A 115,343-nucleotide genomic window follows, 5' to 3' on the forward strand; every position below is an offset into this window, starting at 1 on the left:
GCAATTGAAGGCCGCGATATGATGGTTTCGTCGCAAACAGGCTCCGGCAAGACTGCCGCATTCATGTTGCCTGCCCTGCACAAATTCGCCTCCGAAGGCGACCAGCCGCAAACCGGCAGAACTCCTAACCAGGAAGCGCAATCGGCCCGTTCGCGTGGCGATCGCCCTCGTTTTAAACCTGCACAACCGAAAATGCTGGTGTTGACCCCAACCCGCGAACTCGCACTGCAAGTTACTACCTCAACCGACAAATACGGCGCGTTCATGAAACGCGTCAAGGCTGTATCCATCCTGGGTGGTATGCCTTACCCGAAACAAATGCAATTGCTGGCCAAGAATCCTGAGATTCTGGTGGCAACTCCAGGTCGTCTGATCGACCACATGGAATCGGGCAAGATCGACTTCTCGCAACTGCAAATCCTGGTACTGGACGAAGCAGATCGCATGCTGGACATGGGCTTTATCGACGACATCGAAAAAATCGTGGCAGCGACGCCTGAAGGCCGTCAAACCATGCTGTTCTCGGCGACCCTCGACGGTATGGTCGGCAACATGGCGAAACGCATCACCAAAGATGCACTGATCATCCAGATCGCCAGCTCCGCTACCAAGCATGAAAACATCAAGCAATGCATCCACTTCGTCGACGACCTGTCGCACAAGAATCGCATGCTGGATCACCTGCTGCGTGACGAAACACTGGATCAGGCTGTGGTCTTCACCGCTACCAAACGTGATGCAGACACCATCGCTGATCGTCTGAACATCGCTGGTTTCGCTGCCGCTGCATTGCATGGCGACATGCACCAAGGCGCACGTAACCGCACCCTGGACGGCTTGCGTCGTGGTCAGATCCGCGTACTGGTAGCAACTGACGTTGCTGCACGTGGTATCGACGTTCCTGGCATCACCCACGTCGTCAACTACGATTTGCCGAAATTCCCTGAAGACTACGTGCACCGTATCGGTCGTACCGGTCGTGCAGGTCGTAACGGTATCGCAGTATCGCTGGTGAACCATGCAGAAAGCATGAACGTTAAACGCATCGAACGTTTCATCAAGCAATTGATCCCGGTCGAAGTCATCGAAGGTTACGAGCCAAAACGCAGCGCTTCGACCTCGCGTCCTAACCACAAACCAGGTGGCTGGAAACCAGGTGACAACCGTAACTCGAAACCAGGTCAACGTACCTTCAGCAAGCCAAATGCTCCGCGTAAAGACGGCAGCAGCTTCAACAAAGGTCCACGTACCGGTGATGCAGGCGCGACACGTCGTCCTTTCGGCGAGCGTTAATCAGTACTGAAGTCTTGCTGACTTCAAACTAAAAGGCCGGGTCCATAAGACCCGGCCTTTTTTATTTGCACTTTGATTTATCGCGCTAGACCGCCTTGGCCGTGCGCAGCTGCGCAATACGAGAGGCATCATAGCCCAGCACTTGCTGCAAAATTTCATCCGTATGCTCACCTAACAAAGGCGCTGGCGTCACCACCGCTGGCGACGCCGACAGCTTGATCGGCATCCCTACCGTCCAGTACTTGCCACGCTGTGCATGGTCGACTTCGATATACATTTCGCGCGCATGCAAATGTTCATTCTCTGCCAGTTCGGCGGTAGACAGTACCGGGCCGCAAGGTACATCGATTTCATTCAGCACTGCCATCAGTTCACTCTTGGTGTACTGCGCAGCAAAGCCGTTCAATATCGCCCACATCGCCTGCTGATTGGCGCGACGACTATCGATGGTGGCAAAGCGTGGATCTTGCAGCAAATGTTCACCACCCACCAGCTTCGCCAATGCCGGCCACACTGCTTCCTGCACCACGACATACAGATATTCTTCCGCACCACCGCGTGCGCACCACAGCACATTGCCCAACTGACCGCCGCCGGAATCATTACCGCCACGCGGCACTGACAACAATCCTTCGGTCGGTACCGAGTACTCGGGCAATGGCCCGCTCTGCAGACGCTCGTGATCGCGCATCTTCATGCGTATCAGATTCAGCACGCTATCCATCATTGCCACTTCGACGTACTGCCCTTCACCATGTTGCACCCGATGATGCAGCGCAGCCAGTATCCCGATGACAAAATGCAGGCCGGTACCGGAGTCACCGACCTGCGCGCCGGACACACACGGCGGACCATCGCTGAAACCAGTGGTCGCCATTGCGCCACCCATGGCTTGCGCGACGTTTTCATAGGCTTTGAAATCGGCATACGGGCCGCTAGAACCGAAGCCTTTGATCGATGCCATGATGATCATCGGATTGATCGCGTGTACCCGCTCCCAGGTGAAACCAAAACGATCCAGCACACCAGGGCCGAAGTTTTCCATCAGCACATCGCACTTGGTCAGCAAGTCGGCAAAGATGGCCTTGCCTTCATCCGTTTTCATATTCACGGTGATCGAACGCTTGTTGCAATTCAGCGTACCGAAATAAAGACTGTCGACACCCGGGATGTCGCGCAACTGGCCGCGTGTGATGTCGCCTTGTGGCGGCTCCAGTTTGATGACGTCGGCACCCATCCATGCCAATAGCTGTGAAGCCGAAGGACCAGCTTGTACGTGTGTCATATCCAGAATGCGAAGACCTGCAAGCGCTTTACTCATAGTGCTTCCTTTAATTCAGTTCAAATTGGGAAATCCAGGCCACTCATTCCAGCAAGATAGCCTGTGCCGGGTGACAGCATGTTTGCGTATCTGCATGTGCTGCCCATATTTAATAGGCATCAGCTATTGCCACGCATGTGACCAGCCCGGCAGCCGCCATGACCATGTCATTCGGCATGCCCAGCATTTTGAACTGTTAAATAATTGGCGGAAACTGTATATTTACGTCGTTTTCAGCCAAACTGCTTTACTTCCACGCCCATGACTATCCAGGTTGCCATCCTCGCCTTTCCCGGCGTGCAATTACTCGACATCGCAGGCCCTGCCGATGTGTTCATGGAAGCGGCGCGACAACTCAATGACGCGTCTGCCTATCGCGTGCAAATCATCGGCACCGAACCAGGCCCGTTCAAATCTTCGTCCGGCTTGTCCGTCACACCGGATGCAACGCTGCAAACATACAGGGGCAGCATCGATACGCTATTGGTAGCAGGCAGTCCGGATGCCGACGTCATTACAGAGAACAGCGCACGCGATGCATGGCTGCGCAAACGTGCGAAGAACGTGCGTCGCATAGGCTCGGTTTGTACCGGCGCATTGATACTCGGGATGGCAGGCCTGCTCGAAGGTAAACGCATCACCACACACTGGAACAGCGCAGAAAAACTCGCGGCCATGTTCCCGCAGACAGAAGTCGATCCGGATTGCATCTACCTGCGCGATGGCCAGCTCTACACCTCGGCTGGTGTTACGGCCGGTATGGATCTGGCATTGGCGATGGTGGAAGAAGATTACGGCCGTGAACTGGCGCTCAGGGTCGCGCGTGAAATGGTGATGTTCGTCAAACGACCGGGCGGCCAATCGCAATACAGTACACACCTGGCAGCACAACAAACAGAAGGCTCGGCAATCGGCCACATACAAGCATATGTGCTCGCCAATTTGCGCGCTGATTTGTCAGTGCCCGCACTGGCAGAACGTGCACGCATGAGCGAGCGCAGCTTCTCGCGCATCTTTAAAGCGGAAAGCGGCAGCACGCCTGCTTCCTTCGTCGAAGCAGCCAGGCTGGATCAGGCACGTCGCCTGATCGAAGAACAAAAGCAGCCATTGAAGCGGATAGCGCAACGCTGTGGCTTCAGCAGCCTGGATGCGATGCGTAAAACGTTTATGCGCAGGATTTCTGTCGGCCCGGCCGAGTACCGACGACGTTTCGCCGACAAGGAATAGCGTCCGGCAACATCTCGCCAAATGTCGTTTTTCAGCCATTTCATCCAATGGCTATTTTTTACTCATAGTTCATTTACAGCCACATCTGCGCTCATGTAATGACGCGCTCCCACCTTCTACGGACAAGCCAAAAATAGGCGTGGCAATGCCTTTCCATACTGTGCAGAATCGTTTTCGAACCATCCGATAAGCGCCTTGCAGCTGCTCCGCAGACGTCTTGTTCAAGTGGTGATTTTTATCTGGAACGGCCGCTTTCAAGACTAGCTACCGAAAATGCCAATCCAGCCAAGCAAACGATTAAAAGGAATGCATATCATGAGTAAGCCATTAGACGGCATCAAGATTATCGATTTCACCCACGTCCAGGCGGGCCCTTCCTGCGCCCAGCAACTGGCATGGTTTGGTGCCGACGTCATCAAGGTAGAACGTCCGGGTTCCGGCGATGCAACGCGCACTTCCCTGCGCGACATTCCGGATGCCGACGCGCTGTACTTCACCATGCTGAACAGCAACAAGCGTTCACTGACACTGGACACCAAAAAAGCAGCAGGCAAGGACGTGCTGGAAAAACTGATTCGTACTTCGGACATCATGATCGAGAACTTCGCACCTGGTGCGCTGGATCGCATGGGCTTCACCTGGGAACACATCCAGAGCCTGAATCCGCGCCTGATCCTGGCATCGGTCAAAGGTTTCAGCGATGGTCACTTCTATGAAGACCTGAAAGTTTATGACAACGTGGCACAGGCAGCAGGCGGTGCCGCCACCACCACTGGTTTCTGGGACGGCCCGCCGACCATCAGCGGCGCAGCACTGGGTGACAGCAACACCGGCATGCACCTGACCATAGGTATCCTCGCGGCACTCCAGCATCGCCACCTGACCGGACTCGGTCAAAAGGTTGCGGTCTCCATGCAGGATGCAGTGTTGAACCTGTGCCGCGTCAAGCTGCGCGATCAGCAACGTCTGGAACGCACCGGCGTACTGGAAGAATATCCACAGTACCCGCACGGCACTTTCACCGACGTCGTACCACGCGGTGGTAACGCAGGTGGTGGTGGTCAGCCAGGCTGGATACTGAAGTGCAAAGGCTGGGAACAGGATCCGAACGCTTACATCTACTTCACCATCCAGGGCACGGCATGGGAAGCAACTGCACGCGCGATCGGCAAACCTGAATGGGTCAACGATCCTGCGTATGCGACAGCCAAAGCACGGCAAGACAAGATCTTCGATATCTTCGGCTACATCGAAACCTGGCTGGCAGATAAAACCAAGTTCGAAGCAATTGAAATCCTGCGCAAATTCGACATTCCTTGCGGCCCGGTCCTGTCGATGAAAGAAATTGCGTATGACGAATCGCTGCGTCGTAGCAAGTCCATCGTCGAAGTCGAGCATAAGGTGCGCGGTAAATACCTGACCGTTGGCAGTCCGATCAAGATGTCCGGTGCCACAGTGGAAATCACAGGTTCGCCGCTGCTGGGCGAGCACACCGATGAAGTGCTGGCAGAGCTGGGGTACTCGGCAGCGCAAATTGCCGAGATCCATAGCGCTGAAGCAGTGTAATCAAGTTGAGCTGATCCACGCAAAAGCCCCGTTACTACGGGGCTTTTTATTTGGCTGGAAATATCAGCGAAAACACCGTTAACCCGTCTTTTGCACTGCGTACCGCCACCTTGCCGCCATGCAAAACCATAATGGATTGCACGATCGCCAGACCGAGTCCGGCAGAACTTGCCGTATTGGTACGCGCCGCATCAGCGCGGTAAAAGCGCTCAAATAAATGCGGTATATGCTCGCTCGCTATGCCAGGACCAGGGTTAACTATACGTATGGTTGCACCGTCTATCCTGGTCTCGCCATGCAATGAAATAACTTCTCCGGCCGGCGTATACCGGATCGCGTTCGCGACCAGATTACCGAGTGCACGTCGCAGCAGGATGGCATCAGCATATACCTTGCCCTGCGCGTGGACCACAATCCGCACACCGGTTTCTTCTGCCAGGCCTTCAAAATAATCGGCAATGCGCTGCAATTCTTCCGGCAGCGAAACGGGAGATTTATTCATCACCACATGTGTATGTTCGGCGCGCGCAAGAAACAACATGCTTTCCACCATCCGCGCCAGCCGTTCGTACTCCTCCACATTGGAGATCAACAATGCCTGATAATCTTCAACGCTCCGTGCCTGCACCAGTGCAACCTGGGTCTGCACCATCAGATTATTGATCGGCGTGCGCAAATCATGCGCCAGATCGGCAGAAAACTGACTGAGTCTTTGGAAGCTGCTATCCAGCCTATCCAGCATCGCATTGAAAGCCTGAACCATGTCATGCAGTTCTTGCGGCGTCGATGCGATATCGAGTCGCTTATCCAATCTGTGCGCGGTAATGGAACGCGCTTGTGCGGCAATCAGACGCAGCGGACGCAAACCTCGTCGCACCAGCAGATATCCGGAAAAGGCTACCAGCAAGGTCCCGACTAATGCGGCTATCCATACTTCTATCCGATACGCCTTCAGCAACTCCATCCGGTCAGAAGCAGTGCGTGCCACCACAATCAGTATCTGTTCACCGCTATTCAGTTTGCCTTTGCTCGCTATCGCACGTGCAGCCAGGCCGCTGGAAGTCCACAGCAAGGTAATCGCGCGCTGATCTGCCGTCATATCAGCGGGCAGCACCGAGATCACGGGCAAGCTGCCCTGGTCCGGGTTGGTATGCAGAATGAGCTTGCCATCCACCTCCTTCAGCATGACGATCAGGCGGTCGTGACTGGCCGCGGCGTCCAGAAAGTAATGCGGGTTCGCTCGTATAGCTGCGATGCTGGCCGACTCTTCAGCCAGATGACGCATTAACGTAATTTTTCCGATCAGCTCCTGATCATCGCGATACTCAAGCTGACTAAACAAGGAACGATAGAGGTAAGTGCCAACAGCAGAAAAAGTCAGAATGGCAACCAGGAAAAAGAGCAAGCCGATCCGACTCGTCAATGACATATGCTGTATCAGTTTCATTCCCCCGCCTCCAGCACATAACCTATACCACGCACCGTCTGTATCAACTTGTAAGCATGTGCATCATCCAGCTTGGCACGCAAACGGCGTACCGCTACATCTACCACATTGGTATCGCTGTCAAAGTTCATGTCCCATACCTGTGAGGCAATTACAGAGCGCGACAATACTTCACCGCGACGCTGCGCCAGCAGGTACAGCAAGGCAAATTCCTTGACCGTCAGATCTATACGCTTACCATCCCGTGTTACCCGACGCTTCAAGACATCAATCTGCATATCGGCAATTTCAATCAAACCCGATTCGCGTGCCGGACCACGTCTGAGCAAGGTACGCACACGTGCAGTCAGCTCCATAAAGGAGAAGGGTTTGACCAGATAATCATCTGCGCCCAACTCCAGGCCTTTTACCCTGTCCTCCACTTCGTCACGCGCGGTGAGAAACAGGACAGGCGTATCGCGCGTTTTGCGTAATTCACGTAGCAAATGCCAGCCGTCATGTATCGGCAACATCACATCAAGGATGATCAGGTCATAGCTTTCGTGCACAGCCAGGTGCAAACCGTCGGCGCCGTCCTGTGCCCAATCGACCACGAAGCCAAGCTCGGTCAACCCTTTACGCAGGTACTCACCTGCCTTGCTTTCATCTTCCACCAACAGAATTTTCATACTCCGTCTCCTGCCGTAAGTAAATCGCCATTCTCACTTTTGCGAATGGCGGTGTGGATTACAAATTTGTAATCGGCTCGTCATGTTTCTGTGCGCACCGGTTTTCTACACTTCAGTCAACGATACGGAACAGGCAACGACGGCAAGCATCAGCAAGCTGCAACGCATCACGTATCGCAGAAGGTTTTAACTATCAATTTATCTGTTGCATCACCCGGGCCTGTCACGCCCATTTAAGGAGATATCAAATGAAAACCACCCACAAAACCCTGATCGCCATGCTGACTGTCGCTACCGCATCCAGCCTCGCCGTGATCCCGTCCGCACAGGCTGCCCACCCTAACGATTCGGCTTATCCACCGGCCCAGAAGTCCAACGCTCCGGGCAAGACGCGCGCAGAAGTGAAAGCCGAACTCAAGCAGGCCTACGAGCAAGGCAGGTTGCCGGTGATTGATAGCAATTACCCGGTACTGAAAGATGCCAAACAACCGAAGACCCGCGAACAAGTGAAAAAGGAAATGGAACAAAGCAAGCGCAGCGGTGAAAGCGGACGCCTGATGCAAGAGCTATATAGTGGCTAAGCATCCGCTGCTATCCACCCACAGTGTCAGGCCATGGGGGCGTATCTGCATGCGGATACGCCCCCGCTTCATTCCTCAACAGCCGGACGCTATTTACCTTCCTCTCTCCCGCCACAGTTCATCGACCACCGTGATGTCTTCATCTCCTTGCGGTGCGACATACTCTTCCAGCAAGTAAAGCGGTCTATGCTTGCTCTCTATAAAAAGCCGCCCCAGATACTCACCGATGATGCCTATCGCCATTAGTTGCAGGCCACCCAGGATCATCACTGTCACGATGAGTGTCGGAAAACCCTTGACCGACTCGCCGATCAGCAAGGTTTTGACAAGAAAATAAAAGGCGTAGAGAAATGTAATCCCGGCACATGCCGAACCCAGGTAAGTCGCTATTTTCAAAGGGGCAACGGAGAAACCGGTAATCCCTTCCAGCGCAAAATTCCAGAGCCGCCAATAGCGCCACTTGCTATTCCCGGCTACGCGCGCATCCCGGTTGTACTCCAGCGTCACCGTCGGATAGCCTATCCATGCAAACAAGCCCTTCATAAAGCGATTCTTCTCTTTCAAAAGATTGAGGGCATCGACCGCACGCCGACTAAGCAAACGAAAATCGCCGACGTCTTCTGGCACCGGCACCTCACTCAGACGATTGATGACACGATAGAAAGCGTGCGCTGTTACCTTCTTGAACCATGACTCGCCATGACGCTGCAGACGGCGCATATTGACGATATCGGCGCCGGATAACCATGCGTCCAGCATCGCCGGTATCAGCTCGGGCGGATCCTGCAGATCCGCATCGATAATGATGACGGCGTCCCCGCTTGCCAGATTCAGGCCTGCACTCATAGCCTCTTCCTTGCCAAAGTTGCGCGTAAAGCGGGCCACACCGACTTGCGGATTAAGCGCCCTTATCTGCTGCAAGATATGGGACGACTGATCGGTACTTCCATCGTCCACATAAATGATTTCCCAGGTATGGCGAACCTGCGCCAGCACACGCTCCAGTCTCGTGTGAAAAAGCGGCAATACGTTTTCTTCATTGAACAGGGGAACGATCACTGTCAGCTTGTACAACGACCATCTGTTCTCATCGATACTGTGTATCGGATGCAAATGAGGAAGCAAATTTTCCATCTGTATCTCTTTATATTTTTCAGACACAACATTGCCAATCCCGCGCAGATTTTCCGCGCGCACGATTTGCATACGAAGATACGACAAGCGTTCAGGCCAGAGAAAAACTGGCCGACATGCCGTTTAATTTTCGAAAAATGTAGTTCCGCAAGATCCGCTCGGAAATACCGGGCGGATTACCGGATCATGAAAGAAAAATACGAGGAGGACGGAATGGTGCGCCGGAGGAGGCACATGGGATGACGACAGTCTTCCTGCAAGACTCAGGCGATTTCGCTGCCGGCAGGAATGCCAGAACTGAATTCATAGCAAGGAAAAACTGCAGGTGATTAGCGGCATGCAGCAACTCATGTTCGATTGCGGAAGAACTGCTGGCACTGGTATCACTTGCCGCAGGCATATCATGCAGGGATGCGTACTCAGCGGTTGCCGAATCAGGAATGATATTTACACTGTGCTCGAGATCGTGGGTCAACCAGTTGGAATGATCGCTCCATAAGCCAACGTTAGTCATGAATGCAAACATGACCAGGACGGCAAAGGCAAAATATCTCTTAAGCGACATATCCACGATTTTGAAAAGTGAAACTTTATATGAAGCAGCATTCTAACCAGAATCAGGCAACTAACGCTATGTTATCGAACCCGCCACCTACCCTACACGCATATTTAAAAAGCTATCCGCCTTCTTCCCGCATCTTGCTGCGGTATCGTCCCGGCGACATTCTTACATAGCGCTTAAAGAAACGCGCCAGATGTGATTGATCAGCATAACCACAGGAAAAGGCGATATCGATCAGCGAGAAGTGTTGATCACGCAAAAGCAGCTTCGCTTTTTCGACGCGCAACACTTGCAGATATTGATTCGGTGTCGCCTTGGCGGTACGGCCAAACCTTTTAAAAAAACTGGTTCTGCTCATACCCATCGCAGCAGCCAGCTCCGCAATGCGAAAACCGCCCTGCAAGTGTTCCTGAAAATAATCATGCACCCGTTGCATCTGCGCTTCAGATAAAGGTGCGTGCACATCATATGTTTCCGGTGCACTGTCCTGGCTTGCGTGATTTGCAATGACATGCGCCACTGCCGCCCAGGCTATCTGACCGCCGCTTAGTCCATTTTCTTTCGCTTCATCTATCATAATTTTGCAAACTTACAAAAAAACGCAGTCAATAAAAGCACTCAGGCGCACGGCAAGTGTTCAAAGCTTGAAACAGGCCAGGAATATCAAATACGGCTTGCGCGCAGCACGATCACACTAAGTGGCCGTGTATCGGATAAGCCGCATATCGTCGAAAGACTGCCCGAACCAAGACTACCCAAGCACAACTTTGATGCATTGCACCAATTTATTTTCATTGCTTTATGAACAAGGAAAAAATGGCGCTCACTGCATCTTCCATGCTTCAGCCAAAGCGTCAGCGTGAATCATTGTCCAAGATCAGGTTCAGGAAATATTTGACAATCATCCAGCAAAAGAACAATCGTTCGGAAATCTATCCGAATGGAAACGTCGGTGCTTGGAAGGGGTATAAGTGCCTGTCAGGCGATGGGTGAACGTCATGCGCCTACATGGAAAGCATTGGCATCATTAACTTTCCAAAAAAAACAGCTGAAAAGATTGCTATCACCGCATATTTATTGCAGCGCAATTAATTATAAAAAAGGAAATTTCATACAACTATTTTTGTATCTACATACAATGCAATAAGAGTAATCTCTTATACTTGGCAATCAAGGCCATGTTCTTGGAACGATCATTCAAAAATTGCAATATCTAAAAACCTTTGAAACAAGGGAACGTGAAAGAGTAGGTCAAGCAAAACAGCATATATTGCACTGCAACATATTAATTTTTTATTAAGAACATGCATCTAAAGCCGTGAAATTCAGATACTGGCGCTTCCGGTTTTTCCCCTTCTCATCGCTACGCCGTTATGTATACCTATTGATGAAGTAAACACATGACGACGACGCACGCGTGATTTGATCGTCAGCGCAACTCTTGGTCACATTAAGCGGACTGACGAAAATAATTCAGAACTCTTTCCCTATTGCATGGTCTTTAAAGTAGGCCATGCATCTGCCATCTGCGTCCTTCCTGTCGTACTCCCCTTAAAAAGACGCCCTGATTTATTGATGTTTTCACATGAAAACATCATGAAGAAAGTGTTGCCCAAGCGTTCCTCTAACTAGTTTGGCAACAATGGTCTGTGCCTTTCATCGCTGAAAAATTCTGCTAAATTGAAATCAATTTATCGTCAATTGACGCGTTAGCGATCAGAGGAAAAAGCAATCGTAAGCAACTTGTTTAAACGCAAGGGCAGCCACAAAAAATAACTTCTTGATCCACGAGTCGCCCATGATTGAAATACTTACATCCGAAGACCAGCGTTCATCATTTCCCCTGAATGCGTCATCCCCTGTCGGCCATCACGGGCTTGCGCGCACAGTCGGAAAGCCGGCTCGTTTTGAATTCTTGCAGAATGAAATTTCCATCTTCCCTAGCCTGAACGACACGCGCACAGTGGTTCGCAGCAGCGACGGCCTGGGATGGGAAAACATGTTTGCCACCCTCACGCAGGCCACTCCGCTGGCAGAATCAATTGAGCCTGCCAGCTACCTGTTCTTCGCAGTGCCTATGCAAAACCTGGACCTCGCCATCCAGATAGACGGCCGCACACACAAAGCGGAAATGGCGGCGCATAGCCAGGGCATCATTGCGCCGGGCGTCAGATATGAGCTGAACTTACTTCAGGCCTGCGATATTTTTTATCTCTATATCAAGAACGATGTATTAACAGATGTCGCCAATGAGGTGTTCAATAAAAGACTGGATGAAATTGATCTGTATTCACCGCTGGAAGAAACCGACGTCAGCATTCAACATCTGTTAAATGTATGCCTGCACATGCTGGAGGAAACACCAGACAGCAGCTTTCGCAGCGATTACATTGCAAGGGCGATCGTCGCGCAGTTCTATTCCAGACACACGCAGTTACGCGATACACCGCGGGTACACGACAGCACAGTGCCGTTCTCCCGGGCGCAGACACAACGCATCAATGACTATATGCAGGCGCATCTGCACGAGACTTTCCAGATTGCAGATGTTGCCGCCAGTATTGGCATGAGCAGAACCATCTTCTTTGAACGTTTTGTGCACACGATCAAAAAGACGCCGAATCAATACTTGCAAATACTGCGCGTTAATCGGGCCAAAGAGCTTTTACACCATCAGCAATTATCTCTGGCTGATATCGCCTCTGCTTGCGGCTACGCAGATCAGTCTCACTTCGCGCGCTTTTTTAAACGCTTTGTCGGACTCACACCTGGTAAATACAGAATCGAAATTTCATCGTAATGCGAAACAGGTCATCGCCTATGCCATCTTAACTAATACTAAAAGTCACGAGGTTTAACCATGAGTCTTCCATCCGCACACCGCACTTACGCCAGTCAGAGAGACATTCCGCCTTTCCCGCTCGCACACAAGCGTAAGCGTCGCTCCGAATTCCTGCGTGCAGAAGCTGCACCGCAATCCAGGGAAACGCGTGAATTAATCGGCAGCAGCGAGGGGCTGGGCTGGTCCGGCATGCTGGGCTTGCAGGCACGTCCGCACCCGATGGAAAGAACCGTGCTCCCTACTTCCCATTTGTTTTTCGCCGTCCCGTTGCAGAATCAGCATCTGATGATAGAAATGGATGGCCGTACCTATGAAGGTGAACTTAGCGCCAACAGTCACGCCATCATTGCGCCTGGCGTCAAATACGCATTGAACCTGCTGGATTCTGCAGATCATTTTTATCTGCATATCAGGAATGAGGTACTGGTCGATGTGGCGGATCAGATCTTCGGAAAACGACTGGATGAAATCGATATGTATTCGCCCTTGCAGGAAACAGATAAAACCTTGCAGTCTCTGTTGAGTACATGCATGCACATGCTGAACGAACCGCAAGACAGCAGCTTCCGTAGCGACTACATTGCACAAGCGATCATTGCCGAGTACTTCGCAAAACATACACAATTACGCCAGACGCCACGTGTCGCCGAGAGCAAGATTCCGCTGTCCCGCGCACAGGTCCAACGCATACATGATTATATGCAGGCGAATTTGCATGACAGCTTCCAGATTGCGGATATAGCCGCCGGCATAGGCATGAGTCGCACGATCTTTTTTGAGCGCTTCGTTCATACAATAAAGAAAACGCCCAATCAGTACCTGCAGATAGTGCGCGTCCATCGTGCCAGGCAACTGCTGCAAGACAAAAAGCTATCCCTCGTAGACATCGCACTCAGCTGCGGCTACGCTGATCAATCACATTTTGCCAGCTCCTTCAAACGCCTGGTCGGACTGTCACCGAGCAAGTATCGCGCTGAGATTTTCTAAAGTCTGCCCCTGCGGATTCCAGCAATACGCCGCCGACCATACCGCCAAAAGTCACGCCCCACAAGGCTACAGCGAGATACACCATCGTACGCAGGGTGCGATCAACCAACAAGCCGCTCACCACCAGTCCCGGCAGTGATGCAATACCAAATACCAGCAGTACCAGATCCATGCGATCAGCCAGGCTGGCATCATGTAAGTGAAGAGGATGTTGTGTGCCAGCACCCACAAGGCCAGTACTGCCAGCACTGGCCGCATACCTGGTGTGACAAAAACCTGCCTGTTATATCGCTTCCCCGGCACCGGCAAACTGGATACCTGGTCCTTCAGTCGCAATGGTGAACCTGTCGCTATAGACCTGCCCGCGCACATGATGAGCAATTCGCCGGATCCGCAAGTCAGCTTTGCCATACATGGCCTGAGCCTGCCCTGAACCCGCTAAAATCCTATGACTATTCCGTCTCACGTGTCGTCTGCTTCTGCGTTTCTATCGCGATAAACAAACGTGCACCAGCGCGTTGTATTAATAGTGCCGCCGCGCCATCGGCTACACCGACGCCTTCGGCCAGGCCTTGTATCGTACTCACAGTACGCCCATTTACCGCCATGATCACATCACCCACCTTGACCCCGGCGCGTGCTGCCGCTGCGTTGATCTGCTGCACCAGCAAGCCGCCATCTATGCGCAATACTGCCTGCTCCTGCGGGAACAGCGGACGCACTACCAGTCCCAGCGGAGTCGGCAGTTCAGGCTGTATTTTGGGCGCAGGTGCAGCATCGAAACGATCCGGTACAACTGTCAACAACAAGGCGGAACGTTCACGCCATACTTTCAATACTGCGCTATCCCCGGGTGCCAGATCGGCGATGTATATCAAGGCATCGGCAGACTGAATCACATCCCTGCCCTTGACCTGCAAGATCACGTCACCTGATTTCAGGCCGGCGCGATCTGCCGCTGCGCCGCGTTCCACATAGCTGACCAGTGCCCCGGCCGGACGCGGCAAATGAAAGGATTCCGCCAGCGGCTGGCTGACTTCCTGCACGCTCACACCGATACGACCACGCGTGACGGCGCCCTTATCCTGCAGCTGCTGCTTGATGCGCATCGCAGCGTCGATGGGAATGGCGAAAGATAAACCCTGGTAACCACCGCTATTGCTATAGATACGTGAGTTGATACCGATGACTTCGCCGTATTGATTAAACAAAGGGCCACCGGAATTGCCCGGATTGACCGGCACATCGGTTTGCAGGAAAGGAATGTAGTCAGCGCCCGGCAGGATACGACGCGTGGCGCTGATGATGCCGGCGGTGGCTGAATTACTGAAGCCAAAAGGTGAACCTATCGCCAGCGCCCAGTCGCCGACCTCGGCATGATCAGGATTACCGATGCGTACCGTCGGTAATCCTTGCGCATCTATCTTCAGCAAGGCGACGTCTGCGACGGCATCGCTGCCGACCAGGCGCGCCTTGAATTCCCTGCGATCCGGCAGCTTGACGCTGATCTGCGTACCGCGTGCCACCACATGCGCATTGGTCAGGATATAGCCATCACTGCTGACGATGAAGCCGGAGCCGAGGCTGCCTTCGTCATTCGGATTCTGCGGCGTGCGCAAACGCTGTTGCGTCTGGTCACGTGCCACACCTATGTTCACCACCGCCGGGCCATATTTGCGCGCCAGCGATGAAAAATCAGGCGCACTCCACAATGCACCATTCTGCATCCCGCCGCATGCACTGAGCATGAGTGTGGATGCCATCAACAGGCAGAGCGCGAGTCTGGACATCAGGTTTTTGCAGCGAAGCTCAGGCTGAGTTGCAAGACCATAGGCTGGCGCATATCACGTGGTGGCGGCTCGGATAAGGATTGGGTCGTCATCAGTGTACGTAAATCAGCATCCGCCTGTGCCTGTCCCAATGACGCAAATTCAGTGCGCGAAATCTTGCCATCAGGCGCGACCCATACCTTGACCACCAGCGGCGGCGGCAATGGTTGCCCTTCCTGCAACATGCGTTGCTGCATCCATTCGTGCAGGCGTACTACCGCATCATTGGCCGGATCGCTAAGCCACGCTTCCAGTTGATTGCCGGCCATTTGCGCGTAGCTGATCCAGTGTTGCGGCACTGATTGCGCCATTGCGGTTTGCACCATGACGGGTGCGGACGACACGGTTAAACCGACGCCGACTATGCCCATCATTTTGAGGACATGCTGGAATGCGCGTTTAGCCACGCCTGGCTTTTCGTTCACGGCAGCTGAAGTTTGTTCTTGCATAATCTTTCCATTCATATCAAATCCTGAATCCGGGGCGGCCTGCACACACCATCGTGCTCAGCCGCAAATAATTCCTACCGATAAAGTCGCTGCACGCGCGGCAGGTGACTGCGTCGCCCCTAGTTGGGCGGCATCACTTTCTGTAAATGGAATGCCGCCATCACGCAGGAATTGCTTGATCTGTGTAATACCAACCGCACGCACCAGGCTGGATCCGGTCGGCACACCTGCCGCCGCGGCCCGGCTCAGCATGGTGCTGGAGACCACACCCTGGGTCGACGATCCCGCTGCCACCCTCGACACCACTACGCCGAGCACCAATCCTGCACCGCCTATTACGGCACTGCCACTGGCTCCCGGCTTGACGCCTGATAACAATTGCATGCCGTCTTCACCTGGCACTGTGATCGCATTGCTGACAAGCGTCGCGCGTCCGGGCAAGCGCTGCAGCACGCTGTACGCTTCAGAAAACACGCCGACACTGCTACCGCTGCGCGCTTCTGTTTGTGCCAATGTCGCGCTCAGATAGGGCTTGAGCGTGGTGCGCAATACCGCCAGGTCCAGTTCCTGGCTCGCCAGTTCCAGCTTCGCTTCCACCACGCGACCGTCCTTGACCGCATATATCTTGTTACAGGCGGCTACCGCATGGCGTGCTGTCAACACATCACCCGCGGCATTCAGGAACACGCCGCTGGCATGGGTATCCAGCGCGGTCGGCATATCCGGTACCGCCTGTAGGATCAACGGCGTAAAAACCAGTGGCACAAACGCCAACGCCACCCGGATGCGATGCATCATGGGTGGCTCCGGCCTGCAGTAATCTCGCGCTTCAACACTTACTCATATCCTTCTTCCCTGACGCCCTGTCTGATGCACGAGGCATAAGACAGGGCTCACCATAAGCAAGACGGAAATCGCGCGCTTCAAATGACATTTGTCACGGAAATGTCATAAAAAATTTGCCTTATTTTTTCAAGCGACGCTGTTCCGCCTCCGTCAGACGTGCCAGTTGTGCCGGATCAAGATTCCCCTGTCCCAGTACCTGGAACGCACTACCCTGGTCGTAAGCAGCACCGCGTTGTCCGCCTGCAGCTGGTGCACGCTGACCTGCGCCGTCATCATCCGGCGCGCCTTCGTTGCCGAAGCCCAGTACCCGCACCGTAAAGATGGATGGCAGGTTCTTGCGTGCTTCGTTGCGGTCACGCTGCATCACATCCTGCGCCGCCGCTGCGGCTGAACTGGCCGCTGCGCTGGCATTGGTCAGTGCACCGACGTTGACAGCAGCTATCATCGGGATACCTTTGGAGTCACCTGCCACCTTGATGTTGGCGGCATTCACCACTTGCAGCGCGAAGATATTGACGTTGCCCGAGACGCGAATACCTGCCTCGCCTGCATCGATGGTACCCAGCGGTGCGATCAGGTCAACGTTACCGGCAGCTGCTTCCGGTATCGGGCTCAGGGTCGCGATACCGGCACCCGAGCTCGGCACCTGCGGCGACAGGGTCACATTGCCCCACACGTCATAGACGCGTTTCGGCGGTGTGTACAGGACGGTGGTTTTGGAACCACGACCCGCATTGATGTCACCCTGTTCCGACCAGGCGAAAATATCGCCGCCAAAGGTCGTCATGACGCGTGACAAACCAAGCAATAAGCTTTGTTCGCTGAATAGCTGGATATCACCTTTACCTTGCGTGACCACACCCGCAGTCGATGCCGGTACCTCACCTTGCACGCCGATCACGATCTGGCCACCCGGCGCCATCATCTGGATGTTGCCGCCGAAGTTGGTATGCACACCGGCATTACCAAACATAGTGATGTCACCAGTACGCACGATGGTGTCGCCATGTGCATCGCGATCCGGGAACAGCGTGGCGATCATGTCGCGACTACGCAAGAAGGAACCGAAACGACGGCTATCCGGATTGTTGTACTCACGACCACCTTCACGCAATTCCGCGTAGTACACATTACGCAGGAAGATGCGTTGCTGTTCCGGTGCCAGTGCATTGAAGTACGTCAGTGCATCTGCCGCGGTGCCACTAAAGCCAAAGCGCTCCTGCAGCCATGTCGCCAGCTCGCCTTCATAAGTCTTCACGACCTTGCCAGGCTGGCTGGCCAGCGACGCACCCGGATCGGCCAGGTTAGCAGGATCAAGATAGAGCTTGCTGATCGCGCTGAAGTCCGGCCCGTTGATACCGCCACCGGCCATCATTGCGATATCGGCACCCGGACGGTTATCACCCTGTACCAGACCACCGAGGCTGACGACACTTGCTCTTGCATCCTGCGTCAAATTGCGACCAGCGCTGATTTCCAGCGTGCCTGGACCGGCTACCTCAATGTTTGCGTACAAGATGTCGCGTCCGGCCTGCACCAGCGAGATGTCATTGTCGTTGTTATGCACGAACAGACTGTTGATGTTGACTACATCGCGTCCGGCCAGGATACGGGCGGCAGTCGCGCCGCGATACCAGGTCGGGATGGTGCGACCCAGGCCGCTCATGCGCTGCGTCACGCCACTGTTGACACCGATCACGTCACCATTCACGCCATAGAACAATGCCGCAGAATTATCACCGGCATGTAGCGCGCTCGCTCCCAGTGTGTCCGGACCGAATGCGAACAAGGGGAAGTAATGCTGCTTGCCATCTATGGCTGCACCGCTGAACTGATCATTACTGGTCATCGCGCCATCCATACTCAAGTTGGAAATCGCGACGCGTCCCTGCGGGTTGAAACCAACAAATGCCGGATTGAATGGTGTCGGCAAAGGTGTATCGGAGCCCGACATGGCGATCGGATACCCGCCACCATAGATGGAATTACCTGCGAGGAATTCGAGCGCACCGCTGGCCGAAGGCGCAAGCACCAAATACTTATTGGTGTCGGTACCGGAAGAACCTGGTGCCGCAGAGAAACCGTAATACAGGTTGCCGTTGGCCGCAGTCGCACGCAGGATGGACGGATAGGTAATCACGATATCTCCGACGCTGGTATTACCCATGCTTGAGCCGCGATTCACAATGTCGGTACCCGGCGTCAGGTTGCCACCGGCAGCAAACAGATTGATCGCCGTATGCTTGTCCCACAACGAGAACCAGCTTTGGCCACCACCCAGGTAGTTTGTGCCATTCGCTGTATATGGCGAGCTATTTGCTATATACGTACGGCCCGGATCAGCGACCGTTGCCAGCACCAGGTCACCCAGCGTATCCAGATAAATTGCCGAGTCACCCGGCACCAGTGTTATACCGCCGCTGCTAGTGGCAACCGTAGGCGTAAACGGATCTATGGTGCGGACGTCAGTTGCATCGCCATCGAAACCGCGAAACTGTGTTTGCAACTGACGGTAACGTGGCTTGATGTCGCCGATTGCAGTCGCGGCTGCCGAAGTCTTACCACGCAAGTTGATCAAGGCTCCGTTGAGGTCATGATTCTGTGCATTGGCACCACCGCTGCCCAGCTGTGTCGTATCGAAGTCCGGATTGAGTACACCACCGAGTCGTATGTTCAGGTCACCACCACCAGTCAGAACCAGTTTGCCGTCAGCATCGACGCGACCGGTGCTGCCTACCGCCGCAACCAGGGCCTGGCTGCGCGGGTAATTCTGCATGGAGTTAACAGTGCCGCGACGCGCTGTTACACCGGCATCACCACCCGCTTCAATATTCAGGTTACCGCCACCCAGGGTACCCAGTCCGGTGAAACCAACCAAGTAAGGTTCGTGATATTCGGTGTTCCATACATTTGCCATCGGTACTGCATAAGCACCAAAATTGATCCACCAGGCAGTCGGTACCGCATCACTGCCAGCAGCGGTGCTGCCAGTACCCTGACGCCACAACCAGTTGCCGACGCTGGCACTCGGGATATTGACCCGTTCAGGCCAGATGAAGGCACCCCATACATCGCCGGTAATGTCCCTGCCGACGGAAATGCTCAGGTTACCGCCCTGCTCCGGATACCACGCCTGGTACGCTGCCAGCGCTGCGCTGTAATCGTTACTCTGTGCACCCAGCAAAGTATTGTTGGTATGCAGGCCGCGCGGCTGGTTGAATATATCCACGCCATTGCTGTCGAGGATGGTGGCCGAAGGTGTACCGGCGGTGTAGACGCCATATGCCGATTGCATGCGGAAATCACCGGCTGCCGCCATCCCGATGTCACCGGTACCGGTACGCAGCACGCTAAACATAGGTGAAAGCAAGCTGTAAGCCGTGATGTCACGCACCGGATTAATGGTCTGTACGCACATGTCCGGCTCATTACAGATACCCAGCTCAACATACAAAGGATCGACTGGTGTACCCTCCTCAAAACCGGAAGGAACCGCACCCGGCCCCCATGTATAAGAAATACGCGCAGGGTCTATGCCGCACATCTCCGGCAACACATCGCAGATCCACGTATCATCAACGCCAATAGGTGTGCCGGGTACATAGCCCATGCCCCATGGATCCTGATCGGTCCAGACAAAGCCAGTACCACCCGGCTTCACTTCGATCCGCGTCATTGCATGGGCATCAGCCAAAATAATGGAACCCTTGGCAGCCGGATCAACTGCACGTCGGTCAGCCGATGCCATATCCGCACCTGCTGTCAATTGCAAACTCCAGCTGCTTGCACCCTTGCCCAACATCGGTGCCAGCGCCCAGTTAGCACCTTGTACGCCATTCACTTCGGGACGCAGGTTGATCGGTTTGTCATCCAGCAGTTCGACCTTGGTCATTGCCGGAATCAATGCACCACGCGCCAGCGTGATGGCGATGCTGGCCGACATTGCAACCGGTAGCTTGTAACCCTTAGGCCATACCAAAGCAGCCACGTCTGCACTGCTGCGCAAGGCAGTACCGGCACCCAGCTTCATACCACTGCTCAGGGTCACGTCAGTCGCCATCACGGTCCCCGCCGCCCACGCGATGCTGCCGTTGGCGTTGTACACATTTGCCGCCAGTACAGTCCCAGCACGCAGCGTGTGGCTGGAAGTCAGCTCCACGTCGACCGGCAATACAGTACCGCTAGGCAAATTCATGCCTGCTGCATGCAGGTCGTAATTCAGGGTCGCACCTTGCGGGAACTGCGTACCCGCTTCCAGCACCACGCCATCGATAGGGATCACGATATCGCTACCGAAAGGTGTGACACCATTACCGGCCCAACGCGCCTCGGTCAGGTACCAGCCCTTGTCATCCGGTGTCGTCGGCGGTGGTGCAAAGCCATCGTTGATGCTGCCGTAAATATTGATGTCGCCAGCAGCGCGTATCACCAGCATGCCCGGCTCACCAAAACCACGCATGGCAGGATTACCACGGTCGGCATTCGGACCATAGCGGTAAGCGGACAGGTCAAGGTCGCGCGAGATAATCACATCACCATTCGGATTATCGGTACTAACCTTACCGACGATTTCCACACCTGGACGCAGATGGTAATTGCCCAGGCCAGCCAGGCGATTGCCCAGTGCGGTATTGGCCAATGCTGCATCGATGAATGCGGTGTTGTGCGGATCGATACCACCGCGCACAATGACACCATTGCCATCCTTGATGCCGTCGAAGTATTCCTGCGTAATTTCCTGCGGCTTGTTGCCGTTCACATCCGGCACTGCAATCTCTGGCGCATCGTCATAGCTACGGAAACCATAGACAGCGACCGTTTTGGCACCGGCAATCACTGGTGTGCCGTTGACAGTGACGGCTACGTCATTCGCGCCATTGCCTGTGCCATCGACACCACCCAGACGTGGTGCGCTCAGATTGAAAGTGCCGCGTGCGACACCATCATTGCCTTGCGTCACATTGGTACCGGCACGCAAATCTATATGCGCATTGCTGCCCAGGGTCAGCATGCCCTCTTCGGTCGTCAGATCGACGATTGCACGGTTCGGGCTATCAATGATCTGGCCCTTGCTATCCACGCGCAAACCGGTACCGTGTGCATCCAGTGTGCCGTTGACAGTCAGGTTGCCTTTGGCGGCCAGGTAAATCGAACCAACCTGGAAGCCGCTGGCATCGATACGACCATCGACCGTCAGATTGCCGCCATCGACAACGACTTCGACCTGGCGTGCCTTGACCTCATCATTAATGGTCAGGTCACCCTGCTTGAGCTGGAAGCGACGCGCACCAAAAACACCGCCATCATTCAGGCGTGCATTCAATGCTGCGAAGTCGGACAAGGTTTGCGCACGCAAGGTGATCTCTGCTGCGTCGTAAGGCACCAGTGTGCCGCCTGCGTCATACCAGCCACTGCTGCCGCCAAGGATGGTGCCAGCCAGGTCGATATGACCTGCACTATCACCGAGAGCGACTGCTTTCAATGTACCGCCGCGATTGTGCTGAGCGGACAGATTGATGATGGAGCCTGCGCTTTGGGTGATATCACCGGTGCTGCTGAGCAGCGACAAATCACCGCCCCAGCTATAGCGTGTCTGTTCATAGAATTTCACTGCGCGACCGGACAGATCGATCTGTGCGTGCTCGCCCAGCGTCAAGTCTTCGGTGGCAGACAAAGTCAGCTTGCCCGATGGCAGCACGACCGCTGTATCAACATGTACTGTGTTACCGGCCAATTTCAATTCAGCGCCCAAAGCATCGCTGGTGCCAGCAGTACTGCCACTCGGTGCCAGCACGGTCAATGCACCGCCGACGGTAATACTGTTCACCGAAGCCGCAGCGCCAGTCAGCAATGGCGCATTGATGTTCAGATCGCCGCCGGTGTATTGATAACCCTGGCCAGCGATGTAATCACCCTGGCGATGGTAGACATTCAGTGTGCCTTTACCATTCGAGGTCACACGCTCGCTGGCATTCAGATTGATGGCACCGAAACCGAGCGCCAGACGGTCAGCTGACAAGCCTGCATTCGGCTGCGTATTCGGACCATAGCCGAACAGGATGCGTTGTGCGTTGATATCCAGCGTGCTGTCGCCTAGCAAGTTACCGATCGCCGCACCCGGTGTATTCGGCAGATACTCGCCGGTAGTTTTGGTCGGCGTGATTGCAGCACCGGTCCAGATGAATTCACCGGTCGTAATGCTGGCCTTGTCGCCCGCTGTACCATAACCGTAGATGGCAGGCGTACCAAATACCAGTCGTTCTATCGAGGATTTACCGGTGGTCGGATTAAAAGTATCGAGCGCAACCGAGCCATAGATGTTGATCGATTCACGGGCGTTGAAAATTACCGATTCAACCGCCGGCACGCCAACACCTGCGTTACCTGCCAACAAGCGATCCAGCACGCCCTGATTCATCGACAGGCCAGCGGGCAAGGTGCCATTCTGCGCAGCTTGTGCCAATGCATCATCGCTACCGAGATTCAATGCAGACAAGGCGAGCAAAAGATTCTTCGCGCCATAACGCGCGTTGTCTTCCAGCGTGAACGATTTATCGGTGGCAATCGCCAGTGTACCTTCACCATACAGAGTAGTTTCGCCACTGCATGGCGCTGCATTGCATTTACCGATACTGATGGTGCCGCCATTGCCAGCACCGCTCTGGGCAGACAACAGGTTGATCCAGCCGTTGGAGACGCCCAGCACGGAATTACCGTTGGTGGAGAACACGACACCGTCCGACGAATCGTAAGCAGCCTTGCCCTGTCCTATCGTATTAATCGATGCGCCCTGCTCCACTGTTATGCCGGTCGATGGCGAATTTTGCACCAGAAACACCTCAGCTGCCCTTAACTGCGCACCACTGCGCACGATCAGATTGCCGGCTTCGCCTACGAAGGTGGCGAAGTTATCGCCGTAGCTCATGCCCAGCGTGCCACCCACTATCATGCGTGCAACACCAAATGCATTGAGGTCGCTCGCCAGCAATGAAGCACCACTGAAGCCGGCCGTAGGTCCGCTATGATCCGCCAGAATCTCAATGCCAAAAGCGGTCACCGCCAGCGTACCGCCAAAGCCATTCGAAGCAGCAGCCGGATTAAAGAGCGCAGTACCTTCGAACTGCAACATTGGCATGCCGGCATTTGGCGTCGAGTATTTATAGTCCAGCGTCAGAGTAGCGGCATCCGCTGCGATCGCACCGCGCATGCTGCCGCGCTTGGCGGCATCCGCCAGGACAAATGCGTCGTAACTGGTTTCATTAAAGGCGGAATATTTGCGTACCGCTGTACCCGGCGTCACGATGACCTGGTTCGGCAAGCTGGCCATGATGCTCGTGTTCGCAACACCCAGATAGGCAGAGCTGACATACGAACCGTTACCTGCTGCTGCCACACCAGTCGGCAACGATGCTGCACCCAGCTCGACACGGAACGCACCCGGTAACAAGGCATAGGTCGAAGGCATCAGCGTATAGGTGCCCGCTCTCAGGCCCGCAATGTCATATTCAAATGTGACCTGACGACCCACCATAGGATCGCCATATCCGGCATCTGGTGCGACTGGCGCATAAGCACCGGCAAAACTCGGCACGATGGCATACACGCCATTGCCTGCCTTGCTGAAATCAAATGTCGGATTCGCATTCACCAACGGTGTGCGGATGATGTCGACCGAACCACCGCGGCCTGTAACGAAACCGGCACCAGTCAGTTCACCACCACCTGACAGGTCCAGCACACTGCCGCTCTTGCCGATCACGCTATTACCTGTCAGCTTGATACCACTGGTACCCAGCGCGCGCGGTGTAATCGGTTTGCCTGCGTAGTCATACGCGATGCCATCTACGGTGCCGCCATAAGGCATCACAACACCGGCACCGCTGACCGAAGTAAGGCTACCGGCCAGCAATTCAACCACGCTGGCATGCGCAGTATTAGTGCTACGGCTGTCCTGTCCCACGATCAGATTACCCATAGGCGCACGCACCACACCGCCCTGACGCACGATGTCGGCACCCAGTGCCAGCGTACCGAACACTGACAGCGGCGCTGCCGCCAGTACATCGCCATAGCGTTTGATTTCCAGCGTGCTGCCTGCGTGATACTTGCCGTCCGGCCATGGCCGGTCATCGAAACCCGCAACGATTTGCGCGTTGACACCTGTCGCCGGATAAATTTGCGCGGCGGTCAGGGTGATATTTCCAATCGACGCCAGTTCAGTAGAGGTGTCGCCATTCAGGCCGCGACCAGTCGTCCCTCCCAACAGACGCAAATCACCACGACTGATGATATCGACTTCATCGAACGCGCGGCGATCTACCGTCACTTGTGTATTATTCTGCTGCGTAATCGTGCCATGCGCACCGAAGCCGACGCGATCACGTATCTCTACCAGATCCGCCTCTACCGCGAAGGTGGCGTCGCTGCCCGTCGTCCCGGCACTGTTACGACGCGTCACACCGTAGATGACATTGAAATCACCCGGCGTTTTAGTGGTGCCTGCCAGTCGCACATAGGCTGACGCCAGTTTGATGCTGGCATCGTTGGCGGATGTCGTCGCCAGGCCAAAGCTACCGGCGTACAGTCGCATGCTTTGCGCCAGGTTCAGATCTACACTACCGTCAAAACTGAGCAAGCCCTCCACGAACAGCGACAGATTGCCGAAGCCGCCGTTGTTCACCTGTTCGACACTCAGGCGTGCCTTGCCATAACCCAGCGCAGGGTCTGATTGCCCTGCCTGTAAGCCAGCCGACAAACCGCTGTCCTGATACAGCTGCGACAGGATCAGTTCACGTTGTGCGCGCACCGCATCTACCGGCTGATAGTTGCTCGCAAATATAGGTGCATCCAGCGCGACCGCCAGCGTACCGCCAGCGGCGTTGGCACCACCGGCATGTGCTCGCAATGTACCGTCTATATAAATACTGTGCGCAGATTTGAGGACGATGTCGCCGCCGTTGCTGGCGACATTGACCTCAGTCGCCTTGCCGTTGGTACCAGGTACATCGAGCTTGGCACTGCTACCGGATGCGTCGAGCAAGGCGCCCGGACGAATAATGATGGCGACATCAGGAGCATTGGTGACACCCTTGTTTTCCCAATCCATGCTGCCGCCCAGCGTGATGCTGCCGCCATTCATGACTGAACCATAGCGGCGGCCATCAGCGCTGACACCGGTGGCGGCGCGTGCTGCCACGTCGAGCACCGCGGTTTCACCTATCCAGATCGAGCGATTGTGTGCCTGCTGCGAAGTATTCTGTGGCGATGAAGTCAGTGGTGCATCTATACCGACGGCGATATTACCGCCCCATGCATTCAGCGTACCGTCGACCACGATGCTGCTCTTGCCACCACCTTGCAAACTGATGGAACGTCCCGGATCAACCGAGACCACTGCGCCATGACCGATGACGACGTCGCCACCTTCCTGCTGCATACGCTGTGAGCGCAAGACCAGGTCCGCGCCAGCACGCTGTACCATTTGGCGCTTGGCCGGATCATCCTGATATTGCTCCGGCGTCCAGATTTCAAATGCATTGTGTCCGTCGATACTGCCGGCGCCATTCTCTGTGATGCGATACACCGGCATCAATACATCCAGCTTCGCACCATCTGAAACCTGCAAACCGGCATGACCGTTGATATCGTATTTGCTGAAACCTGTTTGCAAGCGTGTCGCATCCAGGTTCATTGCGCCTGCGGTCGGAGTGGCAGCGCCAATGACGACTGCATTACCGGTTTCCAGTTTGAGTGTGCCGCTACCAGCGACACCATAACCGCGTACTTCGCCATCCAGCGTCAGTACACCATTGTCATTATTCTGTGCACCACTTACATCCGCCAGCAGGCTGACACTGCCGCCTTTGCCACCGGTTTGCTTGCCTTTGTCCTGGATCGCAGCACCGGAGGACGCATCTATCAGACTATCTTGTTCAATCTTGACGTCACGCGTGCTTTCCAGCTTGACCGAACCGCCATTCAGGTAAGCCAGGCCACTGCGCTCCGTCGGAGCCAGCAGCGTATTTACCCAGCGACCACTGACGTCCAGCGTTGCGCCGGTATGCAGCGTGATAGCTGAACCACCGTTGGACAATCCGCCCGCTTGCGAACCAGGTAGCGGCGAAAGAAACATATTCGAGGCATTGATAGTGCCACCGCGCACCGTCACATTCGCAGCGATATCTATATTTGCACCTATCAGGTTCAGCTTGCCGCCATCGTTCAGGGTGACGGCTTTGTCGATCACGATGTTGCCGCGCGTACCCAGATCCAGTCCGGCCAGATGTTGGTCATTAATGTATTGGCTATCCAGCCAGACGGTATTGATCCGTGACGGGTCCAGCGCATCACGTGCTGCCATGCCGATAGTCACTTCGTTGACATCGCCAAGTTTGACGTCGGAGTCGTAAAGACCGGTACGGCCAGGACCCGTGTACTGACCCAGTGAGATGGTCGCGCCTTTGGCAACCGCTGTTTGCGCTTGTTTGTAACCATCACTGACCGCATCACGGCCACGTGTCTGCTGCTCACCCTGATAGACCTTGGAAACGATCTCGCCTTCCAGTACTGCCGTTGGTGCACTGATGACCAGATTGCCTGCGTCACGACCTACGGTGTAACCGTTCTCGATACGCTGACGCGCTGCGATCAGCGGGTTGTAGTAATACTTGGTGGCCTTGTCGCCCCAGCGTTCGCTGGTGTCTTCAAAGCCCTTATAAATGCCAACGTAGCTGACGCCAGCCGGTGCTTCACCGATGCGATACAGCTTGCCGTCACTGCCCTTGAGCCAGGTCTGGTTGACCATGCCGGTTTGCACATTGAAGCTGCCGCCGGAGAGGTTGATGGCTGAACCTTGTTGTGTAATGACTTCGCTGCCGCCGAGGGTGACCGTACCGCCCTGTGCTGCCCATTCGCCTATGCTGTGGCCTTGATTGCTGAGGTAGCCGCTGACTTCAAGCAAGCCGCCTGCTGCATACCAGCGGTCACTCGCATAACCACCGGTACCGGCTGACACCAGGATGAGTTCACGACGGTCCAGCCAGATGTCGTTGTTAGCGAGCTTGCCGCTATCACGATTATCTGGCGAATCACGCAGTTCATTACCCTGGATGTTGACTTTGACGTTGTTGCTTTCCATTGCGACGTTGACACCGACTGCGCCGGAGACATCCAGATTCGCTTTGTCTGCAACAAAGGTACGGGTCTTGGCGCTGACGGCGATCTGACCACCAGTGGCCAGTGTCAGCGAGTCAGCTGCGAAGTTGACATCACCGCCGGAGACGATTTCTACGCGTGACTGGTCGCGGCGGTCACTGAGTGTGGACAGGTTGTCATAGGTAGCAGTGGTCACGCGCAGCAAGTCTTGCGCTGCGGATTCCTTGATGAGTGCGTCGCGCTGGCTGTCGAGTGCCGTCGTTTTACCGTCATCTTCGATCAGGATGGCGGTGCTGCTGCCCTGGCCCAAAGTAACGCTACCCTGTGTATCACTTGCCGAATTGAGCAGATGAATAGTGCCGCGTGTATTAACGGTAGTCGTAGCAACGGCCACACCGTTTTGCTGCACATCACGACCGGTCAAGGTCACGTCACCTTCACGCGCGATGATGAGACCGGTGTTGGTTACCTTACCGGCATCGCTATCAGCATCAATCTTCGCAGCGACTTCATTACCGCGTGTGGTGCTATAGGTATTACCTTCAGTGCCGACACCTTTGCGGATGAAGAAGCTGTCACCTGCTGCCAAAGTAGTCTGGCCTTTGCGCGTACTGATTTCACCTGCGTTGTGTACTTCCTTACCCATGACCAGTACATAACCACCACCGGAGGTAACGGAGGTCGGTTCATGGGTGGTGATCTGTGCACCGGATTCGATGATGACGTTGCCATTTGCACCGGTGAAGCTGGCGGTGTTCAGGTTAGGGCTGTAGATACCGGTATTGAATTGCGAATCGAGGATGTGCGCTGCTGCGACGACGAGGTTACGCGTGTTGACCTGGCTGCTGCCGGTGAAGATGATGCCGTTCGCATTCACGATCATGACGGTACCCGGCGCCTTAATCTGGCCCTGGATGACGCTAGGTGCAGTTGCGTTATTGATGCGGTTCAGTACTGACCAGTCGGCTTGCTGGTCAAAGTTCAGTATCGTGTTCTTGCCAATGTTGAAGGTTTCCCAGTTCAGGATCGCCTTGTCAGCAGTCTGCTTGATGTCGACGATGGTCTTGCCGTTCGCGGTGCTTTGCGTCGGACCATTCGCATTGATCCAGCTGTTGACCAGGCTGCCTGCATTGAGACCACCAACGCCGAGACCATCGGGTACTGTGCCAGCACCTGCGCTGGCGGCGAGGCGGTCTGCACCTTGCTGTGCTTGTTGCAGGGCAATCGCACGTGCGGCGGAATTGAGATTGGCGAGCGAGCGTTGCAGCTGGGAGTTGGCTGCCTGTTGCTGTGCCAGTGGCGTGCTCACGGGCATGGCCGGCATGCCGTTCGGCAGTTTGCCGGTGGCGACTGCTGCCGCTTGTACTGCACCCTTCTGCGCATACCATGCGGCGCTGAATGCCTGCTGTGCGTTCGCATTTCCCATTACGCTACCGGTCGCTAACATCAGCGCGATGGCATGGGCTAGTGGCTTCATCCGGCGCAAACCTGCATCTGCAGATTGCTGACGGTTGAAAAATGCTGGGTTCATCTTGGCAGGACGGATGGACGGCATGGCTGACTCTTTCAGTGATGACTCATGTTGGAAGGAATAAATATGGCGGAAATTTTCCTGACCGCCTTTGCCTCCCTAGACGAAAGCCAACACCAAAAGCTATACGGAGATTTGCTGAAAAATATGAGCAGCCACGCGCAGCGATAGCACTGGTATGGCTTACCGTAAAACGGATATTTTTTATGACAATCAGATGACATGATCTGACCGCCTGTTTACGCTATTTGAGCAGGATCAGACCGCCTGGCAGCGAGGTCACATCAAGCTTGAACAAACGCTGGATTTGCGCGATTGCTTTATCCAGATCGCGGATGTGGAAACGACCGCTGACCGGCTTGTCTGCCATTGCTTTCGACATCAATACGACACGACCCGGACGGTAACGATTGATCTCTTCGACCACCTGCGCCAATGCCGTCTGACGGAAGCTCAATATGCCGCTACGCCAGCCGGATGACTCTGCCGGATTGATACTGCGTATCGCCTGTATGGCCTGACTATCGTATGTAACTTGTTGCGCTGCGCGCAGCACCACTTCGTCGTTGCCCGACGCAACCTTGACCATGCCGTCCAGACAGGTCACACAGACCGCATTCCCCAGACGACGTAATTCAAAACGCGCATCGATACTGGAAGCACGGCCGCCTGCGGCACTGACCACGAAAGGCTGCGCCCTATGCGTCGCATCTACTGCCACTTCACCATCCAGCAACTGTATGCCTACGGTTTCGCCGCGCAAGGTTTGCACGGCGATGGCGCTGCGTGTATTCAGCTCTACCGAGACACCGGATGCCAATTGAATATCGCGTTGCTCGCCTGCAGCAGTACGGTAATCTGCACGCCATGCATCGGCCATCGATGGCCACAGATCCAGCGGTGGATCAATCAGGGCTATGCTCGCTATCGCCGCGCAGGAAGTTGCCAGCGCGCCGCCAAGGAAGGCGCGACGCGAGATACCTTGCTGCGGCGCCTTGCGTGGCTGACGGTTGCGCAGCGCAGCCAGTTCCGCATCACCGGCACTCGCCAGTACTGCAGCCGGCAGCATGTCCTGCCACATACGTTGCGCCTTTTCAAAAGCCTGTGCGTGCGCGGGACTGGTCGCACACCAGCGACGCAAGGCATTTGCATCTGCTGCACGTGCAGTACCTGAACGCAGGCGACGCAGCCACGCGTGTGCCTGCAGCTCCAGCTCATCAGGCGTGCGACGGGATGGGTGCATGTGCTCAGACACGATGACAGGCTCCGACAGATGGCGACAGGGTCATGGATATTCCAGAAAATGGACGGTATATACCCAAGACGGATTTCGCTCGCTGAAACTGCACTTTGTTTTTCATGATGTGTGCTCGTTCATATGCTGAATCACATGCTCGTGCGCCCGCTTGAGCTCACGATCAACCAGGCTCAGCGATACGCCTAGCCGGTCCGCGACTTCCTGCCGCGGCATCTCGTCTACCCGTATCAGTATCAGGATATTGCGGCGACGCGAGGGCATCTGCTGGATGATGGCCGCCAGCCGCTCCGCTTCGGAACGGGCTTCAAAAGTACGCGCCGGACCAGCCGCCGGATCAGAGAGATCAGACAGTACCTGCTCCACTTCGTCACCGCTAAGAAAACGTTTTTCCGATCGCATGCGGTCGAGTGCCGCATTGGTCGCCATCCGCATCAGGTAACTCAACGGATATTGCACCGGTTCGCTGCCTTCCTTAGCGCCGTCCTTGCTGCTTTCCAGGCGCAGCCAGGTTTCCTGCAAGGCTTCACTGGCCAGGTCGGCATTACCCAGATGCAGGGTCAGACGACGCTTGAGGTCGTCATAGCGCCGCACCAGAAAGTCACGCAAACCTGTGATGCCGGTATCGCTCATCAGTGCCTCGTCACAGCAGGACAATCGCCACTGGCAGCAAGTTGCTGCGGCAGAATGAGCATAAAAAAAGGCAGTGACAGATCGGACGGACCGCGTCCGATGTCAACTTTTTTGAGTGCCTGCAAGATGGCGCTGTCACGCGCTTTGTTGCCGCTGCTATCGAGCAGCAGTGCTTGCGTAACGCGGCCTTTGACATCGACATAAAAACGCAAAGCGATGCGAAAATCCAGCGCAGCCAGCAGCGGCTCGCGACAAAATGCATCGCGCACGCCGGACTGTAGCAAGGCCGGGTAAGTATGGCTTTCCTGTTTTCCTTGTGTGGTTTTAATCTGCGCTTCCAGCACAAAGGCATCGGCCGCCGTAAAGGTGGCAGCCAGACCGCTACCCTCGAGCAGAACGCGCAATGCGGCGTCTGCCGTGTAGCTACCGGAAACCTGTGTGGAGAACAAACCCTGAACAGCCGATGCACTGTACAACCCCGAGTAGCCGGTCTGCTCATTGTAGGCATCCAGCGCTGCCTGCAGAGGCTGGGCCGGAATATCAAATAACATACTGCCTGCCACCAGCGCAGACTGCGCGCGGGCTGGCAGGTGACGCACATCCGGCTGCGCAGCTAGATCGCGCATCAGCAACGACATGCCCACCACCAAGGTGTACATGGCGATGGACACGATTCTTCTTGCCATAGGGATGTGAGTAATATTTTCATGGATGAGATGTGCGATCCAGACTAAGGGCTGCTTCAGCACCTCAAGCAGCCTGCGCATCGTACCCAAGCAATATGACCTTGCCGTGACAGAAGGTTTACTCTTGTCAACCTTGAACTGTCAGTCGTCCGGCTCACCTTCGTGCAAGTCCTGCGTTTCGGATTCCGGTGCCCTGTTGCCGCCGCGATCACCGATGGCGCGACGTGCCGCCACCAGTTCTGCGTGGGAGATGCCAAATTCGGCCATCGACGCAGCCATCAAATTCAATAAAGCCACGCGCTGGCGCTGGCGTACTGCTTCAGCACGGCGTGTCCGCCTGACCTGACGGTCTGCGGCCGTCAGTTGCTGCAGGTGGACGTCATGCGACTCTTCATGTGTCGGCATAGCGATTCCTTATTCATATCGATCCCGCTATGCGGGACCGATGGTCTGCCTGTATTCAAACTCAGGCGGCTACCGATTCATCCGCTTTTGCAACATCGGCTTCTGCTGCTGCAGCTGCGACGGATTCCGGTTTGTAATTACGCAGGTGCAGGAAGAACTGTCCCATCATCTGCGTCCACAGCTGCAAGGACACTGCGAGGTGCGCAGGTGCGACGCCACCAGCTACCATCACGTCCATTTCCAGCACAACGAAATCGCCATGCAAAGCCACGCGTGCGAAACGTTTAGTGCGGTGCCATTCGGTCAGCACACCTTCCGGCAATACGCCGCCTTGCACGCGCAACGGGCAGCTCAGGGTGAAGTCAGCGTACTGACCTGGTGTGACTGCATTGCCCCACAGAACCTGGAAGCCGATACCGTGACTGGCGCTATGCAACCAGGTAGTACCGTCTTGCTCGGTAGTGGTGACTGCGCAACCGGCTTCCTTGATGGCGTCCGAGACTTGTTCTGCATTGACGGTGTTCAACAACTCAATTGCTGGCGTAGTTGCTGCAGCTGCTGCGTTAGTAGATTTGCTCATATTATTTCCTGATCATTAAAAGGGTAAGTGTGCGCGCCGGAAGTCACGCACCATGCGGGTTCCGGCTACTGCATTTATTTCTGCAAGGCTGCATCCAGTGCTGCGCTGTCTATCTTCAGGCTGCCGGCAGGTACCAGTCCGGCCATATGTGCCTGTACCAATTGCTGCTGACGCTGATCGCGCAAGGCGGTTTGCAGGCGTGGCTTGATTTCTTCCAGCGTCGCTGTACGTGCAGGCTGGGTTTCCAGCAACTTGACGATGTGGAAGCCGCTGGCCGATTGCACCGGTTCGCTGACCTGGCCTGTTTTCAGCTTAGCCACGGCCTCACGTACCTCAGGCAGCATCTGTTCCAGTGGCAGCATGCCGACTTCACCGCCACGCTCAGCGCTGCGCGGATCTTGCGAGCGGCTACGTGCCAGTGCGGCGAAATCACCACCGCGTGCCTGGGTTGCCAGTTTTTTTGCTTCATCACGCAGTTTGCTTGTTGCCGCTGCATCGCCACCATTGCTGGCCAGGTAGATTTGCGCGACGCGATAGGTAGCCGGTAAATTGAAGTTGGCCTTGCCTTGTTCGTACGCTGCTTTTACTTCTGCATCGGATGGGTAGGTCGCAGGTACCTGGGCAACCGATTCCAGATAAGCGGTGCTGACGATACGCGCGGTAACTTCACGCACCGCTGCATCGACCTTGGCCTTGACGTCAGGGCGTTCGCCCCAGCCTTTGGACTGTGCTTCACGCAGCAAGGATTCGCTGGCGACACGCTGACGCAACCAGTTCTCTACACCGGCACGGTTGTTTTTAATGGCGCTACGCTCTGCTTCCGGCATACCCTGCAACAAACGGGTAATTTCGTTCTGACCGATGGTGACGCTGCCTGCGCTGGCAACGACTTTGTCCGGTGCTGCCGATTGCGCAACCGACATACCCATGACGGATGCCAGCAAGACGCCGACAGCAGTACGTGCAACCGGCAAAATTTTATTCATATTCGATTTCATTTTTCGTTTCCTTTACTGTGAATTCGTACAGACACAGTGTGCCTGTACGAGATGACACGGGCATTACTGACTGCGTGCTTGCTCCACTGCTGTATTGCTGCTGCGTGCATCGAAACGACCTTCATACAATTTATCGCCGTACTGCTGTGCAATCTGATCCAGCTTGACACGGCTTTGCGCTGCAAATGGCTGACGTGCGCTCATCACGGTCGCCATGTCCACCGATTCATAGGCTTGCAGGATTTCCTGGCCGACTGCATACAGCTGTGCATTCTTCGCTTCACATTGCGACACAGCCCTGGCTTGCGTGCTGGTGTCGAGCGCCAGGCGCTGACGTTCGGCTTCGGATGCACGTGCCAGCTTCAGCAACTCGTCATAAGCACCACGATACTGGGCGATCTGCGCATGAGCTTTGTCCAGTGCGGCCTGATTCTGCTGTTTGACGCCGCTGAGTTGCTCACGGGCCTTGCGTTCTGCCGCCTGGCTATTGCTCAGGTCCTTTTTGACCTTTTCAATATCTGCCGGAGTCGATGGCGCGGCTGCGCCACCCTTGAATGCCGCCAGCTCGTTCTGCGCCTGTTGCAACTGCGTGGTGGTAATCCGCAATTGCGCACGCAGTCGTTCTTCCATGCTTTGGTTTTGTGCCTGTGCCGCAGCGCTGGCCAGCATCACGACGATGGCAGTAGCCAAAGGTCGCAAGGTGGCAATACGTGCGCGGCCAGGGAGGATGTGTAGTGACATAGGGTCCTCGTTTAGAAGCGTGTGTTCAGCTCAAGCTGCATCACGTCGATAGCAAATGGCGAGCTATAGATGGATTTGCTCGACAACCAGCGACCACTCAGAGTAGTGTTTTTGTCGACGGCGTAGGTACCGCTGAGCGTGTAACCACGTGCATTGGTACCACCCAGGTGGAAGGACGAATCGTTGTAAGCGTCAGGCAAGGCATCCGGTTCGATATACTTGTAACCGGCCGACACATTCCATTCGCCGCGTACGACCGGATTTGATTTACCCAGGGTCGCCTGCACCATGTAGGCATTGCCTCCGCTCTGGAAGTTGGCACGCGTATTGTTACCGGTCGAGTCGTAGTTGTTGAAGATACCGCCGCCTGCGCGTCGGAACATTTCATCTTCATCATAGGCAAGATTGCGGATGTAGTTGGCGTCCAGACGCAAGCCATAGTCACCCAGCACCTTGGTTTCCCAACGTGCATTCAAGTCCAGCAACTGAAACTTGGAAGCCAGGCCCATGTATTGCGGCAACGGTGTATTCGCAGGACCAGCCGGATTGAGTGCGATATTGCGCAACAGCATCAGGGTATTACCCTTTTGCATATAGGCAGGACGCGACCAGTCAGTGTTACAGGCGGTTGCACCGGCATACAGAGCACATGGATCAGACAGCTTGCCGGTAATGTTCTGGAAGCTATAGTAAGCAACCGTACCACGCAGGCGATTGGTCGAATCCAGTTTCCAGTTCGCGCCTACTTGCGCCCCAAGCAGCCATTTGGTTTCACTGCGCATCTTGTCGGCGCTATTCTTCGGTGCGCTATCGGATGAATATTCCAGCGGAATAATACCCAGCGTACCGAACATTGATAACGCTTCATTGCCGAGTTTTTTGTCGAATTGCGCAGCCACACCGTCAAAGTTCAAGTCGTTCGAGAACAACATGTCGGTCGAGACGAACGGATTACCGAAACGACCACCGGTGATCTTCAGCCAGTCTGTCGGACGGTTCGAAATCCAGGCCTGATCCAGCCAGATGTTTTTCTTGTTCAGACCACCGCCCAGGGTCTGGGTTGTGGAAACCGGATTGTCATCGCTACCCGTTGCCAGACGCACACCGGCGCTGGTGGTATCCGAGATCTCAGCAATCACACCAAAGCGGGCGCGCACACGCCAGAGATTTTTGCGGTCCTGACGCGTATTCAGCATCGGTGGCAAACCGGCAGTGGTATTGGTATTTACGTCATACGGACTGCCTGCATTAATCGCCGCGTAGTCTGCCAGATTCAGGTTGTCGTTATAACGACCGTAGTAGCGTGATTCATTACGCAAACGCATATCGCCTTCGATACGGATGCGCTTGGTCCATTCCGGTGTTTCATTCGGTGCTGCCCAGCCTTCGGTACGGGCTTGTGCCATGACCTGGCCTTTGACTTCATCACGGATCTGGTCACGTACGGTTTGCGAGATATACGGTACGCGTACATCACCCGCTTCCGGACGCATCGCCGCAGTACCTGCCACCGGCGCGGCGGCTGCCGTAGCTGCAGCAACCTGGCGTTGTGCCTGCTGCGCTGCCATCGCTTCGGTTTGCGCCTGTGCCAGCAAGGCTTCGCCGACATCTTTGTTCAAAGTACCGCTCTGAATCAGGCCACGGATCAGCTTGACCATCGCGCTTTCGGCCGGTGCTGCGGTTTGTGCATGCGCCGCGCCAGTCGCCATCAGCAGGGCAACGGCCGAAGCAATCGCCAGGTTCTGCACGGATTTGCGTGCCGGGAGGCTGCGGCCCCGTGGATTAGATAAATAATTCATGCTTTCTTTCACCAATTGAAATGAAATGGAATGGTTGTCAGGCTTCGTCATGGACGACGCCCCTTGATCGTCATGCGTGCCGGGAAACGTTGGGTCGCAGGTGGTCGTACATCACTGCGGAAATCACGCACCATCGCCAGCACCGCCTCATCGATTTGCGTATTACCCGTGCTTTGTACAAGTTCCGCCCGCGTTGCTTTACCGTCTGCATCCAGCCAGAGGTTGATGCGGATTTCCTGGAAGGCCAGCGTGCGGGTACGCGGATCACGGGCGAATGCCTGTTGCACTGCATTCCCGATGTAACCGGCATACGAACCCATGCCGCCACCGCCCCCCGTCGAGCCACCGCCACGTCCGGCAGCAATGCCGAAGGAATCAGTACCCGCTTGCGCCGCACCGTCTATCGTTACCGGGTCGCCAGCATCCGGTGCAGGAGTCGGCGAGTCGGCAGGTGCTTCCTGCGGATTGGTGGTCGGTTCAGGCGGTGCTTCCGGCTGTACCTTCTCCGGCTCCGGTTCCGGCAACTTCTCCGGCTCTGGTGGCGGCGGCGGCGGTGGCGGCAACATCAGCATCGGGGTGGCAGCCACCTCACGCTTGGTGCTCGCCGTACCCGACACCAGATACCAGACGACCGCTACCAGCACGACCAGAATGAATCCGCCTATCGCATAACCGCCCCAGCGGCGCCATAAATCGGCAGTCCGCGAGCTTCGGTGAGAACTTAAATGAAGGCGATTCACGTTAGCCCCCTTAAGCCGCTTTACCGGTCACGAGGCCGATCTGGTTGAGCTCGATGCGACGTAGCAGATCCAATACCTCCACTACCTTCGCGTACTGCACCGATGCATCACCGCGCACGATCACCGGGAAATCCGGTGTCAGTGCTTTCTCGGTACGCAGGCGTTCTTCGAGTTCCGGCAAGGTCACCGGAAATGCATCGAGGAATACCTGACCTGCGTTATCGATGGTGATAGCTTTGGTCTTCGGTTTTTCCAGTGCTACCGATGAACTCGCCTTCGGCAAGTCAACCTTGATGCCAGGGATGCTGGCATTGCTGGTCAGGATAAAGATCACCAACACCACCAGCAGCACGTCAACAAAAGGCGTGATGTTGATGCCGCCGGCACGTTTTTTTGTGCCGAATTTGGCTGCGTTTGCCATAGTTATCTGCTCCTCAAGCCTGGCGCAGGGTAGCGCGAGCTTGACGGCCTTCGCCCTGCTCTTCAGCCAGGCGGGTAGCAAATTCGTCGACGAATACCGCCATGTCGGCGCCGATCGCATCGGAACGCGAAGCCAGCCAGTTGTAGCCAAACAGCGCAGGAATCGCGACGCCCAGGCCAGCCGCAGTACACAACAGCGCTGCCGCCATACCTGGTGCCACCGAGTTGATGTCCACTGCGCCAGCCATCGCTGCCACCACGAACACCAGCATGATGCCGATGACGGTACCGAACAGACCTACGTAAGGCGCACCTTCAATCGCGGTCGACAACCAGTTCATGCGGTGCGACATACGTTCGTTTTCACGCACCATCACGCCGTCCATTGCTGCACGGATCGCGCTGATGGTTGCATTCGATACGGCATTGAGGTCATAGCCACGATCATGGCGACGGCGCATTTCATCCACCGCAACCTTGTACAGACGCCACAGCGACGAATCGGCTTTCACGTCTTGCGGCAATTTGCTGCTGTTAGCCAATTGATCGAGCGGTGCACCTGCGGTTTCACGGAAGTGATCCATGAAAACAGCATTGGCACGCGAGATCGCAGCGTAGTTACGACCTTTGCTGATCATGATGGCCCACGACAACACCATCATCACACCCAGAATGATCACCACCAGCCACGCATCCAGCGGCATCGCTGCCAGGATGTAACCAAAGTGGCTCTTGCCTGCCTGTTGTTCATCGCTGCCAAATACTGCCAGGCGCGATTCCGCACCTTGCGACACGGCGTCAGCCAGCAACACGGTATCGCTGCGTGCCACCTTGGACAGGCGCACTTCATCAATCGCGCCTATGAACGGGGTCATCGCTGCCGATTGTGGTGTGGTATCTGCACCGATGGCTGCTGCGGTATTCAATGCCGGCATGCTGGCTTCCAGCGATGCGCTAGCACGGCCACCGACGTGCAGCGTGACGTTTTTGCCATCAGCTGTCACTGCCAGGTGCGACCATAGCCCGGCCTGGATAGGCTGACCTGGTTTGCTGCGCTGACCATTGACCTGAACGAAAGGCACACCCTGATCGATACCAAGCAGGAATTCACGGCCGCCGTCGCGACGTGCATAGATCACTTGCTGTGCGCCCAGCTGTTCCGGACGTACCCAGACCGAGAAGGTAAACGCGCCGCCTGCTTCCTGCGTCAGCGATGGTGCAGCTGGCAGCATCAATGGTGTGCCGCTCAGTTTCGCGCCCTTGCCAATGACAGTACCGTCTATGCTGACGACTGCGGTTTGTGCATTGTTGCCGTAAGCAGTGGTATCGCGCGGTGGGGTTGCTGCTTCCGCAAAGTGATACACCAGTGTGTAGTCAGGATCGAAAGTACGCTGGCCATTGCCGGATGCCGGTGCCTTCGGGTTACCGTAGTACATCCAGACTTGCTGTGGCGCACCCGCTGGCAATGCAGGCATATCTACCCACACCAGTGCGATGCCGAGCAAAGGATCGAATTGTTCGATCTGATGGTTCAGCACAGTCTTGTCGTCGCCTGCCACAAAGCGCAGGTCGGCACCGGTGTCGCTGACGCCTTCAAAGCTGAAGTTACCGGTATGCAGGCGCACCAATACTGGTGTGCGACCAGCGTCGCCACCCAAAGCGCCGCCTTGCGGACCCGCGTCGACGGTGATCGGCTTGCGGTAAGCCCAGTCAGGTTGCCACCAGGCGTGTGCCAGGTTGGGCAAGAGCGTGCTCAGCATGGTGAGCGTAAGTAAAAGAATGCGTCGCATAACAGTAGTTCTCCGAAAACTCGTCTAAAAATAAAAGGGATGTGCGCTGCTTGTTTGAAAAAGAGCTATCAATAAATCTCGCTCAATAACTGGCATTGAGACTAAAGTTCACGCGCGTATCGTGCTTCTCGGTGCGCGGTCCTGACTTCAACGGATAGCCGACATCGACTCGTCCGCTGACTTGTTCGCCGAGGCGGAAGCTGGTACCGATACCCACCGATGCCAGCGTGAAAAGGTCTTGCTGTTCGATCAGCGGATCGCGCAGCTTCAGTCTGGACGCATCGCCAAATGCATAGACACGCCAGTTTTCGACCCAGGGATTGAGGTAAGTCAGAGATTTGCTGCGCAGTTCCAGCGAGCCGACCACACCGTAGTCGCCAGTGGTTTCTGCTGACAGGTAACCGCGTACCGAATTCATGCCGCCGGCAGCAATCTGTTCACCGGATACCAGCGGCGAATCGGTCAGCTGACCAGCGAAACGGAAGCCGATCTGCGCGTCATTCTCAAAGTTGTACGAGCCATTCAGGTCGGCTTTGAGCACCATGAAGTTAGGTTTGGCTTCATAACGTTTGTAGCGGAATGCTTTCTCATCGCTGCCGTAACCAAACAGGCTGCGGGTACCGGCCAACATCGTCAGGCCGATGCTGTACTGGCTACGCTCGTTTTGCACAAAGCCCATATAACCAAGCGTGATCGGTGCATATTTCAAAGGCACCTTGTCGCCGCTTCCGCCTAGTTGCAGAGCTTCTTCATTGTTTTTGAAGTCCACGCCGACGCTCATGGTGTGCCACCAGTTACCGGTGTTCGGTACGGTATAAGTCGCCTTGAAGCCGACCGCATAACCTTTACCGAGCACGGTGGTGCCGCCAACGGTAGAGACCGTGCTGTCCGATTTATAGCCGGACGCATCCAGCGTCCAGTTGCTGTTTCGCAGCGGCGCGGTATAGGAACCCGACCACACTTTGGTCTGATTCAGGTCTTGCGGCGTACCGAAAAAACTCAGCGAAGCACTATGTCCGAGCTGCCACAGGTTGTCGTGACCGATGGACGCAGTGGCACGCAATTCCTTGGTATCGGCGCTGTAATCGTTGTTCAGGCCAGCACTGGCGCGCCATGGGCTGCTGTCGTCCACTTTCAAATCAACATCCATGGTGCCGGGCAAAGCGCCCTGCTTGACCAAGGGCATGACCTGACGCTTGGCGCTGCGGTTCAATGTAGTCAGTTGGGCTTGTGCCAGATTGAAGTCAGGCACTTTGCCTTCCTGCAGCGCAGGCACCTGTTCACGTACTTCCAGCGGCGAGTTGTATTGCGCACCGACGACGCGCACACGACCGACCTTGGTTTCATTGACCTGCAGATAGACCACACCGCCAGTTACCTGCTGCTCCGGCAAATCGACATACACCGATTGGTAACCGCGGGCGTTATAAGCCGACAACAAGGCATCGCGTGCATTTTCGACATCCTTCATCGTGCGCTTGGGGCCGAGGTAAGGCGTGACTGCCAACTCAATGGTGCGTGCATCCAGCACGCTGTTGCCACGTACGATGTATTCGTTGATATCTACCCTGGGTGCGTTGTCAGCGTCAGAAGCAGCCGCTTCGCTTGCTGCCGCATCTGTCGTACCCACCGACTGCGCCATGACCGCGCCATGCAAACCCAGCGCCAGCACAGCCAGGCAAATTGCCTTCAGTCGGAGTGGCTGTTCATTCCGGTTTTTCTTCACGTCACACATGTGTTGAACTCAATCCCTAAAATCAAACTTGTCTTTACTTCCCTGCATCGATTGCTAGCGCGTGCTTTGCAGGGCCGTCATGTCTGTGTACTGATGCCTAGACGGTTGACACTTGCAACAACTGTCGTTTGTCATCAAATGTTCATAATTCTTTTTCGTGACAAAGAAGATGCAAGACTGTCCGCACTCATCTGAAGTCATCGCGCTGTCATATATCGATGACAATGAGACGCTGGGTTTCGACGGGAGGTGGCGCTGCGACGGACAGCGCAGATTTAAAGGCGTTTACGCCCTGGTAAAGTCAGAGGCTAAAAACAGAAGGCAATAGTCGGCGGTAGAGATACCGGTCTCGCACCATCGCAGCGGAGATAGAAACGTACAAACAGAAAGATAACGTCGGAATATGACTATGCCGTGACAGTCATAGGGCATCTGGATTTCAAAAATCGGAGATAGTCGTGTCACCGACACGACATATGGATTTGCTAGCATGCGCAAACACACCTTCGTCCACGCAGCACAGGATAGAAAGAAAAGACCATGCGCACATACCCATTACTATCGCTGGCAGCTATCGGATTATTCACTGCAGGCTGGCTGCATGCAGCAGAACCTGCCGCCGTTCCTGCAAGCAAAGCGGGTAAAGCCGAGTTGGCTTGCGTCGAAGTGGAAGTCGATGGCGTACGCACACCATCGTATAACTGCCTAAGTCAGAAGCTGCAGCCGAAAATAACGCCTACCAATCCAAACGCACCTCAAATGGGATCAGAAGCCATTATCCAGCGTCCATCAAATCAACTGGGTGTATTCAACCGCGCTGCGACCAGCAATCGCATGGGCAATACCTTCGGCACCTCGGTGTATCCGCAGCGCCCGCCTGAGAAGCCATAAGCTAAAGATGTAAATATAAAAAGTGCTGCCTGATACTGAAGCTGGTTCAGTCATTGAAAGGTGGCGGCCATCATCACCTTCTGGAATTGGTACCGGTATATTTTCGAACCGCCGGCTCCGGTATGGTCATGCATATGTTCACGACATCACTGACGTAACCCCGTTAAACAATGTCGCCAGATTACAGGTGCATATCGCGCTTTACAACGAAGTCTTTCCAATAAGCTTATGCATCCTGTAACGCAATTCTTGCGTTGATCTGCACGCCACGACTGTTAGTCTGCACGTATTTATTTTTCAAATATCGACATGCGAAAAGATTCGTTTTGCATATGCAAAGCTAATGTGATCATTGCGCTTCCTTATCTGTTCATCGCTCATTAGCTTACAAGCAAATGATGAATCAAGGTATGGCAGCTCCACCAGAAGACACATAGCCTGCTCCATGCTAACGCTATCGGCCTTACTCTCAGCAGTCGGGTTCTGATCAGTTTTATCCGGCACTCACGTCAGGGTAGCCGATGGAAAATCCGCCGTCTTATGTGGACGACATGACGGACACAATCTGCATGTCGACGAATAGCTGCCTGTTAACTATCAATCACAGGATACGCTCATGACTCTCAGTTCCAGATTCGCCACACCGCTTATTGCACCATTCAACAAACGTTTCTTCCTGCATGCCATCGCCGGCATCAGTGCACTTGTCGTCGGCACGATGGCACTGGCTGCGCCTGCCGATACTTATCCGGATCGTCTGATTAAACTGGTCGTCCCCTTCCCGGCTGGTGGGCCTACCGATATCGTGGCCCGTCCTCTTGCGCATGACCTGTCGGTGCAACTGAAACAAACCGTCGTCATTGAAAACAAAGGCGGCGCAGGTGGCGCGATAGCAGCGGACTCGGTAGCGAAGTCGCCAGCGGATGGCTATACCCTGCTGGTCGGCACCGTCGGCACGCAGGCCATCAATGCCGCCTTGTACAAAAAATTGTCATACGATCCTGCGGTTGACTTCACCCCATTGGGCGTCGTCGCGGCAGCACCTGTCGCTATTGTCGTCAATGCGAAATCGCCGTACCAGACGCTGGGTGAACTGGTCGCTGCGGCCAAGAAGAAACCTGCCGGCATCACCTTCGGCTCGGCGGGTAACGGTACGCCCGGACACTTGACGGGTGAAATGTTCTCGACCGCAGCAGGTATTAAATTCGCACATATTCCTTATCGTGGCAGCGCACCAGCCGTAACCGACTTGTTGGGACAACAAATCGAAGTCATGTTCGATCCGGTGCAATCGGTCTTGCCGCATATCCAGTCCGGCAAGCTGCGCGTACTCGCCATCAGCGGTGCACAACGTTCACCTGTATTGCCACAAGTGCCGACCGTAGCGGAATCCGGCTACAAGCAATTTGAAGCAGAAGCATGGTGGGCGATTTACGCGCCAGCCAATCTGCCAGCATCGATTGCCAGCCAGCTCAGCAAAAACATCGCCGAGATCGTCGCTTCTGCATCCTTCCGTGACCGCCTCAGCAGCCTGGGTGTAACACCTGTTTCTATTCCACCTGGCCCGTATGCCAAATTCGGGCGCAACGAATTGGAAAAATGGGGCAAGGCAGTACACGAGTCTGGCGCACAGATCGACTGAGTGATATAGCAAACGCAAGTAGCAAAGAAAGTACTGAATGAAACTGAATGCAGAAGAAAAATCCATCCTGGCAGGTGAACAGGGACGTGTGCCGCAACTAGCCTTGCAACACCAGATCGCTGTCGGCGATTTCTTTGGCGCGCAAGACTTCGTCCCGGTGAGCCAGGCGCACATCATGGCCGATACAGAAAGTCTCGGCCAGGCCGGTGTGATCTGGCTGGAGAAACTGGGCGAGATCACCGAAGGTCAACGCCAGGTCAGAATACCGACCATCACCGATCCGCGCGGTACCGACTTTGCCAAATCATCGGTACTCAAGCAGGACGGCTGGATGCTGGATCTCGAACAACGTGCGATCGATGCTTTCGTCAAACTCGGCGTCTCAATGACGGATACCTGCATCAACTATCAGACCATCGCTGCACCGACACGCGGCGAACACGTCGCCTTCGGCGATACCGGCGTGGTGATTTATTCGAACTCGGTATGCGGTGCACGCTCCAATTTTGAAGGCGGCCCGTCCGCCCTCGCCGCCGGCCTGACCGGTCGCACGCCACGCTATGGCTTCCATCTGGATAGTCAACGCCAGGCAACACTGCGCATACGCGTGAACTGGACGCCGCAAACCCTGAACGACTGGGGTGCGCTCGGTGGAGTGATCGGACGCTTGTCGGCCAACTACTGGACTGTGCCCGTCGTCGAAGGGCTGGAAGGTGCACCAACTTCGGATCAGCTCAAACACTTTGGCGCGGCAATGGCCAGCTTCGGCTCCAGCGCGCTCTACCATCTGGTTGGCATTACACCGGAAGCCTACCGACTCGAAGATGTAGGCGGCGATAAGTTGCCGGTCGCACATCGCGTCGGCGAAGCTGAAGTCAAGGCGTTGCAAACTGCTTATGCGGTGACAGATGAAATCGACGTCGTCGTGTTTTCCGCGCCGCAACTCAGCCTGTACGAGTTGCGCGAGATCGCCAAGCTATGCGACGGCAAGCAATTCATCAAACCGATGCTGGCAGTGACCAGTCCGCAAGTCAAACCGGATGCAGATCGCATGGGCTTCACCGCGCGCATCGAAGCGGCAGGCGGGCAAGTCTTGTCCGGCATGTGCTTCTACCAGTCGTACGCACGCGAAATGGCTGATGCCAACGGCTGGAAACGCCTCGCGACGAATAGCGCGAAGCTGGTCAACATCCTCGGCGGCTATGGTTATGTGCCTATGCTCGCCTCGATGCAACGCTGCATAGACGCAGCAGTAACCGGGAAATTGAAATGATAGAACTCATCGCGCGTCACGCGATCGGTGAAAAAGTAAGCGGTGCGACATTGGTCGCCAATGATGGCTTCTCGGCGCGCTATGACCTGGATCGCATCAACGGTACCTTCTCGCGTCCGGCGCACAAACTAGCCGGCTTGTCCTATGTCGGCAAGATCCTGGTGCTGGATACGGCCAAGGGCGGCGTCGCCAGTGCCTGGATGCTGCACGAGATGGCTTCGCGCAACAAAATGCCGCTGGCCATCGTCTTCAACACGGTCAATCCCATCCTGGTGCAAGGTGCGGCCTTTGGTGGCCTGACCATGCTGGCTGGCTTTGATGTCGATGTCACCGCGACCATTCCAAATGGTGCGACGGTAGAAATCGACCCTCTGCGCAAGTCATTAAAGGTACTGGCTTAAGCAGAACCGGTCTGCTGAAAATCCACCTGCACAGTGGTCCCGATTGCAGAATCACTGTGTAGTTGCAGCGTGTCCTTGACGCGCTGTTGACGGACTGCCGGCGGCATTTCCGAAGAAGGTCGATGGATCAGTGCGTACAGGTGTGCCCTTGAATGGCGTAATACCGCGACCAGCGATACGGTCATCTTCAAAGTACTTATAGCCCAACGTTACATGGGTGTTAGGCGCGATGCGCATCAACACGGTCAGATCGATGCCTTTACGCTTAATCGATACGCCATTGCGATAGCTGTCCGAATCTTCATACATACCGTTCAGGCGGAAGCTGAGGTTTTCCGACATCAGTTGATGGATATCGACGGTAGCACGGCAATTGCGGTTCGAATCCAGGGCCACGGATGCATCACGGATAACTGTGTTTGCACCTGTACATCAGCCGACATTGCGACCCGACCCTGCTGCAACCAAGAAGACTGCAAATAAAAATGGGCCCTGCAGAATTTCTGGAGAGCCCATATACAACATTCAGTTAAGCTATCACATCCGCTTAAAACTCTTCCCAATCCTTGCTGGCTTGCATAGACGGGCTATTCGCTGCGGTTTTAACAGGCAGCAATTTAGGCTTGGATGTAGACTGCACTGCCGGCGCGGCGATAGATGGCGCGGCCTGCCTTAATGCTGACTGCCCTGCTTCCAGACGGAACACGCTGACGATCTGTGCCAGATTGGCCGCCTGATCCTGCAGTGATTCCGCTGCGGCCGCTGCCTCTTCCACCAACGCTGCATTTTGCTGTGTTACCTGATCCATCTGTCCGATAGCCTGGTTTACCTGCTCAATACCCGCGCTCTGTTCCTGGCTGGCCGCCATGATCTCGGACATGACGTCGGTTACTTTGCGCACGCTGCCGACCACTTCATCCATGGTCGCACCTGCTTCTGCCACCAGCTTGCCACCGGCATCGACCTTCTCTACCGAGTCACCGATCAATTGCTTGATTTCTTTAGCTGCACTTGCCGAACGATGTGCCAGGCTGCGCACTTCAGATGCGACCACTGCAAAACCGCGTCCCTGTTCACCAGCACGCGCTGCTTCGACTGCCGCGTTCAACGCCAGAATATTAGTCTGGAAAGCTATGCCGTCAATCACGCCAATGATGTCGACGATCTTCTTGGCAGATGCATCGATAGCACCCATGGTTTCTACGACTTGTGCAACGACCACACCGCCTTTGGAAGCGACGTCAGCCGCCGACATCGCCATTTGATTCGCTTGCCGCGCGTTTTCCACGTTCTGGCGCACGGTCGAGGTCAGCTCTTCCATCGATGAAGCGGTCTCTTCCAATGAGCTGGCTTGCTCTTCTGTGCGTGACGAGAGATCCAGGTTGCCGGTTGCAATCTGGCTGGATGCCGTCGCGATGGTGTCAGTACCGATCCGTACGTTACCGACGATGGATACCAGGCTGTCGCGCATAGTCTTCATTGCAAATAAGAGACTGCTCTTGTCATTGCCCTTGAGCTGAATGTTGCCGGTCAGGTCGCCGTCAGCGATACGGGACGCAATTTCTGCCGCATAGCCAGGCTCGCCACCCAGTTGCTTATTGATATTACGTGTGATCAGCAAGCCCAGCGAGATACCTGCAATCACGCTACATCCAACCAGTACCAGCATCATGGTCAATGCAGATTCATAGGACACTGTGGATTGCGCGGATGCGATTTGCGCGTTGGCTTCCTTTTGTTTCGACAACTCAGTCAGCATCTCATCCAGCAGATTGGCGCTGATGCGCGTTTGTACCAGCACCTCGCTCAACTCACTGCTACGTTCGTGCAGTTTTTCCTTTGCTCCAAGTTCCAGCCCTTTAAACACCTGAGCCTCGTATTCTTTTACGATGGTTTCGTATTTGGCTAAAATTTCCTTGCCTTTTTCACTGTAGAAAAGATTCTTTGCTTTTTGTATCTGCGCATCCGCAGCGACCATGTATCGTTTAATGTTGTTCAGATTGGTGTTACGGTCTTCCTGCGTGGTAGACAGCAGGAAGTTGGCACGTGCGCGGCCAATGTAAATCAGATTGATATTGGCTTCCTTGATCGCCGACACGCCCAACAGCTCAACTTCATACATCTTGGTAGCAAGGGTATTGATCTTGCTCATGTTGTAAATACCGATGCCGGCAACGATGGCTCCGAGCACCGAGACGCTTAAAAATCCGATGATGAGCTTGGTTCCCACTTTCATATTGCTAAACATATTGTTCTTTTTCCTTGCTTCAGTTTGAAATGATTTGCCCAGCCGAACGCAAGCAATGTGAGTTCACTCACATTAGCTAATGCCTGCTTTGGGTAGTAAGGCGGGGGTACTAGGCTGCGATCTTGTCCGGCACTGAGATTTGCTCAGCTTCCATGAACAGATCTATATCGAGCAATATCACCATCCGCTCGTCTACGGCACCCATGCCCCTGATGTAATCACTGGAGAACAGCGTGCCGAACTCGGGGACTGGCTTGATCTGATCTGCGGAAAAAGTCGTGACGTCTGATACGCCGTCGACCACCATGCCTATTACCTTGCTGCCGACGTTGAGGATGATGACAACCGTCAAGGCATCGTATGTAGGCGCCCCGAGTTGCAGCTTGATACGCAAATCTATGATGGGAACGATGGTTCCGCGCAGATTGACAACACCTTTGATGTAATCCGGACTATTGGCTATGGTTGTGACTGGATCATAGCCACGGATTTCCTGTACGTTGAGAATGTCTATGCCGTACTCTTCATTGCCTAATTTAAAAATAAGTACTTCAGATGAGCCTGATATAGCTCGCTCCTTTTTCATGAATAATTCCCTAACGCTAATTGGATGTAGATGTAAAAACTCCTCAGCGTTTGCGACGCACGAACGACTTCAAAAATCGCGTGTCACGCCCATCTGAAAAATTAAAAGTTGCATCTGTCGGCCAACAAATCAGGGGTAAATATACGTTAAAAAGCTTACTCAAATATTACTTTTCGGCAATGTTACTGACATGTCAATCGCATGACAGGCAAGGTTCTGCGACGAGTTTGGCCTGGGCACAGCACGTATAAGCAGAAGTAATTCAAACGCGCTTTCCGCTTAGAGGATGTGGATATGGCTATCGAACCTACAGTGCTTGCTCCAGGCATTCCATCGACCATTCTTCGCAACTCGGTCTATCTGGACGCGCTTCAGCCCGAACTACGGGTGGACATCATAGTCCGCCGGTGAAGGCGACTAATGCATAAGTTGTAGCCGCTCGGTATGCAGCAATGATGGTTGAAAGTCCGCTGGTAGTTTATGGCCTCAATGTTTGAGCCAGTCTCGCTGCGTCTTTGGCCGGAGGTTGCCCAAACTGGCGGGAGTACTCTCTGCTGAACTGGGTCGAACTCTGATAACCGACTTCATAGGCCGCTGCTGTAACACTGTAGCCTGCAGAAATGAGCAAAGTGCGCGCTTTTAGCAGGCGAATTTGCTTTTGATATTGAACCGGGCTTAGCGCCGTGACTGATTTAAAGTGACGATGAAATGCAGATATGCTCATAGCAGCACTATCCGCCAAATCATCCACACGCAAGGGCTCGGCGTAATCGCGGCGAATCATTTGAATGGCCAGATTAACCTTAGCCAAAGCAGTATCTGGCAGAGCAATGTCACGCAGCATCCATCCCATAGGCCCCTCTATAACGCGATAGAGAATTTCACGTTCATAAGCGGGGGCCAGCGCCGCAATATCATTCGGATGGTTCATCAGTCGAAGCATACGAACCCATGCGTCGAGCAGTTCTGGCGTCACCCTGGCAACAGAAAACCCTGATGAATCATCAATCTTCTTTACAGTATTAGGCAGGTCGGCAAGGAGATTCGCAATGATGCCCGAGTCCAAGGTCAGACTTACTGCGAGATAGGGGTCACCATTATCTGCTGGACGAACCACACCTGCAGCTGGGAGGTCTACCGACATAACAAAATAGGTTGATGGGTCATACTGCAAGGTTCGCCCACCCACAGTCATTAACTTACTACCTCGCAGAATGAGATTAATCATCGGGTCGTAGACTGCTGCAAGCTCGTGTTCCGGGATGCTCCCTTGCGCCATCGCTACACGGGGAATGCCAGTTTCGGTACGTCGGTTTTGCGCATGTGCCGCTAACGCACGCAACTCATTCAGTTGATTATCCATGCTGCGATTAGACATCAGCTAAAAACAGTAAGCAATCGAAAAGCAGGATTAGGCAGGTTTAAGGCGTGAATTGGCATGCCCAGCTCAACGCCAATATATATCGTAGAGGCTCTTATAAAAGCTTATCGGAGCCTCTTAATGAACGTTGTTGTCATCACTGGCGGGAGCCGTGGAATCGGAGCAAGTACGGCACTGGAATGCGCTCGTCGCGGATTGGGTGTCATCCTCACCTACAACAGCCAGTCAACGAAGGCTGACGAAATTGTGAATCAGATTTACGACCTAGGCGGCAAGGCGGTTGCTTTGAAGCTAGATGTGAGTGATACAAACTCATTTTTAGCGTTTCGTAATGACGTCGAAAAATGCCTGGACACTGTTTGGAACAGCAAGCAACTTGTCGGTCTGGTTAATAACGCTGGTTATGGTCTATTCAATCTGATTGAGAGCGTCACGGAAGAACAGTTCGATGGACTGATGAATGTCCACTTAAAAGGCCCATTCTTCCTTACCCAAAAGCTGTTGCCGTTAATGAAGGAAGGCGCCAGTATCGTCAATCTAACAAGCGCAACTACACGTGTCGCTTTCTCTGGAGTCGCACCATACGCCGCCTTTAAGGGGGGCTTGAATGTGCTTACCAGATACATGGCAAAGGAATTTGGCGAACGCCGTATCCGCGTTAATGCCGTTTCTCCTGGCGCGATTCGAACTGAGCTGGGCGGAGGGCTAAATGATGAATTCGAGACTCTCTTGGCATCCCAAACTGCTCTGGGGCGGGTTGGAGAACCAGAGGAAGTAGCGAAGGTAATCGTCAGTCTTTTAACAGAAGACAATGGCTGGATAAATGCACAAACCATCGAAGTCGCTGGCGGCTTCAATATTTGATACTGAACGGAGAACCTTATGTTGGACCATGTATTCCTATCGGTAAGCGATATTGACCGCTCTGTCGCGTTTTACACGACTGTCCTTGCACCACTTGGTGTAACGACTCGACTCGATTACGACGGCAAAGATGGACCACCCGGACATCCGGACCTCAAGGGATTTGGCGCTAACGGTCGCATGTCCTTTTGGTTACGACTAGGTGTAGTGGACGGTCGTGCCGCGCACATCGGATTTCTCGCGCGCAGCGAAGCTGCCGTCAATGAAGCCTACGCGGCAGCCATGGTATCGGGTGGCAGCAACAATGGCGAGCCTGGATTCAGGCTGCACTATGACCCGCGTTATTACGCAGCAAATGTACTGGACCCTGATGGGTACAGCTTGGAATTCGTATACAAAAATTGGCAGGTATAGGCATGGACACTTTACTTATTTACGGCGCGACCGGTTACACCGGTCGCATGGCATCCCGATATGCTGCCGCTGAAGGCGCGCTTGGGCAATAACACTATTTTGCAAGTTAGTAATGGATAAGCATATAATTGAGAACACTTCTCAATTGCGGAAACCAATCCGCTCAGGTGCCTAATATGCCAGCGGCTTCCGACCCTCGTTTAGACTCAGTCAAAACGCTCTACAGCGACCATCATGGATGGTTGCACGGATGGCTGCGCAGAAAACTAGGTTGTCACGATATGGCCGCCGATCTCGCCCACGAAACATTTCTCAAACTGCTGGCAGGACAGATCGCGACGGCCGGACTGCGTGAACCACGCGCCTTTTTGACCACCCTAGCAAGCCGCTTGCTAATCGACCTTACACGCCATCAGAAAATTGAACAGGCTTACCTGGCCGAGTTAGCGCTTGTTATGGAAAGCGCAGATTGTGCACCAACCCCGGAATCGATTCTTATGGCAATCCAGGCACTGAAGCAATTTTCGGATGTCCTGGAAGATATGCCACCGAAAGTCCGGGAAGCATTTGTTCTTCATTACATTGACGAACGTTCACAGCCTGATATTTCAAAGCAACTGGGCGTCTCTGTCCGCATGGTGCAAAAATATCTGGCCCAGGCATTAGTGAAGTGCCATTCGATTATTTCGCAATAGATTGTTGAAGCAGCCATGACCACCCCCTCAATTCCTGGCGACATTCAGGAAGAAGCAGCTAGCTGGGTTGTGCGGCTGAGTTACGGCTCGCCCTCTGAACGTCAACAGGCGCAAGCAGAATTCAATGAGTGGAAAGCAATAAATCCGCTTCATGAGGCAGCGGCGGCAAGCATGCAGGAAGTTATTACAAGGTTGACGGCTGTACGGTCTGTAGCCGCAGGCAATGCCGCACCAATCCAGGCTGCTTTGAGGGCTGGCAATCTCTCGGTTAAAAGAAAGCGTCGCAAGCTGATTGTCGCCACATTGGTATTGGCTACTGCGTTCTCGGCAATAAGCTGGATGACCTTACACACGTACACGCCATCCTATTTAACTGCGGATATACGCAGCACGACGGGAGAATGGGCCAACCACACGCTTGCGGACGGGTCACGCATCGTGTTGAAGAATACCAGCGCGATCAATCTGGCGTTCGACACGGATCGACGACTGCTGACGCTTGTCAAGGGCCAAGTCCTGATCCAGGTCGCGCCCGATAGCAGCAGGCCATTCTATGTCGAGACGCCGGATGGCGACATTCGAGCACTGGGTACGCGATTTATCGTTGATAGGCAAAGAGACGGAACGGTCGTATCGATGCTGGAGTCATCCGTAGCGATCAGAACTGCTGAGCAGCGCGAGCGCAGTGGTCAGAGCAGCACTGTCCTTCACGCCGGCCAGCAGGTACGCATAGAGACTCAATCCATCGGTGATATCAAAAATATCGAAATCGATAGCATTGAAGCCGCATGGAAGAATCATCAGGTGGTGGCGCATAACCGTCCACTCGTCGAAATACTGGATGAAATCAATCGTCATCGTCCAGGACAAATTTTTTATGATCGTAAAGCGCTGGCGCATATCACGATGGGAGCCGTGCTGCCTCTGGATAACACCGATCAGGCACTTCAGCTTCTGGCAAACAGCTTGCCGGCCCTGCGCATCAGAACAATGTCACCCTACCTGGTATTTGTCGATATTCATCCTGACCTCGCTTCGCCAACAGCCAAATAATTATTTTTTGCTTTTTAGTTCGTGTTTTACGGTTTCGTACGTCATGTCTTCCATGAATGACGAAAAACGGACCGCCAAGCAACAAGCAATCTGCCCTAGCCAGTTGCCGTTCTCGCCTTGTTTGCCATCCATGGCCCGAACCGTAACCTAAGGAAGTAGGATGTATTCTCAACACGCACGAACTGCCAGCAGTCACCGACTTACCCAAATCACCATTGCAATCCACCTCATCTGCGCGAGTATGGCTACTGTCATTTGCACCTCTCCGGCGAGCGCTCAATCTGCCAAAGCACAGTACAACATTCCGGCTGGACCGCTAAGTGAAGCGCTCAGCCGCTTTGCACAACAGGCTGGAGTAGCGATTTCCTTTGATGCGGGCATCCTGAAAGGCATTCAGACCGAAGGACTGCAAGGAAGCTATGCAGTCGATGAAGGATTCAGCCACCTCCTTCGTCAAACCGGATATGCGGTAGGCCGAACAGCAGCTGGCTATGTACTACAAGTGCTTCCATCGACTCAACACACCCCTGCTATTCAGATTGATGCAGTGCTGCCTGCCATTCAAGTTTCCGGCTCCCACCTTGAAAATCCGGCCGGTCCGATGCACGGCTATGTCGCCACACGTGCTAACACAGGAACCAAGACTAACACCGCCCTCATTGAGATACCGCAATCCATCAGCATCGTCACGCGCGACCAAATGGATGCACAAAATGTCCAGACAGTGGGCGAAGCATTGCGCTATACAGCTGGCGTGATTGCTGACTCCAATGGCCCAGATCCTCGATCAGACAATCTTGTTATACGTGGCTTAAGCTCGAACGGCAGCGAGTCTTATCGCGATGGATTGAGATCTTTCGCTTTCAATAATCAGGGTGGGACCGTAATGGAAACATATGGTCTGGAACGCATTGAAGTAATGCGCGGCCCCTCTTCCATTCTGTATGGTCAAGGGGGTGCGGGCGGTATTGTTAACTACGTAACGAAGCGTCCCACTGCAGAAACCCTTCGGGAGCTTCAGATGCAGCTTGGAACATATGGCCGAAAACAGCTGGCAGGCGACTTCAGTGGGAAACTTAGCGAAGATGGGCGATGGACTTATCGCCTCACTGCATTGGCGAGAGAAAGCGACACCTTCATCGATTATGTGAATGATGATAGAAGCTATATTGCACCGGCACTTACCTGGAAGCCCAATGCCGACACCTCATTGACCCTGCTTGCCGATTATCAAATGAATCGCAGCGGCCAGGGATATCAGGCACTACCGCGTATCGGCACGCTCGTTTCTAATGCAAACGGCCAGATCCCGACTAATCGATTTTTAGGTGAGCCGGGTTTTGACAAACACAATCAGGAACGCAAATCCATCGGCTATCTATTCGAACATCGCTTCAATGAGCAGCTAAGCTTTCGACAAAATGCGCGCTATCAAGAAATAGATACCAATGCCAACTACATCTATATGAATTCCTTGCGCGCCGGTAATCGTACGGTAGGTCGAAGAGCTTCCAGCAATCAGGAACACATCACCAATGCATCGATTGACAACCAGCTACAGTTGAATTGGCAACATGGGAAAGTCGAACACACCACCCTTTTTGGTTTCGATTTTCAAAACATGGACAATGAATTCACTCGCTACCTGAGTCCGAACAATGCGGTTGCAGACCTTAACCTTTACAACCCTGTTTATGGCTTGCCTTTACCTGCCTTGCCGATGACCGGCAAGCAAACGCAACATCTACGACAATCAGGCGTCTACCTTCAGGATCAGATCAAAATCGACAAAACCTGGGTAGCAACACTGGGGCTTCGTCACGACTCCACTGAGCAAAAAACCAATAATCTTCTCAACGGCAGCAATACCAGACAGAAAGACAGCGCAACAACAGGCAGGGTCGGACTGGTGTATCTCGCGCCCATGGGATTTGCACCATATATCAGCTATAGCGAATCATTCATGCCAGTAGTCGGAACGACCTTTGGCGGCGCGCAATTCAAGCCTGAAAATGGCAAGCAAAAAGAAATAGGATTGCGCTACCAACCTACCGCTAGCAGTGTCTCTATCACTGCATCGATTTATGATCTGACCCGTCAAAACCTTACCACCACAGATCTGGCAAATCCGGGATTCAGAAGTCAACGGGGTGAAGTCCAATCAAAAGGATTTGAACTGGAAGCCAAAGCCAGTTTGGCTCGCAACTGGGACATCATTGCCAGTTACGCATATGGGAAAGTAAAGCTGACGCAGAACAATGATGGTACGCAAGGCAATCGGCTTGGAGATACCCCGCAAACCACTGCCAGCGGGTGGTTGCAATATACAGTGACGGATGGTGGCTTAAGCGGATTAGCGATCGCCCTGGGCGTCCGATACGTTGGGACACGTTATTTCAATGACGCAAATACGCAGTTACTTCCCGCATATACATTAAGCGATATGGCTGTGCACTATGACCTGGCACGCCTCGGTTCCGGCTGGAAGGGCTGGAACGTCGCTCTGAATGTCAGCAATATCTTTGACAAAACGTATATCGCTTCATGCGGCTATACGGGTGACGCCTGTAAATACGGCTACAGAAGAACTGGTGCTGCCACTATGACTTATCGATGGTGACGCACCTGATTTCAGGGATATTCAAAACTTCCATTTTGCTATCTAATATTGCTTTTTAAAAACATGACGCAAATCGGTTCGCTGTACGCACTACCCGCTTTGATCCCTGACTCGTTGCCCGACCATTTGCATGCAAGCAGCGTACTTGCAGTCTTGCAGTATATAAACACCCACATACCTGGAGATTGCTTTATGAACCGCAGCTTTAAATCTGTCTTTAATCTTCGCATCGACGCTTGGCAATTCGCCTCGGAAAAAGTACGCAATGCAGGCAAGACTGGTAGTAAGGCCAACAAACCCCTTTTGGCAATGGTACTCGGACTGTCCACAGGAACAGTCATGGCGCAGGCAACTATCGACGGCGGCACTTCACAGAACGTTTCCGGCACTCAATGGGATACAGGTGGCACTCTTGTTGTTGGTAGAAATTCAACCGGCCAGCTCTACGTCGAAAATGGCGGAGAAGTAAGCAATACCAATTCGTATATCGGACTTTTTACGGGCAGCAGGGGTGATGTGTTTGTTAACGGCCCAAGCTCCCGCTGGACCACCACTGGCACTCTTGAGATAGGCTACGAGGGACAGGCAGTCCTCGTGATAGAAAATGGCGGAACCGTCATCAATACCGGCGGAACCGGATTCGCGGCAGACAGCAGCAGTATGGCCCAATTAAATCTCAATGGCAGCAGCAGTGCTCGTGGAATGCTTTCTACGACTTATCTTTTTAGAGGACTTGGCGCTGCGTTATTTCAATGGAATGGCGGCGTCCTGCAAGCGCGAAGCAATGAAACCGAATTCCTGCCCAACTTCGTCAATGGCGATATAGAAATCGGGAGCCAGGGCGCGTACTTCGATACACAAGCCTATAACGTTGGCATGCAAACTGCAGGTGTCCTGGCTGGTGTGGGCGGCCTGACCAAATTAGGCAGTGGCACGCTCACCATCGCCGGCGGCAATACTTATTCCGGCAATACCACCGTATCATCAGGCACGCTGAAGTTCGATAGCTACACACAATCTGCAAGTCAAACGCTGGGTATAGGTGTAACGAATCACGGCAACTACGGCAAACTGAATGTCACCGGTACCGCAACCTTCAATACCAATGCCAAGCTCCACGTTGAAGTGGCATCCGTACCAACACTGGCAAACGGAGCAATCCTGTCGGATGTCATCCGCGCTGGCACCCTGAATACCCATGGATTTACTGTCACGGATAACTCGGCACTCTTCAATTTCGAAACCATAGAGAACGCTAATTCTGTTGATTTGAGGGTCGGCGTCAGCAGTTCGAACGGGATTCTTGATGCAGTCAATGGACATCGTCATTGGTCAGCTGCGGGCGCAGCAAAGGTTCTCGATACCCAGGTAAGCAATGGTGCGACCGGCGATATGGGTACTGTAGTTACCGCCCTGGGTCAACTATCGAATAATCGTGATTTGTCACGTGCTGCTACACAGACGCTTCCTCTTATCTCCGGTAATCAGGCTATTCAGGGTACTCTGTCTACTTTTCAAAAATTGGTGCAAAACCGAAACGGCATGAGTGCAGGAGCAAGTGGTTTATCATCCGGTGATGCGCTCTCAAATAAAAACGGCTGGGGAAAAATATTCGGTTCACGAGCAGAACAGGATGACCGAGGCGGTGCATCTGGCTTCAAGGCTGATACATGGGGTCTGGCACTGGGGGGCGATGCAGAAGTCGCACCGGGTGCGCGATTCGGTGTGGCGTATGCTTATGCGAAAACCTCTGTCGAAGGCAACACTAACATAAGCGGTTCAGCACAAAATGCCAATATTGATTCGCATATTCTTTCTGCTTACGGCAGCAAAGACATTGGAGGTAATCGTACATTCTCCTTCCAGGCTGACGTAGGTGTGAGCCAAAACAAGAGTACGCGTTATATCGATTTCGGTGGTTTGAACCGTACCGCACGTGCTGACTATCGTACTTACAGTACACATATTGGTGCAGCCATCTCGCAAAACTTTGACCTGGATTCAAAGACAACGCTGACACCAGCGCTGCGTGCCGATTACACCTGGCTCAAATCGCAAGGCTATAACGAGAGCGGCGCCGATGCATTGAACCTGGGCGTTGCCTCGAATCGTACTGATGCTTTCGTGATTGGTGCCGATACGTTTCTGCAGCATCGTTTCTCGGACGTCTCCAGACTGGATGCCAACCTTGGTGTTGGATACGACGCTATCAATGAGACTGGCAACATCCTGGCAACTTACGCAGGAGCGCCAGGGCAATCATTCATGACAACGGGCATAGACCATTCGCCATGGCTGGTGCGTGGCGGTATCGGCTACAGCGCAATAGTAGCAAACGGTACTGAAGTATCCTTCCGTTATGACGCCGAAGGCCGATCAGACTATTTAAATCACACCGCTTCGGCTCGAGCAAAGTGGGCATTCTGATATTAGTCTCCCCAAAAAAGGCGACCTGCTGGTCGCCTTTTTTCTTCTCCGGCTGTCGGCTTTCGAGCAAAGTGGCAGGTTCAACCAGCTAAATCAGCGCCTTAATATTGAGAGAAAATACTCTGGCCTTCCCTGCTCGTCTCCAGCATCTTTATATCTCGGATAGTTGTATGGGTTTGATTTGCTCGCAGAGTTGACCCTCTCTAACTGATCCCCCTTCCACTGTCTGGCGAAGGCTGCGACCCGGTCACAGGCCCCTTCATATCCCAACGCGCACAAGTCGATGTGTTTCTGTTTCAAAGTACGTCGTTGCTTGCGTGACTTCGTCGCCTCGGTCTTTATCCACGCTGAAAGCTTGAACGTGTATTTGTCGGGAGAAGTCGGGGAACGTCGATCAGCATAGGCTGACTCGACAGCATCAGCGCGTAGATAGCGCCGGACGGTATTTCGAGAGATACCCAGTCGTTTGGATATCTCCCTTAAAGACACGTGGTCACGAAGGTGCCAGCGCCGAACAATTCCAAGTAATGCCACCTCGATCACTCTAATCTCCCACTCACTTTGGTAAGCAGGATTGTGTTCTAAACGTGAGTCAGTTTTCGATGCAAATCAACAAAGAACGATTAAAAAACACTTATATAGACAGATAACATACCTAAATCATTGATTTTAAAAAAACTTAATACCTAGCGAGATGCACTCAGCATTCTTTCCACATAACGCGCGATCAAATCAATCTCCAGGTTTACCTTGCTGCCCACCTTGAGATGCTTGAGCGTCGTGACCTGCACCGTATGTGGAATCAGGTTGACCGAGAAAGTACATGCATCTGCACTATCGGCCACGGTATTCACCGTCAGCGATACGCCATTGATGACGATAGAACCTTTGACAGCAATGAACTTGCCCAATTCTTTAGGTGCAGCGACCGCCAGCAACCACGACTCGCCGACCGGTTCAAACTTGCTGACCGTGCCGAGTCCGTCAACGTGGCCGGAAACCAGATGACCGCCCAGGCGTTCCGACAGGGTCACTGCTTTTTCCAGGTTCACTTCACCGATTGCATCCAGCCCTGCGGTACAGTTCAGGCTCTCGCGTGAGACATCGACATCAAACTGCTTGTCGGTTTTAGCAACAACTGTCATGCACGCACCGTTCAATGTGATCGAATCGCCGAGCGCAACGTCGGCCAGAGGCAGGCCGCCGGCATCAACGGTCAGGCGGTGCCCTGCATCGGCATCGCCGAGCGGGGTAATGTGGGTGATGTTGCCGATGGCAGCGACGATTCCAGTAAACATGATGGCGATAACTATGAGTTAGATGAAACGGGCAAGGATACGCAAATCGGCGCCGATCTGCTTGACCTCATGGAAAGTTAAGTTTTTCTTATGCTCCAGCGACTCCAGCGCTGGCAGGTTGAACATGCGTTGCGCATCGCCCAGCAGCGTCGGTGCCAGGTAGACCAGCAACTCATCGACACAGCCTTCGCGTATCAACGAGCCATTCAATTTGAAACCTGCCTCTACGTGCAATTCATTAATCTGACGTCGCCCCAGTTCCTGCATCAGGGCTGCCAGATCGACCTTGCCACTGGCATTGGCCAGGACGAGCACTTCATGCCCTAGATCACGCAGCGGCTTTTCTTTTTCCGGATTAGATTGTGCTGCCACGATCAGAGTACCGCCGCCGCTCAAGACACGCGCGTGCTGGCTGATCTGCAGCTGGCTGTCGATCACGATGCGTTGCGGCTGACGTGGCGTATCGATGGCGCGCACATTCAATTGCGGATCGTCTTCCATCACGGTACCGATACCGGTCAGGATGGCACAGGCACGCGCACGCCAGTAATGACCGTCGGCACGCGCTTCGTCGCCGGTAATCCACTGGCTAATACCGTTATGCAGGGCCGTCATTCCATCCAGGCTGGCGGCACTCTTCATGCGTACCCAGGGCTTGCCACGCTGCATGCGTGACAGGAAGCCGATATTCATCTCGCGTGCTTCCTGCTCCAGCACACCACATGTGACTTGTATGCCCGCCGCTTCCAGTCGCGCCAAACCCTGCCCTGATACCAGCGGATTTGGGTCGGCAATGGCGGCCACGACCCGGCCTACCCGCGCGCGTATCAGTGCATCAGCACAAGGCGGTGTGCGACCGTGATGACTACATGGTTCCAGCGTGACATAGACGGTGGAACCGCTGACATCAAAGCCACGGTCCGCCGCATCGTTCAGCGCCTGCACTTCAGCATGTGCATGTCCGACCGGCTGCGTATAACCGCTGCCGATGACCTTGTTTTCCTTGACGATAACGCAACCCACGCGCGGATTGGGCGTGGTGGTGAACATGCCTTTGGCGGCCAGTTCCAGTGCCAGGCGTATGCCTTGTACGTCGCTATGAATTTCCACGAGAATCTTTACTGTTAATGTCTGTATATCTGCTGCAGCATGCACTGCGCCTGTCAGCAGCTGATCTTGTCTTTCAGCGGATCGCATGTGCGTGGCCGTCCCAGGAAATTGATCACGACCTTGCGTTTATACGGCCCCAGTTCCAGCAGCCAGTGCCCGGACTGCGCGACCTGCCTGCCAGCATTGCCATGGCTACGGCCGGTACCGCTGTATGCGACATATTGTACTTTTGAATCAGTAAACCGTGGCGTGATCTGCAAATCGGCTATTTTCACGGCATGGGTGTGCAGTACGGTTTCGTGGCTGTCCGGTCGCTGATTATTGTTTTCGTCTATGAATACGAGCCAGCCGTGCTTCCAGTCCATATTATCCAGCGGTACCAGATCGACACGTCGTCCACGATGGATAGCTTCGGAGCGCGCCAGATTGACAGCCATAAACAAGGCATTGGAAGCCGTGCGCAGGCGCTGACCCTGGATAAAATGCTGAAATACAGGCACGGCGCTCGCCAGCAGGATGCAGACTATCGCCAGTACTACCAGCAACTCAACGATAGAATATCCGTTGCGGTGGCGGCAGTTCCTGCAAGCATCACCAGCAATCATCTGCATCTGCCGTCTTTTCGCCGCGACTGTTGATACTTAAGATGCCGCAGCGCGAATCACGGTAATTCGCATTAACACGCACTGTACCGGGCAGCGCTATCAGGCGTATACAATGCCCGATGCCATCCTCATCACATGCTTGCGCATTGATTTCATAGGAGCTGGTTAGACTCGAGGAACCTGAAAACCATAGCATTCCATGTACCTGTCCTTCCTGCTCGTCGGAAGAAAACGCCAGGTAGCGCGTATGCACCGAGTAGTAACGCTCCTGTTGCTGCATCAGCGTCATCAAGGCTGCACGTCCTTCCGCCCGCTTGCCCTTCACCACAGCATGCTGATAGGACTGCACAGCCCACCCGGCCAGCAGCACCATAATGAATAAGGCGATCAATACTTCTATCAACGTAAATCCGCTATGCAAACGCATCTCCACCTCCCGGCTTTAATTTCCTGCGTTATTCAGCTCCGGCCCATTAATCATTTCGCGCCAGCTTAGACGCCCCGTAGCTATGGATGACTGCTCTCCAGATAAGGCCGCTGCCAGCTGCTTTCTATAAACGCTTTGCAATACCACCTGCGTGCTGACGCGTGCACCGTAGCCTATGGCAGTGATTCTGTAAAAGTAAGCAGGCTTGCCAGTCAATAAACTCACCTTTTGATCCAAAATTAGTTCAATGGCATAACGTGGTGCGACTACTGGCAAAGCAGCAACGCCAGTCACAAACTGATTTCCGGTAAAGCGACCATAAGGCACCGTATCGCACAAGCCCGGATAAACATAGTTTGCTGCGCTGGCGCACTCCTCTTGATCCGGCAACGGGAAGTCCAACTCACTCTGCCGAGCAAAAATATGGCGACGGGAATTAGCCGCATCAGGAGAGTGCTCGATAGTGATCTCTGCATCCAGCAAAGCAGCCTCTGCCGCCTGGAAAGCGATATGTCTATCCCTGTCGTTGCGTGCAGCCTTCTCACTCTGCAAGGCTATTTGTGCCGCTGCGAGCCCCAGCATAAGTATCAGCAACAGCATCACCAGCACAGTGATCAAGGTCGTCCCGGTCTGAGCACCCTTTCCTTGCCACATGGGCTGCTTAGATACCGTCTGCTGCGCCGCCATTGCGCAACTGTATGGTTTGCGTAAATACCTTGCGTATCCGTTTGCGTTCGCTAACCGGCATATCTTGCTCGTTGATATGCACTCCAATATCGTCAGCGTTCTGATAGGCTGCATCAAATAAGTGATACGCCATCTTCGCGTCCTCATCACGTGCCGCCTGCGCACTCCTGACCAGTATCGATACTTTGACAGCGCGCACTTTCTTCCAGTGCGTCCGCTGCTGGCGGTCGGCCAGCCACGCTATAGCATTCTCTCCATTCAGCGGAATTACATCATCCATGGCCTCGACATCGCTCGCATTGATATAGCGATCGACGACTCCATTGTCATCAGCATCCAACCCATACAAAACCTGGAACGACTCTATGCCACGCGCAATCGCATCTGCATTCCAGCCGCGCCTGGAGCGATACTTACAACGTAGTTCAGGCTCACCCGTCCTGTCCCTGCCTACAAAAAACATGCTCCATGCATCTTCATCCTTATCAACTGACGTCACCGTCATCCCGGCGCAATTAAACATTGCTTCATCACTGGCGTAAGACAAGGCCAGCACATCGCTACCGTTCACAACCGTGGACGACGCTGCGGCATCCAGACCTGCCGTCGTTCGCTTGAGGCTGCTCGCATCCATGCCGATCACATGCGGATGAATATCTGTGGTGCTGCTGGCTGCATCCAGTTTTTTGTATCCAGCCTGTCGTATCGCACGTGCCAGCATCTCCATCGCATAACGTCCTGTTTCCTGAACCTGCGCATACTGATCTTGCGCCAGATAGGCAGCCTGGTTCGATGCCAATAATCCGGTCGCGAGCAAAGTGATGAACAACCCTATGGTCATGGCAACCATCAGCTCCGTGATGCTTAGTCCGCGTTGATGTGAGAATGATTTCATGGCTAGCGAAGTGCGACAGGTAGTACCAGTACCGGAGGAAAATCGCTGTCTGCTGCGTTCTGCTCAGGCCAGCCTATTTTGATAAAAATAAGCGGATTGGAATTCGCGCCACTGCTTTCGGTACAGTTCCATGTATATCGCCGCCTGCCCGCATCCCAAGGTTGCATATCGCGGCAAACCCGCACGCGTGCGGCAGGCAACTCTTTACTGACACGCTTTAGCCATAGTGCTATCTCAAACTGCGCGAGTTCCCCCGCATCGCAATTGACCTCCCGTCCATAGCAATTAATCGCCGGGTGATGGTAGGGAATTTGATAATCGATAGCCAGATAAGGATTGCTCATATCGCCCGATTGGATTTGGCGACTATGGCTACGTATGTGGTCAGCCATCTCAAGCGCGAGATGCAAGGCTGTCGTTTGAAAAGCAGACCAGCGAGATGTCTGCAAAGCGGTGAGCTGCATGCTGGCGGCACCGATTACACCAACCGTCAGCACAAATATCGAGATCAATACTTCGATCAGTGAAAAGCCATCTGCCGCAGAAGTCTTCATTTCTGTTCTCCGTGATACGAACAACATCTCGAAAATGAACCGACATTTTGTGAAGTTGATGCCTGACTTCGCATCCCATCAACATGGGAAATGATGACTACTGATGCGCGGAATCCTCCCGAAGAACAGGGGAAATTTACACATGGACATTATTTGAAAAAGTGATGCTTAAGAAAGATGAAGGTGGCTAGGCTACCGCCAGCGCAATCACACCCAGCGCAATAAAGATCGCACCTATCAGGCGTTCAGTCCGGTCGCCTTCTTTCAGTAAATGACCACCAATGATGGCGGCAAACAGCATGGACACTTCACGTGCCGGTGCCACATGTGACAAGGGCGCCAGCTTCACTGCATACAGCACCAGTACGTACGAGATGGGACTGATCGCGCCGACGATCAACGCATACTTCCACTGCTTCTTCCACAGCTCTGCTGCGGTAGCACGATCATGGAAGTAAGTCGGAGCCAGTACAGCGATGCGGACAAAATTACCGATGTAGTCGATCAGGATGGGTGACATCAGCATGAACTTGACTGCATAGCCGTCCACCACCGTGTAGCAGGCAATAAAAGCACCTGTCAGCAAACCGTAGAAGATACCGACATGCACGCGCTTGCGCTGTTCCGCATCCTTGGCCGCGAGGAAAAGCTTGGGGCCACCGGCAATCAGAAAGACGCCCAATACGACACCTGCTATGCCACCCGCACCCAGTGCCGATATCTGTTCACCCAGAAATAGCAAAGCCGCCATCGAAGACAGCAAAGGTCCGGAACCACGCGCCAATGGGTAAACAACTGTCAAATCAGCCTTGCGATAACCGCGCAGCAGCACGACGTAGTAAATGACGTGCAGTATTCCGCTCACCAGGATAACGACCCATTCCTTCCAGCCCCAGCCCGGCACCACATCCCATGCCAGCCACAAACCCAGCGGAGTCCATATCAGAGCCAGAAAGAGACTGGTGAACAAGGCGAAGCGTGCATCGCCACCCGCACGCTTGGCTACGATATTCCAGCCCGCATGAATGAAGCCGGCTGTGATCAGTAAAGCGAGTGCGGAAAATGACATTAAGGAATGTGAAGTGGAACGAAGACGACTGCTCAGGTATTTACATTGGCAAACGCCTGCCTGACATAGTCCGCAAGATGTTTGCTTTTAATTTCATCCGGGCTGTGGATCTTGATATGGCGACGTAGCTTACCCTTACCTTCCAACACCTGCCACGCATCCTGCAAATCGCAGCCGCGGCCAAATTCGATGGAGATGTGTTCGGCGTAGGCAAATACGCCGCAAAAGTCGAGCGGTGCTGCGAACATGAAGCCGCCATACATCACGCGCTCCATGGCTTGCTTCACTTCCTTCTGAATGACGCGCCGTGCCGCCACCACCAATTCATAACGCTCAGGATTAACCAGGCGTATATCGTTGAGCAGTTGTTCGACCCGGGCGTCAGTCATCTTATTTGGCAGGTTTGCGCTCGCGCCCGATCTCGGCAATCGCATCCTGGAACTCCGCCACGTCCTCAAAGCTCTTGTAAACAGATGCAAAGCGGATGTAAGCGATTTTGTCGAGGCGCTGCAATTCGCGCATGACCAGTTCACCGATCTGGCCGGAGATAACTTCGCGTTCGCCACTGGAGAGCAGCTTTTGTTCTATCCGATGGATGGCGGCATCGACGGCTTCAGCTGAAACCGGACGCTTGCGCAGAGCCAGTTGCAGGCTGCCCTGCAATTTCTTCGGATCGAAATCGGTACGGCTGCCATTTTTTTTGACCACGACCGGCATCGTCAATTCGACGCGTTCGTAGGTAGTGAAGCGTTTGTCGCAGCTGGTACAACGGCGGCGACGGCGTATGCTATCGCCCTCCTCAGAGACACGGGTGTCGAGGACTTGGGTATCGTCGTGCTGGCAAAAAGGACATTTCATCGCGGTGCCTGGCCTTATGGATCGTTACATCAGCAAAAATTTAACAATCGAATTTAATTATTATTAGCTAAAACTACCGTGTAAGTATCGGGATTACTTTCGTCTACATCCCAAAATGGCCCTGTCTGGATCAGTCATCCCGACAAGGCCATTCTGCAGCGCGCTTCATGTTGCCGAAGCTCGCCTTAGTTACTACAACAAACTTTATATCAAAACACTCAGCCGTAGACCGGGAAAGCGTCCGTCAGTTTTTTCACTTCCGCTTTGACGCGCTCTATGGTCGCCGCATCATTTGGATTTTCCAGCACGTCGGCGATCAGGTTACCGACTTTGGTCGCTTCCGCTTCCTTGAAACCACGGGTCGTCATGGCCGGGCTGCCAAGACGGATGCCGGAAGTGACGAATGGTTTTTCCGGATCGTTCGGAATCGCGTTCTTGTTGCAAGTGATGTGCGCGGAACCGAGCAGGTTTTCTGCATCTTTACCGGTGATCTTCTTCGCGCGCAGGTCAACCAGCATTACGTGCGATTCGGTGCGATGCGAAACGATGCGCAAGCCACGTGCGATCAATGCCTTCGCCAGTGCGTCAGCATTTTTCACGACTTGCTGCTGGTAGGTTTTGAATTCAGGTGCCAGTGCTTCCTTGAACGCAACTGCCTTACCGGCGATCACGTGCATCAGCGGGCCGCCTTGCAAGCCTGGGAAGATGGCCGAGTTGATGATCTTCTCGTGCTCTGCCTTCATCAGGATGAAGCCGCCGCGTGGGCCGCGCAATGATTTGTGCGTGGTCGAGGTGACGAAATCTGCGTAAGGAACCGGGTTCGGGTACTCACCTGCTGCGATCAGACCAGCGTAGTGCGCCATGTCGACCATGAAGTACGCGCCGATTTCCTTGGCGATTTTGGCGAAGCGTTCAAAGTCGATACGCAATGCATAAGCAGAAGCACCAGCGATGATCAGCTTGGGCTTATGCTCACGTGCCAGGCGTTCCATGGCTTCGTAATCGATTTCTTCCTTGTCGTTCAGGCCGTAGGAAATAACGTTGAACCATTTGCCGGACATGTTCAATGCCATGCCGTGTGTCAGGTGACCGCCTTCAGCCAGCGACATACCCATGATGGTGTCGCCCGGTTTCAGGACTGCCAGGAACACGCCCTGGTTGGCTTGCGAACCGGAGTTCGGTTGTACGTTGGCAGCATCGGCGCCGTACAGTTGTTTCAGGCGGTCGATCGCGAGTTGCTCAACGATATCGACATATTCGCAACCACCGTAGTAACGCTTGCCCGGATAACCTTCGGCGTATTTATTGGTCAGTTGCGTGCCTTGCGCTTCCATCACTGCAGGCGAAGTGTAGTTCTCGGATGCGATCAGCTCGATGTGTTCTTGCTGACGTGTATTTTCCTTCTGGATGGCCGACCACAGTTCTGCGTCTGTTTTTGCTAAGGTCTGGTCTTTTGAAAACATGAATCACTCCAATCGTTCAAAAAATGGGCAGGAAGCTAAATCGGGCAGGCCGTGACGAATCACGACATGCTAAATAACACTACCTGGGATCGAATGAGGAGGCCGAAAACGGAATGTGCAGGCAGCCTCAGTCGTACTCTCCATTCGGGCTACCCAGGCGCACGGCAATGAAATCTCACGCTTCACGGTGGGTAAGCCCACCTTACGACGTAATTTACCCAGAACAGCAGGAAAATCAGCCGGATTCGCCAGTCACGTGAGACGAAATGGTGCAAGGATTCTACGACAAGCGCCTGTTTTCGGCAAGCAGCGCCCTACTCAAATGCCGTGAATAAATGACAATATCCAGCCAGCCACGCCGACCACGGCAGCACTGATACAATTCCGCATCTGTCGCGCAGCCGTCATGCATAAGTGCAAGCTTTTGCACTCCCTCTGCGCCACCCACCCGCATCACGAATGGATAGCTGCACATATGAAAATCGCCACCTGGAACGTCAACTCCCTCAAAGTCCGCCTGCCGCAGGTCCTGCAATGGCTGACGGACAATCCGGTGGACGTGCTCTGCCTGCAGGAAACCAAGACCGTCGATGAAAAATTCCCGGCCGCTGAAATCGAAGCCGCCGGTTACCACGTCGTCTACACCGGACAAAAAACCTATAACGGCGTCGCCATCCTGTCGCGCCATCCGATTACAGATGTCGTCAAAAACAATCCGCTGTTTGAAGATGAACATCAGCGCATCATCATCGGCACCATACAAGGCGTGCGCATCATCTGCGCCTACATCCCGAATGGTCAGTCACTGGAATCGGACAAGTATCAATACAAGCTGCGCTGGCTGGCAGGCTTGCATGCATTGCTGGCGCAGGAATTGAAGCAACATGAAAACGTCGCGCTGCTCGGCGACTACAACATTGCGCCGGAAGACCGCGATGTACACGATCCGGTTGCATGGCAAGGCCAGGTACTGGTATCGGAACCGGAACGCGCTGCGTTTGTGCGCATGCAGGAAATGGGTTTCACCGATGCTTTCCGCATGTTTGAACAGCCTGAGAAACTGTATAGCTGGTGGGATTACCGCCAGATGGGCTTCCGCCTCAACCGTGGTTTGCGCATCGATCACATCCTGCTGTCACCTGCATTGACCAAACGTTGCACCGCCTGCGTGATCGACAAGGTACCGCGCAAATGGGAACAACCGTCCGACCACACTCCGGTCATCGCAACGCTGGATTAAAGCGCGAACGACCAGTTGCCGCCAGGCGGCTGGTCAGTTTTTTTCGTCCAGAATAAGTTGCCAATAACCGACATCCAGCCACTGGTCGAACTTGCGCCCGATCTGCGACAGGTGCGCAACTTTCACAAAGCCGAGCTTTTCGTGCAGCGCCACGCTGCCCGGATTCGGCAAGACTATCCCGCCCAGCACCGCATGCACAGATAGTCGGGACAGTTCGCTGATCAGCGCCTGATACAAGCGCGTGCCGACGCCGCGTCCACCGCTGTCCTGCGCCAGATAAACCGAACCTTCGACTGAGTGCTGGTAAGCCTTCCTCACCTTCCACTTGCTGGCGTAGGCATAGCCCAGTATGCGCCCGTCAACTTCATACACCAGCCATGGGAACTGCGTCATGGTTTCATCTATGCGGGCGCTCATCTCATCTACAGTCACAGCCTCCGTTTCAAAGCTGATGACGGTGTTGAGCACGTAATGATTGTAGATTTCGCAGATGGCTGCGGCATCGTTGCGCGTCGCCGGGCGTATGGCTTCAGACATGATGAAGGTTCAAGGCAATGGGATAGCTGTAGTGTACCGACAATAGACTACACGCTCCCCGCCCCGGAGCAATAAAAAAGCCCTGTCGCAGGACAGGGCTTCCGGGTAAAACTGGCTTGCTACCCATGTCGGATAGCCAGTCGTCATCAGTCTACGGTCGCGCCGCTTTCTTTCACGACTTTCGCCCATTTCACTGATTCTTCTTTTACGAAGGCAGCGAAGTTTTCCGGGGTGTCGCCTACATAGTCAGAGCCGGTATCTGCCAGGATTTTTTGGAATGCTGGCTCTTTCATGATTTTTTGTGTTTCAGCATTGATCTTGTTCACGATCGCTTTTGGTGTACCTGCTGGTGCGAAGAAACCGTACCATGCGTAAGAAACCACTGCCGGCACGCCGGATTCAGCGAAGGTAGGTACGTCAGGCAATTGTGGCGAACGGTGTGCGCCCGAAACAGCAATTGCTTTTACCTTGCCGCTCTTGATGTGCGGCATGATCGCGATCATGCTGTCGAACATCACAGGAATGTGACCGCCCAACAGATCGGAAATTGCAGGCGCCGAACCTTTGTAAGGAACGTGCGTCATTTCCAGCTTGGTGACGCTTTTAAACAATTCGCCAGTCATGTGCTGTGGTGTGCCCGAACCAGCAGAAGCGTAGGAGAACTGACCTTTTTGCGCCTTGATGTACGCCATCAATTCTTTCAGATTGTTGGCAGGTACGGCAGGGTTGGCAACCAGAACCAGCGGCACGCGCAGCAGGTTGGTGATAGGTACCAGATCCTTGCTCGGATCAAAGGTCATTTTTTTGTACAGGCTAGGATTGATCACGATCGGTGCGCTGGATGTGATCAGCAGAGTGTTACCGTCTGCTGGAGCACGTGCCACTGCTGCACTACCGATGTTGCCGCCGCCACCGCCACGGTTGTCGATCACGAATGGATGACCGAGGTCTTCGGTCAAACGTTTGGCGACAGGACGCGCAGCGATATCAGATGGACCGCCTGGTGGCCAAGGCACCACGACCGTTACCGTTGAATTTGGCCAGCTTTGGGCCAGGGCGTTAGCAGAAAAACTCGCTGCTGCTGCGAATGCGCACAGGAGTAATTTGCTGCCGCGGGATAGTTGTCTCATTATTCAATCCTTATAAAAAGTAAATCACGCTTCAGGAATCGCGGCCTCAGGGCATGCCAAAAAGAACACAAAACCAGAATCGCTAAGGGCAAAGGCGACGGAGATTACGCCTAGGTGGGGAAGGATACCTCATTCAGTATCCTCATAACGATTTTTACGCAGCGCATATGCAACTGACATGCCGACGTTTATCGCTGCATATCCTTACTACAGGCTTACAAAGCCTCATCTGCATAGTCAGAGCCGAGCGGCCCTATCCGCAAAAGGTAGCCTGCGTCACGGATGATATTGCCGGCACTCTCGAGAAACAAACTCGCGTGGCTGCCCGGTGCGTAGATGCAGCGCAGCTCAATTGCAAAATCCAGTCCCTGCTCGGCCCGTTCCTGCAGCGCCGGATACTGGACAAAAATTTCGCCGCTTTCTATATAGCGCAGATAGGTATTCAGCTTGGTTTGTAACAGCTGTAAATGCAGCTCATCCCAAACCAGATCGTCGATGATAGCCAAAATACAGACAGCGCCCGCCTGGTCCAGGCTGACGCTATCTATCAGTTCGGTTTGTTCTACGGTCATGCGCGCAGTCCGGCTGACAATGCAGGCTCAGCGTTTGATCAGTTGCTTTTCGAAAGCAATATCGGACTTGGTCTGGCGGCGCGGTTTTTGCGGGCCGTAGGCTTTGACGAAGGTGACGAATTCATCCAGCGGCAAACGTTCGCTGACGATGACGGGCTTGTCACCCGCGTTATCGACCAGATAAAACAATTCTTCGGAAGTACGCACCATGGCATAGTGTTCATTCCCGCTACGTTCCTTCAGTCGCTCAACGGCGGCGGTGGCTCTGGTTGATCTCATACTTTCCTCGACATGGAAACGGATGACCTAGCGCAGGCGCGCGGTCAGCATCCAGTAATGTTCAAAGTGATGCACGCGCATATCTTTCAACAAAGGGCCCAGACGTTTGCGCAGGGTGCTATTCGTGTAGTAGTTTTTGAGAATCTCGTAACGCTCGCCATTCGGCGCCGCATGGATCTGGTAAGTATTACCCTCCTGATCGGTACGCGCGATCACGGTCTTTTCGGTATCGACCTGCGAATTATCGACCAAGACCAGCAAGCCATCCTGTCCTATGATCTTGCGAATACGCGCGATCACGTCGACCTGATCCTGGCGCCGCACATGCGACCACCAGAAACCGGCGAAGCAGGCAGTGAACTCACCTTCGACCTTGGGATCAAGGGCGTCAGCAACTGCAAACTGTACGATATCTTCCGGCAACTCGCGGGTTTTTGCCTGTTCCAGCAAACCCGGATTGATGTCGGTCGCCAGAACCGAGGCCGCGTATTCCGCCAGCTCATCGGTCCAGTAACCGTCGCCGCATGCGAGCTCCAGTACGTGCTGGCCGCTCATCAGCTTACGCAGATTCTCCATGATGTCGTCCAGCGCATCGGCGCCGTCCGGGTTTTCGATATCTTCTTCATCGAAGTTATCGCGGACCGCGTAATACTCGGCCATATCGGTGTTTACCGGTTTAATCATGCTGCTTCTGCTTCCAGTTCAAAATAGTGAATACTCATTCAAAGTTCATACATGTCTTTTTCGCCGTTCAATACCTGCTCGACCAGCTTGCGGTTGAGGGTAGGCGTCAACAATTCGATGAACGTAAATACATAGCTGCGCAAGTATGCGCCCTGCTTCAGCGCCACGCGTGACACATTGGTGCCGAACAAATGCCCGGCCGGGATCGCGCGCAGGTTCTTGTCGCGCTCCGGATCGAAGGCCATACCGGCGATGATGCCTATGCCCATACCGAGCTCGACATAGGTTTTGATTACATCGGCATCAATCGCTTCCAGCAAGACGTCCGGCTTCAGATTACGCAGGCTGAACGCATGGTCTATCTTATTGCGCCCGGCAAACGCGCTGTCATAGGTAATCAGCGGATAAGCCGTTAACTCTTCCAGCGTAATCGACTTGGACTTGAGCAAGGGATGATCAAGCGGCACCACCACCTGATGCTCCCATTGATAACACGGCAATGAAATCAGGCCATCGATGCTGGCAATTGATTCCGTCGCAATCGCCAGGTCAGCCTGATCCATCAGCACCATATCGGCAACCTGTTTGGGATTGCCTTGCAACAATGACAATCGCACCTTGGGGAATTTCTGCGTGAACGCCTGCACCACCTTAGGCAGCGAATAGCGCGCCTGCGTGTGCGTGGTGGCGATCGTAAAGCTGCCGCTGTCATGCGCGGCGAATTCATTACCTATGCGTTTGAGGCCGTCAATTTCCTGCATGATCAGCTCAACCGACTTCAACACTGCCCGTCCCGGCTCGGTCAGGCCGCGAATACGCTTGCCGTGGCGCGAAAAAATATCCACGCCCAGCTCTTCTTCCAACTCAATAATTGCCTTGGAGACACCCGGTTGAGAGGTAAACAGTGCCTTGGCAGCCTCAGTCAAATTAAAGTTCTGCCGCACCGCTTCCCGAACGAAGCGAAGTTGATGAAGATTCATGTCTTCCCCTCATGTTTTCGACTGAATACACGCATTTACGCGCTCCAGTCATTTTTCATTATTGCTTATGCCAAAAAAGCATATAAGCAAATAATTAGTAAGTAGTTTGGAATAAGGCTCAAGTTTATTACTATTCGCCCTACTTTGCGCGAGGTCTTATGTCGGTTACTTATATTGTTTCAGGTTTTGCAGTCGGTTTACTGGTCGGTCTGACCGGTGTCGGCGGCGGCTCCCTGATGACACCCCTGCTTACCCTGCTGTTTGGCGTCTCGCCGACGGTAGCAGTCGGGACCGACCTCGCCTTCGCCTCCACCACCAAGATCGCAGGCACCTTTGCCCACCGTTACAAGGGCAATGTGCACTGGGATATCGTCAAGCAACTCTGCCTGGGCGCGCTGCCTGCAGCGGTGCTGACCACCCTCGTCCTGAAGTACCTCGGCGGCCTCGACAAGGAAATTGGCCAGGTCATACGCTACTCGATCGCCGGCTCCGTCATGCTAACCGTGATCGCGCTGATTTTCCGCACCCGCCTGCAAAACTGGATGAGTGCGCATCCCAACCGTCAGTTTCACGGCAAAAAACTGGTCATAGCGACCATAGTTTCGGGTGCAATTCTCGGTACATTGGTTACAATCTCGTCTATTGGTGCAGGAGCAATCGGCGCCACCATACTGGTTCTGCTTTATCCACGCCTGACACCGGCCGAAATTGCCGGTACCGACATAGCCTATGCAGTGCCTTTGACCGCAATAGCGGCGCTCGGCCACTGGTGGCTCGGATCGATCCATTGGGAATTACTGGCCATGCTGTTGCTGGGCTCCGTGCCGGGCATCACCCTCGGATCGCTGGCGTCACGAGCTATACCGGAAAAAGTATTGCGCGTTCTGTTGGCTACCACGCTGACGACCGTTGCCTTCAAGTTAGTTTACTAAGGAATTGAGATGTATCGCTACGATCAATACGACCATCAAATCGTTAAAGAACGCATCGCGCAATACCGCGATCAGGTCCGTCGTCGCTTGTCCGACGAACTGGCAGAGGACGAATTCCGTATCCTGCGCCTGCAAAACGGCCTTTACATGCAACGTCATGCCTACATGCTGCGCATCGCCGTACCATACGGCCTGCTGTCGTCGGCACAAATGCGCATGTTTGGCCATATCGCCCGCACCTATGACCGCGGCTATGGTCACTTCACGACCCGTCAAAACATCCAGTTCAACTGGATCAACCTGGAACAGACACCGGACATCCTGACTGAACTGGCTTCGGTCGAGATGCACGCGATCCAGACTTCCGGTAACTGCATCCGCAACACCACTTCGGACGAACTGGCCGGCGTCGCTGCCGACGAAATCGTCGATCCGCGTCCGTATGCAGAAATCATCCGTGAATGGAGCACCTTCCATCCGGAGTTCGCTTACCTGCCACGTAAATTCAAGATCGCCATCAATGGCGCCGTCGAAGACCGCGCGGCCACCGCCGTGCATGACATCGGCCTGCACGTGATCAAGAACGAACAAGGTGAAGTCGGCTTCCGCGTGATGGTAGGCGGCGGCATGGGCCGTACCCCTATCCTCGGCAGCGTGATCTGCGAATTCCTGCCATGGCGTCACGTCATGACCTATCTGGAAGCGATCCTGCGCGTCTATAACCAATACGGTCGTCGCGACAACATTTATAAAGCGCGTATCAAGATCCTGGTCAAAGCGATCGGTATCGATGAATATCGCCGTCAGGTCGAAGCAGAATGGCAAGACATCAAGGACGGTCCGGGCACCCTGACCGACGAAGAACTGCAACGCGTTGCCGCATTCTTCACCATGCCTGCTTACGACACGCTGCCAGCAACAGATGCAGAGTTTGAAAAACACAAAGCAGAAAACAAAGCCTTCAACAGCTGGCTCACCCGCAACGTCAAGGCGCACAAAGTAAGCGGCTATGCAGCGGTGGTGCTGTCGCTGAAGAAAACCGGCGTACCTCCGGGCGACGCTACTGCCGAGCAACTGGACTTCATGGCGGAACTGGCTGATCGCTACAGCTTTGGCGAACTGCGCGTTACACATGAACAAAACGTGGTGCTGTCCGACGTCAAGATTTCCGACCTCTATGCAGTGTGGGAAGCAGCCAAGTCGCAAGGTCTGGCAACACCAAACATCGGCTTGCTGACCGACATCATCTGCTGCCCTGGCGGCGATTTCTGCTCGCTGGCAAATGCCAAATCGATTCCGATTGCGGAAGCGATTGCAGAGCGTTTCGACAGCCTGGACTTCCAGCATGACATCGGCGATATCGAACTCAATATCTCCGGCTGTATCAATGCCTGCGGTCACCATCACGTCGGCAACATCGGCATCCTGGGTGTCGATAAAGACGGTGCCGAGTGGTATCAGGTATCTATCGGCGGTGCGCAAGGCAATACCAGCTCGATCGGCAAAATCATCGGCCCATCGTTCTCGGCGCATCAAATGCCGACCGTGATCGAACGCCTGCTCGAAGTTTATGTCCGCGACCGTATCGAAGATGAACGCTTCATCGATACCACACGCCGTATCGGCGTCACGCCATTCAAGGAACATGTGTACGCAACACCGATCAAGGTTGCGCACGCCGCAGGAGAAGATGCATATGCTTAACATCATCAAAGACAAAGCCGTAGTCGGCACCGACGACTGGAACCTGCTGCGCCTGGCAGAAGGCGAAACCGCTGACACCGTTGCGGTTCCGGCCGGTAAAGTTATTGTCCCGCTGACCGTCTGGCAAGCCCAGGCCGCCACCTTGAAAGCACGCAGCGACGTCGGCGTCTGGCTCGCCAGCGACGAACGTCCGGAAGCATTAAAAGACGATACCGCCACGCTGCAAATGATCGCAGTCGACTTCCCTAAATTTGGTGACGGTCGCGGTTATTCCATCGCGTATAACCTGCGCATGCGCTTTGATTACACTGGCGAACTGCGTGCAGTCGGCGATGTATTGCGCGATCAATTGTTCTACATGCAGCGCGTCGGCTTCAACTCGTTTGCCGTGCGTGCTGACCGCGACGTCAACGATGCATTGAAAGGCTTAAGCGACTTCTCCGAAAGCTATCAGCAATCGTGGGACAAAAAGACCCCTTTGTTCCGTCGTGTAGATCGTCAGGCCGTGGCACCAAAATGAATGAAGCAGATTTCGCCGCGCTGGTAGCGGCCACCAAAGAAACACTGCAGCGCGTAGCGGATCAGTTCGCGCCTGCAGTCTTCGCTTCCAGTCTGGCGGCGGAAGATATGGTGCTGACCGACATGATCCTGCGCGACAAACTGCCTATCAGCATTTTTACGCTGGAAACCGGCCGTCTGCATGCAGAAACGCTGAGCGTGCTGGACCGCATCAAGGAAACTTACGACTACGAGGTGGAACTGTATCGCCCGCAGCCGGAAGCGGTCGAAGCATATGTGCAGCAAAACGGCCTGAACGCTTTCTATGAAAGCGTGGACATGCGCAAGGAATGCTGCCGTATCCGCAAGGTAGAACCGCTGAACCGCGCACTGGCCGGCAAGCATGCCTGGGTCACCGGCCAGCGTCGTGCGCAATCGACTACCCGCGCTGCACTCGATGTGCAGGAGCAGGACGATGCGCATGCGATGACCAAATTCAATCCGCTCGCGGATTGGTCGGAAGAGGATGTCTGGCACTACATACGCAGCAACCATGTGCCTTACAACTCGCTGCACGACAAAGGGTATCCGTCCATCGGTTGCGAACCTTGCACCCGTGCCATCCAGCCTGGCGAAGATGTACGCGCCGGACGCTGGTGGTGGGAAAACCCGGAATCCAAGGAATGCGGCCTGCACGTCGTTGACGGCAAGCTGATCAGAATCAAACCCGTAGCAACTAACGCCTGAGATCCTATGAACACAGTAGTCGACAAATTATTCCTCGATAGCGCCAGCAACAAGCATCTGGACTGGCTCGAATCGGAAGCCATCCACATCATGCGTGAAGTGGCAGCTGAATGCGCCAATCCGGCATTGCTGTTTTCCGGCGGCAAGGACTCGGTCGTGATGTTGCGCCTGGCGGAAAAAGCGTTCCGTCCTGGCAAATTCCCGTTCCCGCTGGTACACATCGATACCGGTCACAACTTTGACGAAGTGATCTCCTTCCGCGACAAGCGCGCGGCTGAACTCGGCGAACGCCTGATCGTCGGCTCGGTGGAAGATTCGATCAAACGCGGCACCGTACGCCTGCGTAATCCTTTGACCGATTCGCGCAATGCGGCACAGGCTGTGACCTTGCTGGAAACCATCGCCGAACACAAATTCGACGCCTGTATCGGTGGTGCCCGTCGCGATGAAGAAAAAGCACGCGCCAAGGAACGTATCTTTTCCTTCCGCGATGAATTCGGCCAATGGAATCCAAAAGCACAACGTCCTGAACTCTGGGACCTGTACAACACCCGCGTCCATCCGGGCGAAAACATGCGCGTGTTCCCGATCTCGAACTGGACCGAACTCGACGTCTGGCAATACATCGCCCGCGAAAAACTCGAACTGCCGTCGATCTACTTCGCACATCAGCGTGAAGTGATCCCGCGCAATGGCTTGCTGGTACCGCTGACACCATTGACCCCGGCCAAGGAAGGCGAAACTGTTGAGACCCAGACCGTACGTTTCCGTACCGTCGGCGACATCTCCTGCACCTGCCCGGTCTCGTCGGATGCTGATAGCGTCGAAGCGATCATTGCAGAAACAGCTGTCACCCAAATCACCGAGCGCGGCGCGACCCGCATGGACGATCAGACGTCCGAAGCATCGATGGAAAAACGTAAAAAAGAAGGATATTTCTAAATGAGTGTTCAGTTAAATGCGGCTGTAGTTGCAGATCAAATGTCCGGCAAAAATGCAGGCACCCCATCGGCTGAACGCGGCCTGCTGCGTTTCATTACAGCCGGTTCCGTCGACGACGGCAAAAGCACACTGATCGGTCGCCTGCTGTTCGACAGCAAAGGCATTTTCGCCGATCAGCTGGATGCGATGTCGCGCGCCAAGCACAAGCGTACCGTCGGCGACACCATCGACTTGTCCCTGCTGACCGATGGCCTGGAAGCAGAACGCGAACAAGGCATCACCATCGACGTAGCGTATCGCTACTTCGCTACCCCTAAACGCAAATTCATCATCGCCGACACTCCGGGCCACGAGCAATACACCCGCAACATGGTGACCGGTGCCTCGACTGCAGATGCCGTCATCATTCTGATCGACGTCTCCAAGGTCAAGCTGGGCGACGACGGCAGCGTGGAATTGCTGATCCAGACCAAACGTCATTCGACCATTGCGCACTTGCTGCAAATCGAACACGTGATCGTAGCTGTCAACAAAATGGATCTGGTCAACTACGACCAGGTTGTCTACGACCGTATCGTGGCTGCTTACGCTGAATTCGCAAAAACACTGGGCCTGAAAGATATCCGCCCTATCCCGCTGTCCGCCCTCACCGGCGACAACGTGGTGGCCAGCGGCGGCAATATGCCGTGGTATCAGGGTCCTACCCTGATCGAATTGCTGGAATCGCTCAGTGTCTACGACGAATCGCACGACGAACCATTCCGCTTCCCGGTACAACTGGTCGCGCGTCATAACGGCCACGAAGCCGATGACTTCCGCGGTTACATGGGTCGTATCGAAGCAGGTAAAGTCAGCAAGGGCGCCAAGCTGGTAATCCAGCCTGGCGGCCAGACTGCCACCGTAAAAGATATCCAGACTCTGGATGGCTCGTTGGAGCAGGCAGTGGTCGGTCAATCGATCACCCTGCTGCTGGAAGAGTACGTGGACATTTCGCGCGGCGATATGTTGTCGGCTGCCGAACGTCCGGCTGAATTGCTGAAGACCGTGAATGCAGACCTGTGCTGGCTGTCGGAAGAACCGCTGGATACCCGTCGCAAATACTGGCTCAAGCACACCACACGTCAGGTCGCTGCACGCGTGACCAAGATCGATACCCTGCTCGACATCAACACCCAGGAAAAACGCCCTGCTGATGAAGTCAAACTCAACGGCATCGCACGCGTCACCCTGAATGTCGCGCAACCACTGGCGGCAGATGCCTACGATGAGATCCGTTCCACCGGCTCCTTCATCCTGATCGACGAAGTCACGCATCAAACCGTGGCCGCCGGCATGATCCGTCTGGCTTAAGAGGCGCTAGCCAGAAACACAGCAGCATGACTGAAACGAAAAAAGCGTACGGCAAAGTCTATCTGATCGGTGCCGGGCCAGGTGCCGTCGATCTGATTACCGTACGCGGTGCGCGTATCCTGGCGCAAGCCGATGTCGTGCTGCACGATGCACTGGTTACACCTGAAATGCTGGCGCTGTGCCCGCAGGCGGAGAAAATCTCTGTCGGCAAACGCAGCGGCCAGCGTTCTACTGCGCAACTCGCAATCAATCAATTGCTGGTCGATTGCGCGGCCAGATACAAACTGGTGGTACGCCTGAAAGGTGGCGATCCGATGTTATTCGGACGCGCCGATGAAGAACTGCATGCGCTCGAAGCGCACGGCATCGAAATCGAAATCGTACCCGGCGTCACTACTGCCTTCGCTGCCGCCGCGGCTACACAGCTCCCGCTGACCAAACGCGGCATTGCCCGCAGCATCGCCTTCTTTACTTCAGCTACTGCACCGAACCAGCCGGATCAGCTCACGCTGCCGGATTGCGACACACTGATCCAGTACATGGGCGGCCGTGAAGCCGTAGTCACCGCACAAAAACTCCTGGAGCAAGGTCGCTCCCCCGAGCTGCCTGTCGTCATCGTGGAAAACTGCAGTCTGGCGAATCAAAAGATAGTGCGCATGAACTTGCGCGAACTGGAACGCGGTCTGCAGGATACGCAGGGACCGGTGCTGGTGATGATAGGTGCAGCACTGGCTGCCCGTGACAACGCAGACTAATTAAATCAATTGAGCGTGGCCACGCAATAACTGGCCATCGCCTTCAGTACCTGCTCATTTTCCCCGACTGCTTCAACGATCCTGAAACTGACTGCAGGATGCTGCAGTTTCAGTTCATCAACGATGCGCGGCAAATCCGCCCGCACATGACCGCCCTGCCCGAGGAAGACCGGGACCACCGTCACATCGGTCACGCCGGCCTGCACCAACTCAGTCGTCAGTTCAGGCAAACGTGGTGTCATCAATTCCAGGAATGCCAGCTTCACCACCGACTCCGGCGATTGCGCCTGCACCAGCGCCTGCAAGCGCTGGAACGGCTCGGCCCAGCGCGGATCGCGTGCACCGTGGGCAAACAGGATCAGCGCAGGCTTCTTCATCAGTGACGCTCCACCCACAGCAAGGCACCCACTGCGACTGTCAGGAAGAGCAGACTAGGCAGGATGGCAGTCGCGAACGGTGGCCAGGTATTGAGCAAACCCAGATGCGAGAACAGGCTGTTAATCAGCTGGAAGCTGACGCCTATCATGATGCCGGTAAAGATCTTCAGGCTGACGCCGCCGGAACGGAAATGCAGATAAGCAAACGGCAAAGCCAGCGCCATCATGACGAAGACGGCGAATGGATAAACAACCTTCTTCCACAGCGCGATTTCGTAGCGTACGGTGTCACGATTGTTTTCCGACAGATATTGCGTGTAATTCACCAGCGCGATCGCCGACATCGTGGCCGGATCGGTAAATCCGACTGACAGGATTTCCGGCGTCATTTCAGACACCAGTTCCTTGCTGCTGAACTTGCTGGTCGAAATTGCGGTGGTGATATCCGTTGCGGTAATCGCCCCTTGTAATTTGGTTTCGCCGAAAGCAGCTTCGGTACCGTCATGCAAAGTCCAGGTATTGCCACCGACGTAATCCGCAGAGGTCGCCGTAATCAAAGCAGTCAGATGGAAATTGCGATTGAACTCATAAATCTTCAGGTTCTCCAGCTTGCCGTCGGACTTTAGTGCACGCACGTTGACGAAGCGCGAACCGATAACTTCACCTTCCTGTCCATTGGTACGGATCACATCCTTGGTCCACAGACCGGAACGGAATTCCTGAGCCAGGGCACCACCCTGGCTGGTAACGCGTATCTTCTCCGCCATATTCGACGTGATCGGCACCACGAATTCACCGAACACAAAAGTAATCAGTGCAAACACCACACCGATTTTGAACAGGATCATGCCCACCATTGCGGTGGACATGCTGGATGCGCGCATGATGGTGAATTCCGAACGCGCAGCGAATTGCGACAACGCCCAGATAGTGCCGATCAGAGCCGCAATCGGCATCAGCTCATACACATAGCCCGGCATTTCCATCACCACATACAGGAAAGCATGCTGGATCTTATAGCCACCGTGGCCGACCGATTTCAGCTCGCCGACCATATCGAAGAAGGCGAACAAGGCGAGGAAGGCGATCAGTACGAACAGGACGGAGCGACCGATTTCCAGTGAAAAGTATTTTTGCAGGATCTTCATGCGGCCGCCTTCCGTCCCAGACAGGTGCGCTTGAGCGCAGACCATGCCACCAATGGGTGATAACGGCTATTCACTTTCAGGCGCCACGCAAAGAAAACTGCGAGCACGATCAGCGCCACCAGATGCACCGGCCACCACGCCAGCAGCAAGGTCGAACGATTTTGTACGACGGTTGCCTGCGCGTAGCTCAGCATATTGCTATAAAACACAAACAGGAACAGCGCGATCAGCAGGTTGGCCGAACGGCCGCCACGCGGATTGACGAAGCCCAGCGGAATCGCCAGCAACATCAGCAGGATGCCCATCAAAGGCAACGATATCCGCCACAACAATTCGCCGTCGTTGAAATTATTCCGCTTGCTCAGGAGTTCGCGGGTCGAAGTCGAGCGCGCCGAGGTATCGCCGACCAGCGCTTTCGATTGCGTAGCGACCAGCACGCCGTAGCGGTCGAACTCCATCAATTCAAAATCAGATTGGGTAGGCACACCGTCGTAGCGACGTCCCTGATGCATGACGAGGAATTTGTCGCCGGCCGGATCGATTTCTACCGTGCCCTCTTTCGCCACCACTACGCTGGTCTTGCCGTTGCGCATGCTGCTGACGAAAATATTTTTAACCTTGGTCGAATCGCCGGACACGCCTTCAACAAAGAACACACGGTCGGAAGATGAAGATTCCTGGAATTTGCCGGGCGAAACACGGGCAATATCTTCGCGATTCGCATAACGCTCTTTATAAACAGCGCTTTGCTGGTTCGACCACGGCGTCAGGAAAAAGCTCAGGATGGCTGTCACGGTGACGATAGGCAGGCCAAACATCAATACCGGCCGTATCCATTTGGCCAGGCTGAGGCCGGACGCGAACCAGACCACCATCTCGGAGTCCTGGTAACTGCGCGTCACCACCAGCAACACGGCGACAAAACCGGTCAGGTTCAACAGGATAGGGAGGTAATTGAGTGCGGAAAAACCGAGCAGCGCGACCACATCGGCGGACGCGATCTTGCCACCCGCAGCCTGCCCCAGAATACGAATCAAGGTGACCGTGATCGTGATCGTAAAAAGGGTAGTGAAGACGGCGCCAGCGGTACTTAGCAAATCGCGTCGGAGCGCGCGCTGAAAAATCATTGGGAGGCTATAATCGTGAATCGACAAGGAGAGTAACGCATGGACTTTAGCATAAAACCATTGGACGCAAAAAGCACTATCGGCGGTATCAAGACGGGCTGTATCGCAGTTGCCGTATTTGAAGATAAGAAACTGTCATCGGCGGCACAGGCACTGGATCGCAAGGGCGAAATCAGTGCTGCACTAAAGTCCGGCGACATCACCGGCAAGGCCGGCTCCAGCCTGCTCCTGCGCGGCCTGAGCGACGGCGCTGCCGAACGCGTATTGCTGGTCGGCCTCGGCAAACAGGATGCGGTCAGCGAAAAGGATTTCAATGCTGCGGCCCAGGCCGTAGTGCGTGTATTTACTACCCTCGGCAGCAACGAAGCCGTTGTAGCCCTGCCGTTTGACGCCGTCGCAGGCCGCGACAGCGCATGGGCGATCCGCAGCGCCATCCTGAGCGCGCGTGAAGCGGCTTACCGCTTCGACAGCCTGAAAAGCAAAAAAGACCCGGCTCCCAGCGGCGTCAGGAAAATCGCCTTTGCTGTACCGTCGGCAGCAGTCAGCAGCGCCAAAGAAGCCGTCACCCAGGCAGTTGCCGTGGCCAACGGCATCGACCTGACCAAGGATCTCGGCAACTTCCCGGCCAATGTCTGCACCCCGACCTACCTGGCCAATACCGCCAAGAAAATGGCGAAAGAATTCAAGCTGGAAGTCGAAGTGCTGGATCGCAAGCAATTGCAGGCACTGAAAATGGGTAGCTTCCTGTCCGTCACCAATGGCAGCGTCGAGCCACCTAAATTCATCGTCCTCAAGCACAACGGCGGCAAAGCCAAGGACGCGCCTGTCGTGCTGGTCGGCAAAGGCATCACCTTTGACTCCGGCGGCATCTCGCTGAAACCGGGTGCGGCGATGGATGAAATGAAATACGACATGGGCGGCGCGGCTTCCGTGCTCGGCACCATGCGTGCGATTGCTGAACTCAAGCTCAAGCTCAACGTCATCGTCGTCATCCCGACCTGCGAAAACATGCCATCCGGCAGCGCCACCAAACCGGGCGACATCGTCACCTCCATGTCCGGCCAGACTATCGAAATCCTGAACACGGATGCCGAAGGCCGCCTGGTACTGTGCGATGCACTGACCTATGTCGAACGCTTCAAACCAGCCGCCGTGGTCGACGTGGCAACCCTGACCGGTGCCTGTATCGTCGCGCTCGGTCATCACAACTCCGGCTTGTTTACCCGTAATGACGACGCGCATGACGCGCTGGCCGATGAATTGCTCAAGGCCGGTAAAGTGGCAGGCGACACCGCATGGCGCTTGCCTATCGAAGACAGCTATCAGGAACAACTGAAGTCGAATTTTGCCGACATGGCAAATATCGGCGGCCCGGCGGCTGGCTCAGTCACCGCAGCCTGCTTCCTCGAGCGCTACACCAAGAAATACACCTGGGCCCATCTGGATATCGCCGGTACCGCCTGGAAGAGCGGCGCAGCGAAGGGTTCGACCGGACGTCCGGTGCCCTTGCTGACCACCTTCCTGATTAACCGCGCGCAAGCCGGCAAATAAGGTCGTCCACGGCAAAATAGGCGCATCTGGTCGTAAGGCCGGATGCGCCGCTTTATTCAGCATCCCGTTTTAACATCCGGTACTACTGCTTATCTCATCATAAGCACGCACTCTTTCCATAAAGGAAATCCCATGATCGTTCTGGTCACAGGTGCAACTTCAGGCTTCGGCGCTGAAATGGCACGCAAATTTGCACAACATGGTCACAAAGTAATCGCTACCGGGCGTCGCCAGGATAGACTGGACGAACTCGCCGCAGAAATCGGCGCGTCGGTGCTGACCGTTCCCATGGACGTCACCGACAAGGAATCCATTGCTTCTGCACTGACCAGCCTGCCACCGGAATGGCAGGAAATCGACGTCCTGATCAATAACGCCGGCCTCGCGCTTGGCGTGGCACCCGCGCAATCCGCCTCGCTGGAACAATGGGAAACCATGATAGAGACCAACTGCAAGGGCCTGGTCACCGTCACCCGCCTGCTGCTGCCGGAAATGCTCAAGCGCAATCGCGGCACCATCATCAACATCAGCTCCAGCGCTGGCGCTTATGCCTATCCGGGTGCCAACGTGTATGGCGCTACCAAAGCCTTCGTCGACCAATTCACCCGCAACCTGCGTGCTGACCTGGTTGGTACCGGCGTCCGTGCGTCCAACATTGCACCGGGCCTCGCTGGCGGCACCGAGTTCTCGAATGTCAGGCTGAAGGATGATGCGGCTGCGGCCAAGGTATATGAAGGTACGGTACCACTCAGCCCGGCCGATATAGCCGAAACCGCATACTGGATCGCCACCCTGCCCGCCCACGTCAACATCAACCACATCGAATTGATGCCGACTTGCCAGGGTTTCGGACCGCTATTCATCAAGCGCAACACCTGAAGCCGTACTTAAAAGCACCGGATTTTGGCTGCAAGCAGGCACTATCTGCAGCCAAAACTGTAAATTCAGGTAACAAGCTTGTCATGCTGATTAAATATCATCGATAATTCATAGAACTCATTTCACAAATATCTGTGAGATGCGTTCTTACCAAAAGCGGTGCTGGCAAGGCGTGCGACGCGTCGCATAGCGGGGCTATGCGCAAGGAGCGCAACGCGGCCAGCGCCGCTTTTGGTAAGAACCCGAAGGGAACGGGCTATTTGGGCGTATTGCTGCGTTGCGCCGCTTGCCAAGGGAACCACCCTTGGCGGCGCGACACGCCTTGCACTACCTCCCAAATAGCCGCGTTCGCACTCACGGATATTTGTGAAATGAGTTCTAATTTTCATCAGCACACTACAGGACAATGCTGCAGCACTGTCCAGCCAGGGTAAATCCAAGATGTTGTCAAATTTTACGTGGACCGTACGCGTCTACTATGAAGATACCGATGCCGGCGGCGTCGTCTTCTACGCCAACTACCTGAAATTCTTTGAGCGCGCCCGCACCGAATGGCTGCGCAGCGCAGGCATCAACCAGCAACTGATGACCGAAACGCATGGCGTCATGTTTGTCGTCAAAAGCACCGCCGTTGATTATCACGCGCCAGCCAAACTCGATAATGAACTGAAATTGACAGTCGTAGTCGAAAGGATGGGCCGCGCTTCGGTGCAGTTCATACAGGAAGCATGGCGTATCAATGGCGAGCAGCGGGAGTTGCTGGCAACCGGACGCATCAAAGTCGGTTGCGTCGATACACAGAACTTCAGACCCAGCCAGATTCCCAGCCAGGTAATGGATAGCATCAAAACCCTGGAATTACGCGCGCCAGATTAAGCGGCAAAACATCTGCCCGCAAGGCGCTCCAGACATAAATACATAAGGCAAATGCAGGGCAAAACCGCACCGCCTCAAGCAAGATACGCATACAATTGACCAAATTCGACTAAATCACACTCCCATGACCGTCACCCAAGACCTTTCCTTCGTCCATCTCATCACCAACGCTTCGGTTCTTGTACAGCTCGTCATGGCGCTTTTGCTGGCCGTGTCCGTCATGAGCTGGACCTATATCTTCCGCAAAATGTTCGCGATCAAAAACGCGCGTTTGCAAACCGAGGAATTCGAACGCGCCTTCTGGTCCGGTGGCGACCTCAATACCCTCTACCTCGAAGCCACGTCCAACCGTCGCAAAAACAATGGTTCAACCGGTGCACTGGAGCGCATCTTTGAAGCCGGCATGAGTGAGTTCAACAAGGCCAAAGGTTCGAACGACGCCTTCCACATCAATGCCCGCCTCGACGGCGCACGTCGCGCGATGCGTGCTGCTTACCAGCGTGAAATGGACGCACTCGAATCCCACCTCGCCTTCCTGGCATCGGTCGGTTCGGTTTCGCCATACGTCGGTTTGTTCGGTACTGTATGGGGCATCATGAACGCCTTCCGTGGCCTGGCCAACGTACAGCAAGCTACCCTCGCCGCCGTCGCGCCAGGTATTGCCGAAGCACTGATCGCAACCGCGATCGGCCTGTTCGCCGCGATCCCTGCAGTGGTTGCTTACAACCGTTACTCGCACGATATCGATCGCCTGGCGATACGTTTCGAGAGCTTCGTTGAAGAATTCTCGAATATCCTGCAACGCCAGACGCGATAAGGACGCCAGCGATGTCATTCTCATCCGGTAGCATGCGCGGCGGTCGTACCCGCAAGTTCAAATCCGAAATCAACGTCGTACCGTACATCGACGTCATGCTGGTCCTGCTGGTGATCTTCATGGTGGCCGCGCCGCTCACCAATCCCGGCGTCATCAATCTGCCGAATGCTGCCAAATCGACGCTGCCGCCGACCGAATACATACGCATAGACTTGCGTCCGGATACCTCGGCCACGCTGACCATCGCCGGCAGCAAAAGCGGCAAGGCACCAACCGAAACCGCGGCCAATCGCGCTGCGCTGGCGCAAAAGCTGCAGGCCATACACGCTGACCGTCCGGAATTGCCAGTCATGATTTCGGCCGACAAGAACATCAAATACGACGAGGTGATACAAGCCATCTCGGAAGCCAAAAAACTTGGGATAGAGCGAGTTGGGCTAGCTACCAAATGAAGCTAGTTTTATGACCGCAGTTTTATGACAGACACCACCCCGTACACCGTACCGAGAGAACCAGGTCGCTGGCGCGCCATCACGCTGGCGGCCGCGGTGCATGCCGCCTTGCTGGTATTTTTCTGGATAGGGATAGACTGGCAGAGCGAAACTCCGGTCGCCGTGCAAGCCGAAATCTGGGACATGCAGGCGAAGGAAGCAGCACCACTGCCGCCCGAACCGGAACCGACGCCACAACCCAAACCAGAGCCACAACCTATCATCAAGGAAACGCCTAAAGCGGAACCGATAGAGCCGCCTGCGCCAAAAGTAGACATCGCACTGGAACGCGAAAAGAAACGCAAGGAGCAGGAGCGCAAGGACAAACTGGCGCAGGAAGAAAAAGAGAAAAAGCTCAAACAACAGGCTGAGCAGGACAAACAGCAAAAGCTGGAGAAACAGGCAGCCGACAAAAAAGCCGCAGAGCAACAGCAAAAAGCGGATCTTGAGAAAAAACGCAAACAGGAAGCAGCCGACGCTGCCGTACGCGACAAGATACGCGCTGATGAAATGCGCCGCCTGACTGGTGCAGTCGGCAGCGGCGGTACCGGCGAAGCCGCCAAATCGCAAGGCAGCGGCCGTGCAGATAGTGGCTATGCCGATAAAATCCGTGCCAAGATCCGCCAAAACACGACTTTTATCGTCCCGGACAACTTAAGCGGGAATCCTGCTGCCGAATTCGATGTCGAACTGCTGCCTGACGGCTCGCTGCGTGGTGAACCACGCCTGCGCAAGTCATCCGGCGTAGGCGGTTTCGATGAAGCCGTCAAACGCGCGATCGAACGTTCGCAACCCTTTCCACCCGATAAATCCGGCACAGTTCCGAGCCGCTTTATCGTCGTTCACAAACCGAAAGATCAGTAAGCCATGATAAAGACTACTTTCTTACGCTCATTCGCGGTAATTGCCCTCTTCATTACCACCCTCGCCCATGCGCAATTACGAGTGGAAATTGCAGGCGTCGGCGCCAACCAGATCCCGGTCGCCATTGCCGCCTTCGGCGACGAAACCCTTGCTCCACAGCAAATCAGCGCCATCATCAAGGCTGACCTGCAACGCAGCGGCTTCTTCAAAATCATCGATACCGGCGGCGTCCTGACCGAAAACTCGCAACTCAACCTTGCCGACTGGAAATCACGCGGTGCAGACGCTATCGTGGTTGGCAGTGTGTCGCGCCTGGCAGATGGTCGCTTTGAAGTGCGCTACCGCTTGTTCGATACCGTCAAAGGCATGCAACTGTCGTCACTGGCCCTGGCCTCGCAACCGCAATTCCTGCGCGTTTCGGCCCACAAGGTAGCCGACGACGTCTATGAAAAGCTGACCGGTATCAAAGGTGCTTTCGCCACCCGCATCGCCTACGTCACCAAATCGGCCAAGGAATTCCGCCTCGAAATCGCCGACTCCGACGGTGAAGGCACGCAGGTAGCATTGCGCTCGAACGAACCTATCATCTCGCCTTCATGGTCGCCGGACGGCACCAAAGTTGCCTATGTTTCATTTGAAAACAAAAAACCGGTCGTCTACATCCAGGATCTGGTGAGCCGCAAACGTACCGTCGCCGCCAACTTCAAGGGCAGCAACTCTGCACCATCGTGGGCACCGGACGGCAATCGCCTGGCAGTCGCATTGTCACGTGACGGTCTGACCCAGGTCTTTATCGTCAACGCTGACGGCACCGGCCTGCGCCGCCTGAGCAATTCGAACGGCATCGACACCGAGCCGCAATTCTCGGCCGACGGCCAAAGCATCTTCTTCACCAGCGACCGCAGCGGCGGCCCGCAAATCTACAAAATGAGCGCGAATGGCGGCGAAGCACGCCGTGTCACCTTCAGCGGCAGCTACAACATCAGCCCGCGCATTTCGCCGGATGGCAAATATTTGGCCTATATTTCGCGCCGCGAAGGCAAATTCCAACTATTTCTGCTGGATTTGAGCAATGGTCAGGAACAACGCCTGTCTGATACCGTCAAAGACGAATCACCGAGTTTTTCGCCGAACAGCAAATATTTGATGTATGCAACCGAATCCGGCCGTCGCGGTACGCTGGCAGTGGTTTCGGTTGACGGTCAGGTAAAACAGCGTCTGACCACACAGGCAGGCGATATACGTGAGCCCACATGGGGCCCGTTTATGAAATAATGCACACCATATCGATTTTTAACACCCAACGCTTAACTTACACAAACAGGGGAATAACATGCGCGCCTTAACATCCGTTTTTATCTTATCAAGTGCTCTGCTGATGGCAGCCTGCTCGTCGACCAAACTGGACGACAAAGCACCAGTAGAAGATCGTACTGGCTCCAGCTCCGCAGTTGATCCACGCTCGGTTGGTACCGTCAATGCATCCAGCGATCCATTGAACGACCCACAAGGTGTATTGGCTAAACGCAGCGTCTACTTCGACTACGACAGCTACGTCGTCAAGCCAGAGTTCCAGCAAGTCGTTGAAAACCACGCCAAATACCTGAAGAGCAATCAAGGTCGCAAAATCATCATCCAGGGTAATACCGATGATCGCGGCGGTGCAGAATACAACCTGGCACTCGGTCAAAAACGTGCAGAAGCAGTACGTAAATCCCTGTCCCTGTTAGGTGTACCTGAATCGCAAATGGAAGCCGTCTCCCTGGGCAAAGAAAAACCAAAAGCACTGGGTAGCGACGAAGCAGCATGGGCAGAAAACCGCCGTGCCGACATCGTTTATTAATCTTTGCTAGCCAATGATTAAAAAGACTCTTATTGCGGCCTTGATGGCCGCATTTTCTTGTGCGTCGCTGTCAGCGCATGCCGCGCTGTTCGGCGACGATGAGGCACGCAAAGCGATCATCGACTTGCGTGCCAAAGTCGATGCCGTCCAGCAAAGCAAAGCAGAAACATCCGCCGTGCTGACGCTCTCCAACCAGAACGACGCATTGAAGCAGGAAATCTCCCGCCTCAATGGTCAGATCGAAGTCTTGTCGAATGAAGTGCAAAACCTGCAGCAAAGACAAAAAGACTTCTACGTCGATCTCGATAATCGTCTGCGCAAGCTGGAGCCACAAGTCGTTGCTGTTGACGGCAAGGATGCGATGGTCGGCCAGTCGGAACAAAGCGCTTACGACAACGCCCTCGCCTTATTCAAGGCTGGCGACTACAAAAAGTCAGGCACTTCGTTTGCAGACTTCATCCAGCGCTATCCTGAATCTGCCTACGCACCTTCGGCCCAGTACTGGATAGGCAATGCTTACTACGCGCAGCGTGACTACAAGAATGCGATCACTGCGCAGCAGGCACTGTTGAAAAAATATCCGGAGAATCCTAAAGCTGCTGACGCCTTGCTCAACATCGCCAGCTCGCAAGTGGAATTGAAAGACCGTCCGGCAGCCAAGAAAACCTTGGAATCGCTGGTCGCAAAATTCCCGAATGCTCCGGCTGCACAAACAGCAAAAGAACGCCTGGCAAACTTTAAATAATCAGCACACATATAAACAGCGGCCTATCTACTTATAGTCGCCAGTAAATATGTTTTAACGCTTGCCCCCTCGCCCGCCAGTCGGGCGATTTTTTTTGCCCGCAGTAAGCCCCGCACTACCAGTGCAAGACAGGCATCATGTGACTACAGACTGAGGGAAATACAGAGGAAAAGTGCAGGCCATGCCCGCGCCAAATCACGGGATAGAAAAAACCTTAGATAAAAAGCAGAGATGTGATTGACAGGGGTAATAAACGTTCCTATAATAGCTTTCTTTCGGGTCGTTAGCTCAGCTGGTAGAGCAGCGGACTTTTAATCCGTTGGTCGCAGGTTCGAATCCCGCACGGCCTACCACGAATTCACAAGGGTCTAGATGAAAATCTAGACCCTTTCGTGTTTCTGGAATCTGAAAACATGAACACCTCTTCATGTCCTCCATGCAGCTTTACAGCTGTCGATCTGTTTCGCAAATAATCATCCGAGTACCGTGACGGCTACAACAGCCGACTATTTGCGATTTTTATATCGGATCAATAGCGACAGCAATTACGCTGCGAGCTTCTCCGTTTTTCTATCGATATATTCACGCGCCGTCAGTATGCCTTGCGCTATGCAGGCTTCCTGCGTCGGATAGGAATGACCATCCGGAACTTCCTTGTCCTTGAAGTCGGTACCGATGTGCTCGGTCACGATGATGCGTGGAATGTAGGCGTTATCTTCCCGCTTGGTATCGATACGCGACATATGTGCGGATACCTGTACCGCGACACTCCAGCCTTTATAGGTTTCGTAATGAGATAGTGATTTTGTTTCCGTTGATTTCATGCCTGCTCCATGTGGTGTGGGTGATATCAGCGCGACTGCCTAGATAGCTGACGCCTTGCGAAGACATCTAAGTATAAGCAAACATCCGCTCCCGTATCAATCCATGTAGCAGGCCGCCGCGTCAGCAAGGCAAAGTCTGCATAATCTGCGCGATGCGCTGTTTATGCGACTCATCGCCACGTGCAGTCGCCAGCTCAAACCCTATCCTGAATCCTTCCGTACCAACCAGCACGCAGTAACTGACCCTGCCCTTGAACTCCAGCGGCAGCGTACGCTGATCGACGGTGATGTTGAAAGCGAGGCTGGCGGTATGCCCTACCGATAAAGGCGACTCCACCATGATGCTCATGTCATGCGGTGAAATGTCTATCGTTCTTGCGTGTGAGTAGTGATCCCGGCCCAGGTTGAGGATGGCGCGGCGGCGGAATATTTTGCGGTCTGCGGATGGTGCTATGCGCGGGAGTAAGGCCAGATCATGCGTCGCCATTTTTGTCCTTTCGGTATTGAACAACGTGCGGCAGTGCATCTGATGACGTGTGCCGGATGTCTCATCTTACGAATTACAAAGAAAAAACCAACGAATGTTTTACGATATCCATATGACGAAAATCGTGCATGCCATAGGCGGACATCAGGCCCCAGATTCAGAGCGCATAAGATGAAAATCCGCCTGGCATCTGAGCTCATGTATACTGCGGGTTCAATTATTGAAGGCGAAGAGGCACGCCATGATGCCTGTGGAGAAGATATGAATACCAAGTGGAGAATCATCGTTACGATATTCGTAATTGGCGTTACGGCAATTTCCTTGTACGTGAATCCTTAAACAAGGTGCAGCCAAGCTCAGTTGTAAGGCACGGGCGTGCCTTACCTGTAGCCTGAAAGAACCAGCAGCAAGCTGGCTCAGCCCATCTATGTATTAATCTGCAATTTTCCCCGGCAGCAACGCCACGCCTCAGTAATAGAGGAAGCCCAAAGCCTCACGCAAGCGGTCACCGGTAGTACGCATGCGATCCCAGCGCTCTATCGATACATCTCCCTGGCGGAATTCACGGAAGTAATCATTCGTTTGCAGTTGATTCATGACTGCGTCGATATTGCTTGCACTTCTATTGGCGAAGCCAAACCTGTCACGTAAAGCCTTCATCCGGCTCGCCATCGAATCACCTGCCTCTTGGGGCGACTCCGAGACTTGTACCGGTGATCTTGGTGTGACCAGGATGAGTGCCGAACGCATTAAATCATTGGTCTTCTTGTTCGAGAACAGATACTGCAAACCTGGGACATCCTGCAGTCCAGGTACACCATCGCGTGTATTCGAGCTCGACTTCTCGCTCAAACCACTCAGGATCAGGGTATCGCCCATATTCATCACGACATTCGCATTCGCAGTAATCTCGCCGATTTCAATCTGGTAGGCCACGCGCGGATTGTCTGAACTTGCATTCAGCGCAGTGCGTTGCGCTTCAACCTTCATTTGCACCCGTCCCTGTTGCAGGAACACTGGCGTAATCGCCAGCTTGATACCAAAGCGCTTATCCAGTGGCACGATGGTGGTGCCGCCATTGAAACTGGTCGAAACCACACCCGCGCTCAGATTGGTGCCTGAGAAGAATTCCGATGGCAGACCTTCGATTGCAGCCAAAGTAGGACGCGCCAGTACTTCATTGACCGAGCTGTTTGCATTCGCGATATTCAGCGAATAAGTCAGTGCCGGTATGCTCACTGCGCGCGTGATGGCGGTGCTGACGTTGGGCGCTGCGCCGTTGGTGCTACTCGAAGTGATGACACGTGAATACGCAGGTGCATTGTTAGTAGACGAACCCAGTTGCAGCGTCAGCGTACTCAGCAGGTTGACGCCTTTGGAGGTCGTAATCAACTCTTGCGTGGACAAGAGCACCACGTCGATCAACAACATGCGCGGGCCGCCACTGCCGCCACTCACAGCGGCAGCATTTGCTGGAGCGTCAACAGGTGTGCCGTCACCGGTGGATGACGCGCCAGATGTTGCAGGTCCTGCCGGATTTGCATCTGTCTGATCTGCACTTGGAGGACGCGGCGCAGGTCGCGCCGGTACGTTGAATGCCTGTGCCAATTGCTGCGGCGGTTCGCCCGCAGCGCCTTGCGTCCAGGCCGCTTTAATCATACCGTCGGCAGGCTGGCCCTTGGCAGCCGCCGTCGTTTGTTCCTGCTTGAGGTAAAAAGCCTTCCATTGCGATAAACGTCTGTCCGCACGTTCCGCCTCCAGACTACCGCCATCTATCTTGCTCAAAGCGTCGCGCATCTGCTCCGCCTGGGCAAAGTTGCCGCATGATGCGTAGACCGAGATACTGGAACGCAAAAACACGCGATTGCTTTCTGTCGAGGTTTTCTGGAACTGGTCCGCCATCGCACAAGCGGTCTTCGCATCGCCAGTCAGGTAAGACGCCACCATCAAACCGTAAATGGAAACAGAGCTCTCAGGCGTCATCAGCAAGACATCGGAGAAAGCCAGCCTGGCCCGGTCGAACTGCTTGAGGTCCATATAGGTGAGACCAAGGAATTCCTGCGCGATCCAGTTGCTGGGATCGATGCGCAATGCTTGCTGGTAGCCTTCCAGCGCCATCTCGCCTTTTTGCGTATCGCCCTGCCGCGCTTGCAAGTGATAGACAAAGCCATTCAGGAAGTGCAGATAGGAGTTGCGCGGGTCCAGCTGCAAGGCTTCATTAATGGTCTGATTAGCCTTGCCCAGCTCCATCTGCTTGATCGCATCAACAGTGGCAGTGACCTTGGCCAATACCTCGGTGTCCTGCATGCCTGCCGGAACCAATGGTAATTCGCGCACCATATCGACGAAAGATTTTGCTGGTGCGGTAGCGGCAAGGGCTGGCATTACCGTGAGTGCCAGCGCGACGGCTGCGCAGATTTTGCGCAAGCCTGATTTGTGATGGATTTTTTTCATATGCAATCAAACAGCCTGGAAAAACAAAATAATTGACGAGTTGTAAACGACGAATGGCCCCGGAGTTCCGAGGCCATTCATATCAGGTCTTAGCGCGGCCCGGTAGAAGAGAAGATGAGTTGATCCACCTCTGATCCGGAACGTCCGGCCATACAACCAAGTTTTTGTCCGGGTGTAACGGAGTAGGAGTTCGCCCCACCACCACTACCACCATATCTGCCGAAGGTTCTGCCCTGGTTACTGATAAAGGTTACGGCATCCATGCTGCCACCGCTGCGGTAGTCAACACGTGTAATGTATTCACCAGCTGCCAGCATCACGGTCTGCGTATTCTTCAATTTGCCATGCACACCACCCCACTGACCATTCGCATACAGGAATTGCACGCCATCGAGGCGCTTGCCGGAACTGGTCTTGAATCCAATTACATGTGTATTGCGGCATTGTGCGGCATCGCTCCACTGACCACCGCCACCACCACCTGCACGGCGTGGACCTGCAACCGGACCGGCATAAGCAGAATCAGGACCGGCGTTGCGATTTTCGTCTTCACCGTAATTCATCCAATGGTCAAGCGCATCGTCATAATTGTCTACGCCAAATGCTTTTTGCAAATCTGAATAACGATTCAGGTAACTCTGCATGCTGACATCTGCACTACCCTGGCGACCCAGTGCAATGCCTTCATCCAGCCAGTTCTGCAATGCACACTGCAATTTGTTGCTCGGTGTCGGGCATGCAGCCTGCACGTCGAGGTAACGGTTCCAGTAGTAAGTGGCGCTGAATTCCGGGCTGCCCTGACGGCCTTCGTTAAAGCCGTTGTTCATCCAGTGTTCTTTCAGATCAACTTTGGCATTCACGACATCCGGATTCTTATCGTAGTAGTAGTCCCAATCAAATACGGAAGCAGCAAATTTCGGATCCGGGCCTTTCTTATGTTTCTTTTTCTTGCCGAGGCGCTTAAAGGCATTACCTGCGTCACGGAATGCATTACTCGCAGCATTGGTCGCCTTGTTTGCAACGTCGCGGGCTGCATTCTTGGTTTGCTCGTATTGCTTACGTGCGTCATCGGCTGCTTTCTGGGCAGCCTTGGCTGCATCTTCCGCTGCCTTTTGCGAAGCCTTGGCAGCGTCTTCGGCTGCTTTCTGCGATTCTGCTGCAGCCTTCTTCGCTGCATCTTCAGCGGCCTTGGTCGCGATCAGAGCGGCATCGGAGATTTTCTTCAATTCCGCATTGGCCATATCAGCCGTGTAACCGCTCAGGTTCTTATACTCGCCGGCGATCTTGCGATAGGCGGCTTCCAGTTCCTTGCCGATACAACCAGTGATTTTCGACGGATCGACGTTGACGCCGCCTTCTGCATCAAAAATCTGTGCCAGGTCGGTAGTCGGTTTGATCTCAAGTGATGTTTTGATTTCAAACGGATTGATACAGCTGGCATTGACTTCGATGCTCATCTTGGTCGGACCCATCACGATCGCGATTTTTTGCCCGGCCAGATTGCCTTTGAAGGCCATGTCCTGGCGTTTCATGTCGATCCGGGTTTCCTGTGACAGACGGAACGGTACTTTGCCCAAAGGCCCGAGTCGCAGCGATACATCTGCGCCCGCACCGTTGTAATAACCATTAACGCCTGCTGACACATCGGTCCAGCCCAGGGTCTGACCAAAAGCCGCTACCTGGCCACCCGAGGCGTAATAAGGACCGCCGTCCGCCAATGGACCCAGTACGATGATGTTGAAGTACTTATCGTCATCCGGCCACGGCTTGGTCGCATCGCCGAATTTGTATGCAGGCGGTGGGTTCGGATTCTTCATCTTGAACATGGCCAAAGGTTTAGCCATTGCCAGCAATGGCTCCTTGAACGAACCAATGCCGCGGACGAAACCGCCGCCGTATTTGGCCAGGCGCGGATCAGGCGAGGCCATCGCAACGATGACACGCGCAGCGTCTTCCATCGTGAACGAAGCCGGGGTCGCCATGCGGAAATTGAAGTCCAGGAAGTCCATCACGCCTTCCGGTGTCAATGGTGTCTGGAATTGCAGCAGGATTTTCTTGTCGCCTACACCCTGGAACTGGGCGTTACCCTTGTAACCGAAAGTCAGGCTGTTGTTGATGAAGAAGGTTGCATCCGTCAACGTAACCGGCGGCAGCATCATAGGCAGTCGGGAGTTCGGTGCAAACTGGAACTCGACGAAGGCTTCCGGCATGGCCGCCTTGGCGCCGGCTTGCTTCATGGTCGCGCCATCCGCCATCTCACTGGCAACGTCAATACCGGTACCTGCGCCGCTGGAAATATCCATAGGGATAGGCATCACGATCGCCGCACGCATGGTCAACTGATCAGCACGCACGCCCAGCGATTCCATCGTCAGCTTGATCGGCCCGCCCAGGTTCGCGCGCGCTGCCATTTGTGCACCAGCCGCGAAATTCAGCGAGCTCACACCAAAATAGCTTTCGTCGACGACTTTCTTCAAGTCGGGAGGCATGCGCGCTGTGGTCAGATCGAATTCAGCAGTAGAAATCGAAATCATCAGCGAGCGTAATGAAGTTTGACCCATCACATTCTGCACCTTGTTGCCAAACAGCTTAGGCATCGATATCTGCTTATCGACCACGATGATGAAAGTTTGTTGCGCACTATTGCTAGTGAAAAAATACAGCTGAACCTTACCCTTGCTGGTGGAGTAGCAACCACTCAGGCCACCACCACAGCTGGTCTTTTTAAGGTCACTGACCATTTTTTGCAGGTCATCCTTGACGTCCAGCGCCAGGCCGCCCAGCATTTTTTTCAGTGCTGGTTTGATGTTAGGAGCGTCACTGGCATGTGCCGATTGCTGGATCGCCAGGCTGCCAACCAGCAAAAAACTGGCAAGAGTGAACGTTTTTTTGAGGATGCGAGAAACCGAAAAGCGCGCTGCAGTTGCGGAAGAGTTCATGTTTACTACCCTGTTCACCAAGAATGGCAAGAGTGTAGACATTTCCACCTAGAAACTTCATGAGCAACTCTAAGCAATCCTGAGCAAAACGCGACTTCTTTCTGCGCTGCACAGAAACGAGCGCGAACTGCACCATTCCGGGTCACGCAAACCTGGTGGCAGATGCAGTTTTATGACGGCGACATGACAGGAGCGAGCCGTCCGCGACGGCTGCAGGGTAGCGCTTAGATCAAGGACAGATTTTGCTTTGTTCGTGGAAGCGGTAACCGATAGCGCGCAAAGTACTGACCGGCAGCGCGTGACCGGATGCATCCTCGACCTTGCGGCGCAGCCGATTCATCTGGGTATCCAGGCGACGCTGGTCATACTCGATGTAATCCTCACCCAGCGCACTAACGATACTTTTACGCGTCACACACTCGCCGCCACTCATCAGGGCCAGCAAGACGATGTGATCCTGTTCGGAGAGCGCGATACTGACGCCGTTCGGCGAAATCAGACGGCGCGGCGAAGCGGATAATTGCCAGTACTTGGTGTATTCAGGTATGAGTTGCGGTGCGACTATTTCACCGTGGTCGAATTTACGGTCAGTGATATCGCGCGCCACACCTATCCTGACCTGATGTTCCTCGGACCAGGAAGCGGACCAGCTGATGTAGACGACGCTGCCATCCTTGCGGATATAGCGATTTTCAAAGTAACGCTGCAGGTAACCACCCATGACGCGATCAATGGATTGCTCGGTGCGGTTCCTGTCCTCGGGATGAACCAGGTCCAGCATGTATTTGCCGACCATCTCCTCCGGCGTATAACCAAAAATGCGCTCGCACGCACCTTTCACCGACAGGCATTTACTGTCTGCATCTACTGCACAAATCGCATCCAGCATTAAATCGCCGTAATCACTTTTGGGTGGACTGCTTTTTACTTCCGTTTGCATCTCATGCTCATTCAACAATTTCTGCCCAGCGTCGTTCGTCATATCAGGTAATCAGTTTGAAACTTTAGTTGGCTAAGCATGCATCGGTCTATCCTGTACTGCGCTAAGTATTCTACGGAAACACGGGAACGCTTGCAGCTTGTATTCAAGATGTCTGCGCGATTTAACGCCCTCAAACCTAAAAGACACAATTCAACCGGCAAAAACACGCGTAAACACGATTCGCGATAAACAAGCGCACTGCTTATCGAACTACGCGCCTTACAGTTATTCAGAGATAAAGACTTTCACCAAACAATCCGCAGCAAATAAAAAACCGCCGAAAGGCGGTTCTTATTTGTAATGCACCAAAGTACAAGCGATGTTAACGCTGCATACCCCAGCGTTGCACTGTCGCTTTTTCCAGCGTGCGGAACACGATGTTCTCGACCAGCAAGCCGATCAGGATGACAGTCGCCAGCCCTGCAAACACCTTATCGGTATATAGCTCATTGCGGTTCTGGAAGATGTACCAGCCCAGCCCGCCCTTACCCGACGATGCGCCAAATACCAGCTCGGCCGCAATCAGGGTACGCCAGGCAAACGCCCAGCCTATCTTCAGTCCCGACAAAATAGCCGGTAAAGCTGCCGGCACCAGTATTTGCAAGACATACGGAATGCCACGCAAACCATAGTTACGTCCCGCCATACGCAAGGTTTCCGGCACACCCCGGAAGCCGGCATACGTATTCAGGGCCAGCGGCCACAGTACCGAATGCACCAGTACAAACACCAGGCTGCCGCGGCCTATGCCAAACCACAGCAAGGCCAAAGGCAGCAAGGCGATCGCCGGCAAAGGGTTGAGCATGGATGTCAGCGTATCCAGCAAATCGCGCCCCAACTGCGTCGATACCGCCAGCGTGGTCAGAATGAACGCGGCCAGTACCCCTATCGCATACCCCTGCAACAATACCGATAAAGAGATCGCTACCTTCTCTATCAATTCGCCGCTGCTGATCCCTTCGACCAGGGCTTGCGCCGTCGCCATAAAGGTCGGCAACAGCAACTCATTGTTTTGCCAGCGCGCCGCCAGTTCCCAGATCAGCGCCAGCACGACCAGAATCACACTCTTGCGCAGCCAGCCTTGCGCCCATAGTCGTGCCGTCCACGGCAATGCACGCTCTACCGGCAATTCGGTAAAAGGTTCCAGTTTGCGCTCATACTCCGGCCGCACTGGTGGGTATAAGGTACTACTCATGATGGCACGCCCGCTTCTTCTTCAAACAACATGTGATGTATGCGTTGTGCCGTGTTCTGGAATTCTGTACTGCCGGCACTCGCCAACGAGAATTCATGGCTGTTGATCTCGGCCCGCATACGACCCGGATGCGGTGACAGCAAGGCGATGCGATTGCCGACGACCAGTGCTTCTTCTATCGAATGTGTGACGAACAGCAAGGTAAAACGCACTTCATCCCACAGCTGCAGCAATTCTTCCTGCATCTTGCGACGCGTCAATGCATCAAGTGCTGCGAATGGTTCATCCATCAGCAATACGCGCGGCTGCATCGCCAGCGCGCGCGCAATCGCCACGCGCTGCTTCATACCACCGGAGAGTTGATGCGGATGGACATCGGCAAATTTGCTCAGACCAACCTTGGCGAGATAATGCAAGGCGCGCTCTTCCGCTTCCTTGCGACCCAGCGTACGCGAGGCGAGCAAGGGGAACATGACGTTTTGCCTGACCGTTTTCCACGGTGACAATTGGTCAAACTCCTGAAATACGACAATGCGATCCGGTCCCGGTGCGGTGACGGCCTTGCCGTCCAGGCGGATTTCACCGCCTACAGGCGGAATAAAACCAGCGACTGCTTTCAGCAACGTAGATTTGCCGCAACCGGATGGCCCCAGCAAGACGAAGCGATCTGCCTGATGAACATCGAAACTGACCCGATGCGTGGCACGTACCACGCGCTCCGGAGTACGGTATTCGAGGCTGACGTCATCCACCTGCAGCAACGGAGCCGAGCCGAGCAGGATGTCAGCATCACGCTTTCCGCTCTCGCGCAGCGCAGGTGCTTCAGGTATGAAGCCCGAAGTACCCCGTAGGATAGCCGTACTATTCATGAGAGCTCCTTGGCAATGCACCAGCGATGTTCAACAGAAAACGTGCAGTCATGACGATCAGCTACCCGGTTGCGCGTAAGCTTCTTCAAAGAAGTAATCTTTCCACGATGCCGCCTTGTTTTTAATCACGCCCAGTTTGTGCAACTCATCGGCATAGACGAAGGTACGGTGTGGCGACACGGTGAAATCGTTTTCCGGATCTTCCACGATCTTGCGTACCAGTTCTGGCGACAGCTTGGATTTCTGGATGCGGATGAAGGTATCTGCCGCTTTCGCTTTATCCGCCTTGATCAGTTGTGCAGCTTCCACCAGTGCGCTGTAGAAAGCCTTGTAGGTTTTCGGATTTTCATCATGGAATTTCTGCGTGGTGTACAGCACGTTGAAAGTCGCAGGGCCGCCGAGGATGTCGTAGGAGCTGATGACCTTATGCACATTGCTGTTCGCTGCCAGTGCCTGGTAGTAGAAAGGCGCGCTGGAGAAATGCGTATTGATTTCCGAACCACCGGCGATCAGTGCTGCGGTCGCATCCGGATGCGGCAGGCTGACAGAGATATTGTCGAATTTCTTGAAATTGTCTTTACCAAACTGACGTGCTGTTTCGATTTGCAAGGTACGCGACTGGAAGCCGACACCTGCCGCAGGAACCGCGATGCGATCCTTGTCGCTCAAATCCTTCAGTGTTTTCACGGCGGGATTGTTCGACAACAGATAGTTAGGCAAGGAACCGAGTGCAGCGACCGCTTTCACGTTTTGCTTGCCACGGGTGCGATCCCACATCGTCAGCATAGGCGGTACACCTGCCGACACCACATCCAGTGCACCAGCCAGCAAGGCTTCATTCATCGCCGTTGCACCCGAGATGCTGGCCCAGTCGACCTGGATATCTATACCTTGTTGCTTGCCGTATTTTTCGATCAATTGGCGATCACGCACCACATCGAGGATGAGGTAGCCGATACCAAACTGCTGCGCGATGCTGATCTTGCCTTCTGCACGTGCAGGCAAGGCTGACAACAAAGCTGTAGCAACGGCGATAACACCAAATGCAGCGCCGACCCAGCGACGACGTGGAGCACGATACGTGCGATTCAAATGAGACATGAGAACTCCGCAATATTGAATGAATGATGAAGATGGAAACAGGATTCAGAACGGCACATCGCCTTCTATCGTGGTGCGATACAACTTGCGACGCAGATTTTCCGGACAACCCGCTGCCAGATGCATCAGCGAACGGTTATCCCAGAAGATCAGGTCATGCGGTTGCCAGCGATGGCGATAGACGTGTTCAGGTTTGACGCTGTGGTCAAATAATTGCTGCAGCAGGTCGCGGCTTTCGTCTTCCGGCAAGCCGGCGATACGCGTGGTGAAATGCTCACTGACGAACAAGGCTTTACGCCCCGTTTCCGGATGCGTACGCACGACAGGTTGCAGCACTGGTTTGACCTTGGCGATTTGTTCAGCTGTGAGATTCGGACGCCAGGGGTTGCGACGCTGCAGCTCGGCATATTGCGCCAGATAGCTGTGCTCTGCCTTCAGGTTGGCGATCTTGTTGCGCAGATGGCTATCCAGCGTATCCCACGCCAGATGCATGTTCGCGAACAAGGTATCGCCGCCTTCTGCTGGCAATTCCTGCGCATGCAGCATCGAGCCTAAACTGGGCACTTCTACATACGACAAATCCGAGTGCCAGAAATGACCGGCATCGCCGAGACCGATAGGCTCGCCGTTCTCCTTGATATTCGAGATGATCAGGATTTCCGGATGACCCGGCAACTGGAATTGATGCAGCACATGAATCTGCAGTTCGCCAAAACGACGGCTGAATGCTATTTGCTGTGCAGGAGTAATTTTTTGATCACGAAACACCAGCAAGTGATGATCCAGATGCGCCTGATGCACACGTGAAAAATCAGCGTCGTTAAGAGGACTCGTCAGATCCAGCCCGAGTAATTCAGCACCCAGCGGTGCATCAAATAACTGGATCTTGAAGGATGCGTTGGCTTCAGCAACAGGAACGGCAGACATAATTAAAAACCATATACTTAGCAGATAATGAAAATAAGTTTATCTGCCGTGCCTGCTGCTGCAAACGAATCATTCCGCGTAACCATATGCGATTTTTAATGGATGTCTTTCCATCTTCAATCTGCAACGGCTACAGACGCATTGAAAATATTCGTCTGGTCCTGCCTGTCAGCGCTGCCTAGACATTCCGGCTCTGGGCCTGCGTGATATTGCTGTCGGCCGGCACGCTATGCGTAAGCCAGACGCCACCACCGATCGTCGTGCCCTTGCCTATCGTGATGCGTCCCAGCACTGTAGCACCGGCATAGATGACGACATCATCTTCAACAATAGGGTGACGTGGATTGCCTTTGATTAAAGAGCCGCTTTCATCTGCCGGGAAACGTTTGGCGCCCAGGGTGACCGCCTGGTACAACCGGACCCGGTTACCGATTACTGCAGTTTCTCCGATCACGACACCGGTGCCGTGATCAATGAAGAAGCTGCTGCCTATTTCCGCACCCGGATGTATATCAATACCAGTACCGGAATGCGCGATGCGTGAAATCAGGCGCGCCAGGAAAGGTGCGCCGAGGTTATGCAAGGCATGCGCAAAGCGATGGTAAATAATCGCCGTCATGCCGGGATAGCACACCAGTATCTCCGACACGCTGTGCGCCGCCGGATCACCGTGATACGCCGCCTGCAAGTCAGTCACCAGCACGTCACGGATATGACGCAACTGGCTGGCAAAGTTACGGGTGATTTCTATTGCTTCGCGATCGAGGTCGGCTGCATCGTTACCTGTTTTAAGCACCGGCTGAGCGTCGTCTTCATCACCCTGTCGCGATACAAACAGCAAGCCGCGTCGTACCTGTTCGGCCAGGTCATTCAGCGCAGTATTGAGCTTATCGCCGACAAAGTAATCGATGCTTTCATCTGTCAGCACCGGCTGTCCGTAATGCGTAGGAAACAAGGCTGCCGAGAGGCCATCGAGGATTTTTTGCAATGCTTCGCGCGACGGCAACTCACGTATCTGGCCGCGATAACGGATGTTGTGTGTTTCTTCACGTGACTGGCGCAGGGATTTAACGACACCGTCCAGTCCCCAGGTACCGACGGGAACGGGAACGACGAGTTCTAATGAGGGACGTAATTTGGACATGGAGAGCGCTCTGTAAGGTGGTTTTGATTATAGAAGTCGCGTCCCGACCTTGAATACGAATAAAACTGCATATGCAAAATCGGAAATTGTTAGCACGAACTCAAGAATCATTTGCCGTGTATGTAGTCTGAACATAACCAGTTCAACAGGAGCAAATCATGGCGATCCAGGATGAAACCGCTTTTTTTGAAAATGAATTGAGGCAACGTTTTGACGCACTTGCAATATGGGCGGTACGCAACCGCCCTTACACCGGTACCAGCCTGAAACTGAGCGATTTTGATGACAGCTGGAAAGAAATCTGGCGCCTGGCACGGGATGGAGTCGATGCCGGGAAGCGCAACGCCGCCGTGCCCGAGCCGTCCGAAAACGGCCCGCAATATATCAATAGCAATCCGGCCCCGTGGCCCTGAAACGGCATCAGCCGTAACGAAAAATGCATTTCGTATCGTAAAAAGCGGCTACTGTGGCGGATAAATGTGGCCGTGTTTACATCCGTTGTTCCATTACTACACAGCATTTATTTAGTGAACTTTATAGCAATTTAGTGTCCAATAAGTAAGCCGCTTCGCTGATGATAGTGAGGCTGCCAGAACGTTCCCAGGCAAACCCGGCAAGGGCTAGGCCCGGGAAGTCGAGGAGGCGTTCCTACGCATAACTGTTCAACCTGAAAGGAAGATCATCATGAAAAAAATTATTTCGATTGTATGTGTTCTTGCCATGAGCATCGGCCTCAGTGCCTGCAACACATTCAAAGGCGTAGGACAAGATGTGCAACGCGGCGGTGAAAAAATTCAGGATGCAGCATCAGGTAAATAATTCATCTGACAGCGGCCCAATTAAAAAGAGCGTGTATAGCTACACGCTCTTTTTTTATCTGCTTACATCTCACAACTGAACAGCGTCTCCCCTATTCAATTGCGTAATTACTTATTGCTTTTTAATCGTCAGATTATTCAGCACGGAATTCACACCTTCAACCTCGCCGGCAATTTTTGCCGCACGGTCTATCTGGGTCTGATTATTTACCGCACCGCTGAGGCTGACGACACCCTTCGAGGTATCCACCACGACATCCAGGCCTTTAACGTCAGAGTCGGCCAGCAAGGCTGATTTCACTTTGGTCGTGATAACGGTATCGTCCACTATCTGCCCTGCACTCTTGCCAGCGTTGGCATCAGCAGGTGCGCCCGGTGCTGCAGGAGCGGTTTCCGGAACCGGTGTCGGCGGCGTCACTCCGGCTGCTGCCGGCGCTTCGCTCGGTGCAGTCGGAGTCGGCGTCGCGCTGCTGCTCTCTTCGGTCGGTGTACGACGTTCACAACCCGCCGCAAATAATACGGCCATCAACGAGGCTGCGATCGCTACCTTAGAATTATTTGACAGTGTCTTCATCATTTTTCCCTTTCATGGAATAAGTATTCAAATACTCCAATCGTGTAATCGGAAGCAAAGAATTCTCGTGGACTGAAGCCCCGACTTGTTTCAACGCAATATGCCTAAAACAAACCAGTTATCTTCTTGACCATGCTTTAACACGAAGGTTCGGGATAAATAAAATGATGTGCTGTCAGAGGGAAAGTATCGGCAACATTTACACACGTTTGAAAAATTTACATACGTAAAAACGAAAAAAGAGCTGCGCATGAGAATGCGGCAGCTCTTTTTTCAGGGATGTATTGAGACAGCGACGACGGTTACGCGGCCAGTGGTTGCATACGCGCCAGTGCCTGCAACAGCAAATCCGGATCGCCCAATGCCAGCTTCTTCGAATCCGACAAGGTCTGGCGAAAGCCACGTGCATTCGGTAAACCTGCCATCAAACCCAGCATGTGGCGCGTGATGGTATTGACCTTCAGACCGCCGCCTTTTTCGCTCTTGCCGTGTAACTGCAATTGCGCATGGATGTAAGGGATCATCGCCTGCACCACTTCTGCCCGTGTCTTCGGCGTGCTGTCGTCACCGTAGTAACGCGCATCGAAAGTGCTCATCAAAAACGGATTATGGTAGGCCTCACGTCCCAGCATCACGCCATCGACGTGCTGCAGATGCGTGTCGATTTCTGCGAGGGTCTTGGTACCACCGTTGATGATGATTTCCAGTGCAGGGAAATCCTTCTTGAGCTGATAGGCGAACTCATAACGCAAAGGCGGGATTTCGCGATTCTCTTTCGGGCTCAGACCTTTGAGGATGGCGTTACGCGCGTGCACGATGAAGGTATTACAGCCTGCATCAGCGATGGTGCCGACAAAATCACGCACGAAATCATAAGAAGTAATGTCATCGATGCCGATACGGTGCTTGACCGTCACATCGATAGACACGGCATCACGCATCGCCTTGACGCAATCAGCGACCAATGATGTTTCATTCATCAGGCAGGCGCCAAAAGCACCTTTCTGCACACGCTCGGACGGACAACCGCAATTCAGGTTGACCTCGTCATAACCCCACTGCTCACCCAGCTTCGCACTTTTGGCCAGGTCGGCCGGCTCGCTGCCGCCAAGCTGCAAGGCGACCGGATGCTCTTCTGCATTGAAATCCAGATGACGCGGAACGTCACCGTGCAACAAGGCACCGGTGGTCACCATTTCCGTGTACAGCCAGGTATGGCGCGTGATCTGACGGTGGAACATGCGGCAATGCCGGTCCGTCCAGTCCATCATCGGGGCCACACTGAGGCGGCGCCCCTTGTACCTGGCCGCGTTGTCTTTATTGAAATCCATTATGAATGCTGAGCTGCCTTTTTTCGTAGTCCGCAATTTTACACCTTACACCCGTGCCACACCCTGCCAACCCTTTGCCGGGCAGACCAGAGCAGCCGTGAACCTGCGTCAACCCGCGTCAACAAGCCAAAAGTTGAAGAACAGCAATTTTCCTGAATCCATTCGGCGCTGCCCTGCGTATTAGTGATAAGGCACGCAACAGTGCAAGCCGGAGCGGTTCAATTCCGGCCCTTACCCACAGCAAAAATAACAGGAGTCAACATGAAAATCGCCGTCATCGGATCAGGAATCTCAGGCCTGTCTTGTGCCTGGCGCCTGGCGCGCTCCGGCTACGATGTGAGCTTGTTTGAAGCCAACGATTACTTCGGCGGCCACACCCATACCGTGGACGTTACGCTGGATGGCGTCACGCATGGCGTAGATACCGGCTTCCTGGTGTTCAACCACAAAACCTATCCGCAACTGGTCAAACTGTTCGATGAACTGGAAGTGACAACAGCTGCAACCGATATGTCCTTCTCGGTAAAAATGCCGCTGCCCGGCCGCACGCTGGAATGGGCAGGCGGCAATCTGGATGCCGTATTTGCACAAAGACGTAATCTGTTTAGTCCCTACTTCCTGCGCATGCTGCGCGATATCCTGCGTTTCAACCGCCAGGCTACGGCGCTGGCGCTAGGTCAGACTCAAGACCAGAATCAGGCAAGTGTTAACGAATCTCTGGGGGCCTACCTGGAACGTCATCACTACAGCACAGAATTCCGCGACTGGTATCTCTTGCCTATGGCAGGTTGTATCTGGTCTTGCCCGACCGGCCAGATGCTGGACTTCCCGCTTTTATCCTTCATACGTTTCTGTCACAACCACGGCTTGTTGCAAGTCAATGACCGGCCGCAATGGCATACCGTCAGCGGTGGCGCACGCCACTACGTGGAAAAGATGCTGGCCGAGATTCCGCAAAAGTATTTGCATACGCCGGTTTTCTCCGTCAATCGCAGTACCCTGGCCAGCACCGGCATGGTCAGGATAGAAGCAAGCAACGGTCAGCATATGTTCCATCAGGTGGTACTGGCCGGACACAGCGACCAGTCACTAGGTTTGCTGCAAGATGCCAGTGACGCGGAACGCGACATACTCGCCGCCGTGCAATATCAGCCGAACCGCGCCGTGCTGCACCTGGATACCAGTTGCCTGCCGGAGAATCGCAAAACCTGGTCGGCCTGGAACTATCAAAGTGCGACCGGCGAAGAAGCGCGCGTCTGCGTGCACTACCTGCTGAATCAATTGCAACCGCTCCCATTCAGGCAGGCAGTCCTGGTTTCGCTCAACCCTATCGATGAGCCGCGCGCAGATTGCGTACTGGGCAGCTACGACTACGCGCATCCGATCTTCGATGCCGCTGCCATCACCGCCCAATACCAGTTGCCTGGCATACAGGGGCAACAAAATACCTGGTTCGCCGGAGCCTGGACTGGCTATGGTTTCCACGAAGACGGCCTGAAGTCCGGCCTCGCGGTTGCCGCCGACATCATGCGCATCAGCGGCATGCGCACGCGCAAATCTCAAGCAGCCTGAGGTCGTCATGAACACCGCCACACATCCCGCTCAACTCTGCTTTGGCAAGGTGCTGCACACGCGCCTGCGTCCGGCCCGGCATGCGTTTGGCTATGAGGTGTATTTCATGCGCCTGCCTTTGCGTGCGATGGCACAGCACACATATACGACGCCACGTTTCTTTTCGCTGGATAAGTTCAATCTCCTGTCCTTCCACGCGCAGGATCACGGCGATGGCAAGCAGGCTTTATTGCCGTGGATAGAAACACTGCTCCGACGTGAAGGCATACACGATGCCGATGGCGAGATCTGGCTGCAAGCCTTCCCGCGTGTGCTGGGCTATGTATTCAATCCGGTTTCCTTCTGGTTTTGCCACAAACAGGATGGCAGCCTGCGTGCTGTAGTGGCTGAAGTGCGTAACACCTTCGGTGAAAAACACTGCTATCTGCTCGACACCGGTAATGCCATGCCGTATGGCGTGGAGCTGGTTGCCCGCAAGATTTTCCATGTCTCACCGTTCTGCGCAGTTGAAGGTCTGTATCGCTTTCACTTCATGCACGCCACCAGACAAGAAGGCGGCGCAACGGTGGAACGCCACATCGCATGCATAGACCACGACGATGTCGATGGTCCTTTGATCCTGACCAGCATCTCGGGCGCGGCGCAACCGCTATCGGATGCCAGCGTCGCCCGCGCCTTCTTTATGTATCCGCTCATGACACTGGGCGTCATCATCAAAATCCATTGGCAAGCGCTCAAGCTCTGGCGCAAGCGCATGCCGTTTTTCAGCAAACCCACCCCACCTACCAGCGAGTTGAGCAGATGACCAGCAAATCCATCAATCCGGAATCACTCCGGTTCGACGCGCAAGCCAGCGCCACCGAAGGCTTGCCATCGCAAGTCAAATTCATACTGCAGCTTTTGCGCAAGCTGGAATATGGCGCACTGCGCATGGAATTTCCAAATGGCGAGTGTATGCACTTCGGCGATCACTCGCACCCGGTCACACTGACGCTGAAAAACTTCGACTTGTTTACTGCGGCGCTGAAATCGGGCGATATCGGCTTTGCCGAAACCTTTATCAATGGCGACTGGAGCACAGACAATCTGCCAGGCCTGATCGAACTCTTCGTACGCAATCGTGCCGCAGTCGAATCCGTCATTTACGGCAGCTGGTTCGGCAATCTCTTTTATCGCGTCAAACATCTGTTCAATCGCAACTCACGTAACGGCAGTCGCAAAAATATTCACGCGCACTATGACATAGGCAACGACTTCTATACCTTGTGGCTGGATCCGTCCATGACCTACTCCAGCGCCCTCTACACGGAGCAAACCGGTGATGATCTGACGCAGGCACAAAACGCAAAATACCGCCGCATCCTGGACGAACTCCAACTGGCGCCGCAAGCGCGGATCCTGGAAATCGGTTGCGGCTGGGGTGGCTTCGCCGAGATGGCAGCACGTGACAAGGCGGCACATGTGACCGGACTGACGCTCTCCACCGAGCAGCTCAACTACGCACAACAACGCATGGCTACTGCCGGATTACAGGAGCAGGCTGATCTGCGCCTGCAGGATTACCGTGATGCGGACGGCCAGTACGATGCGATCGCATCGATAGAAATGTTTGAAGCAGTCGGCGAGGCTTACTGGCCGAGCTACTTTGCATGCATCAAACGCAATCTGAAAAGCGGCGGGCGTGCCTGCATACAAAGCATAGTAATAGACGATGCGCTATTTGCTCGCTATCGCAAGGGCACTGACTTCATCCAGCAATACATCTTCCCCGGCGGCATGCTGCCCTCACCTGAGGTATTCCGCCAGCAGGCTGAGAAGTACGGCTTGCGCGTCGTCAATGAATTCAAGTTTGGCCTCGACTATGCACACACGCTGCAAGCATGGCGTGCCTCCTTCAGGGAACAGGCACAGCGAGTGCATGCCATCGGCTTCGATGATCGCTTTATGCGCACCTGGGACTTTTATCTGGCCTACTGCGAAGCAGGCTTTCGGGCGGGCAGTATAGACGTGGCCCAGTTCACGCTGGAAAAACCATGAGCCAGGCAGCGCCAGCCGGAACATTCAACAACTGCCTGCGTGCAGCCGTGCTGTGGCTATTTGCCGTCTGCATCTTGATGCACAACAGCTATGCCGCCGATACGACTACACCTGCACACATACAAAAAGAATTATCACCGGCCTATCTGTCCGGACAAGGCAGCTTCCGCTGGTTCGGTCTGAAGATATACGATGCCCGGCTCTGGGTTGGCGAGCAAGGCTATAACAGCGCCGCGCCAGAAACCAGCAAGTTCGCGCTCGACCTGCGTTATGCCCGCAGCCTGCAGGGACGCAAGATAGCCGAAGCCAGTCGCGATGAGATACAAAAACTCGGCCTCGGCAACGCACAGCAACTGACCGAATGGCAAAACAGGATGGAACAGATTTTCCCGGACGTGAGTGAAGGTACGCATCTTACTGGCGTCTATCTGCCGAACGCAGGAGCGCGCTTCTACCTCGACGGCAAAGCCATAGGTGAGATCATGGATGCCGCATTCGCGCAGGCTTTCTTTGCCATATGGCTGGCCCCAAAAACCACTGCACCGCAATTACGCAACGCATTGCTGGCAGGTGCGGCAGCACGCTAATGGACAAGCTCTCCGCCCCTTCCTATTTCTCTTACGGCTTGTTCGGCTTGCCGCTGGCACTGGTTGCGCTACCGATCTACGTCTATGTGCCGCAGTTTTATGCCGAACGCTTCGGCCTGTCGCTGACACTCATAGGCGCAACCTTATTGATTGCCCGTGTATCCGATGCATGCATAGATCCGTTACTGGGCATGTGGATAGATCGCAGCAAACGCGGTTATCGCCACTTCATCGTGATCTCACTTCCGTTGCTGGCCTGCGGTTTTCTTGCGCTGTTCCATCCGCCATCCGTGGAGCTAGGCGCTGCACTTGCATGGTTTATCCTGACTCTGATGCTGGTATATCTGGGCTTTAGCCTGGCGACTATCGCCCATCAAAGCTGGGGCGCTGCACTGACACAAAAATTGAACGAACGCTCGTCCTTAACCGCAACACGCGAAGCCTGTGGTTTAGTTGGCGTGATCGTAGCGGCATCATTAACTGGCTGGCTGGGTCTGGGCTGGCTCAGTGTCACTTTCATCATCAGCCTGTTGCTATGCAGTGCGGTCTTGCTGAAGCTGGCGCCAGAACCGGTGCGCCTGCCGGTACAGCACACCAATTGGCGCATGATGCTGACGCCCTTCCAGACACGACGTTTTCGCTGGCTGTTTGCAGTGCTGATCGTGAACGGCATTGCCGCTGCCATACCTGCCACTCTGTTCCTCTTCTTCGCCAAAGACCAATTGCAACTACCGCAATACGCCGGTCTGTTCCTGATGCTCTACTTCGTCGCTGCGGCTTGCTCCATGCCGCTATGGGTAGCGCTCGCCAAACGTCACGGCGAAGCACGCATATGGTTGCTGGCAATGCTGCTGTCGGCGGCTGCATTTGTCTGGGCCTACGGCTTGTCAGCTGGTGCTGCACTGCCCTTCGGCCTGATCTGCATATTGTCCGGCCTGACCCTGGGTGCCGACCTCGCGTTGCCACCTGCATTGTTGGCGGCTGTCATCCATCAGGCCGGACACAGCGGCCAGCGTGAAGGCGCTTACTTCGGCGCATGGAGCTGGGCGACCAAAATGAACCTGGCACTGGCGGCAGGCATCTCGCTGCCCTTGCTACAGCACCTCGGCTATGTACCCGGCGTAGTCAATAGCGACGGCGCGCATGCACTTGCTGTCGGCTACGCATTACTGCCCTGCGCATTAAAACTCGGCGCAGCGGCCATCCTGTGGCGCGCCCCCTTGCGCGACATCTGAAACGGAACGAATCAAGGAGACAGACATGAAACACTGGAAAAACTTCTGCGCGGTACTGGCCCTGGTGCTGCTCTCATCCTGCGCCAGCCACAGCAATATCGCCGACTATGCGAATGAAAAGCCGACGCTGGACTTGCAGCAATACTTCAACGGCACCCTGGATGCATGGGGCATGTTCCAGGACCGGTCAGGCAAGGTCATTAAACGATTCACAGTTGTGATGCGCTGCAAATGGGAAGGCGATGTCGGCACGCTGGATGAAGACTTCACCTACTCCGACGGCACTAAGCAAAAGCGTGTCTGGACCCTGCGCAAGGTTGCCGCTAACCGCTATATCGGCACTGCACCTGATGTCGTGGGTGAAGCAATCGGCGTCACTGCAGGCAATACCCTGCACTGGAACTATGTACTGGCACTACCGGTGGACGGCAAAGTCTATGAAGTCAATTTCGATGACTGGATGTATCAGATGGATGATCGCGTCATGCTGAACCGTGCTGCCATGAGCAAGTTCGGCTTCGCGCTGGGACAGGTCACGCTCTCTTTTACCAAACGCCCATGAATCGATCTGCCAGCTACAAACAAAAACATATACGGAGAATAAAATGAATCCCGCGATTACAAACTGGGACCATCTGCGCGTCTGGGTGATAGGTGCATCAAGCGGCATAGGAGCGGAAACAGCAAAATTATTGCTGGAGAAAGGTGCACGCGTCGCCCTCTCGGCCCGTCGCGTCGATTTACTGCAGGCAGTCGCCAACTGCCACCCACGTGCACTGGTAGCAGGCCTGGACATAGTCGATCCCGCCAGCGTGCAGGCGGCCCATGCGCACATCCTTAAAGAATGGCAAGGCCTGGACATCGTATTGATCGTCGCAGGTTCTTACAACGAGATGCGCGCCGATAGCTTCGATCTGGCCATCGCCAGAAACATGCTGGAGCTCAATCTGCATGGGCCATTAAATTGTCTGGATGTCGTGCTACCCGGCCTGCTGGCACAAGGACATGGCAGCATCGGCATCGTCTCGTCCGTCGCAGGATACAGCGGCTTGCCCAAAGCATTGATCTACGGCCCGAGCAAAGCAGCCCTGATCAATCTGTGCGAAACGCTGTATCTGGATTTACGACCACGCGGCATAGGTGTCTATATGATCAATCCCGGCTTTGTCGATACGGCATTAACCGCCGGCAACGACTTTCCCATGCCGGCACTGATGAAGACACCCGATGCGGCACGGGAGATCGTGCGCGGCATGGAACGCGGTGATTTCCATATACACTTCCCGAAACGCCTGAGCAATGTTTTACGCATATTGCGTCTGCTGCCTTACCGCCTGTACTTCTGGATCATCCACAAAGGAACCGGACTATGAATGACGGCACCAATAGCGAACTGAATTACGCCGCCGATATGCAGCGTGTCGTGCATTTCTTCGAAACGCTGACAGTCACCTCTGCACAGGAACAGCTCGAGCACATCTATACGCCGGACGCTTACTTCAAGGACCCGTTCAATGAAGTACGCGGCCTGCCCGACATCGTGCCGATCTTTGTGCACATGTTTGCGCAAGTCGACAATCCACGTTTCGTCATCACATCAACCGTACTGCAAGGAGACAGCGCCTTCATGACCTGGGAGTTCCTGTTCCACATGCGACGCTACGCCCGAGATGAACAGTGCATACGTGGCGCCACCCACTTCCGCTTCGCACCAGACGGCCGCGTCAGCTACCACCGCGACTACTGGGATGCGGCCGAAGAATTGTATGAAAAAATCCCACTCGTCAGCAGCTTCATGCGCATGCTCAAGCATATCGCCCGCAAGTAAAGCTGATATTCGCAATCATCTACCGTGCCTGCAGCAAACGTACTAATATTGCTGTAACTCCCTACTGAAAGCACGGCATATGACGCAGTCGCTGGATACCTCCCATTTGTGGATGCCTTTCACCGCCAATCGCCAGTTCAAGGACCGGCCCCGCATGCTGGTCGCCGCGTCCGGCATGTACTACACCAGCGATGACGGACGGCAGATACTGGATGGCACCTCAGGTTTGTGGTGCGTCAATGCCGGGCATGGTCATCCGAAGATCACCGCCGCCATCCGGCAGCAGGCTGCACAAATGGATTACGCACCGCTGTTCCAGATCGGGCATCCGCTTGCATTTGAAGCCGCCAGTGCACTCGCCGGGATTGCACCTGCCGGCCTGAACCGCGTCTTCTTTTGCAACGACGGCTCGGAAGGCGTGGATACCGCGCTGAAGATCGCCCTCGCCTACCACCGCATCCGCGGCGATGCAGGTCGCACCCGCCTGATCGGCCGCGAACGTGGCTACCATGGTGTTGGCTTCGGCGGCATCGCGGTCGGCGGTATCGCTGGCAATCGCAAACAATTCGGACCCGGCCTGGCCGCCGACCACCTGCGTCATCCGCTCAACATCGCGAAAAACGCTTACTCACGCGGCCTGCCGCTGCACGGTGCGGAAATGGCCGATGAACTGGAGCAACGCCTGTTGGCTCTGCACGATCCATCCACCGTCGCCGCCGTCATCGTCGAGCCGCTGCAAGGTTCAACCGGGGTAATCCTGCCGCCACAAGGTTACCTGGAGAAAATCCGTGCCATCTGCGACAAGCACGGCATCCTGCTGATCTTCGATGAAGTCATTACCGGCTTTGGCAGGCTTGGTACGGCCTTCGGTGCCGACTACTTTGGCGTCCAGCCCGACATGATCGTCTGCGCAAAAGCACTGACGAATGCAGCCGTTCCGATGGGTGCAGTCATTGTAAAGCAAGAGATACATGACTGCTTCATGCACATGGCGCCTGCCGACAGCATAGAGCTGTTCCACGGCTACACCTACTCCGGCCACCCGCTGGCCGCGGCAGCCGCAATCGCGACATTAGATGTGTACAAGGAAGAGCAATTATTCCAGCGCGCTGCCGACATGGCGCCGTACTTTGAAGAAGCGGTGCACAGCCTGCAAGGCCTGCCTCACATCAAAGACATACGCAACCTCGGTCTGGTCGCAGGCATAGAACTGGAAAGCATCCCCGGCAAACCCGGCGCACGCGCTTATGAATTATTTACCCGGGCATTTTGGGAAAAAGGTTTGCTGACACGCGTCACCGGCGACATCGTAGCGCTGTCGCCGCCGCTGATCATCAATAAAGCACAGGTTGATGAAATGTTTGGCAGCATAGCCGACATCCTGAAGGCGATGAAAGTCGCAAGCTAACGGCAACAATAAATTTACTAATTAAATACTTACAAGAGACAAGAATTCTCAGTATTTGCCACCGACTAAACAATTCCCTGCTATCTGGCGGCACACTTGTGCTATCGCCATTCAGTAAAGCGGTATCGACCAGACACCAGCCATAGCAAACGAATATGAAATTCATACCCGTATTTTTCGCCATCCTGTGCGCCCTGACTATATCTGCCAGCCACGCGCAGGCCTTGAGCTTTGTAGAGCAGGATGAAGGTAACGATATGCTGCACGGCTTGAAGTATGTCGGCATAGCATCGGCTAATTTCGTTGCTGCTTACAACAAAGAACACGGCACAAGCTGGCGTTCACTGGGACCGAACTCCAAGCTGATGCTTACCCGCTGTCTGGTACCGTTGAAAACGCGCTGGTCACCACCTGCCAGCAGAACGGCAACGCTACCGGCACCTACCGATTGGCGCGTCAAAGTCAGTTGTGACAAGACCGTCAGCAACACCCTCAAGATCCAACGATGGGAAACGCTGATACCCACTACCCGGCGAGATTGAAGCAGCGCTTCTCTGCGCCGAACACTCGTAAGCATGAGTAGCAAAGAAAAAGCCCGTTGACTCCAGGAGTCCAACGGGCTTTTTAGAACTGCATCTCGATGCAGCTTATTAGTTCAAGCTCTTAAGCAGCGTCACGGCCTGCTTTTTTACGCTCGTGCTCTTTCAGGAAGCGTTTGCGCAGACGGATGCTCTTAGGTGTCACTTCAACCAGTTCGTCGTCGTCGATGAATTCAACTGCGTATTCGAGCGACATTTCGATTGGTGGTACCAGGCGTACCGCTTCATCTGTACCAGACGAACGAACGTTGGTCAGTTGTTTGCCTTTGATCGGATTGACGACCAGATCGTTATCACGCGAGTGGATACCGATGATCATGCCTTCGTAGACCGGATCATTGTGGCTGACGAACATACGGCCGCGATCTTGCAGTTTCCAGATTGCGTATGCCACTGCTGCGCCGTCATCTTGCGAGATCAGCACGCCGTTACGACGACCGCCCAGATCACCTTTGGAGGCATCAACTGGTGCGTAGTCATCAAACACGTGGCTCATCAAGCCGGTACCGCGTGTCAATGTCATGAATTCGCCCTGGAAGCCGATCAGGCCACGTGCTGGGATATGGTATTCCAGACGTACACGACCTTTGCCGTCCGGTTCCATGTTTTGCAGGTCACCACGACGACGACCGAGTTCTTCCATCACGCCGCCCTGGTTGGCTTCTTCAACGTCAACGGTCAGGT

General features: G+C 54.4%; 107 protein-coding genes, 1 tRNA gene, 1 pseudogene and 1 riboswitch (2 of these 110 running past the window's edge). Of the genes and pseudogenes, 48 read left to right on the forward strand and 61 right to left on the reverse strand.

The window, feature by feature from the left end; all coding sequences use genetic code 11:
• Positions 1 to 1,293 carry the 3' portion of a DEAD/DEAH box helicase gene (locus DBR37_RS14925; RefSeq protein WP_124575265.1) on the forward strand. Its footprint begins 102 nt before the window's first position, so only the last 1,293 of its 1,395 coding nucleotides appear in the window; the start codon falls outside the window, past its left edge; its stop codon occupies positions 1,291 to 1,293.
• Positions 1,294 to 1,378: 85 nt separating this feature from the next.
• Here the strand turns inward: DBR37_RS14925 and frc (DBR37_RS14930) are convergent, their stop codons facing one another.
• Positions 1,379 to 2,614 carry a formyl-CoA transferase gene (frc, locus tag DBR37_RS14930; protein WP_124575266.1) on the reverse strand — a complete coding sequence of 412 codons (1,236 nt, stop codon included), beginning with the start codon at positions 2,612 to 2,614 and terminating at the stop codon, positions 1,379 to 1,381.
• Between the two features lie 261 nt (positions 2,615 to 2,875).
• Between frc (DBR37_RS14930) and DBR37_RS14935 the strand changes: the two genes are divergently transcribed.
• Both DBR37_RS14935 and frc (DBR37_RS14940) read left to right on the forward strand, forming a co-directional pair.
• Positions 2,876 to 3,841, forward strand: coding sequence for a GlxA family transcriptional regulator (locus DBR37_RS14935; RefSeq protein ID WP_199739131.1), 966 nt, complete (start codon positions 2,876 to 2,878; stop codon positions 3,839 to 3,841).
• A gap of 315 nt (positions 3,842 to 4,156) precedes the next feature.
• Entirely contained in the window at positions 4,157 to 5,407 is a 1,251-nt protein-coding gene (frc, locus tag DBR37_RS14940; protein WP_124575267.1) for a formyl-CoA transferase, read from the forward strand.
• Between the two features lie 46 nt (positions 5,408 to 5,453).
• On the opposite strand, the gene DBR37_RS14945 is transcribed toward frc (DBR37_RS14940), so the two are convergent.
• Positions 5,454 to 6,854: a heavy metal sensor histidine kinase gene (locus DBR37_RS14945; protein WP_124575268.1), complete on the reverse strand. Its 1,401-nt coding sequence runs from the start codon at positions 6,852 to 6,854 to the stop codon at positions 5,454 to 5,456.
• Positions 6,851 to 7,522, reverse strand: a complete 672-nt coding sequence (locus DBR37_RS14950; RefSeq protein WP_124575269.1) for a heavy metal response regulator transcription factor — start codon at positions 7,520 to 7,522, stop codon at positions 6,851 to 6,853. Before DBR37_RS14950 ends, DBR37_RS14945 begins: the two co-directional genes overlap by 4 nt.
• A 248-nt stretch (positions 7,523 to 7,770) precedes the next feature.
• On the opposite strand from DBR37_RS14950, the gene DBR37_RS14955 reads away from it, so the two are divergent.
• Entirely contained in the window at positions 7,771 to 8,103 is a 333-nt protein-coding gene (locus DBR37_RS14955) for a DUF4148 domain-containing protein (RefSeq protein WP_124575270.1), read from the forward strand.
• A gap of 93 nt (positions 8,104 to 8,196) precedes the next feature.
• Here the strand turns inward: DBR37_RS14955 and DBR37_RS14960 are convergent, their stop codons facing one another.
• The 3 genes from DBR37_RS14960 to DBR37_RS14970 form a co-directional block, all read right to left on the reverse strand.
• On the reverse strand, positions 8,197 to 9,237 hold the full coding sequence (locus DBR37_RS14960) for a glycosyltransferase family 2 protein (RefSeq protein WP_124575271.1): 1,041 nt from the start codon (positions 9,235 to 9,237) through the stop codon (positions 8,197 to 8,199).
• A 184-nt stretch (positions 9,238 to 9,421) separates the two neighbouring features.
• Positions 9,422 to 9,802, reverse strand: a complete 381-nt coding sequence (locus tag DBR37_RS14965) for a hypothetical protein (protein WP_233588407.1) — start codon at positions 9,800 to 9,802, stop codon at positions 9,422 to 9,424.
• Positions 9,803 to 9,914: 112 nt separating this feature from the next.
• Complete coding sequence (locus tag DBR37_RS14970; protein WP_124575273.1) at positions 9,915 to 10,376, reverse strand: helix-turn-helix transcriptional regulator; 462 nt, start codon at positions 10,374 to 10,376, stop codon at positions 9,915 to 9,917.
• Between the two features lie 1,221 nt (positions 10,377 to 11,597).
• On the opposite strand from DBR37_RS14970, the gene DBR37_RS14975 reads away from it, so the two are divergent.
• Positions 11,598 to 12,599 carry a helix-turn-helix domain-containing protein gene (locus tag DBR37_RS14975; RefSeq protein ID WP_124575274.1) on the forward strand — a complete coding sequence of 334 codons (1,002 nt, stop codon included), beginning with the start codon at positions 11,598 to 11,600 and terminating at the stop codon, positions 12,597 to 12,599.
• A gap of 60 nt (positions 12,600 to 12,659) precedes the next feature.
• Positions 12,660 to 13,628 (forward strand): AraC family transcriptional regulator, encoded by a 969-nt coding sequence (locus DBR37_RS14980; protein WP_124575275.1) that lies wholly within the window; start codon positions 12,660 to 12,662, stop codon positions 13,626 to 13,628.
• Here DBR37_RS14980 and DBR37_RS14985 read toward each other — a convergent pair.
• On the reverse strand, positions 13,576 to 13,800 hold the full coding sequence (locus DBR37_RS14985) for a hypothetical protein (RefSeq protein ID WP_124575276.1): 225 nt from the start codon (positions 13,798 to 13,800) through the stop codon (positions 13,576 to 13,578). The two genes, DBR37_RS14980 and DBR37_RS14985, sit on opposite strands and share 53 nt — an antisense overlap.
• 36 nt (positions 13,801 to 13,836) lie before the next feature.
• Between DBR37_RS14985 and DBR37_RS14990 the strand changes: the two genes are divergently transcribed.
• Positions 13,837 to 14,061, forward strand: a complete 225-nt coding sequence (locus DBR37_RS14990) for a hypothetical protein (protein ID WP_124575277.1) — start codon at positions 13,837 to 13,839, stop codon at positions 14,059 to 14,061.
• 19 nt (positions 14,062 to 14,080) lie between these two features.
• On the opposite strand, the gene DBR37_RS14995 is transcribed toward DBR37_RS14990, so the two are convergent.
• The 16 genes from DBR37_RS14995 to DBR37_RS15075 form a co-directional block, all read right to left on the reverse strand.
• A complete protein-coding gene (locus DBR37_RS14995) occupies positions 14,081 to 15,418 on the reverse strand; it encodes a trypsin-like peptidase domain-containing protein (protein ID WP_124575278.1) in 1,338 nt (445 codons plus the stop codon).
• Positions 15,418 to 15,921, reverse strand: coding sequence for a YbaB/EbfC family DNA-binding protein (locus tag DBR37_RS15000; RefSeq protein WP_124575279.1), 504 nt, complete (start codon positions 15,919 to 15,921; stop codon positions 15,418 to 15,420). Before DBR37_RS15000 ends, DBR37_RS14995 begins: the two co-directional genes overlap by 1 nt.
• A 42-nt stretch (positions 15,922 to 15,963) precedes the next feature.
• A complete protein-coding gene (locus DBR37_RS15005) occupies positions 15,964 to 16,704 on the reverse strand; it encodes a serine protease (RefSeq protein WP_124575280.1) in 741 nt (246 codons plus the stop codon).
• A gap of 166 nt (positions 16,705 to 16,870) precedes the next feature.
• Positions 16,871 to 29,461 (reverse strand): filamentous haemagglutinin family protein, encoded by a 12,591-nt coding sequence (locus DBR37_RS15010; protein ID WP_124575281.1) that lies wholly within the window; start codon positions 29,459 to 29,461, stop codon positions 16,871 to 16,873.
• 220 nt (positions 29,462 to 29,681) lie between these two features.
• The gene (locus DBR37_RS15020; RefSeq protein WP_124575283.1) at positions 29,682 to 30,692 is read right to left on the reverse strand and encodes a FecR domain-containing protein; all 1,011 of its coding nucleotides are present in this window, start codon (positions 30,690 to 30,692) and stop codon (positions 29,682 to 29,684) included.
• Between the two features lie 102 nt (positions 30,693 to 30,794).
• Positions 30,795 to 31,325, reverse strand: coding sequence for an RNA polymerase sigma factor (locus tag DBR37_RS15025; RefSeq protein ID WP_124575284.1), 531 nt, complete (start codon positions 31,323 to 31,325; stop codon positions 30,795 to 30,797).
• The gene (locus DBR37_RS15030; protein ID WP_233588392.1) at positions 31,325 to 32,011 is read right to left on the reverse strand and encodes a secretin and TonB N-terminal domain-containing protein; all 687 of its coding nucleotides are present in this window, start codon (positions 32,009 to 32,011) and stop codon (positions 31,325 to 31,327) included. The genes DBR37_RS15025 and DBR37_RS15030 overlap by 1 nt, the downstream gene beginning before the upstream one ends.
• A gap of 141 nt (positions 32,012 to 32,152) precedes the next feature.
• Positions 32,153 to 32,416 carry a hypothetical protein gene (locus DBR37_RS15035; RefSeq protein ID WP_124575286.1) on the reverse strand — a complete coding sequence of 88 codons (264 nt, stop codon included), beginning with the start codon at positions 32,414 to 32,416 and terminating at the stop codon, positions 32,153 to 32,155.
• 61 nt (positions 32,417 to 32,477) lie between these two features.
• Complete coding sequence (locus DBR37_RS15040; RefSeq protein WP_124575287.1) at positions 32,478 to 32,996, reverse strand: YbjN domain-containing protein; 519 nt, start codon at positions 32,994 to 32,996, stop codon at positions 32,478 to 32,480.
• A gap of 74 nt (positions 32,997 to 33,070) precedes the next feature.
• Entirely contained in the window at positions 33,071 to 33,982 is a 912-nt protein-coding gene (locus DBR37_RS15045; RefSeq protein ID WP_233588393.1) for a peptidylprolyl isomerase, read from the reverse strand.
• Between the two features lie 75 nt (positions 33,983 to 34,057).
• Positions 34,058 to 34,735 carry a hypothetical protein gene (locus DBR37_RS15050; RefSeq protein ID WP_124575289.1) on the reverse strand — a complete coding sequence of 226 codons (678 nt, stop codon included), beginning with the start codon at positions 34,733 to 34,735 and terminating at the stop codon, positions 34,058 to 34,060.
• A gap of 11 nt (positions 34,736 to 34,746) precedes the next feature.
• Positions 34,747 to 36,534 (reverse strand): putative porin, encoded by a 1,788-nt coding sequence (locus DBR37_RS15055; protein ID WP_124575421.1) that lies wholly within the window; start codon positions 36,532 to 36,534, stop codon positions 34,747 to 34,749.
• Positions 36,535 to 36,581: 47 nt separating this feature from the next.
• A complete protein-coding gene (locus DBR37_RS15060; RefSeq protein ID WP_124575290.1) occupies positions 36,582 to 37,274 on the reverse strand; it encodes an energy transducer TonB in 693 nt (230 codons plus the stop codon).
• 10 nt (positions 37,275 to 37,284) lie between these two features.
• Positions 37,285 to 37,695, reverse strand: a complete 411-nt coding sequence (locus tag DBR37_RS15065; protein WP_012080231.1) for a biopolymer transporter ExbD — start codon at positions 37,693 to 37,695, stop codon at positions 37,285 to 37,287.
• Positions 37,696 to 37,708: 13 nt separating this feature from the next.
• On the reverse strand, positions 37,709 to 39,484 hold the full coding sequence (locus DBR37_RS15070) for a DUF2341 domain-containing protein (RefSeq protein WP_124575291.1): 1,776 nt from the start codon (positions 39,482 to 39,484) through the stop codon (positions 37,709 to 37,711).
• 82 nt (positions 39,485 to 39,566) lie between these two features.
• On the reverse strand, positions 39,567 to 41,219 hold the full coding sequence (locus tag DBR37_RS15075; protein WP_124575292.1) for a ShlB/FhaC/HecB family hemolysin secretion/activation protein: 1,653 nt from the start codon (positions 41,217 to 41,219) through the stop codon (positions 39,567 to 39,569).
• A gap of 540 nt (positions 41,220 to 41,759) precedes the next feature.
• Here DBR37_RS15075 and DBR37_RS15080 point away from each other — a divergent pair.
• The 4 genes from DBR37_RS15080 (at position 41,760) to DBR37_RS15095 (ending at position 45,426) form a co-directional block, all read left to right on the forward strand.
• Positions 41,760 to 42,110: a hypothetical protein gene (locus tag DBR37_RS15080; RefSeq protein WP_124575293.1), complete on the forward strand. Its 351-nt coding sequence runs from the start codon at positions 41,760 to 41,762 to the stop codon at positions 42,108 to 42,110.
• Between the two features lie 616 nt (positions 42,111 to 42,726).
• Positions 42,727 to 43,752 (forward strand): tripartite tricarboxylate transporter substrate binding protein, encoded by a 1,026-nt coding sequence (locus tag DBR37_RS15085; protein ID WP_124575294.1) that lies wholly within the window; start codon positions 42,727 to 42,729, stop codon positions 43,750 to 43,752.
• A 37-nt stretch (positions 43,753 to 43,789) separates the two neighbouring features.
• Positions 43,790 to 45,025 carry an aconitase X catalytic domain-containing protein gene (locus DBR37_RS15090; protein WP_124575295.1) on the forward strand — a complete coding sequence of 412 codons (1,236 nt, stop codon included), beginning with the start codon at positions 43,790 to 43,792 and terminating at the stop codon, positions 45,023 to 45,025.
• Positions 45,022 to 45,426, forward strand: coding sequence for an aconitase X swivel domain-containing protein (locus DBR37_RS15095; protein WP_124575296.1), 405 nt, complete (start codon positions 45,022 to 45,024; stop codon positions 45,424 to 45,426). Before DBR37_RS15090 ends, DBR37_RS15095 begins: the two co-directional genes overlap by 4 nt.
• A gap of 51 nt (positions 45,427 to 45,477) precedes the next feature.
• Here DBR37_RS15095 and DBR37_RS15100 read toward each other — a convergent pair whose 3' ends face one another.
• The 4 genes from DBR37_RS15100 to DBR37_RS15115 all read right to left on the reverse strand — a co-directional run bounded on the left by DBR37_RS15100 (position 45,478) and on the right by DBR37_RS15115 (position 49,623).
• Positions 45,478 to 45,822, reverse strand: a complete 345-nt coding sequence (locus DBR37_RS15100) for a hypothetical protein (protein WP_124575297.1) — start codon at positions 45,820 to 45,822, stop codon at positions 45,478 to 45,480.
• Positions 45,823 to 45,973: 151 nt separating this feature from the next.
• Complete coding sequence (locus DBR37_RS17375; RefSeq protein WP_124575298.1) at positions 45,974 to 47,674, reverse strand: methyl-accepting chemotaxis protein; 1,701 nt, start codon at positions 47,672 to 47,674, stop codon at positions 45,974 to 45,976.
• 109 nt (positions 47,675 to 47,783) lie between these two features.
• Positions 47,784 to 48,260 (reverse strand): chemotaxis protein CheW, encoded by a 477-nt coding sequence (locus DBR37_RS15110; RefSeq protein ID WP_124575299.1) that lies wholly within the window; start codon positions 48,258 to 48,260, stop codon positions 47,784 to 47,786.
• Between the two features lie 478 nt (positions 48,261 to 48,738).
• Positions 48,739 to 49,623 (reverse strand): AraC family transcriptional regulator, encoded by an 885-nt coding sequence (locus tag DBR37_RS15115; protein ID WP_124575300.1) that lies wholly within the window; start codon positions 49,621 to 49,623, stop codon positions 48,739 to 48,741.
• Positions 49,624 to 49,761: 138 nt separating this feature from the next.
• Here DBR37_RS15115 and DBR37_RS15120 point away from each other — a divergent pair, with 138 nt between their 5' ends.
• From DBR37_RS15120 to DBR37_RS15145, 6 genes are all read left to right on the forward strand, one after another.
• Positions 49,762 to 50,505, forward strand: coding sequence for an SDR family NAD(P)-dependent oxidoreductase (locus tag DBR37_RS15120; RefSeq protein ID WP_124575301.1), 744 nt, complete (start codon positions 49,762 to 49,764; stop codon positions 50,503 to 50,505).
• Between the two features lie 18 nt (positions 50,506 to 50,523).
• Positions 50,524 to 50,919, forward strand: a complete 396-nt coding sequence (locus tag DBR37_RS15125) for a VOC family protein (RefSeq protein ID WP_124575302.1) — start codon at positions 50,524 to 50,526, stop codon at positions 50,917 to 50,919.
• A 176-nt stretch (positions 50,920 to 51,095) separates the two neighbouring features.
• Complete coding sequence (locus tag DBR37_RS15130) at positions 51,096 to 51,614, forward strand: sigma-70 family RNA polymerase sigma factor (RefSeq protein ID WP_124575303.1); 519 nt, start codon at positions 51,096 to 51,098, stop codon at positions 51,612 to 51,614.
• A 15-nt stretch (positions 51,615 to 51,629) separates the two neighbouring features.
• A complete protein-coding gene (locus tag DBR37_RS15135) occupies positions 51,630 to 52,667 on the forward strand; it encodes a FecR domain-containing protein (RefSeq protein WP_124575304.1) in 1,038 nt (345 codons plus the stop codon).
• A 241-nt stretch (positions 52,668 to 52,908) separates the two neighbouring features.
• Positions 52,909 to 55,287, forward strand: coding sequence for a TonB-dependent siderophore receptor (locus DBR37_RS15140; RefSeq protein ID WP_158610260.1), 2,379 nt, complete (start codon positions 52,909 to 52,911; stop codon positions 55,285 to 55,287).
• 192 nt (positions 55,288 to 55,479) lie between these two features.
• Positions 55,480 to 57,714 carry an autotransporter domain-containing protein gene (locus DBR37_RS15145; protein ID WP_124575306.1) on the forward strand — a complete coding sequence of 745 codons (2,235 nt, stop codon included), beginning with the start codon at positions 55,480 to 55,482 and terminating at the stop codon, positions 57,712 to 57,714.
• Positions 57,715 to 57,894: 180 nt separating this feature from the next.
• Here DBR37_RS15145 and DBR37_RS15150 read toward each other — a convergent pair.
• The 12 genes and pseudogenes from DBR37_RS15150 to glyA all read right to left on the reverse strand — a co-directional run.
• A pseudogene (locus DBR37_RS15150) lies at positions 57,895 to 58,257 on the reverse strand (HTH domain-containing protein); the annotation flags it as partial.
• 143 nt (positions 58,258 to 58,400) lie between these two features.
• Positions 58,401 to 59,012: a riboflavin synthase gene (locus tag DBR37_RS15155; protein ID WP_124575307.1), complete on the reverse strand. Its 612-nt coding sequence runs from the start codon at positions 59,010 to 59,012 to the stop codon at positions 58,401 to 58,403.
• A gap of 18 nt (positions 59,013 to 59,030) precedes the next feature.
• A complete protein-coding gene (ribD, locus tag DBR37_RS15160) occupies positions 59,031 to 60,122 on the reverse strand; it encodes a bifunctional diaminohydroxyphosphoribosylaminopyrimidine deaminase/5-amino-6-(5-phosphoribosylamino)uracil reductase RibD (protein ID WP_124575308.1) in 1,092 nt (363 codons plus the stop codon).
• A gap of 53 nt (positions 60,123 to 60,175) precedes the next feature.
• A complete protein-coding gene (locus DBR37_RS15165) occupies positions 60,176 to 60,733 on the reverse strand; it encodes a GspH/FimT family pseudopilin (RefSeq protein WP_233588395.1) in 558 nt (185 codons plus the stop codon).
• The gene (locus DBR37_RS15170) at positions 60,714 to 61,154 is read right to left on the reverse strand and encodes a type IV pilin protein (protein ID WP_124575309.1); all 441 of its coding nucleotides are present in this window, start codon (positions 61,152 to 61,154) and stop codon (positions 60,714 to 60,716) included. Before DBR37_RS15170 ends, DBR37_RS15165 begins: the two co-directional genes overlap by 20 nt.
• A gap of 15 nt (positions 61,155 to 61,169) precedes the next feature.
• Complete coding sequence (locus tag DBR37_RS15175; RefSeq protein ID WP_124575310.1) at positions 61,170 to 61,808, reverse strand: PilX N-terminal domain-containing pilus assembly protein; 639 nt, start codon at positions 61,806 to 61,808, stop codon at positions 61,170 to 61,172.
• 7 nt (positions 61,809 to 61,815) lie between these two features.
• A complete protein-coding gene (locus DBR37_RS15180) occupies positions 61,816 to 62,736 on the reverse strand; it encodes a PilW family protein (protein WP_233588396.1) in 921 nt (306 codons plus the stop codon).
• Between the two features lie 2 nt (positions 62,737 to 62,738).
• Positions 62,739 to 63,317: a type IV pilus modification protein PilV gene (pilV, locus tag DBR37_RS15185; RefSeq protein WP_124575311.1), complete on the reverse strand. Its 579-nt coding sequence runs from the start codon at positions 63,315 to 63,317 to the stop codon at positions 62,739 to 62,741.
• Positions 63,318 to 63,477: 160 nt separating this feature from the next.
• Positions 63,478 to 64,359 (reverse strand): EamA family transporter, encoded by an 882-nt coding sequence (locus DBR37_RS15190; RefSeq protein ID WP_124575312.1) that lies wholly within the window; start codon positions 64,357 to 64,359, stop codon positions 63,478 to 63,480.
• A gap of 32 nt (positions 64,360 to 64,391) precedes the next feature.
• Entirely contained in the window at positions 64,392 to 64,748 is a 357-nt protein-coding gene (locus DBR37_RS15195; RefSeq protein WP_124575313.1) for a DUF1801 domain-containing protein, read from the reverse strand.
• Between the two features lies 1 nt (position 64,749).
• A complete protein-coding gene (gene nrdR / locus DBR37_RS15200) occupies positions 64,750 to 65,217 on the reverse strand; it encodes a transcriptional regulator NrdR (RefSeq protein WP_124575314.1) in 468 nt (155 codons plus the stop codon).
• 218 nt (positions 65,218 to 65,435) lie between these two features.
• The gene (gene glyA / locus DBR37_RS15205; protein WP_124575315.1) at positions 65,436 to 66,680 is read right to left on the reverse strand and encodes a serine hydroxymethyltransferase; all 1,245 of its coding nucleotides are present in this window, start codon (positions 66,678 to 66,680) and stop codon (positions 65,436 to 65,438) included.
• 144 nt (positions 66,681 to 66,824) lie between these two features.
• Positions 66,825 to 66,946: riboswitch (ZMP/ZTP riboswitch) on the reverse strand.
• Between the two features lie 209 nt (positions 66,947 to 67,155).
• On the opposite strand from glyA, the gene xth reads away from it, so the two are divergent.
• Positions 67,156 to 67,920 (forward strand): exodeoxyribonuclease III, encoded by a 765-nt coding sequence (gene xth, locus DBR37_RS15210; protein WP_124575316.1) that lies wholly within the window; start codon positions 67,156 to 67,158, stop codon positions 67,918 to 67,920.
• A 33-nt stretch (positions 67,921 to 67,953) separates the two neighbouring features.
• On the opposite strand, the gene DBR37_RS15215 is transcribed toward xth, so the two are convergent.
• The 6 genes from DBR37_RS15215 to DBR37_RS15240 all read right to left on the reverse strand — a co-directional run bounded on the left by DBR37_RS15215 (position 67,954) and on the right by DBR37_RS15240 (position 72,102).
• Entirely contained in the window at positions 67,954 to 68,457 is a 504-nt protein-coding gene (locus tag DBR37_RS15215; RefSeq protein WP_124575317.1) for an arsinothricin resistance N-acetyltransferase ArsN1 family B, read from the reverse strand.
• A gap of 146 nt (positions 68,458 to 68,603) precedes the next feature.
• On the reverse strand, positions 68,604 to 69,587 hold the full coding sequence (locus tag DBR37_RS15220; protein ID WP_124575318.1) for a tripartite tricarboxylate transporter substrate binding protein: 984 nt from the start codon (positions 69,585 to 69,587) through the stop codon (positions 68,604 to 68,606).
• Between the two features lie 215 nt (positions 69,588 to 69,802).
• A complete protein-coding gene (locus DBR37_RS15225; protein ID WP_124575319.1) occupies positions 69,803 to 70,159 on the reverse strand; it encodes a DUF6572 domain-containing protein in 357 nt (118 codons plus the stop codon).
• Between the two features lie 27 nt (positions 70,160 to 70,186).
• Complete coding sequence (locus tag DBR37_RS15230) at positions 70,187 to 70,438, reverse strand: hypothetical protein (RefSeq protein WP_012080301.1); 252 nt, start codon at positions 70,436 to 70,438, stop codon at positions 70,187 to 70,189.
• Positions 70,439 to 70,465: 27 nt separating this feature from the next.
• Positions 70,466 to 71,122 carry a class I SAM-dependent methyltransferase gene (locus tag DBR37_RS15235; protein WP_124575320.1) on the reverse strand — a complete coding sequence of 219 codons (657 nt, stop codon included), beginning with the start codon at positions 71,120 to 71,122 and terminating at the stop codon, positions 70,466 to 70,468.
• A 38-nt stretch (positions 71,123 to 71,160) separates the two neighbouring features.
• Entirely contained in the window at positions 71,161 to 72,102 is a 942-nt protein-coding gene (locus DBR37_RS15240) for a CysB family HTH-type transcriptional regulator (protein ID WP_124575321.1), read from the reverse strand.
• Between the two features lie 158 nt (positions 72,103 to 72,260).
• Here DBR37_RS15240 and DBR37_RS15245 point away from each other — a divergent pair, with 158 nt between their 5' ends.
• From DBR37_RS15245 to cobA, 7 genes are read left to right on the forward strand one after another with little or no spacing between them, the layout of a single operon-like run.
• Positions 72,261 to 73,034 (forward strand): sulfite exporter TauE/SafE family protein, encoded by a 774-nt coding sequence (locus tag DBR37_RS15245; protein WP_124575322.1) that lies wholly within the window; start codon positions 72,261 to 72,263, stop codon positions 73,032 to 73,034.
• Positions 73,035 to 73,043: 9 nt separating this feature from the next.
• Positions 73,044 to 74,738, forward strand: coding sequence for a nitrite/sulfite reductase (locus tag DBR37_RS15250; RefSeq protein WP_124575323.1), 1,695 nt, complete (start codon positions 73,044 to 73,046; stop codon positions 74,736 to 74,738).
• Complete coding sequence (locus tag DBR37_RS15255; RefSeq protein WP_124575324.1) at positions 74,731 to 75,258, forward strand: DUF934 domain-containing protein; 528 nt, start codon at positions 74,731 to 74,733, stop codon at positions 75,256 to 75,258. Before DBR37_RS15250 ends, DBR37_RS15255 begins: the two co-directional genes overlap by 8 nt.
• Complete coding sequence (locus DBR37_RS15260) at positions 75,255 to 75,983, forward strand: phosphoadenylyl-sulfate reductase (protein WP_124575325.1); 729 nt, start codon at positions 75,255 to 75,257, stop codon at positions 75,981 to 75,983. Before DBR37_RS15255 ends, DBR37_RS15260 begins: the two co-directional genes overlap by 4 nt.
• 6 nt (positions 75,984 to 75,989) lie before the next feature.
• Complete coding sequence (cysD, locus tag DBR37_RS15265; protein WP_124575326.1) at positions 75,990 to 76,925, forward strand: sulfate adenylyltransferase subunit CysD; 936 nt, start codon at positions 75,990 to 75,992, stop codon at positions 76,923 to 76,925.
• Between the two features lie 39 nt (positions 76,926 to 76,964).
• The gene (locus DBR37_RS15270; protein WP_124575424.1) at positions 76,965 to 78,275 is read left to right on the forward strand and encodes a sulfate adenylyltransferase subunit 1; all 1,311 of its coding nucleotides are present in this window, start codon (positions 76,965 to 76,967) and stop codon (positions 78,273 to 78,275) included.
• Between the two features lie 26 nt (positions 78,276 to 78,301).
• Entirely contained in the window at positions 78,302 to 79,030 is a 729-nt protein-coding gene (cobA, locus tag DBR37_RS15275; RefSeq protein WP_124575327.1) for a uroporphyrinogen-III C-methyltransferase, read from the forward strand.
• A gap of 5 nt (positions 79,031 to 79,035) precedes the next feature.
• Here the strand turns inward: cobA and DBR37_RS15280 are convergent, their stop codons facing one another.
• From DBR37_RS15280 to lptF, 3 genes are read right to left on the reverse strand one after another with little or no spacing between them, the layout of a single operon-like run.
• Entirely contained in the window at positions 79,036 to 79,407 is a 372-nt protein-coding gene (locus tag DBR37_RS15280; RefSeq protein WP_124575328.1) for a sirohydrochlorin chelatase, read from the reverse strand.
• Entirely contained in the window at positions 79,407 to 80,555 is a 1,149-nt protein-coding gene (lptG, locus tag DBR37_RS15285) for an LPS export ABC transporter permease LptG (RefSeq protein WP_124575329.1), read from the reverse strand. The genes DBR37_RS15280 and lptG overlap by 1 nt, the downstream gene beginning before the upstream one ends.
• On the reverse strand, positions 80,552 to 81,682 hold the full coding sequence (lptF, locus tag DBR37_RS15290) for an LPS export ABC transporter permease LptF (protein WP_124575330.1): 1,131 nt from the start codon (positions 81,680 to 81,682) through the stop codon (positions 80,552 to 80,554). The genes lptG and lptF overlap by 4 nt, the downstream gene beginning before the upstream one ends.
• 39 nt (positions 81,683 to 81,721) lie before the next feature.
• Here lptF and DBR37_RS15295 point away from each other — a divergent pair, with 39 nt between their 5' ends.
• The 10 genes from DBR37_RS15295 (at position 81,722) to DBR37_RS15340 (ending at position 90,101) form a co-directional block, all read left to right on the forward strand.
• A complete protein-coding gene (locus DBR37_RS15295) occupies positions 81,722 to 83,233 on the forward strand; it encodes a leucyl aminopeptidase (RefSeq protein ID WP_124575331.1) in 1,512 nt (503 codons plus the stop codon).
• A gap of 132 nt (positions 83,234 to 83,365) precedes the next feature.
• Entirely contained in the window at positions 83,366 to 84,112 is a 747-nt protein-coding gene (locus DBR37_RS15300) for an SDR family NAD(P)-dependent oxidoreductase (RefSeq protein ID WP_124575332.1), read from the forward strand.
• Positions 84,113 to 84,553: 441 nt separating this feature from the next.
• A complete protein-coding gene (ybgC, locus tag DBR37_RS15305) occupies positions 84,554 to 84,988 on the forward strand; it encodes a tol-pal system-associated acyl-CoA thioesterase (protein ID WP_124575333.1) in 435 nt (144 codons plus the stop codon).
• 124 nt (positions 84,989 to 85,112) lie between these two features.
• Positions 85,113 to 85,805, forward strand: coding sequence for a protein TolQ (tolQ, locus tag DBR37_RS15310; protein WP_124575334.1), 693 nt, complete (start codon positions 85,113 to 85,115; stop codon positions 85,803 to 85,805).
• Positions 85,806 to 85,816: 11 nt separating this feature from the next.
• Entirely contained in the window at positions 85,817 to 86,257 is a 441-nt protein-coding gene (locus DBR37_RS15315) for an ExbD/TolR family protein (RefSeq protein ID WP_124575335.1), read from the forward strand.
• A gap of 24 nt (positions 86,258 to 86,281) precedes the next feature.
• The gene (gene tolA / locus DBR37_RS15320; RefSeq protein ID WP_124575336.1) at positions 86,282 to 87,160 is read left to right on the forward strand and encodes a cell envelope integrity protein TolA; all 879 of its coding nucleotides are present in this window, start codon (positions 86,282 to 86,284) and stop codon (positions 87,158 to 87,160) included.
• Between the two features lie 3 nt (positions 87,161 to 87,163).
• Positions 87,164 to 88,435: a Tol-Pal system beta propeller repeat protein TolB gene (tolB, locus tag DBR37_RS15325; RefSeq protein ID WP_124575337.1), complete on the forward strand. Its 1,272-nt coding sequence runs from the start codon at positions 87,164 to 87,166 to the stop codon at positions 88,433 to 88,435.
• Between the two features lie 58 nt (positions 88,436 to 88,493).
• A complete protein-coding gene (gene pal, locus DBR37_RS15330) occupies positions 88,494 to 89,003 on the forward strand; it encodes a peptidoglycan-associated lipoprotein Pal (RefSeq protein ID WP_124575338.1) in 510 nt (169 codons plus the stop codon).
• 13 nt (positions 89,004 to 89,016) lie between these two features.
• The gene (gene ybgF / locus DBR37_RS15335) at positions 89,017 to 89,748 is read left to right on the forward strand and encodes a tol-pal system protein YbgF (protein WP_124575339.1); all 732 of its coding nucleotides are present in this window, start codon (positions 89,017 to 89,019) and stop codon (positions 89,746 to 89,748) included.
• 277 nt (positions 89,749 to 90,025) lie between these two features.
• A tRNA-Lys gene (locus DBR37_RS15340) sits at positions 90,026 to 90,101 on the forward strand.
• Between the two features lie 192 nt (positions 90,102 to 90,293).
• Here DBR37_RS15340 and DBR37_RS15345 read toward each other — a convergent pair.
• Both DBR37_RS15345 and DBR37_RS15350 read right to left on the reverse strand, forming a co-directional pair.
• The gene (locus tag DBR37_RS15345; protein ID WP_124575340.1) at positions 90,294 to 90,572 is read right to left on the reverse strand and encodes a hypothetical protein; all 279 of its coding nucleotides are present in this window, start codon (positions 90,570 to 90,572) and stop codon (positions 90,294 to 90,296) included.
• Between the two features lie 121 nt (positions 90,573 to 90,693).
• The gene (locus tag DBR37_RS15350) at positions 90,694 to 91,059 is read right to left on the reverse strand and encodes a PilZ domain-containing protein (protein WP_124575341.1); all 366 of its coding nucleotides are present in this window, start codon (positions 91,057 to 91,059) and stop codon (positions 90,694 to 90,696) included.
• 171 nt (positions 91,060 to 91,230) lie between these two features.
• Between DBR37_RS15350 and DBR37_RS17175 the strand changes: the two genes are divergently transcribed.
• On the forward strand, positions 91,231 to 91,398 hold the full coding sequence (locus DBR37_RS17175) for a hypothetical protein (RefSeq protein WP_158610261.1): 168 nt from the start codon (positions 91,231 to 91,233) through the stop codon (positions 91,396 to 91,398).
• A gap of 129 nt (positions 91,399 to 91,527) precedes the next feature.
• Here DBR37_RS17175 and DBR37_RS15355 read toward each other — a convergent pair whose 3' ends face one another.
• From DBR37_RS15355 to epsC, 8 genes are all read right to left on the reverse strand, one after another.
• Positions 91,528 to 93,513, reverse strand: coding sequence for a secretion protein (locus DBR37_RS15355; RefSeq protein ID WP_124575342.1), 1,986 nt, complete (start codon positions 93,511 to 93,513; stop codon positions 91,528 to 91,530).
• Positions 93,514 to 93,602: 89 nt separating this feature from the next.
• Positions 93,603 to 96,452, reverse strand: a complete 2,850-nt coding sequence (locus DBR37_RS15360) for a lectin (RefSeq protein ID WP_124575343.1) — start codon at positions 96,450 to 96,452, stop codon at positions 93,603 to 93,605.
• A gap of 229 nt (positions 96,453 to 96,681) precedes the next feature.
• Positions 96,682 to 97,434: a PAS domain S-box protein gene (locus DBR37_RS15365; protein ID WP_233588397.1), complete on the reverse strand. Its 753-nt coding sequence runs from the start codon at positions 97,432 to 97,434 to the stop codon at positions 96,682 to 96,684.
• Positions 97,435 to 97,756: 322 nt separating this feature from the next.
• On the reverse strand, positions 97,757 to 98,629 hold the full coding sequence (locus tag DBR37_RS15370) for an ABC transporter permease (protein WP_199739132.1): 873 nt from the start codon (positions 98,627 to 98,629) through the stop codon (positions 97,757 to 97,759).
• The gene (locus DBR37_RS15375) at positions 98,626 to 99,498 is read right to left on the reverse strand and encodes an ABC transporter ATP-binding protein (protein WP_233588398.1); all 873 of its coding nucleotides are present in this window, start codon (positions 99,496 to 99,498) and stop codon (positions 98,626 to 98,628) included. The genes DBR37_RS15370 and DBR37_RS15375 overlap by 4 nt, the downstream gene beginning before the upstream one ends.
• A 57-nt stretch (positions 99,499 to 99,555) precedes the next feature.
• Positions 99,556 to 100,599, reverse strand: coding sequence for an ABC transporter substrate-binding protein (locus DBR37_RS15380; RefSeq protein ID WP_233588399.1), 1,044 nt, complete (start codon positions 100,597 to 100,599; stop codon positions 99,556 to 99,558).
• 45 nt (positions 100,600 to 100,644) lie between these two features.
• Positions 100,645 to 101,526 carry a TauD/TfdA family dioxygenase gene (locus DBR37_RS15385; protein ID WP_124575345.1) on the reverse strand — a complete coding sequence of 294 codons (882 nt, stop codon included), beginning with the start codon at positions 101,524 to 101,526 and terminating at the stop codon, positions 100,645 to 100,647.
• 178 nt (positions 101,527 to 101,704) lie between these two features.
• Entirely contained in the window at positions 101,705 to 102,670 is a 966-nt protein-coding gene (gene epsC / locus DBR37_RS15390) for a serine O-acetyltransferase EpsC (protein ID WP_124575346.1), read from the reverse strand.
• 158 nt (positions 102,671 to 102,828) lie between these two features.
• Here epsC and DBR37_RS15395 point away from each other — a divergent pair, with 158 nt between their 5' ends.
• Together DBR37_RS15395 and DBR37_RS15400 are read left to right on the forward strand one after the other, a co-directional pair.
• A complete protein-coding gene (locus DBR37_RS15395; RefSeq protein WP_124575347.1) occupies positions 102,829 to 103,083 on the forward strand; it encodes a hypothetical protein in 255 nt (84 codons plus the stop codon).
• A 271-nt stretch (positions 103,084 to 103,354) separates the two neighbouring features.
• Positions 103,355 to 103,489 carry an entericidin A/B family lipoprotein gene (locus DBR37_RS15400; protein ID WP_124575348.1) on the forward strand — a complete coding sequence of 45 codons (135 nt, stop codon included), beginning with the start codon at positions 103,355 to 103,357 and terminating at the stop codon, positions 103,487 to 103,489.
• Between the two features lie 111 nt (positions 103,490 to 103,600).
• Here the strand turns inward: DBR37_RS15400 and DBR37_RS15405 are convergent, their stop codons facing one another.
• Complete coding sequence (locus DBR37_RS15405) at positions 103,601 to 104,014, reverse strand: BON domain-containing protein (protein ID WP_233588400.1); 414 nt, start codon at positions 104,012 to 104,014, stop codon at positions 103,601 to 103,603.
• A 350-nt stretch (positions 104,015 to 104,364) separates the two neighbouring features.
• A complete protein-coding gene (dusA, locus tag DBR37_RS15410) occupies positions 104,365 to 105,393 on the reverse strand; it encodes a tRNA dihydrouridine(20/20a) synthase DusA (RefSeq protein WP_124575349.1) in 1,029 nt (342 codons plus the stop codon).
• A gap of 261 nt (positions 105,394 to 105,654) precedes the next feature.
• On the opposite strand from dusA, the gene DBR37_RS15415 reads away from it, so the two are divergent.
• The 10 genes from DBR37_RS15415 to DBR37_RS15460 all read left to right on the forward strand — a co-directional run bounded on the left by DBR37_RS15415 (position 105,655) and on the right by DBR37_RS15460 (position 114,602).
• A complete protein-coding gene (locus DBR37_RS15415; RefSeq protein ID WP_124575350.1) occupies positions 105,655 to 106,965 on the forward strand; it encodes an NAD(P)/FAD-dependent oxidoreductase in 1,311 nt (436 codons plus the stop codon).
• Between the two features lie 7 nt (positions 106,966 to 106,972).
• Complete coding sequence (locus tag DBR37_RS15420) at positions 106,973 to 107,770, forward strand: DUF1365 domain-containing protein (RefSeq protein WP_124575351.1); 798 nt, start codon at positions 106,973 to 106,975, stop codon at positions 107,768 to 107,770.
• Entirely contained in the window at positions 107,767 to 109,002 is a 1,236-nt protein-coding gene (locus DBR37_RS15425) for a cyclopropane-fatty-acyl-phospholipid synthase family protein (protein WP_124575352.1), read from the forward strand. The genes DBR37_RS15420 and DBR37_RS15425 overlap by 4 nt, the downstream gene beginning before the upstream one ends.
• Entirely contained in the window at positions 108,999 to 109,589 is a 591-nt protein-coding gene (locus DBR37_RS15430) for a chalcone isomerase family protein (RefSeq protein ID WP_233588401.1), read from the forward strand. Before DBR37_RS15425 ends, DBR37_RS15430 begins: the two co-directional genes overlap by 4 nt.
• Complete coding sequence (locus DBR37_RS15435) at positions 109,589 to 110,824, forward strand: MFS transporter (protein ID WP_124575353.1); 1,236 nt, start codon at positions 109,589 to 109,591, stop codon at positions 110,822 to 110,824. The genes DBR37_RS15430 and DBR37_RS15435 overlap by 1 nt, the downstream gene beginning before the upstream one ends.
• Positions 110,825 to 110,849: 25 nt before the next feature.
• On the forward strand, positions 110,850 to 111,386 hold the full coding sequence (locus DBR37_RS15440) for a DUF3833 domain-containing protein (protein ID WP_124575354.1): 537 nt from the start codon (positions 110,850 to 110,852) through the stop codon (positions 111,384 to 111,386).
• 43 nt (positions 111,387 to 111,429) lie between these two features.
• The gene (locus tag DBR37_RS15445) at positions 111,430 to 112,197 is read left to right on the forward strand and encodes an SDR family oxidoreductase (RefSeq protein WP_124575355.1); all 768 of its coding nucleotides are present in this window, start codon (positions 111,430 to 111,432) and stop codon (positions 112,195 to 112,197) included.
• Positions 112,194 to 112,652, forward strand: a complete 459-nt coding sequence (locus tag DBR37_RS15450) for a nuclear transport factor 2 family protein (protein ID WP_124575356.1) — start codon at positions 112,194 to 112,196, stop codon at positions 112,650 to 112,652. The genes DBR37_RS15445 and DBR37_RS15450 overlap by 4 nt, the downstream gene beginning before the upstream one ends.
• 79 nt (positions 112,653 to 112,731) lie before the next feature.
• Positions 112,732 to 114,060: an aspartate aminotransferase family protein gene (locus DBR37_RS15455; protein ID WP_124575357.1), complete on the forward strand. Its 1,329-nt coding sequence runs from the start codon at positions 112,732 to 112,734 to the stop codon at positions 114,058 to 114,060.
• 155 nt (positions 114,061 to 114,215) lie between these two features.
• Entirely contained in the window at positions 114,216 to 114,602 is a 387-nt protein-coding gene (locus tag DBR37_RS15460) for a hypothetical protein (protein ID WP_124575358.1), read from the forward strand.
• Positions 114,603 to 114,723: 121 nt separating this feature from the next.
• Here DBR37_RS15460 and typA read toward each other — a convergent pair whose 3' ends face one another.
• Positions 114,724 to 115,343, reverse strand: partial view of a translational GTPase TypA gene (gene typA, locus DBR37_RS15465; RefSeq protein ID WP_124575359.1) — the end only. Its footprint extends 1,219 nt past the window's final position; the window shows 620 of its 1,839 coding nt (coding positions 1,220-1,839); the start codon falls outside the window, past its right edge — the gene reads right to left on this strand; the stop codon is at positions 114,724 to 114,726.

This window comes from Herminiimonas sp. KBW02 (assembly GCF_003852535.1).
GTDB lineage: Bacteria > Pseudomonadota > Gammaproteobacteria > Burkholderiales > Burkholderiaceae_D > Oxalicibacterium.

What these genes read in the sequence shown, in the direction of transcription:
- frc (WP_124575266.1), bottom strand. Translation starts at nt 2,614, where the DNA reads ATGAGTAAAGCGCTTGCAGGTCTTCGCATTCTGGATATGACACACGTA.
- DBR37_RS14935 (WP_199739131.1), top strand. Translation starts at nt 2,876, where the DNA reads ATGACTATCCAGGTTGCCATCCTCGCCTTTCCCGGCGTGCAATTACTC.
- frc (WP_124575267.1), top strand. Translation starts at nt 4,157, where the DNA reads ATGAGTAAGCCATTAGACGGCATCAAGATTATCGATTTCACCCACGTC.
- DBR37_RS14945 (WP_124575268.1), bottom strand. Translation starts at nt 6,854, where the DNA reads ATGAAACTGATACAGCATATGTCATTGACGAGTCGGATCGGCTTGCTC.
- DBR37_RS14950 (WP_124575269.1), bottom strand. Translation starts at nt 7,522, where the DNA reads ATGAAAATTCTGTTGGTGGAAGATGAAAGCAAGGCAGGTGAGTACCTG.
- DBR37_RS14955 (WP_124575270.1), top strand. Translation starts at nt 7,771, where the DNA reads ATGAAAACCACCCACAAAACCCTGATCGCCATGCTGACTGTCGCTACC.
- DBR37_RS14960 (WP_124575271.1), bottom strand. Translation starts at nt 9,237, where the DNA reads ATGGAAAATTTGCTTCCTCATTTGCATCCGATACACAGTATCGATGAG.
- DBR37_RS14965 (WP_233588407.1), bottom strand. Translation starts at nt 9,802, where the DNA reads ATGTCGCTTAAGAGATATTTTGCCTTTGCCGTCCTGGTCATGTTTGCA.
- DBR37_RS14970 (WP_124575273.1), bottom strand. Translation starts at nt 10,376, where the DNA reads ATGATAGATGAAGCGAAAGAAAATGGACTAAGCGGCGGTCAGATAGCC.
- DBR37_RS14975 (WP_124575274.1), top strand. Translation starts at nt 11,598, where the DNA reads ATGATTGAAATACTTACATCCGAAGACCAGCGTTCATCATTTCCCCTG.
- DBR37_RS14980 (WP_124575275.1), top strand. Translation starts at nt 12,660, where the DNA reads ATGAGTCTTCCATCCGCACACCGCACTTACGCCAGTCAGAGAGACATT.
- DBR37_RS14985 (WP_124575276.1), bottom strand. Translation starts at nt 13,800, where the DNA reads ATGGATCTGGTACTGCTGGTATTTGGTATTGCATCACTGCCGGGACTG.
- DBR37_RS14990 (WP_124575277.1), top strand. Translation starts at nt 13,837, where the DNA reads ATGTTGTGTGCCAGCACCCACAAGGCCAGTACTGCCAGCACTGGCCGC.
- DBR37_RS14995 (WP_124575278.1), bottom strand. Translation starts at nt 15,418, where the DNA reads ATGTCCAGACTCGCGCTCTGCCTGTTGATGGCATCCACACTCATGCTC.
- DBR37_RS15000 (WP_124575279.1), bottom strand. Translation starts at nt 15,921, where the DNA reads ATGAATGGAAAGATTATGCAAGAACAAACTTCAGCTGCCGTGAACGAA.
- DBR37_RS15005 (WP_124575280.1), bottom strand. Translation starts at nt 16,704, where the DNA reads ATGATGCATCGCATCCGGGTGGCGTTGGCGTTTGTGCCACTGGTTTTT.
- DBR37_RS15010 (WP_124575281.1), bottom strand. Translation starts at nt 29,461, where the DNA reads ATGCCGTCCATCCGTCCTGCCAAGATGAACCCAGCATTTTTCAACCGT.
- DBR37_RS15025 (WP_124575284.1), bottom strand. Translation starts at nt 31,325, where the DNA reads ATGAGCGATACCGGCATCACAGGTTTGCGTGACTTTCTGGTGCGGCGC.
- DBR37_RS15030 (WP_233588392.1), bottom strand. Translation starts at nt 32,011, where the DNA reads ATGGCAAGAAGAATCGTGTCCATCGCCATGTACACCTTGGTGGTGGGC.
- DBR37_RS15035 (WP_124575286.1), bottom strand. Translation starts at nt 32,416, where the DNA reads ATGCCGACACATGAAGAGTCGCATGACGTCCACCTGCAGCAACTGACG.
- DBR37_RS15040 (WP_124575287.1), bottom strand. Translation starts at nt 32,996, where the DNA reads ATGAGCAAATCTACTAACGCAGCAGCTGCAGCAACTACGCCAGCAATT.
- DBR37_RS15045 (WP_233588393.1), bottom strand. Translation starts at nt 33,982, where the DNA reads ATGAATAAAATTTTGCCGGTTGCACGTACTGCTGTCGGCGTCTTGCTG.
- DBR37_RS15050 (WP_124575289.1), bottom strand. Translation starts at nt 34,735, where the DNA reads ATGTCACTACACATCCTCCCTGGCCGCGCACGTATTGCCACCTTGCGA.
- DBR37_RS15055 (WP_124575421.1), bottom strand. Translation starts at nt 36,534, where the DNA reads ATGAATTATTTATCTAATCCACGGGGCCGCAGCCTCCCGGCACGCAAA.
- DBR37_RS15065 (WP_012080231.1), bottom strand. Translation starts at nt 37,695, where the DNA reads ATGGCAAACGCAGCCAAATTCGGCACAAAAAAACGTGCCGGCGGCATC.
- DBR37_RS15070 (WP_124575291.1), bottom strand. Translation starts at nt 39,484, where the DNA reads ATGCGACGCATTCTTTTACTTACGCTCACCATGCTGAGCACGCTCTTG.
- DBR37_RS15075 (WP_124575292.1), bottom strand. Translation starts at nt 41,219, where the DNA reads ATGTGTGACGTGAAGAAAAACCGGAATGAACAGCCACTCCGACTGAAG.
- DBR37_RS15080 (WP_124575293.1), top strand. Translation starts at nt 41,760, where the DNA reads ATGCGCACATACCCATTACTATCGCTGGCAGCTATCGGATTATTCACT.
- DBR37_RS15085 (WP_124575294.1), top strand. Translation starts at nt 42,727, where the DNA reads ATGACTCTCAGTTCCAGATTCGCCACACCGCTTATTGCACCATTCAAC.
- DBR37_RS15090 (WP_124575295.1), top strand. Translation starts at nt 43,790, where the DNA reads ATGAAACTGAATGCAGAAGAAAAATCCATCCTGGCAGGTGAACAGGGA.
- DBR37_RS15095 (WP_124575296.1), top strand. Translation starts at nt 45,022, where the DNA reads ATGATAGAACTCATCGCGCGTCACGCGATCGGTGAAAAAGTAAGCGGT.
- DBR37_RS17375 (WP_124575298.1), bottom strand. Translation starts at nt 47,674, where the DNA reads ATGTTTAGCAATATGAAAGTGGGAACCAAGCTCATCATCGGATTTTTA.
- DBR37_RS15110 (WP_124575299.1), bottom strand. Translation starts at nt 48,260, where the DNA reads ATGAAAAAGGAGCGAGCTATATCAGGCTCATCTGAAGTACTTATTTTT.
- DBR37_RS15115 (WP_124575300.1), bottom strand. Translation starts at nt 49,623, where the DNA reads ATGGATAATCAACTGAATGAGTTGCGTGCGTTAGCGGCACATGCGCAA.
- DBR37_RS15120 (WP_124575301.1), top strand. Translation starts at nt 49,762, where the DNA reads ATGAACGTTGTTGTCATCACTGGCGGGAGCCGTGGAATCGGAGCAAGT.
- DBR37_RS15125 (WP_124575302.1), top strand. Translation starts at nt 50,524, where the DNA reads ATGTTGGACCATGTATTCCTATCGGTAAGCGATATTGACCGCTCTGTC.
- DBR37_RS15130 (WP_124575303.1), top strand. Translation starts at nt 51,096, where the DNA reads ATGCCAGCGGCTTCCGACCCTCGTTTAGACTCAGTCAAAACGCTCTAC.
- DBR37_RS15135 (WP_124575304.1), top strand. Translation starts at nt 51,630, where the DNA reads ATGACCACCCCCTCAATTCCTGGCGACATTCAGGAAGAAGCAGCTAGC.
- DBR37_RS15140 (WP_158610260.1), top strand. Translation starts at nt 52,909, where the DNA reads ATGGCTACTGTCATTTGCACCTCTCCGGCGAGCGCTCAATCTGCCAAA.
- DBR37_RS15145 (WP_124575306.1), top strand. Translation starts at nt 55,480, where the DNA reads ATGAACCGCAGCTTTAAATCTGTCTTTAATCTTCGCATCGACGCTTGG.
- DBR37_RS15155 (WP_124575307.1), bottom strand. Translation starts at nt 59,012, where the DNA reads ATGTTTACTGGAATCGTCGCTGCCATCGGCAACATCACCCACATTACC.
- DBR37_RS15165 (WP_233588395.1), bottom strand. Translation starts at nt 60,733, where the DNA reads ATGCAGATGATTGCTGGTGATGCTTGCAGGAACTGCCGCCACCGCAAC.
- DBR37_RS15170 (WP_124575309.1), bottom strand. Translation starts at nt 61,154, where the DNA reads ATGCGTTTGCATAGCGGATTTACGTTGATAGAAGTATTGATCGCCTTA.
- DBR37_RS15175 (WP_124575310.1), bottom strand. Translation starts at nt 61,808, where the DNA reads ATGTGGCAAGGAAAGGGTGCTCAGACCGGGACGACCTTGATCACTGTG.
- DBR37_RS15180 (WP_233588396.1), bottom strand. Translation starts at nt 62,736, where the DNA reads ATGAAATCATTCTCACATCAACGCGGACTAAGCATCACGGAGCTGATG.
- pilV (WP_124575311.1), bottom strand. Translation starts at nt 63,317, where the DNA reads ATGTTGTTCGTATCACGGAGAACAGAAATGAAGACTTCTGCGGCAGAT.
- DBR37_RS15190 (WP_124575312.1), bottom strand. Translation starts at nt 64,359, where the DNA reads ATGTCATTTTCCGCACTCGCTTTACTGATCACAGCCGGCTTCATTCAT.
- DBR37_RS15195 (WP_124575313.1), bottom strand. Translation starts at nt 64,748, where the DNA reads ATGACTGACGCCCGGGTCGAACAACTGCTCAACGATATACGCCTGGTT.
- nrdR (WP_124575314.1), bottom strand. Translation starts at nt 65,217, where the DNA reads ATGAAATGTCCTTTTTGCCAGCACGACGATACCCAAGTCCTCGACACC.
- glyA (WP_124575315.1), bottom strand. Translation starts at nt 66,680, where the DNA reads ATGTTTTCAAAAGACCAGACCTTAGCAAAAACAGACGCAGAACTGTGG.
- xth (WP_124575316.1), top strand. Translation starts at nt 67,156, where the DNA reads ATGAAAATCGCCACCTGGAACGTCAACTCCCTCAAAGTCCGCCTGCCG.
- DBR37_RS15215 (WP_124575317.1), bottom strand. Translation starts at nt 68,457, where the DNA reads ATGTCTGAAGCCATACGCCCGGCGACGCGCAACGATGCCGCAGCCATC.
- DBR37_RS15220 (WP_124575318.1), bottom strand. Translation starts at nt 69,587, where the DNA reads ATGAGACAACTATCCCGCGGCAGCAAATTACTCCTGTGCGCATTCGCA.
- DBR37_RS15225 (WP_124575319.1), bottom strand. Translation starts at nt 70,159, where the DNA reads ATGACCGTAGAACAAACCGAACTGATAGATAGCGTCAGCCTGGACCAG.
- DBR37_RS15230 (WP_012080301.1), bottom strand. Translation starts at nt 70,438, where the DNA reads ATGAGATCAACCAGAGCCACCGCCGCCGTTGAGCGACTGAAGGAACGT.
- DBR37_RS15235 (WP_124575320.1), bottom strand. Translation starts at nt 71,122, where the DNA reads ATGATTAAACCGGTAAACACCGATATGGCCGAGTATTACGCGGTCCGC.
- DBR37_RS15240 (WP_124575321.1), bottom strand. Translation starts at nt 72,102, where the DNA reads ATGAATCTTCATCAACTTCGCTTCGTTCGGGAAGCGGTGCGGCAGAAC.
- DBR37_RS15245 (WP_124575322.1), top strand. Translation starts at nt 72,261, where the DNA reads ATGTCGGTTACTTATATTGTTTCAGGTTTTGCAGTCGGTTTACTGGTC.
- DBR37_RS15250 (WP_124575323.1), top strand. Translation starts at nt 73,044, where the DNA reads ATGTATCGCTACGATCAATACGACCATCAAATCGTTAAAGAACGCATC.
- DBR37_RS15255 (WP_124575324.1), top strand. Translation starts at nt 74,731, where the DNA reads ATGCTTAACATCATCAAAGACAAAGCCGTAGTCGGCACCGACGACTGG.
- DBR37_RS15260 (WP_124575325.1), top strand. Translation starts at nt 75,255, where the DNA reads ATGAATGAAGCAGATTTCGCCGCGCTGGTAGCGGCCACCAAAGAAACA.
- cysD (WP_124575326.1), top strand. Translation starts at nt 75,990, where the DNA reads ATGAACACAGTAGTCGACAAATTATTCCTCGATAGCGCCAGCAACAAG.
- DBR37_RS15270 (WP_124575424.1), top strand. Translation starts at nt 76,965, where the DNA reads ATGTCCGGCAAAAATGCAGGCACCCCATCGGCTGAACGCGGCCTGCTG.
- cobA (WP_124575327.1), top strand. Translation starts at nt 78,302, where the DNA reads ATGACTGAAACGAAAAAAGCGTACGGCAAAGTCTATCTGATCGGTGCC.
- DBR37_RS15280 (WP_124575328.1), bottom strand. Translation starts at nt 79,407, where the DNA reads ATGAAGAAGCCTGCGCTGATCCTGTTTGCCCACGGTGCACGCGATCCG.
- lptG (WP_124575329.1), bottom strand. Translation starts at nt 80,555, where the DNA reads ATGAAGATCCTGCAAAAATACTTTTCACTGGAAATCGGTCGCTCCGTC.
- lptF (WP_124575330.1), bottom strand. Translation starts at nt 81,682, where the DNA reads ATGATTTTTCAGCGCGCGCTCCGACGCGATTTGCTAAGTACCGCTGGC.
- DBR37_RS15295 (WP_124575331.1), top strand. Translation starts at nt 81,722, where the DNA reads ATGGACTTTAGCATAAAACCATTGGACGCAAAAAGCACTATCGGCGGT.
- DBR37_RS15300 (WP_124575332.1), top strand. Translation starts at nt 83,366, where the DNA reads ATGATCGTTCTGGTCACAGGTGCAACTTCAGGCTTCGGCGCTGAAATG.
- ybgC (WP_124575333.1), top strand. Translation starts at nt 84,554, where the DNA reads ATGTTGTCAAATTTTACGTGGACCGTACGCGTCTACTATGAAGATACC.
- tolQ (WP_124575334.1), top strand. Translation starts at nt 85,113, where the DNA reads ATGACCGTCACCCAAGACCTTTCCTTCGTCCATCTCATCACCAACGCT.
- DBR37_RS15315 (WP_124575335.1), top strand. Translation starts at nt 85,817, where the DNA reads ATGTCATTCTCATCCGGTAGCATGCGCGGCGGTCGTACCCGCAAGTTC.
- tolA (WP_124575336.1), top strand. Translation starts at nt 86,282, where the DNA reads ATGACAGACACCACCCCGTACACCGTACCGAGAGAACCAGGTCGCTGG.
- tolB (WP_124575337.1), top strand. Translation starts at nt 87,164, where the DNA reads ATGATAAAGACTACTTTCTTACGCTCATTCGCGGTAATTGCCCTCTTC.
- pal (WP_124575338.1), top strand. Translation starts at nt 88,494, where the DNA reads ATGCGCGCCTTAACATCCGTTTTTATCTTATCAAGTGCTCTGCTGATG.
- ybgF (WP_124575339.1), top strand. Translation starts at nt 89,017, where the DNA reads ATGATTAAAAAGACTCTTATTGCGGCCTTGATGGCCGCATTTTCTTGT.
- DBR37_RS15345 (WP_124575340.1), bottom strand. Translation starts at nt 90,572, where the DNA reads ATGAAATCAACGGAAACAAAATCACTATCTCATTACGAAACCTATAAA.
- DBR37_RS15350 (WP_124575341.1), bottom strand. Translation starts at nt 91,059, where the DNA reads ATGGCGACGCATGATCTGGCCTTACTCCCGCGCATAGCACCATCCGCA.
- DBR37_RS17175 (WP_158610261.1), top strand. Translation starts at nt 91,231, where the DNA reads ATGAAAATCCGCCTGGCATCTGAGCTCATGTATACTGCGGGTTCAATT.
- DBR37_RS15355 (WP_124575342.1), bottom strand. Translation starts at nt 93,513, where the DNA reads ATGAAAAAAATCCATCACAAATCAGGCTTGCGCAAAATCTGCGCAGCC.
- DBR37_RS15360 (WP_124575343.1), bottom strand. Translation starts at nt 96,452, where the DNA reads ATGAACTCTTCCGCAACTGCAGCGCGCTTTTCGGTTTCTCGCATCCTC.
- DBR37_RS15365 (WP_233588397.1), bottom strand. Translation starts at nt 97,434, where the DNA reads ATGACGAACGACGCTGGGCAGAAATTGTTGAATGAGCATGAGATGCAA.
- DBR37_RS15370 (WP_199739132.1), bottom strand. Translation starts at nt 98,629, where the DNA reads ATGAGTAGTACCTTATACCCACCAGTGCGGCCGGAGTATGAGCGCAAA.
- DBR37_RS15375 (WP_233588398.1), bottom strand. Translation starts at nt 99,498, where the DNA reads ATGAATAGTACGGCTATCCTACGGGGTACTTCGGGCTTCATACCTGAA.
- DBR37_RS15380 (WP_233588399.1), bottom strand. Translation starts at nt 100,599, where the DNA reads ATGTCTCATTTGAATCGCACGTATCGTGCTCCACGTCGTCGCTGGGTC.
- DBR37_RS15385 (WP_124575345.1), bottom strand. Translation starts at nt 101,526, where the DNA reads ATGTCTGCCGTTCCTGTTGCTGAAGCCAACGCATCCTTCAAGATCCAG.
- epsC (WP_124575346.1), bottom strand. Translation starts at nt 102,670, where the DNA reads ATGTCCAAATTACGTCCCTCATTAGAACTCGTCGTTCCCGTTCCCGTC.
- DBR37_RS15395 (WP_124575347.1), top strand. Translation starts at nt 102,829, where the DNA reads ATGGCGATCCAGGATGAAACCGCTTTTTTTGAAAATGAATTGAGGCAA.
- DBR37_RS15400 (WP_124575348.1), top strand. Translation starts at nt 103,355, where the DNA reads ATGAAAAAAATTATTTCGATTGTATGTGTTCTTGCCATGAGCATCGGC.
- DBR37_RS15405 (WP_233588400.1), bottom strand. Translation starts at nt 104,014, where the DNA reads ATGGCCGTATTATTTGCGGCGGGTTGTGAACGTCGTACACCGACCGAA.
- dusA (WP_124575349.1), bottom strand. Translation starts at nt 105,393, where the DNA reads ATGGATTTCAATAAAGACAACGCGGCCAGGTACAAGGGGCGCCGCCTC.
- DBR37_RS15415 (WP_124575350.1), top strand. Translation starts at nt 105,655, where the DNA reads ATGAAAATCGCCGTCATCGGATCAGGAATCTCAGGCCTGTCTTGTGCC.
- DBR37_RS15420 (WP_124575351.1), top strand. Translation starts at nt 106,973, where the DNA reads ATGAACACCGCCACACATCCCGCTCAACTCTGCTTTGGCAAGGTGCTG.
- DBR37_RS15425 (WP_124575352.1), top strand. Translation starts at nt 107,767, where the DNA reads ATGACCAGCAAATCCATCAATCCGGAATCACTCCGGTTCGACGCGCAA.
- DBR37_RS15430 (WP_233588401.1), top strand. Translation starts at nt 108,999, where the DNA reads ATGAGCCAGGCAGCGCCAGCCGGAACATTCAACAACTGCCTGCGTGCA.
- DBR37_RS15435 (WP_124575353.1), top strand. Translation starts at nt 109,589, where the DNA reads ATGGACAAGCTCTCCGCCCCTTCCTATTTCTCTTACGGCTTGTTCGGC.
- DBR37_RS15440 (WP_124575354.1), top strand. Translation starts at nt 110,850, where the DNA reads ATGAAACACTGGAAAAACTTCTGCGCGGTACTGGCCCTGGTGCTGCTC.
- DBR37_RS15445 (WP_124575355.1), top strand. Translation starts at nt 111,430, where the DNA reads ATGAATCCCGCGATTACAAACTGGGACCATCTGCGCGTCTGGGTGATA.
- DBR37_RS15450 (WP_124575356.1), top strand. Translation starts at nt 112,194, where the DNA reads ATGAATGACGGCACCAATAGCGAACTGAATTACGCCGCCGATATGCAG.
- DBR37_RS15455 (WP_124575357.1), top strand. Translation starts at nt 112,732, where the DNA reads ATGACGCAGTCGCTGGATACCTCCCATTTGTGGATGCCTTTCACCGCC.
- DBR37_RS15460 (WP_124575358.1), top strand. Translation starts at nt 114,216, where the DNA reads ATGAAATTCATACCCGTATTTTTCGCCATCCTGTGCGCCCTGACTATA.